The sequence below is a fragment of the Methylobacterium thuringiense genome (assembly GCF_022179645.1).
Classification (GTDB): Bacteria; Pseudomonadota; Alphaproteobacteria; order Rhizobiales; family Beijerinckiaceae; genus Methylobacterium; species Methylobacterium thuringiense.
On sequence record NZ_BPRA01000024.1, the window covers coordinates 57,672 to 168,811 of the forward strand.

General features: G+C 68.3%; 111 protein-coding genes and 1 other RNA gene (2 of these 112 cut by a window edge). 63 read left to right on the forward strand and 49 right to left on the reverse strand.

Annotated features, from left to right (window positions below):
* The 3 genes in view from flgG to flgH are tightly spaced (at most 35 nt apart) and all read left to right on the forward strand, a layout consistent with a single transcriptional unit that may run on beyond the window.
* A protein-coding gene (gene flgG, locus MFF07_RS20070) for a flagellar basal-body rod protein FlgG (RefSeq protein WP_147816466.1) crosses the window boundary here: on the forward strand, positions 1–749 show its 3' portion. Its footprint begins 43 nt before the window's first position; only the last 749 of its 792 coding nucleotides appear in the window; its start codon lies beyond the left edge, outside the window; it ends in the stop codon at positions 747–749.
* 14 nt (positions 750–763) lie between these two features.
* Positions 764–1,816 carry a flagellar basal body P-ring formation chaperone FlgA gene (gene flgA / locus MFF07_RS20075; protein WP_147816464.1) on the forward strand — a complete coding sequence of 351 codons (1,053 nt, stop codon included), beginning with the start codon at positions 764–766 and terminating at the stop codon, positions 1,814–1,816.
* Between the two features lie 35 nt (positions 1,817–1,851).
* Positions 1,852–2,598 carry a flagellar basal body L-ring protein FlgH gene (gene flgH, locus MFF07_RS20080; RefSeq protein ID WP_147816462.1) on the forward strand — a complete coding sequence of 249 codons (747 nt, stop codon included), beginning with the start codon at positions 1,852–1,854 and terminating at the stop codon, positions 2,596–2,598.
* 142 nt (positions 2,599–2,740) lie between these two features.
* Here flgH and MFF07_RS20085 read toward each other — a convergent pair whose 3' ends face one another.
* Together MFF07_RS20085 and MFF07_RS20090 are read right to left on the reverse strand one after the other, a co-directional pair.
* Positions 2,741–3,445 (reverse strand): hypothetical protein, encoded by a 705-nt coding sequence (locus tag MFF07_RS20085; protein ID WP_147816460.1) that lies wholly within the window; start codon positions 3,443–3,445, stop codon positions 2,741–2,743.
* 31 nt (positions 3,446–3,476) lie between these two features.
* On the reverse strand, positions 3,477–4,109 hold the full coding sequence (locus tag MFF07_RS20090) for a 2OG-Fe(II) oxygenase (RefSeq protein WP_147816458.1): 633 nt from the start codon (positions 4,107–4,109) through the stop codon (positions 3,477–3,479).
* Between the two features lie 211 nt (positions 4,110–4,320).
* On the opposite strand from MFF07_RS20090, the gene MFF07_RS20095 reads away from it, so the two are divergent.
* Positions 4,321–4,626 carry a hypothetical protein gene (locus MFF07_RS20095; RefSeq protein WP_147816456.1) on the forward strand — a complete coding sequence of 102 codons (306 nt, stop codon included), beginning with the start codon at positions 4,321–4,323 and terminating at the stop codon, positions 4,624–4,626.
* Positions 4,627–4,868: 242 nt separating this feature from the next.
* Positions 4,869–6,983 (forward strand): ABC transporter ATP-binding protein/permease, encoded by a 2,115-nt coding sequence (locus tag MFF07_RS20100; protein WP_147816454.1) that lies wholly within the window; start codon positions 4,869–4,871, stop codon positions 6,981–6,983.
* A gap of 6 nt (positions 6,984–6,989) precedes the next feature.
* Here the strand turns inward: MFF07_RS20100 and MFF07_RS20105 are convergent, their stop codons facing one another.
* The 7 genes from MFF07_RS20105 to MFF07_RS20135 all read right to left on the reverse strand — a co-directional run bounded on the left by MFF07_RS20105 (position 6,990) and on the right by MFF07_RS20135 (position 13,556).
* A complete protein-coding gene (locus MFF07_RS20105; RefSeq protein WP_147816452.1) occupies positions 6,990–7,706 on the reverse strand; it encodes an LrgB family protein in 717 nt (238 codons plus the stop codon).
* On the reverse strand, positions 7,703–8,107 hold the full coding sequence (locus MFF07_RS20110) for a CidA/LrgA family protein (RefSeq protein ID WP_147816450.1): 405 nt from the start codon (positions 8,105–8,107) through the stop codon (positions 7,703–7,705). The genes MFF07_RS20105 and MFF07_RS20110 overlap by 4 nt, the downstream gene beginning before the upstream one ends.
* An 18-nt stretch (positions 8,108–8,125) precedes the next feature.
* Complete coding sequence (locus MFF07_RS20115; RefSeq protein ID WP_238232770.1) at positions 8,126–8,626, reverse strand: tellurite resistance TerB family protein; 501 nt, start codon at positions 8,624–8,626, stop codon at positions 8,126–8,128.
* 130 nt (positions 8,627–8,756) lie between these two features.
* Positions 8,757–10,190, reverse strand: a complete 1,434-nt coding sequence (locus tag MFF07_RS20120; RefSeq protein ID WP_147816446.1) for a mannose-1-phosphate guanylyltransferase/mannose-6-phosphate isomerase — start codon at positions 10,188–10,190, stop codon at positions 8,757–8,759.
* Positions 10,191–10,378: 188 nt separating this feature from the next.
* Positions 10,379–12,544, reverse strand: a complete 2,166-nt coding sequence (scpA, locus tag MFF07_RS20125) for a methylmalonyl-CoA mutase (RefSeq protein ID WP_147816444.1) — start codon at positions 12,542–12,544, stop codon at positions 10,379–10,381.
* A 67-nt stretch (positions 12,545–12,611) separates the two neighbouring features.
* Entirely contained in the window at positions 12,612–13,022 is a 411-nt protein-coding gene (locus MFF07_RS20130) for a hypothetical protein (protein ID WP_147816442.1), read from the reverse strand.
* 318 nt (positions 13,023–13,340) lie between these two features.
* Positions 13,341–13,556 carry a hypothetical protein gene (locus tag MFF07_RS20135; protein ID WP_147078644.1) on the reverse strand — a complete coding sequence of 72 codons (216 nt, stop codon included), beginning with the start codon at positions 13,554–13,556 and terminating at the stop codon, positions 13,341–13,343.
* A gap of 458 nt (positions 13,557–14,014) precedes the next feature.
* Between MFF07_RS20135 and MFF07_RS20140 the strand changes: the two genes are divergently transcribed.
* Positions 14,015–15,160, forward strand: a complete 1,146-nt coding sequence (locus MFF07_RS20140; RefSeq protein ID WP_147816440.1) for a S1C family serine protease — start codon at positions 14,015–14,017, stop codon at positions 15,158–15,160.
* Positions 15,161–15,206: 46 nt separating this feature from the next.
* Complete coding sequence (locus MFF07_RS20145; RefSeq protein WP_147816438.1) at positions 15,207–15,896, forward strand: J domain-containing protein; 690 nt, start codon at positions 15,207–15,209, stop codon at positions 15,894–15,896.
* Between the two features lie 131 nt (positions 15,897–16,027).
* Here the strand turns inward: MFF07_RS20145 and MFF07_RS20150 are convergent, their stop codons facing one another.
* Complete coding sequence (locus MFF07_RS20150) at positions 16,028–17,509, reverse strand: D-alanyl-D-alanine carboxypeptidase (protein WP_147816437.1); 1,482 nt, start codon at positions 17,507–17,509, stop codon at positions 16,028–16,030.
* A 418-nt stretch (positions 17,510–17,927) separates the two neighbouring features.
* Here MFF07_RS20150 and clpS point away from each other — a divergent pair, with 418 nt between their 5' ends.
* The 10 genes from clpS to MFF07_RS20200 all read left to right on the forward strand — a co-directional run bounded on the left by clpS (position 17,928) and on the right by MFF07_RS20200 (position 28,904).
* Positions 17,928–18,302 (forward strand): ATP-dependent Clp protease adapter ClpS, encoded by a 375-nt coding sequence (gene clpS, locus MFF07_RS20155; RefSeq protein WP_373322406.1) that lies wholly within the window; start codon positions 17,928–17,930, stop codon positions 18,300–18,302.
* Positions 18,303–18,326: 24 nt separating this feature from the next.
* Entirely contained in the window at positions 18,327–20,831 is a 2,505-nt protein-coding gene (clpA, locus tag MFF07_RS20160) for an ATP-dependent Clp protease ATP-binding subunit ClpA (protein WP_238232771.1), read from the forward strand.
* A 120-nt stretch (positions 20,832–20,951) separates the two neighbouring features.
* Positions 20,952–21,221, forward strand: a complete 270-nt coding sequence (locus MFF07_RS20165) for a hypothetical protein (RefSeq protein WP_147816435.1) — start codon at positions 20,952–20,954, stop codon at positions 21,219–21,221.
* A gap of 281 nt (positions 21,222–21,502) precedes the next feature.
* Positions 21,503–22,552, forward strand: a complete 1,050-nt coding sequence (nadA, locus tag MFF07_RS20170; protein ID WP_238232772.1) for a quinolinate synthase NadA — start codon at positions 21,503–21,505, stop codon at positions 22,550–22,552.
* A complete protein-coding gene (locus MFF07_RS20175; RefSeq protein WP_147816433.1) occupies positions 22,549–24,105 on the forward strand; it encodes an L-aspartate oxidase in 1,557 nt (518 codons plus the stop codon). Before nadA ends, MFF07_RS20175 begins: the two co-directional genes overlap by 4 nt.
* A 156-nt stretch (positions 24,106–24,261) precedes the next feature.
* Positions 24,262–25,122, forward strand: coding sequence for a carboxylating nicotinate-nucleotide diphosphorylase (nadC, locus tag MFF07_RS20180; protein WP_147816431.1), 861 nt, complete (start codon positions 24,262–24,264; stop codon positions 25,120–25,122).
* 279 nt (positions 25,123–25,401) lie between these two features.
* Positions 25,402–26,034, forward strand: a complete 633-nt coding sequence (locus tag MFF07_RS20185; RefSeq protein WP_147816429.1) for a L,D-transpeptidase — start codon at positions 25,402–25,404, stop codon at positions 26,032–26,034.
* 297 nt (positions 26,035–26,331) lie between these two features.
* On the forward strand, positions 26,332–27,432 hold the full coding sequence (locus MFF07_RS20190; protein ID WP_147816427.1) for an adenylate/guanylate cyclase domain-containing protein: 1,101 nt from the start codon (positions 26,332–26,334) through the stop codon (positions 27,430–27,432).
* Positions 27,433–27,538: 106 nt separating this feature from the next.
* Entirely contained in the window at positions 27,539–28,435 is an 897-nt protein-coding gene (locus tag MFF07_RS20195; protein WP_147816369.1) for a ParA family protein, read from the forward strand.
* Entirely contained in the window at positions 28,425–28,904 is a 480-nt protein-coding gene (locus tag MFF07_RS20200) for a hypothetical protein (protein WP_147816368.1), read from the forward strand. Before MFF07_RS20195 ends, MFF07_RS20200 begins: the two co-directional genes overlap by 11 nt.
* Positions 28,905–29,080: 176 nt before the next feature.
* Here the strand turns inward: MFF07_RS20200 and groL are convergent, their stop codons facing one another.
* Together groL and groES are read right to left on the reverse strand one after the other, a co-directional pair.
* Entirely contained in the window at positions 29,081–30,739 is a 1,659-nt protein-coding gene (gene groL / locus MFF07_RS20205; RefSeq protein ID WP_147816367.1) for a chaperonin GroEL, read from the reverse strand.
* 92 nt (positions 30,740–30,831) lie between these two features.
* Positions 30,832–31,122: a co-chaperone GroES gene (groES, locus tag MFF07_RS20210; protein ID WP_147816366.1), complete on the reverse strand. Its 291-nt coding sequence runs from the start codon at positions 31,120–31,122 to the stop codon at positions 30,832–30,834.
* Between the two features lie 209 nt (positions 31,123–31,331).
* Here groES and MFF07_RS20215 point away from each other — a divergent pair, with 209 nt between their 5' ends.
* The 4 genes from MFF07_RS20215 to MFF07_RS20230 all read left to right on the forward strand — a co-directional run bounded on the left by MFF07_RS20215 (position 31,332) and on the right by MFF07_RS20230 (position 36,631).
* A complete protein-coding gene (locus tag MFF07_RS20215) occupies positions 31,332–32,345 on the forward strand; it encodes a magnesium transporter CorA family protein (protein WP_147816365.1) in 1,014 nt (337 codons plus the stop codon).
* Positions 32,346–32,447: 102 nt separating this feature from the next.
* Positions 32,448–33,896 (forward strand): lipopolysaccharide biosynthesis protein, encoded by a 1,449-nt coding sequence (locus MFF07_RS20220; RefSeq protein ID WP_147816364.1) that lies wholly within the window; start codon positions 32,448–32,450, stop codon positions 33,894–33,896.
* Positions 33,897–34,021: 125 nt separating this feature from the next.
* Entirely contained in the window at positions 34,022–35,209 is a 1,188-nt protein-coding gene (locus MFF07_RS20225) for an FAD-binding protein (protein WP_147816363.1), read from the forward strand.
* An 18-nt stretch (positions 35,210–35,227) separates the two neighbouring features.
* Positions 35,228–36,631 (forward strand): heterodisulfide reductase-related iron-sulfur binding cluster, encoded by a 1,404-nt coding sequence (locus MFF07_RS20230; RefSeq protein ID WP_147816362.1) that lies wholly within the window; start codon positions 35,228–35,230, stop codon positions 36,629–36,631.
* 63 nt (positions 36,632–36,694) lie between these two features.
* Here the strand turns inward: MFF07_RS20230 and MFF07_RS20235 are convergent, their stop codons facing one another.
* The 4 genes from MFF07_RS20235 to fumC all read right to left on the reverse strand — a co-directional run bounded on the left by MFF07_RS20235 (position 36,695) and on the right by fumC (position 40,492).
* Positions 36,695–38,386, reverse strand: coding sequence for a methyl-accepting chemotaxis protein (locus MFF07_RS20235; protein ID WP_147816361.1), 1,692 nt, complete (start codon positions 38,384–38,386; stop codon positions 36,695–36,697).
* A gap of 217 nt (positions 38,387–38,603) precedes the next feature.
* The gene (locus MFF07_RS20240; protein WP_147816360.1) at positions 38,604–38,834 is read right to left on the reverse strand and encodes a ribbon-helix-helix domain-containing protein; all 231 of its coding nucleotides are present in this window, start codon (positions 38,832–38,834) and stop codon (positions 38,604–38,606) included.
* Complete coding sequence (locus MFF07_RS20245) at positions 38,831–39,019, reverse strand: DUF4169 family protein (protein WP_147816359.1); 189 nt, start codon at positions 39,017–39,019, stop codon at positions 38,831–38,833. The genes MFF07_RS20240 and MFF07_RS20245 overlap by 4 nt, the downstream gene beginning before the upstream one ends.
* A 60-nt stretch (positions 39,020–39,079) precedes the next feature.
* Entirely contained in the window at positions 39,080–40,492 is a 1,413-nt protein-coding gene (gene fumC / locus MFF07_RS20250; RefSeq protein ID WP_147816358.1) for a class II fumarate hydratase, read from the reverse strand.
* 93 nt (positions 40,493–40,585) lie between these two features.
* Between fumC and MFF07_RS20255 the strand changes: the two genes are divergently transcribed.
* Positions 40,586–41,989, forward strand: coding sequence for a cytochrome P450 (locus tag MFF07_RS20255; protein WP_238232773.1), 1,404 nt, complete (start codon positions 40,586–40,588; stop codon positions 41,987–41,989).
* Between the two features lie 25 nt (positions 41,990–42,014).
* Here the strand turns inward: MFF07_RS20255 and MFF07_RS20260 are convergent, their stop codons facing one another.
* The 4 genes from MFF07_RS20260 to MFF07_RS20275 form a co-directional block, all read right to left on the reverse strand.
* Positions 42,015–42,680, reverse strand: coding sequence for an HAD family hydrolase (locus MFF07_RS20260; protein ID WP_147816356.1), 666 nt, complete (start codon positions 42,678–42,680; stop codon positions 42,015–42,017).
* Positions 42,681–42,720: 40 nt separating this feature from the next.
* Positions 42,721–43,035 (reverse strand): hypothetical protein, encoded by a 315-nt coding sequence (locus tag MFF07_RS20265; RefSeq protein ID WP_147816355.1) that lies wholly within the window; start codon positions 43,033–43,035, stop codon positions 42,721–42,723.
* Between the two features lie 141 nt (positions 43,036–43,176).
* Positions 43,177–43,551 carry a DUF4440 domain-containing protein gene (locus tag MFF07_RS20270; RefSeq protein WP_147816354.1) on the reverse strand — a complete coding sequence of 125 codons (375 nt, stop codon included), beginning with the start codon at positions 43,549–43,551 and terminating at the stop codon, positions 43,177–43,179.
* Positions 43,552–43,648: 97 nt separating this feature from the next.
* Positions 43,649–44,380 (reverse strand): DUF3750 domain-containing protein, encoded by a 732-nt coding sequence (locus MFF07_RS20275; RefSeq protein WP_238232774.1) that lies wholly within the window; start codon positions 44,378–44,380, stop codon positions 43,649–43,651.
* A gap of 182 nt (positions 44,381–44,562) precedes the next feature.
* On the opposite strand from MFF07_RS20275, the gene MFF07_RS20280 reads away from it, so the two are divergent.
* A complete protein-coding gene (locus MFF07_RS20280; RefSeq protein WP_147816352.1) occupies positions 44,563–44,907 on the forward strand; it encodes a hypothetical protein in 345 nt (114 codons plus the stop codon).
* 215 nt (positions 44,908–45,122) lie between these two features.
* Here the strand turns inward: MFF07_RS20280 and MFF07_RS20285 are convergent, their stop codons facing one another.
* Positions 45,123–45,764 (reverse strand): SspB family protein, encoded by a 642-nt coding sequence (locus MFF07_RS20285; RefSeq protein ID WP_147816351.1) that lies wholly within the window; start codon positions 45,762–45,764, stop codon positions 45,123–45,125.
* A 63-nt stretch (positions 45,765–45,827) separates the two neighbouring features.
* Positions 45,828–46,213: a transfer-messenger RNA gene (ssrA, locus tag MFF07_RS20290) on the reverse strand.
* A gap of 42 nt (positions 46,214–46,255) precedes the next feature.
* Here ssrA and MFF07_RS20295 point away from each other — a divergent pair.
* The 6 genes from MFF07_RS20295 to MFF07_RS20320 all read left to right on the forward strand — a co-directional run bounded on the left by MFF07_RS20295 (position 46,256) and on the right by MFF07_RS20320 (position 52,565).
* Positions 46,256–47,083, forward strand: a complete 828-nt coding sequence (locus MFF07_RS20295; protein WP_238232775.1) for a CPBP family intramembrane glutamic endopeptidase — start codon at positions 46,256–46,258, stop codon at positions 47,081–47,083.
* Between the two features lie 76 nt (positions 47,084–47,159).
* A complete protein-coding gene (locus tag MFF07_RS20300) occupies positions 47,160–47,951 on the forward strand; it encodes a thymidylate synthase (protein ID WP_147818803.1) in 792 nt (263 codons plus the stop codon).
* Positions 47,951–48,445 (forward strand): dihydrofolate reductase, encoded by a 495-nt coding sequence (locus tag MFF07_RS20305; RefSeq protein WP_147818805.1) that lies wholly within the window; start codon positions 47,951–47,953, stop codon positions 48,443–48,445. Before MFF07_RS20300 ends, MFF07_RS20305 begins: the two co-directional genes overlap by 1 nt.
* 277 nt (positions 48,446–48,722) lie before the next feature.
* Positions 48,723–49,901, forward strand: coding sequence for an FtsH protease activity modulator HflK (hflK, locus tag MFF07_RS20310; protein WP_147818807.1), 1,179 nt, complete (start codon positions 48,723–48,725; stop codon positions 49,899–49,901).
* Complete coding sequence (hflC, locus tag MFF07_RS20315; RefSeq protein ID WP_147818809.1) at positions 49,898–50,809, forward strand: protease modulator HflC; 912 nt, start codon at positions 49,898–49,900, stop codon at positions 50,807–50,809. The genes hflK and hflC overlap by 4 nt, the downstream gene beginning before the upstream one ends.
* Before the next feature lie 190 nt (positions 50,810–50,999).
* The gene (locus tag MFF07_RS20320; RefSeq protein ID WP_147818811.1) at positions 51,000–52,565 is read left to right on the forward strand and encodes a DegQ family serine endoprotease; all 1,566 of its coding nucleotides are present in this window, start codon (positions 51,000–51,002) and stop codon (positions 52,563–52,565) included.
* 79 nt (positions 52,566–52,644) lie between these two features.
* Here the strand turns inward: MFF07_RS20320 and serB are convergent, their stop codons facing one another.
* The gene (gene serB, locus MFF07_RS20325) at positions 52,645–53,541 is read right to left on the reverse strand and encodes a phosphoserine phosphatase SerB (protein ID WP_147818813.1); all 897 of its coding nucleotides are present in this window, start codon (positions 53,539–53,541) and stop codon (positions 52,645–52,647) included.
* A gap of 23 nt (positions 53,542–53,564) precedes the next feature.
* Between serB and miaA the strand changes: the two genes are divergently transcribed.
* Positions 53,565–54,521, forward strand: a complete 957-nt coding sequence (gene miaA / locus MFF07_RS20330) for a tRNA (adenosine(37)-N6)-dimethylallyltransferase MiaA (protein WP_238232776.1) — start codon at positions 53,565–53,567, stop codon at positions 54,519–54,521.
* Here the strand turns inward: miaA and MFF07_RS20335 are convergent.
* Positions 54,499–55,365, reverse strand: coding sequence for an NAD(P)-dependent oxidoreductase (locus tag MFF07_RS20335; RefSeq protein WP_147818817.1), 867 nt, complete (start codon positions 55,363–55,365; stop codon positions 54,499–54,501). The genes miaA and MFF07_RS20335 overlap by 23 nt on opposite strands.
* A 132-nt stretch (positions 55,366–55,497) precedes the next feature.
* Here MFF07_RS20335 and MFF07_RS20340 point away from each other — a divergent pair, with 132 nt between their 5' ends.
* Positions 55,498–55,731: an antitoxin gene (locus MFF07_RS20340; RefSeq protein WP_147818819.1), complete on the forward strand. Its 234-nt coding sequence runs from the start codon at positions 55,498–55,500 to the stop codon at positions 55,729–55,731.
* An 86-nt stretch (positions 55,732–55,817) separates the two neighbouring features.
* On the opposite strand, the gene MFF07_RS20345 is transcribed toward MFF07_RS20340, so the two are convergent.
* Both MFF07_RS20345 and moaA read right to left on the reverse strand, forming a co-directional pair.
* Positions 55,818–56,321 carry a helix-turn-helix transcriptional regulator gene (locus tag MFF07_RS20345; protein ID WP_147818821.1) on the reverse strand — a complete coding sequence of 168 codons (504 nt, stop codon included), beginning with the start codon at positions 56,319–56,321 and terminating at the stop codon, positions 55,818–55,820.
* A 10-nt stretch (positions 56,322–56,331) separates the two neighbouring features.
* Positions 56,332–57,366, reverse strand: coding sequence for a GTP 3',8-cyclase MoaA (gene moaA / locus MFF07_RS20350; protein ID WP_238232777.1), 1,035 nt, complete (start codon positions 57,364–57,366; stop codon positions 56,332–56,334).
* A gap of 134 nt (positions 57,367–57,500) precedes the next feature.
* Between moaA and MFF07_RS20355 the strand changes: the two genes are divergently transcribed.
* Complete coding sequence (locus tag MFF07_RS20355) at positions 57,501–57,929, forward strand: gamma-butyrobetaine hydroxylase family protein (RefSeq protein WP_147818824.1); 429 nt, start codon at positions 57,501–57,503, stop codon at positions 57,927–57,929.
* Between the two features lie 152 nt (positions 57,930–58,081).
* On the forward strand, positions 58,082–58,342 hold the full coding sequence (locus MFF07_RS20360; protein ID WP_147818826.1) for a hypothetical protein: 261 nt from the start codon (positions 58,082–58,084) through the stop codon (positions 58,340–58,342).
* Between the two features lie 113 nt (positions 58,343–58,455).
* Here the strand turns inward: MFF07_RS20360 and MFF07_RS20365 are convergent, their stop codons facing one another.
* From MFF07_RS20365 to MFF07_RS20380, 4 genes are all read right to left on the reverse strand, one after another.
* A complete protein-coding gene (locus MFF07_RS20365) occupies positions 58,456–59,184 on the reverse strand; it encodes a TetR/AcrR family transcriptional regulator (RefSeq protein WP_147818828.1) in 729 nt (242 codons plus the stop codon).
* Between the two features lie 86 nt (positions 59,185–59,270).
* Positions 59,271–60,098, reverse strand: a complete 828-nt coding sequence (proC, locus tag MFF07_RS20370) for a pyrroline-5-carboxylate reductase (RefSeq protein ID WP_281407176.1) — start codon at positions 60,096–60,098, stop codon at positions 59,271–59,273.
* A 7-nt stretch (positions 60,099–60,105) separates the two neighbouring features.
* Complete coding sequence (locus MFF07_RS20375) at positions 60,106–60,612, reverse strand: type III secretion system chaperone family protein (RefSeq protein ID WP_147818836.1); 507 nt, start codon at positions 60,610–60,612, stop codon at positions 60,106–60,108.
* Positions 60,613–60,886: 274 nt separating this feature from the next.
* A complete protein-coding gene (locus MFF07_RS20380; protein ID WP_147818830.1) occupies positions 60,887–61,168 on the reverse strand; it encodes an accessory factor UbiK family protein in 282 nt (93 codons plus the stop codon).
* A gap of 246 nt (positions 61,169–61,414) precedes the next feature.
* Here MFF07_RS20380 and MFF07_RS20385 point away from each other — a divergent pair, with 246 nt between their 5' ends.
* The 5 genes from MFF07_RS20385 to MFF07_RS20405 all read left to right on the forward strand — a co-directional run bounded on the left by MFF07_RS20385 (position 61,415) and on the right by MFF07_RS20405 (position 65,737).
* On the forward strand, positions 61,415–62,146 hold the full coding sequence (locus tag MFF07_RS20385; protein ID WP_147818832.1) for a response regulator: 732 nt from the start codon (positions 61,415–61,417) through the stop codon (positions 62,144–62,146).
* Positions 62,143–63,630, forward strand: coding sequence for an ATP-binding protein (locus MFF07_RS20390; protein ID WP_238232778.1), 1,488 nt, complete (start codon positions 62,143–62,145; stop codon positions 63,628–63,630). Before MFF07_RS20385 ends, MFF07_RS20390 begins: the two co-directional genes overlap by 4 nt.
* 78 nt (positions 63,631–63,708) lie before the next feature.
* On the forward strand, positions 63,709–63,939 hold the full coding sequence (locus MFF07_RS20395) for a hypothetical protein (protein WP_147821690.1): 231 nt from the start codon (positions 63,709–63,711) through the stop codon (positions 63,937–63,939).
* Positions 63,936–64,229, forward strand: a complete 294-nt coding sequence (locus MFF07_RS20400) for a type II toxin-antitoxin system RelE/ParE family toxin (RefSeq protein WP_147821692.1) — start codon at positions 63,936–63,938, stop codon at positions 64,227–64,229. Before MFF07_RS20395 ends, MFF07_RS20400 begins: the two co-directional genes overlap by 4 nt.
* Before the next feature lie 203 nt (positions 64,230–64,432).
* Entirely contained in the window at positions 64,433–65,737 is a 1,305-nt protein-coding gene (locus MFF07_RS20405; protein ID WP_238232779.1) for an HlyC/CorC family transporter, read from the forward strand.
* Positions 65,738–65,739: 2 nt separating this feature from the next.
* Here MFF07_RS20405 and MFF07_RS20410 read toward each other — a convergent pair whose 3' ends face one another.
* Together MFF07_RS20410 and MFF07_RS20415 are read right to left on the reverse strand one after the other, a co-directional pair.
* A complete protein-coding gene (locus MFF07_RS20410; protein WP_238232780.1) occupies positions 65,740–67,695 on the reverse strand; it encodes a vWA domain-containing protein in 1,956 nt (651 codons plus the stop codon).
* Between the two features lie 160 nt (positions 67,696–67,855).
* A complete protein-coding gene (locus MFF07_RS20415; RefSeq protein WP_238232781.1) occupies positions 67,856–68,410 on the reverse strand; it encodes an RNA polymerase sigma factor in 555 nt (184 codons plus the stop codon).
* Positions 68,411–68,849: 439 nt separating this feature from the next.
* Here MFF07_RS20415 and MFF07_RS20420 point away from each other — a divergent pair, with 439 nt between their 5' ends.
* Complete coding sequence (locus MFF07_RS20420; RefSeq protein ID WP_238232782.1) at positions 68,850–69,332, forward strand: MarR family winged helix-turn-helix transcriptional regulator; 483 nt, start codon at positions 68,850–68,852, stop codon at positions 69,330–69,332.
* Positions 69,333–69,454: 122 nt separating this feature from the next.
* Here the strand turns inward: MFF07_RS20420 and MFF07_RS20425 are convergent, their stop codons facing one another.
* Positions 69,455–69,814 carry a c-type cytochrome gene (locus tag MFF07_RS20425; RefSeq protein WP_147820486.1) on the reverse strand — a complete coding sequence of 120 codons (360 nt, stop codon included), beginning with the start codon at positions 69,812–69,814 and terminating at the stop codon, positions 69,455–69,457.
* Between the two features lie 319 nt (positions 69,815–70,133).
* Between MFF07_RS20425 and MFF07_RS20430 the strand changes: the two genes are divergently transcribed.
* Positions 70,134–71,567 (forward strand): FAD-linked oxidase C-terminal domain-containing protein, encoded by a 1,434-nt coding sequence (locus MFF07_RS20430; protein WP_147820484.1) that lies wholly within the window; start codon positions 70,134–70,136, stop codon positions 71,565–71,567.
* Positions 71,568–71,578: 11 nt separating this feature from the next.
* On the forward strand, positions 71,579–71,809 hold the full coding sequence (locus MFF07_RS20435; protein WP_147820482.1) for a hypothetical protein: 231 nt from the start codon (positions 71,579–71,581) through the stop codon (positions 71,807–71,809).
* 119 nt (positions 71,810–71,928) lie between these two features.
* Here MFF07_RS20435 and MFF07_RS20440 read toward each other — a convergent pair whose 3' ends face one another.
* From MFF07_RS20440 to MFF07_RS20460, 5 genes are all read right to left on the reverse strand, one after another.
* Positions 71,929–72,735 (reverse strand): 23S rRNA (adenine(2030)-N(6))-methyltransferase RlmJ, encoded by an 807-nt coding sequence (locus MFF07_RS20440; protein ID WP_147820480.1) that lies wholly within the window; start codon positions 72,733–72,735, stop codon positions 71,929–71,931.
* A gap of 73 nt (positions 72,736–72,808) precedes the next feature.
* Positions 72,809–73,243 (reverse strand): cupin domain-containing protein, encoded by a 435-nt coding sequence (locus tag MFF07_RS20445; protein ID WP_147820478.1) that lies wholly within the window; start codon positions 73,241–73,243, stop codon positions 72,809–72,811.
* 98 nt (positions 73,244–73,341) lie between these two features.
* Complete coding sequence (locus MFF07_RS20450) at positions 73,342–74,016, reverse strand: ribonuclease T2 family protein (RefSeq protein ID WP_147820477.1); 675 nt, start codon at positions 74,014–74,016, stop codon at positions 73,342–73,344.
* On the reverse strand, positions 74,016–74,474 hold the full coding sequence (locus tag MFF07_RS20455) for a hypothetical protein (RefSeq protein ID WP_147820475.1): 459 nt from the start codon (positions 74,472–74,474) through the stop codon (positions 74,016–74,018). Before MFF07_RS20455 ends, MFF07_RS20450 begins: the two co-directional genes overlap by 1 nt.
* Before the next feature lie 148 nt (positions 74,475–74,622).
* Positions 74,623–75,570, reverse strand: a complete 948-nt coding sequence (locus tag MFF07_RS20460) for an extensin-like domain-containing protein (RefSeq protein ID WP_238232783.1) — start codon at positions 75,568–75,570, stop codon at positions 74,623–74,625.
* A 113-nt stretch (positions 75,571–75,683) separates the two neighbouring features.
* Here MFF07_RS20460 and MFF07_RS20465 point away from each other — a divergent pair, with 113 nt between their 5' ends.
* Complete coding sequence (locus MFF07_RS20465) at positions 75,684–76,922, forward strand: amidase (RefSeq protein ID WP_147816716.1); 1,239 nt, start codon at positions 75,684–75,686, stop codon at positions 76,920–76,922.
* Positions 76,923–76,976: 54 nt separating this feature from the next.
* Here MFF07_RS20465 and MFF07_RS20470 read toward each other — a convergent pair whose 3' ends face one another.
* Positions 76,977–78,275 (reverse strand): lipopolysaccharide biosynthesis protein, encoded by a 1,299-nt coding sequence (locus tag MFF07_RS20470; RefSeq protein WP_238232784.1) that lies wholly within the window; start codon positions 78,273–78,275, stop codon positions 76,977–76,979.
* 201 nt (positions 78,276–78,476) lie between these two features.
* Here MFF07_RS20470 and MFF07_RS20475 point away from each other — a divergent pair, with 201 nt between their 5' ends.
* Positions 78,477–79,616 (forward strand): NAD(P)/FAD-dependent oxidoreductase, encoded by a 1,140-nt coding sequence (locus tag MFF07_RS20475; protein WP_238232785.1) that lies wholly within the window; start codon positions 78,477–78,479, stop codon positions 79,614–79,616.
* Between the two features lie 3 nt (positions 79,617–79,619).
* Here MFF07_RS20475 and MFF07_RS20480 read toward each other — a convergent pair whose 3' ends face one another.
* Positions 79,620–80,879 carry an SfnB family sulfur acquisition oxidoreductase gene (locus MFF07_RS20480; protein ID WP_147816714.1) on the reverse strand — a complete coding sequence of 420 codons (1,260 nt, stop codon included), beginning with the start codon at positions 80,877–80,879 and terminating at the stop codon, positions 79,620–79,622.
* A 293-nt stretch (positions 80,880–81,172) separates the two neighbouring features.
* Entirely contained in the window at positions 81,173–82,282 is a 1,110-nt protein-coding gene (gene sfnG / locus MFF07_RS20485; protein ID WP_147816713.1) for a dimethylsulfone monooxygenase SfnG, read from the reverse strand.
* Between the two features lie 449 nt (positions 82,283–82,731).
* On the opposite strand from sfnG, the gene MFF07_RS20490 reads away from it, so the two are divergent.
* The 5 genes from MFF07_RS20490 (at position 82,732) to MFF07_RS20510 (ending at position 88,216) form a co-directional block, all read left to right on the forward strand.
* Positions 82,732–83,526 (forward strand): EAL domain-containing protein, encoded by a 795-nt coding sequence (locus tag MFF07_RS20490; protein WP_147816712.1) that lies wholly within the window; start codon positions 82,732–82,734, stop codon positions 83,524–83,526.
* Between the two features lie 24 nt (positions 83,527–83,550).
* Positions 83,551–84,048, forward strand: a complete 498-nt coding sequence (ybeY, locus tag MFF07_RS20495; RefSeq protein WP_147816711.1) for an rRNA maturation RNase YbeY — start codon at positions 83,551–83,553, stop codon at positions 84,046–84,048.
* A 45-nt stretch (positions 84,049–84,093) separates the two neighbouring features.
* A complete protein-coding gene (locus MFF07_RS20500; protein WP_238232786.1) occupies positions 84,094–85,230 on the forward strand; it encodes a hemolysin family protein in 1,137 nt (378 codons plus the stop codon).
* A gap of 98 nt (positions 85,231–85,328) precedes the next feature.
* Positions 85,329–87,002 (forward strand): apolipoprotein N-acyltransferase, encoded by a 1,674-nt coding sequence (gene lnt / locus MFF07_RS20505; RefSeq protein ID WP_238232787.1) that lies wholly within the window; start codon positions 85,329–85,331, stop codon positions 87,000–87,002.
* Positions 87,003–87,010: 8 nt separating this feature from the next.
* Positions 87,011–88,216 (forward strand): MFS transporter, encoded by a 1,206-nt coding sequence (locus MFF07_RS20510; protein ID WP_147816708.1) that lies wholly within the window; start codon positions 87,011–87,013, stop codon positions 88,214–88,216.
* On the opposite strand, the gene MFF07_RS20515 is transcribed toward MFF07_RS20510, so the two are convergent.
* On the reverse strand, positions 88,195–88,521 hold the full coding sequence (locus tag MFF07_RS20515) for a YnfA family protein (protein ID WP_147816707.1): 327 nt from the start codon (positions 88,519–88,521) through the stop codon (positions 88,195–88,197). The genes MFF07_RS20510 and MFF07_RS20515 overlap by 22 nt on opposite strands.
* A 143-nt stretch (positions 88,522–88,664) precedes the next feature.
* Between MFF07_RS20515 and MFF07_RS20520 the strand changes: the two genes are divergently transcribed.
* Positions 88,665–89,381: a BA14K family protein gene (locus MFF07_RS20520; RefSeq protein WP_147816706.1), complete on the forward strand. Its 717-nt coding sequence runs from the start codon at positions 88,665–88,667 to the stop codon at positions 89,379–89,381.
* A gap of 682 nt (positions 89,382–90,063) precedes the next feature.
* Here the strand turns inward: MFF07_RS20520 and MFF07_RS20525 are convergent.
* Positions 90,064–91,653 carry a catalase gene (locus tag MFF07_RS20525; RefSeq protein WP_147816705.1) on the reverse strand — a complete coding sequence of 530 codons (1,590 nt, stop codon included), beginning with the start codon at positions 91,651–91,653 and terminating at the stop codon, positions 90,064–90,066.
* 127 nt (positions 91,654–91,780) lie between these two features.
* Here MFF07_RS20525 and MFF07_RS20530 point away from each other — a divergent pair, with 127 nt between their 5' ends.
* The 5 genes from MFF07_RS20530 to ilvA all read left to right on the forward strand — a co-directional run bounded on the left by MFF07_RS20530 (position 91,781) and on the right by ilvA (position 96,892).
* On the forward strand, positions 91,781–92,746 hold the full coding sequence (locus MFF07_RS20530) for a LysR substrate-binding domain-containing protein (protein WP_147816704.1): 966 nt from the start codon (positions 91,781–91,783) through the stop codon (positions 92,744–92,746).
* 56 nt (positions 92,747–92,802) lie between these two features.
* Positions 92,803–93,855, forward strand: a complete 1,053-nt coding sequence (locus MFF07_RS20535) for an AbrB family transcriptional regulator (RefSeq protein WP_147816703.1) — start codon at positions 92,803–92,805, stop codon at positions 93,853–93,855.
* Entirely contained in the window at positions 93,852–94,196 is a 345-nt protein-coding gene (locus tag MFF07_RS20540; RefSeq protein ID WP_147816702.1) for a diacylglycerol kinase, read from the forward strand. The genes MFF07_RS20535 and MFF07_RS20540 overlap by 4 nt, the downstream gene beginning before the upstream one ends.
* A gap of 512 nt (positions 94,197–94,708) precedes the next feature.
* Positions 94,709–95,197, forward strand: a complete 489-nt coding sequence (locus tag MFF07_RS20545) for a PilZ domain-containing protein (RefSeq protein ID WP_238232788.1) — start codon at positions 94,709–94,711, stop codon at positions 95,195–95,197.
* A 171-nt stretch (positions 95,198–95,368) separates the two neighbouring features.
* On the forward strand, positions 95,369–96,892 hold the full coding sequence (ilvA, locus tag MFF07_RS20550; protein ID WP_147816700.1) for a threonine ammonia-lyase, biosynthetic: 1,524 nt from the start codon (positions 95,369–95,371) through the stop codon (positions 96,890–96,892).
* 7 nt (positions 96,893–96,899) lie between these two features.
* On the opposite strand, the gene MFF07_RS20555 is transcribed toward ilvA, so the two are convergent.
* Positions 96,900–97,577 carry an MgtC/SapB family protein gene (locus MFF07_RS20555; RefSeq protein ID WP_147816699.1) on the reverse strand — a complete coding sequence of 226 codons (678 nt, stop codon included), beginning with the start codon at positions 97,575–97,577 and terminating at the stop codon, positions 96,900–96,902.
* A gap of 160 nt (positions 97,578–97,737) precedes the next feature.
* Here MFF07_RS20555 and lgt point away from each other — a divergent pair, with 160 nt between their 5' ends.
* From lgt to MFF07_RS20580, 5 genes are all read left to right on the forward strand, one after another.
* The gene (lgt, locus tag MFF07_RS20560; RefSeq protein WP_147816698.1) at positions 97,738–98,628 is read left to right on the forward strand and encodes a prolipoprotein diacylglyceryl transferase; all 891 of its coding nucleotides are present in this window, start codon (positions 97,738–97,740) and stop codon (positions 98,626–98,628) included.
* A gap of 56 nt (positions 98,629–98,684) precedes the next feature.
* Entirely contained in the window at positions 98,685–99,722 is a 1,038-nt protein-coding gene (locus MFF07_RS20565; protein WP_373322402.1) for a class I SAM-dependent methyltransferase, read from the forward strand.
* A 37-nt stretch (positions 99,723–99,759) separates the two neighbouring features.
* Positions 99,760–100,530, forward strand: coding sequence for a peptidoglycan editing factor PgeF (gene pgeF, locus MFF07_RS20570; RefSeq protein WP_238232789.1), 771 nt, complete (start codon positions 99,760–99,762; stop codon positions 100,528–100,530).
* Between the two features lie 347 nt (positions 100,531–100,877).
* The gene (locus tag MFF07_RS20575) at positions 100,878–101,777 is read left to right on the forward strand and encodes an outer membrane protein (RefSeq protein WP_147816696.1); all 900 of its coding nucleotides are present in this window, start codon (positions 100,878–100,880) and stop codon (positions 101,775–101,777) included.
* Positions 101,778–102,034: 257 nt separating this feature from the next.
* Positions 102,035–102,781 carry a DUF2076 domain-containing protein gene (locus MFF07_RS20580; RefSeq protein ID WP_147816695.1) on the forward strand — a complete coding sequence of 249 codons (747 nt, stop codon included), beginning with the start codon at positions 102,035–102,037 and terminating at the stop codon, positions 102,779–102,781.
* Positions 102,782–102,856: 75 nt separating this feature from the next.
* Here the strand turns inward: MFF07_RS20580 and MFF07_RS20585 are convergent, their stop codons facing one another.
* Complete coding sequence (locus MFF07_RS20585) at positions 102,857–103,648, reverse strand: L,D-transpeptidase (RefSeq protein WP_147816694.1); 792 nt, start codon at positions 103,646–103,648, stop codon at positions 102,857–102,859.
* A gap of 362 nt (positions 103,649–104,010) precedes the next feature.
* Between MFF07_RS20585 and MFF07_RS20590 the strand changes: the two genes are divergently transcribed.
* The 4 genes from MFF07_RS20590 (at position 104,011) to MFF07_RS20605 (ending at position 107,778) form a co-directional block, all read left to right on the forward strand.
* Complete coding sequence (locus MFF07_RS20590; RefSeq protein ID WP_147816693.1) at positions 104,011–104,733, forward strand: protein phosphatase CheZ; 723 nt, start codon at positions 104,011–104,013, stop codon at positions 104,731–104,733.
* A 53-nt stretch (positions 104,734–104,786) separates the two neighbouring features.
* Positions 104,787–106,841, forward strand: a complete 2,055-nt coding sequence (gene uvrC / locus MFF07_RS20595; protein ID WP_147816692.1) for an excinuclease ABC subunit UvrC — start codon at positions 104,787–104,789, stop codon at positions 106,839–106,841.
* Between the two features lie 72 nt (positions 106,842–106,913).
* Positions 106,914–107,510, forward strand: a complete 597-nt coding sequence (gene pgsA, locus MFF07_RS20600) for a CDP-diacylglycerol--glycerol-3-phosphate 3-phosphatidyltransferase (RefSeq protein WP_147816691.1) — start codon at positions 106,914–106,916, stop codon at positions 107,508–107,510.
* A gap of 16 nt (positions 107,511–107,526) precedes the next feature.
* Entirely contained in the window at positions 107,527–107,778 is a 252-nt protein-coding gene (locus MFF07_RS20605; RefSeq protein ID WP_147816690.1) for a MoaD/ThiS family protein, read from the forward strand.
* A 222-nt stretch (positions 107,779–108,000) separates the two neighbouring features.
* Here the strand turns inward: MFF07_RS20605 and MFF07_RS20610 are convergent, their stop codons facing one another.
* The 4 genes from MFF07_RS20610 to mdcE form a co-directional block, all read right to left on the reverse strand.
* Positions 108,001–108,936, reverse strand: coding sequence for a malonate decarboxylase subunit epsilon (locus tag MFF07_RS20610; RefSeq protein WP_147816689.1), 936 nt, complete (start codon positions 108,934–108,936; stop codon positions 108,001–108,003).
* The gene (gene mdcB, locus MFF07_RS20615; protein ID WP_238232796.1) at positions 108,933–109,742 is read right to left on the reverse strand and encodes a triphosphoribosyl-dephospho-CoA synthase MdcB; all 810 of its coding nucleotides are present in this window, start codon (positions 109,740–109,742) and stop codon (positions 108,933–108,935) included. The genes MFF07_RS20610 and mdcB overlap by 4 nt, the downstream gene beginning before the upstream one ends.
* Before the next feature lie 62 nt (positions 109,743–109,804).
* On the reverse strand, positions 109,805–110,527 hold the full coding sequence (gene mdcG, locus MFF07_RS20620; protein WP_306424653.1) for a malonate decarboxylase holo-[acyl-carrier-protein] synthase: 723 nt from the start codon (positions 110,525–110,527) through the stop codon (positions 109,805–109,807).
* A protein-coding gene (gene mdcE, locus MFF07_RS20625; RefSeq protein ID WP_147816687.1) for a biotin-independent malonate decarboxylase subunit gamma crosses the window boundary here: on the reverse strand, positions 110,457–111,140 show its 3' portion. It continues 33 nt past the right edge of the window; only the last 684 of its 717 coding nucleotides appear in the window; its start codon lies beyond the right edge, outside the window; the stop codon is at positions 110,457–110,459. Before mdcE ends, mdcG begins: the two co-directional genes overlap by 71 nt.

The window sequence follows — 111,140 nt, forward strand, 5'->3', positions numbered from 1 at the left end:
AACTCAACGTCCAGGTCATCTCGAACAACATCGCGAACCTGCGCACCACCGGTTACAAGCGCCAGCAGGTGCATTTCCAGGATCTGCTCTACCAGAACCTGCGCCGCTCCGGCTCCTCGACCTCGGACCAGGGTACCATCCTGCCGGCCGGCCTCGCCCTCGGCTCGGGTGTGAAGACCACCTCGACCGCCCGGGCGATGGGACAGGGCACCCTGACCTCGACGGAAAAGGACTACGACGTCGCCATCCGCGGCGAGGGCCTGTTTCGCATCCGCATGCCGGACGGGCGGTTCGCCTATAGCCGCGACGGCTCGTTCGACCTCGACGCCCAGGGCAACCTCGTCAGCCGCGACGGCTACCTGCTCGACCCCTCGATTACGGTGCCGAACACGGCGACCTCGGTGACGATCTCGGCCACGGGTGCCGTCCAGGCGACGATTCCGGGCCAGACGGCGCCGCAGCAGCTCGGACAGTTCCAGCTCGCGCGCTTCATCAACAAGGTCGGCCTCGAGTCGATCGGCGACAACCTCTTTCTGGAGACCGCAGCCTCCGGGCCGGCCATCACCGGGCTGCCCGGCTCCGAGGGCTTCGGCAACCTGCAGCAGAGCTATCTCGAAGAGGCGAACGTCAACGCCGTCACCGAAATCTCGTCTTTGATCGCCGCCCAGCGTGCCTACGAGATGAACTCGAAGGTCGTGACGGCTGCCGACCAGATGCTCTCCACCACCTCCCAGATGTTCCGCGGCTGAGGCTCGTGAATCCGATGCAGGCCCTCAAGCAATTTCGTGCCGAAACTCACGCCCGCGTCGCCGTGCCGACCCTCGGCATGATCGGCCGCGCCGCACTGGCTGTCGCAGGCCTCGTCGCCGTTTCGTTGACGCTGCCGTCGCTGGCGCGTGCGGATACGCTGCGGCTGCGCGGCGACGTCACCGCCAAGGGCGACGTGCTGACCCTTGGGGACCTCGTCGAGAACGCACCTGCCGCCCTCAGCAGCCGCCCGCTGTTCCGCGCGCCTGCGCTCGGGGCTGCCGGAACGATCCAGGCCCGGCGCATCGCCGAAGCGATCGACAAGCTCGACCTCGGTACCGTCGAGACCGGCGGCCGCAGCCAGATCCAGGTCCAGCGCGCCGCCCGTCGGGTCGGGCCGCCGGAGATCGAGGCCGCGCTCAAGCGCGCACTCGCCACGAGCCAGGGTCTCGATGCGACCAATCTCAGCGTTCGCCTCGACGGCGAGGCTTTGCTGCTCGCACCGGTGGAGCTCGACGGACCGGCCAACGCGCTGGACGTCACCTACGATGCCCGCTCGCACCGCATCGCCGGCCTCGTCGTGCTCGGGGAGCGCCAGGCGTCGCTGCGCGTGACCGGACAGGTCGTCGAGATCCGCGAAGTCGCCGTGCTGACCCGAGCCCTCAGCCGCGGCGACGCGATCACGGCCGCCGATCTCACCCTCGAGCGCCGGCCGCGCGAGACACTCGGCGCCGACGCCCTCGGCAATGGCGGCAGCGTGGCCGGCCAGGTCGCGCAGCGCAGCCTCAGCGCCGGGGCCGTGCTGCGGACCGGCGACGTCGCGCCGCCGGATCTGGTGGCGCGGGGCGACTCCGTCGCCATCGTCTTCGAGACCTCCGGCGTTTCGCTCTCGATGACCGGCATCGCCAACGAGAACGGCCGCCTCGGCTCCAGCGTCTCCGTAACCAACCCGGCTTCGAAGAAGATGCTCCAGGCCACCGTGATCGGCCCCGGCCGCGTCTCGGTCGGTCCCGCCCGCTCGCAGCCGATGGTGCAGGCCAGCGCCGCGCCGACCGGCCGCATCAACTGAATCCGTCCCTGGTCACACGGAGCGGCCTCGAACTCATGACCGTACGCGCTTCCCACCTCGTCGCTCTCCTGTTGACCTGCGCCGGCCTCGGCGCCTGCAACACGGCCGACCGGCTTTCGCAAATCGGCGCCCGGCCGAACCTCTCGGCGATCGAGGACCCGACCGCGCAGGCCGGCTACAAGCCGGTGCGCCTGCCCATGCCCGACGTGCAGCCCGTGTCCTACGCGCCGAACTCGCTGTGGCGGACCGGCTCGCGGGCCTTCTTCAAGGACCAGCGCGCCGCCCGCATCGGCGACCTGCTCACCGTGAAGGTGAACTTCACCGATAAGGCCAACCTCAACAACGAGACCAAGCGCTCGCGCTCGAACGCCGAAGGGTTCGGTCTGCCCAACGCCTTCGGCTTGGAGAAGGCGGCTGGCGTCGCAGCAGCGGGCATCAGCGCCGACAAGCTCCTGAACGCCACCTCGACCTCGTCGAGCGACGGCGCCGGCTCGGTCCAGCGTGCCGAGACCGTGACGACCAACATCGCCGGCATCGTCACGCAGGTGCTGCCGAACGGCAACCTCGTGGTCGAGGGCAAGCAGGAGATCCGCATCAACTACGAGGTGCGCGAACTCGTCGTCGCCGGCGTGGTGCGGCCGGAGGACATTGAGTCCGACAACACCATCGATTCCTCGAAGATCGCTCAGGCCCGCATCGCCTATGGCGGTCGCGGCCAGATCAGCGACGTCCAGCAGCCGCGCTACGGCCAGCAACTGGTCGACGTGCTCTTGCCGTTCTGATCGTGACAGTGGACCTCGCGGTTGCCGCCTCGATGTCCGTCGGCCGCATGCAGACAAGTGTACGCAGCCTGCAATCCATTGACAGCTCCCGATGACGCTCGGTCGTGTCTGATGGACGAGCCGAAGCGTATGGGCGTCGATACTAGCCGTCCCGTCGGCCACAGCGCACGTAGGACGAAGAACCCTTGGCGCTCGTCCAGATCAGGCGGTCGCCGTCGACCAGAAGGCGCACCTGCGATGTCCAGTTGCGGCCGCGCTCGCTGCAATCGGCCGCGACCGTCCAGGCGATGCCGTCGCGCTTACCGTTGCGGAAACGGCAGAGCGTCCGCCCGGCCTTCGCCCCGTCCTCGGTGATCAACGCCGGCAGATACCCGCGCCTGCGGGATGTGGCGCCGCAGGCCTGCGCGGTCGGTCCCCAGGTCCCGACATAGCTCACCCGCTCTGCGGGCGGGTTCGCCGGACGCATGGGCGTCGCGTGGGGCAGCGGTTCGGGAGCGACGCTGGCGACCCTGATGACGCCGGCCGTCACGACGGCGGTCTCCTCGGACGGGACGATCTGGACCGCCTCATGCAGGCGCGGCTGCGCCGCCGGAACGCGCTCGGCATCGGACTGATCGGCGACGGCGATGCGGTCGGATGCAGCCAGCCGGACCGTCGTCACCTGACCCCGGCCGTCCTCCATGAGGAACATGAGGCTGAAGGTCAGCAGTGCGCCCCAGCCGGCGGCGAGCAAAAGGGGGATCGTCAGCCGAACCGGCTTGTGCTCATCGATATCCGGAACGGGCGGCACCGGCGCGTCGATACGGAGTACGGGCTCTTCGTCCCCGATCTCGCGCGCCACCATCATGCCCGATTCCTTGCTCGATATCTGGCCATATTCAGCGCCCGAAAATGCCCTTCAGGAACTGCGCCGTGCGGTTGCGCTTCTTCTTGCGCTCCAGCTCGGCCGCGTCCTTGACCCAGGCCACCTGCACGACACGGCGCTCGCCCTCGAAGGGCTCATGCCCATGCCAGGAGTTATCCGCGCGCAGGAAAGCGAACATCGTGCCCATCGTCGGCGGCACCTCGACGGCGAAGGGCTCGTAGTTCTTGCCGTCGTACAGCACCCGTAGCCGCCCCGCGGCCGGCGCATCCCAGGCATCGTTCATGTAGACGAGCAGCGTCATCACCTTCGACGGGCCGTCCGTATGGATCGAGCCGTATTTCGGCTGGCTCTTCTTCATGATCGTGGTGAGGCGCGGGCACGAGACGAGATCGATGCCGAACTTCTCGCCGAGAATGCGCGAAAACGCGTCGCTCTCGAGTTCTTCGATCAGCGCCTTGAAGCGGCCCTTCAGCGCCACCTCGTCGACGGTGAGGTAGCCGGGCTTGGCGATGGCCGGGAAATCCTGACGGATCTCGTCGATCGCGCCTCGGTTCAGCACGTCGTTGCCGAGGAAATAGGTGTAGGGCGCACGCGAGACGGGGGCTGCGCGCACGGCATCCAGATTGAGGATCGATAAGCCCGACATGGTGAGGTCTCGCCCGTTCGAGGCGGCGCGATTCGTATTTTCTACGGCCGCTTCATCGTTTGTTAAAGGCCTTTCCGGCCACACCGATTCGTAAACGGCTTGATTGCGGCTTCTGCGCGGCGATGCGTCTGGTCCTACCCCTTTTCCGGGCCTGCCGAACCTGCCATGGTCAAGCTTAGGCCGGAATCGTCACCGGCCGCCCGTCGGCATCATGAAACTCGCTCTCGTCCTCCTGACGAGCGCCTTGGCGATGGCCCAGGCGGCTCCGGCCGGCGCCCAGCAACGGCTGGCGGTGAATCGCATGTCCTGTACCGACGCCAAAGCGTTGGTGAAGCAGGATGGCGACGTCACGCTCGCCACCGGGCCGGGCATCACCGAGCGCATCGTGGCCGACCGCAGCTATTGCGAGATCACCGAGATCGCCGAGTTGCGCTTCGTGCCGACCCGCGACAACCTGCAATGTCCCGTCGGCTACCGCTGCAAGGCGCCGGATTTCGAGGACTGGAACTGGAAGTAGCGGCCGCGTCGAGCAGGCCATGGCGTCGCAGGCGATGTGCCGTAGCAGGGCGCGCCGACCCCCGCTTCGTTGCCTTTCGGAGCCTCACGGCTCGAACCTGACCAAAATTTCACGAGACAGAGCCTGCTCGGCAACACTATGTCGCCACGGCGCGCCGTCAGGGGTGGCGTCCGACGCGGGCGTTGCGGCGTCCATAAATCGAGCCGCCTTCAGGCGTCCGACGAATTCGAAGGGAGACCAGCGTGGCCGCACTCATGAGCGGGCTCGGCATCCAGGCCGCGCTCACCGCGATCGTCTCGCTGCTGCTGCTCGTCGCGCCGGGCATGCCGTCGCCGCCGCTCTATGTCTCCCTCGCGGGTTTCGCCATGGCGGGCATCCTGCTCGCCGCGAAGAACATCTCGGCCTACCTGAAGATCTTCATTTCGGTCTACGGCGTCGGCTTCCTGTTCCTCGCGGGTGCCAAGCAGGCTGCGGTGCTCGGTCTGCTCCCACCGGTGCTGGCGGCGCTGCTGCCGCCGGATTTCGCGGCCACGGGCGCCGTCGTCTTCGCCGCGATCGTACTCGGCATCTCCTACCTGCAGCCGATCCGCGACATCACGCTGATCGCCGACCCCTATTTTGCAGGACACGACGCGCCGACCCCGGAGATCGGTCCGTTCCGCTTTCTCGGTGGGACCGAGGGCAAGATCGGCCAGCGGCTCGTCGCGCTCTCGATCTTCATCACATTCGCTCAGGTCGCGCTGCAGTTGCGCCTGAACTTCTGGTACCGCGACCTCTTCAACGCGCTGCAGGAGTATAAGGCCGACGTCTTCTGGTATCAGCTGATCTGGATCTTCGGGCCGCTCGCTACGGTCTGGGTCATCATCGGCATGCTCGACGTCTTCATCGACGCGAGCCTGCACATCCGCTGGCGGACCTGGCTCACCCGCAGCCTCTACGAGCGCTGGCTCGATGGCGGCACGCATTACCGCATCCCGTTCACCGACGAGCACGCCGACAACCCCGACCAGCGCATCCAGAGCGACGTCAACCTGTTCATCCAGCAGACGACGACGCTCTCGATCCGGCTGCTGTCCCAGGCGGCGACCCTGGTCTCCTTCATGGTGATCCTGTGGGGCCTGTCGCGCGACTTCGTGCTGCCCTTCACGGATACGGTGATCCCCGGCTTCCTGGTCTGGCTGGTGATCGGCTACGCGGTGATCGGCACTTGGCTGACCCACGTCATCGGACGCCCGCTGATCGGCCTCGATTTCCGGCAGGAAAAGGTCGAGGCGGATTTCCGCTTCTCCCTCGCCCGCACCCGAATCTACAGCGAGCAGATCGCACTCTTGAGGGGTGAGCGGGCCGAGACCGTGCGCCTGCGCGGCCTGTTCGGCTCGATCATCGGCAATTACCTCGGCATCATCTACCGGCGAATCAAGCTCGGCAGCTTCACGCTGTCCTACAGCCAGATCAGCGTCGTCTTCCCCTACATCCTGGCCGCCCCGTCCTACTTTGCGAAGAAGATCACGCTCGGCCAGTTCCAGCAGACGGGCGATGCTTTCGGCAGCGTGCAGGGCGCCCTGTCGTTCTTCATCAACTCCTACACCACGCTCGCCTCCTACAAGGCGAACACCAACCGCCTCTCGTCCTTCAAGCGCGCCATGACCAAGGCCGAGGCGCTGAGCGGCGCCGGCTACGGCCTCGTCCAGGGCAACGAGAGCCGGGGCGACGTCACCGCGAAGGACCTCGTCCTGGCGCTGCCGGACGGCCGCGAGATCGTCCACACGCCGGGCTTCGCCCTCCAGAAGGGCGCGGCCACCCTCGTCACCGGCCCATCGGGCTCCGGCAAGTCGACGCTGTTCCGGGCGATCGCCGGAATCTGGCCGTTCGGCAAGGGACGGGTCGACGTGCCGCCGGGCCAGTCGGCGCTGCTGCTGCCGCAGCGCCCCTACATTCCCCTCGGCACGCTGCGTGGGGCGGTGAGCTACCCCAGCACGATCGACCAGTTCTCGGATGCGGCGATCAAGGATGCGCTGATCGCGGCGCAACTGCCGCAACTCGCCGACAGTCTCGACGAGACCGACGCCTGGGACCAGCGCCTCTCCGGCGGCGAGCAACAGCGCCTCGCCATCGCTCGCGCCATCCTGGCCAAACCAGACTGGCTCTTCCTCGACGAATCCACCGCCGCCCTCGACGAGCCGAGCGAGGCGAAGATCTATACGACGCTGCGTGAAAAGCTGCCGGGCACGACGATCGTCTCGATCGGCCACCGCTCGACCCTGCACGCCCTGCATGACGGCCGCATCGACATGCAGCCTGCGAACGACGGCCGCTTCGAGCCGAAGCGGCTGCCGGCTCCGGCTGCGGCGGAGTAGGGCGACCTACTTCACCAGCCCGAGCACCAACGGCACGAGGATCGCCGTCAAGAAAGCGTTCAGCCCCATGGCGATGCCGGCGAAGGTGCCGGCGACGTCGCTGACTTGGAAGGCGCGAGCCGTGCCGAGGCCGTGGGCGGCCAGACCGGCCGCGAAGCCGCGGGCGCGCAGGTCCTTTACACGCAGGAGGTTCAGCAGCGGCGATACGATCACCGCGCCGGCGACGCCCGTCAGCATGACGAGCACGGCGGTCAGCGTCGGGTCGCCGCCGAGCGCCTCGACGATGCCCATCGCGACGCCGGTGGTGACCGATTTCGGGGCCAGCGCGACGACGATGCCGTGCGACAGCCCGAAGGCGCGCGCGAGCAGCACGGCCGAGGCGAGCGCGGTGACCGCCCCGACCACCAGCGCTGCGAGCATCGGCACGAGAGCCCGCAGCACCACCGCGCGGCGCTCATAGAGCGGCACGGCCAGCGCCACCGTCGCCGGCCCGAGCAGGAAATGCACGAATTGCGCGCCCTGGAAGTAGGTCGGGTAGGGTGTGCCGGTGAGCTTCAGGACGAGGCTGGTCATCCAGATCGCGTGCAGCACGGGGTTCGCCAGTGGATGGCGTCCGGTCGCCTCCGAGAATCGCTCCGCGACGACGTAGGCCAACAGCGTCACGGTCAGCCACAGCAGCGGCGTACGGGTGAGATAGACCCAGAGGGCGAACTCGCCGGTCATGAGGCCACGTCCGGTCCGCGTGGACGCACGAGGCGCGAGACGGCGACGAATGTGAGCGCCGTGGCCGACAGGGTCAGCACCACGGAGACGAGCAGGACGACGGCGAGCGCGAGGCCGTTGGCAGCGAGCACGTCGAGACGGCCGACGATCCCGACGCCCGCCGGCACGAACATTAGGGAGAGATGGGTGAGCAGACCCTTCGCGGTGCCCTCCAGCTCGCCCTGGACGAGGGGCTTCGGCAACACCCGTTCGGCCGAGCAGCGGTAGCGGTCGCGGAGCAGTAGAAAGCCGAACATCAGCGCGGCGCCGAGCACCGGACCCGGCACGGGCAGGCCGCTGCCATGGGCCACCACTTCGCCCAGCAGCTGGGCCAGCAGGATCAGGGTGAGGCTGACGATCACGGCGCCGTCAGGCCTCCGTTATGGAGCGATGGCGTCGGCGGCAGGAGCATCGCCGGCCGTCCGGGCGTTGGCGCGCGCCAGGCCGATCGCGGCCTCGTCCAAACCTAGAAGCTTGCCGAGTCGCCAGACCAGCGCTTCCTCGAACTCGTGAACCTCGCCATCCGCGCCGGCGACCGACCACGCCATCGTCAGGATCCGCTCGCGCTCGGCGCTGCCGCCCTCGCGGCCGATCAACTCCACGAGGCTCGACATGTCGCGGGTTTCCGCATCGAACGCGGCGGCGCGGCTGATCAGCTCGTTGGCCTCGCTCTCGGTGGCCGCATAGCGCGAGCGCACCAGCCGGGTCAGGCGCTCGGACTCGGCCGGATCGAGCACGCCGTCGGCGCGGGCGACATGGACGAGCAGGGCGGTGGCCGCGAGATGCTCGTCACCCTCTGTGGCGGCGTCCGTCCCTTGCGCGGAGCGCCCGGAGCCGAAGGCGGCGGAGGCGTATGAGATCAGTCGTGCGAACAGCGCCATGGTGGCCCGGGAGGCGTGAGGTGCGCCACCCTTCGTCGCCCCCTGCGTGCCGTCAAGCGACCAGCCGGGCTCGACTCCCTCGCAAGGCGAGATGGTGCGCGGCCGTGGCCCGCCTGCATCTCAACGATCCTCAGCGCCCGTAGATGTCCTCGACGCGGATGATGTCGTCCTCGCCGGTGTAGGAGCCGACCTGGACTTCGATCAATTCGAGCGGGATCTTGCCGGGGTTGGTCAGCCGGTGCATCGAGCCGATCGGCAGGTAGACCGCCTCGTTCTCGTGCACGAGGATGATCTGCTCGTTGAGCGTCACCTCGGCCGTGCCCTTGACCACGACCCAGTGCTCGGCCCGGTGGAAGTGCTTCTGCAGGGAGAGCCGACCACCCGGCGTCACCATGATACGCTTCACCTGGAAGCGCTCGCCGATGTCGATGCGCTGGTACCACCCCCAGGGCCGGTACATCCGCCGATGGGCGTCCGCCTCGGGATAGGCCTTCTTGCGCAGCGTCGTGACGAGTTCCTTGACCTCGCCCGAGCGCGACTTCGAGGCGACGAGCACGGCGTCGGGCGTCGCCACGACCACGACGTCGTCGAGGCCGACCACCGTGGTCAGGCCCTCGCCCTCGCTGTGGATGAGGCTGTTGCTGGTGCCGACGAGTTCCACCCGGCCGCGCACGGCGTTGCCCTGGGCGTCGCGATCGAGAACCTGCCAGACCGCGTCCCAGGTGCCGACGTCTGACCAGGGAAAGGAGACCGGCAGCACGCCGGCATGCACCGTACGCTCCATCACGGCGTAGTCGATCGATGTTTTCGGCGCTTGCGCGAAGGCGGCGGCGTCGAGGCGCACGAAATCGAGATCGGTGGTGGCGGCATCGAGCGCCGCACGGGCGGCGGCGAGGATCTCGGGCACGTAGGCTTCGAGTTCGGCCAGCATGATGTCGGCGCGGAACAGGAAGTAGCCCGAGTTCCACAGGGCGCCCTCGGCGATCAGCCGCTCCGCGCCGGCCGCATCCGGCTTCTCGACGAAGCGCTCGACGGCATGCAGGCCGGGCAGGCCGTCGAGGGTCGGGCCGGGGCGAACGTAGCCGTAGTCGCTGGCCGCCCGCGTGGGCTCGATCCCGAGCGTCATGATATGCCCGTTCCGCGCACCGGATGCGGCGATCCTGGCGGCGGCGGCAAAGGCCGGCGCGTCGCCGATGACATGGTCGGCGGCGAGGATGAGCACGACCGCTTCCGGGTCGCGCCGCGCGGCGGTCAGCGCGGCGACGGCGACGGCAGCGGCCGAATCCTGCCGGCTCGGCTCCAGCACGATGTCGGCGGGCACCTCCGCTTCCAGCAGCTGTTCGGCAACGATGAAGCGGGCCTCGGATGAGGCGATCACGATGGGCCGAGAGAAGACGGCCGCGTCGGTCACACGTTTCGCGGTCGCCTGGAAGGTCGAACTCTCGGCATCGACCAGGCGCGTGAACTGCTTTGGCATGCTCTCGCGGGAAGCCGGCCACAGCCGCGTGCCGGAGCCACCGCACAGGATCACCGGGAGGATCAGGTCTCGGTTGGTCTCTGTCATTCGATGGCCACTTCCCTCAGCGTTGCCGAAACGGCGATGCTCATGCGCAGCATCGACCGCAGCGCACCATTACCGAACGGCGGCCGGAAATTCCAACCACCGTCGGCATCGCAGACAACAGGACTGCCGGCTGTTCGGCCATTCGCAAGGCCGAGGCAGGTTCTCGCACGGCGAGCCGACGACGCGCGCTACTCGGCAGCCTGCCGCTCGATGTAACCCAGCCTGTGGTTCAGCTCGCTCATCAGCTTGACCGCGGCTTCCGCGATCACGGTGCCCGGCGGGAAGATCGCCGAGGCGCCGGCCTCGTAGAGCGCGTCGTAGTCGGCCGGCGGGATCACGCCGCCGATGACGATCATCACGTCCTCGCGGCCCTGCTCGGTCAGCGCGGTCTTCAGCTCCGGCACGAGCGTGAGGTGGCCGGCGGCCAGCGAAGAGACGCCGATGATGTGGACGTCGTTCTCCACCGCCTGACGCGCCGCCTCTTCCGGCGTCGCGAAGAGCGGCCCGATATCGACGTCGAAGCCGAGATCGGCGAAGGCCGAGGCGATCACCTTCTGGCCGCGATCGTGCCCGTCCTGGCCCATCTTGGCGACGAGGATGCGCGGGCGGCGACCATCCGCCTCCTCGAACGCCTCGACGAGCAGCCTGACCTCTTCCACCGCCGGCGACATGCCGCCCACCTCCCGCTTGTAGACGCCCGAAATCGAGCGGATCTCGGCGCGGTGACGGCCCCAGGCCTTCTCCAGCGCCTCCGAGATCTCGCCGACCGTGGCCTTCGCCCGAGCCGCGTTCACCGCGAGTTCGAGCAGGTTCTCGTCCGTGTCGACGGCCTTGGTCAGAGCGGCGAGCGCCGCGTCGACGTCGGCCTGGCTGCGCTCGGCGCGCAGGCGCTTGAGCTTGTCGATCTGCAGCGTGCGCACGTTCTTGTTGTCGACGCGCAAGAGCTCGATCTTCATCTCGTCGTCGGGCTTGTATTTGTTGATGCCGACGATGGTCTGACGGCCGGAATCGATTCGGGCCTGGGCGCGCGCCGCCGCCTCTTCGATTCGGAGCTTGGGCACGCCGGCCTCGATGGCCTTGGCCATGCCGCCGAGTTCCTCGACTTCCCTGATGTGCTCCCAAGCGCGCTTGGCGATGTCGGCGGTCAGGCGCTCGACGTAATAGGAGCCGCCCCAGGGGTCGATGATGCGCGTGGTGCCGCTCTCCTGCTGCAGAAAGAGCTGGGTGTTGCGGGCGATCCGGGCGGAGAAGTCCGTCGGCAGGGCCAGCGCCTCGTCGAGCGCATTGGTGTGCAGCGACTGCGTGCCGCCCTGCGTCGCCGCCATCGCCTCGATCGCGGTGCGGGTGACGTTGTTGAACACGTCCTGCGCGGTGAGCGACCATCCGCTCGTCTGCGAATGCGTGCGCAGCGGCAGCGACTTCTCCTTCTGCGGGTCGAACTCCTTCACGAGCTTGGCCCAGATCAGGCGCGCCGCCCGCATCTTGGCGATCTCCATGAAGAAGTTCGTGCCGATCGCCCAGAAGAACGACAGCCGCGGTGCGAACTGGTCGATGGTCAGGCCTGCGGCGAGGCCGGCCTTGATGTATTCGACGCCGTCGGCGAGCGTGTATGCGAGTTCCAAATCGTTCGTCGCACCGGCTTCCTGCATGTGATAGCCGGAAATCGAGATCGAGTTGAACTTCGGCATGTTCTTGGACGTGTAGCCGAAGATGTCCGAGATGATCCGCATCGATCCCTTGGGGGGATAGATGTAGGTGTTGCGGACCATGAACTCCTTGAGGATGTCGTTCTGGATCGTTCCGGCGAGTTTTTCGGGCGGCACGCCCTGCTCTTCCGCCGCGACGATGTAGAGGGCGAGGATCGGCAGAACCGCGCCGTTCATCGTCATCGACACGGTCATCTCTTCGAGGGGAATCCCCGAGAACAACGTGCGCATGTCGTAGATCGAGTCGATCGCCACGCCGGCCATGCCGACGTCGCCCGAGACGCGCGGGTGGTCGGAATCGTAGCCGCGGTGGGTGGCGAGATCGAAGGCGACCGACAGGCCCTTCTGCCCGGCTGCGAGGTTGCGGCGGTAGAAGGCGTTCGAATCTTCGGCCGTCGAGAAGCCCGCATACTGGCGGATCGTCCAGGGCTGCGAGACGTACATCGCCGGATAGGGGCCGCGCAGATACGGCGCGATGCCCGGATAGGAGTCGACACCCTCCAGCCCTTCGCGGTCCTCGGGGCCGTAGAACCCCTTCACCGGTATGCCCTCGGGGGTCATCCAGGACTCGCCCGTGGGCGGCGGCGGGGCCGGAATGGCCTCGGCCGCGTAGGAGAGGGTGGTGAAATCGGGAACGCGGGACGTCATGGCGCTTGGGTTCTCGGGGCGTGCGGCCTTTTCGCCATTATAGGGATGGCCGGGTCGCCCGCTACTCCTAACGCGCGACCCCGGCGTTCGGTGGCTGCGGAGCGGCGTTCGCGACGAGCCAGGTTTTGCGCTGCTCAATCATGCGATCGAGGCGGGCGCGCCGCGATTCCTTGCGCTCGCAGTCGCCGGGGCAATCGCAGTTCGGATCGCTCCCAGAATTGCTGTCGAGGATCGACAGGATCGCGAAGCCGAGTATGACCGCCGCGAAGGCATAGAGCGGCCAGGCGAAGCCGAGGCCGACGATCACGGCGAGGCCGATCTTGAGGACCAGCGAGCCGGCGATCTTGAGCTTCAGCATGGTCGCCAGGGCACCGCCGGCTCCGACGAAGCCGCGCAGGGCCCGCAGGATCGCGATCCGATAGCGCTTCCGGGACGCCAGCGCTTCGAGCCGGAGGAGTTCGCGCTCGACGCGGATCACAGACGGATCGCGTGAATCACCTGTCTTCGCTGGCAGCATGGTCGGTTCGCTCCGCCTTCTCGCCCGGCATCCCACGCCGTCATGAGGACGATGTCGGTGCGCGAGAAAACATGGAGCTGCCGGACACGCCAAGCCCAGGCTCGAGGGCGCCGGTGCCCGACGAGCCGATCGCTGCATTCCGGGTTCGGCGTAGGGGAGGGCGCTCGAAGGGCCGTGTCGCGGTGCGCATGGCGCCGGGATCACGGGCAGGCCGCGAAGAAGGCGCCGGCCCCCGGGCAGGGGGCGCGCCACGAAAGGCGCGCCGGCACTGCGTCCGGATCAGTTGAGGTAGGTGCGGATCCAGTTCGGGGAGAGGATCTCGCCCTCTTCCGTGATGATCCAGGGCTGTTTGGCCGGATCGGTGAGCGCACCCGCGGCGGCTTCCAGGGCCTCGCGCAGCGTGTCGTAGCGCTCGGGCTGGGCCAGGGGCGACGCGGCAGGCAGCGTGCGCCAGATCGTCAGGTCGGCCGGACGTTCGAGAGCCTCGGTTTCCATGTCGTGGTCTTCCTCGTGAACCCTGTACGCGGTCGGTTCGTCGACGGGGCTGAGATCAGCGGCCAGCCGACGTGGTGCATATGCCAGTACGATTGGGAGCATCTGTTGGCGTCTTTGCGATCAATTCGGGCAATTGTTTCCCGATCGTCACCGTGTCGACGCAGTTCCCTGTCGCGATTGCCCGATACTGAAGAACTGGCGTCTTGCGTCACGCCTTGGATGCTCGTCACTTGCGATGCGATGACTGTGCGGTCGAAGTGTAAGCAATTCGTTAGTTTGGCGCTCACCCTACCGCAGTGCGGTGACGCACCTGCTCAGCTTGTGGACGGCTGTGGATTTTCCGCGACGCCGGCCGGGCGTTGACGGGAACGCGGCACGCGCCCACGTCATGCCGCACCCGCCCGGGCAGTTCTGCCGACGACGCCGTCGTCCCTGCTCGCGGCTTCGGGACGTGTCCGGTGCCTGATCGTTTCGTGCGGATCGCCCTGGGGATCACCCTCGGCCTGCTGATCGCCGTCGTGGCGCAGCCCTACATCATGGCCTTCCTCTATGCGGCCGATCAGCCGCGGGCGATCACGGCGCGCGGCGACCTCTCGGCGGCCGAGACCACCACCGTCGACCTTTTCGCCCGCGCCTCGCCATCGGTAGTCCACGTCTTCGCGCAGTCGGCGGCGCAGGGTCGCGCCCTGCTCGATCCCGAGATGGACGAAGACAGCGGTCAGCAGCAGGGCGGCAGCGGCACGCAGACCGGCACCGGCTTCGTCTGGGATTCCGGTGGCCACGTCGTCACCAACAACCATGTCGTCCAGGGTGCGACCCAGAAGGGCGGCTCGATCTCGGTGCGGCTGTCCTCGGGCGAGGTGGTCTCGGCGAGCGTCGTCGGGACCGCCCCGAACTACGATCTCGCGGTGCTGCGCCTCGGGCGCGTCGCTCGGCAACCGCCGCCCCTCGCCGTCGGCACCTCTGCGGACCTCAAGGTGGGCCAGGCGGCCTTCGCCATCGGCAACCCGTTCGGCCTCGATCACACGCTCACCACCGGGGTCATCAGCGCCCTGCAGCGCCGCCTGCCGACGCAGGAGGGCCGCGAGCTCTCGGGCGTCATCCAGACCGACGCGGCGATCAACCCCGGCAATTCCGGCGGTCCGCTGCTCGACTCCGCCGGGCGGCTGATCGGCGTCAACACCGCGATCTTCTCGCCCTCGGGGGCGAGCGCCGGCATCGGCTTCGCCGTCCCGGTGGATGTTGTGAACCGCGTCGTCCCGGAACTGATCCGTAACGGCCGGATGCGTAATCCGGGAATCGGCATCATCGCCGGCCAGGAGGCCACCGCCGCCCGCCTCGGCATCGATGGTGTCGTGGTTATGCGGGTGCTGCCCGGATCGCCGGCCGCGAATGCAGGGCTTCGCGGCGTCGACCCGCAATCCGGCGAGATCGGCGACATCGTCGTCGGCGTGAACGACAAACGCGTCCATCGCCTCGCCGACCTCACCGCCGCGGTCGAGGCGGCCGGCATGGACAAGGCCGTGATGCTCCAAGTCGAGCGCGACGGCCGCATCCGGCAGATCCGCGTGACGACGGCGGATGTCGCGCAGACGCGGTTGTAACGGGATCAGCCTTTACGCGGATGCCTAACCGGCCGATCACGGCAGCATGTTGCTCGCCCTCGGTGTTCTCGTACTCGTCGGATTGTGGTGGCTCGGCCGCAGCGGCGGTCGTCTGCCGGCCGGACTCAGTCCAAGGCGGATCGGCAGCTACGCCGCCTTCGCCGTGGCGGCGCTCCTGGCGCTGCGCGGCGTTCTGCTGCCGGCGGTTTTGCTCGCCGGCGTCGGTCTCTGGCTGCTGGAGGGAGGGGAGGGGGTCTCGAAGAGGCTCGCCGGCCTCGTCGCGAAACTAAGGCCGAACCGCGCACCGAAGCGCACCGCCACCGTCGAGTTCGAGCCCGCCTCCGGTGACGGCACGATACTGGCCGGTCCCCATACCGGCGAGCGCCTGTCGGCGGTTCCGCGCGGCGATCTCGTCGCGCTCCACACGCTCTGCCGTAGTGCCGACCCCGACGGGGCGCGGCTACTGGAGGCGTATCTGGACCGCCGGCACTCCGGCTGGCGTATAGACGCTGAGCGCGATCTTCACGCGCGGACGGGCCGTCCGCTTGACCCAGGGGCGATGACGCAGAAGGAGGCCTATGAGATCCTGGGGCTTGAGAGCGGGGCGTCCCTGGAGCAGGTCCGCACGGCCCACAGGGCGCTGATGAAACGGCTGCATCCCGATCAGGGGGGCACCGCCGAGTTTGCCGCGCGTATCAACGCGGCTCGGGACAGGCTGACGAACCGACATCGCTGAAACTCCACGCGCGTTGTCAGAGAGGACTGATGGCGAACCGCCGGCCCAATACGCGGGCCGATGGGCAGGTCAGAAGTGTCGCATGATGTTTTCGGAAAACCGGCTTCCACTTTTCCGCATCAGGCGTGGCGTCAGCTGCGGGTCGCGAAGCAGTTGAAGCCGTTCTTTTTCAGGGCCGAGCAGGCATCCTGCGCGGAGCTCTGCTCTGAGAAGCCCGAGAACCGGGCGCGGTAGAGCGTCGTGCCGCCGTGGCTGACGCGAACCGTGTAGGGGGCTGCCTTGCCCAGCGCGCCGCCGGCGCGACCGCGAGCCTCGGCCAGCATCGATTTCGCCTTGTCTTCGTCGTCCATGGCGCCGAGCTGGATCACCCAGGCCGTCGGCGTCACGCCGCGCGAGGTGATCTCGGCCTTCTCCGACTTGGCCGGCGCCTCGGAGCGCGTGGCGACCGCGTCGTAGGACGGAAGCCTGGCGCTCGACTTGGCCGAGCCCGGGAACCCGGCTTGGCCCGCCGAGCCGGCATAGGCCTGTGCCGCGCCGGGGATCGAGGCCGGCGGACGGCGGCCCATGCCGGGCGTCGTGGTCGGGGCGGCATCCGTCGCGTTCGTCGTCTCGATCTCGTCGTCGTCGGCCGAGGCGTAGCGGGTGCGGGTCTTCGAGGCGGCGTCGGCGATCACGGCCGGACGGCCGCGCTCGGCCGTCTCGATCAGCGCCGGGGACTGGCGGGCGCCGGCATAGGCGCGGGGCAGGCTGGCGCGGACGAGGTCGGCCATGATCCGGTCGCGGCTGGCGCCCGACTTGCCGCCGAGGACGATCGCGACGATCTGGCGGTCGTCGGACTTTGCCGCGGTCATCAGGTTGAAGCCCGAATCGCGCGTGTAGCCGGTCTTGATGCCGTCGACGCCCTGGACGTTGCCGAGCAGGCGGTTGTGGTTGCCGATCACCCGGCCGCGGAAGGCGAAGGAGCGGGTCTGGAAATACTTGTAGTAGCGCGGGAAGCGGTCCTGGATCGCGCGGGCGAGCACCGTGAGGTCGCGCGCCGTGGTGATCTGGTCGGCATCCGGCAGGCCCGAGGCGTTGGCGTAGTGCGTACGGCTCATGCCGAGCGCCTGGGCCTTGCGGGTCATCATCTCCGCGAATTTCGGCTCCGAGCCGGCGATGTTCTCGCCGATGGCGCAGGCGACGTCGTTGGCCGACTTCGTCACGATTGCCTTGATCGCGTCCTCGACCTCGATGGTGGAGCCCGGGCGCAGGCCGAGCTTCGACGGCGCCTGGGCGGCGGCGTTGGCCGAGATCGTCAGCGGCGAGTCGAGCTGGAAGCGCCCGCGCTCGAGCTGCTCGAACAGCATGTAGAGGGTCATCACCTTGGTGATCGAGGCCGGATGGCGCAGCGCGTCCTCGTTGACCGCATGCAGCGTCTTGCCGGACTTCACGTCGACGACCATGGCCGCGTAGGGCGGGTTGTAGCCGCTGACGGCGCGCTGGTGGGCCGCGCGGTGGTGGTGGGCGTGCCGACGCGCCTCGGCCGGCGAGGCGATCGCGGCGAGGATCGCCGCGGCTGCCAGGGCGGCAGGGGTCGCACGGTAACGAAGAAAACGGCCTGACACGCTACGCATTACCGCTGATCCGTCCCGCACCTTCGAGCCGCTGCCCGGCCCGCACTGCGCCATTGCCGCGAAGAGCACCGGGCCCGCCCGACGTCCCGCTCCATCTCGATATGTGACGGTATGTGGACGCGGTTACGCGGCCGTTAATGCGGCGCAACCTGGGGCCGAAACGTTGTTTCCAGGCAGGGTGCTAGCCGGGCCATTGCCGGGCGCCGGCCCTCGCGACACGGACAAGTGCGCGCAGGCGACTGGCGCAGTCGTTTCCCGGCCTATAGATTGCCTTTCGCTGGTCGCGTTCTCAGCGAACGGCCTGGGCGGAGAAGCCGTCCCAGGTCCGTCGTACTTCCCATGAACAACGCCTCACGAATGAAGCATGCCGCCGGACGGACTCGATACGATTCCGAGGTCTCAGACGCTGACGCAGGTCATGGCGGTCGCCGATGACGGGCTCGGGCGCACGCAGCCGATGACGGCCGCGAGCCAGCGCGGGCCAGGCGATGGTGACCGGTCGAACACTGCGATCATCACGCGCACCAAGCCGAAGACCAAGCGTCCGAGCCTGTATCGCGTGCTGCTCCTCAACGACGACTACACGCCGATGGAATTCGTCGTGCATGTCGTCGAGCGCTTCTTCAACAAGAACCATGACGACGCCTACCAGATCATGATGCACGTGCATCAGAACGGCGTCGGCGAATGCGGAATTTTTACCTACGAAGTCGCCGAGACGAAGGTGACGCAGGTGATGGATTTCGCACGCAAGCACCAACACCCTCTCCAGTGCGTTATGGAGAAGAAATAGGCCCTCGCGAAAAAGGCTCGAGCATTGCCAAGCTTCTCCCGCAGCCTGGAACAAGCCCTCCACCGCGCCCTGGCGCTGGCGGGTGAACGACGCCACGAATACGCGACGCTCGAGCATCTCCTGCTCGCGCTGGTCGACGATCAGGATGCGGCCGCCGTGATGCGGGCCTGCAGCGTCGAGGTCGACGTTCTCAAGCGCAACCTCGTCGAATACGTCGACACCGAGCTCTCCAATCTCACCGGCGACGGACGCCAGGACGCCAAGCCGACGGCGGGCTTCCAGCGCGTGATCCAGCGCGCGGTTATCCACGTCCAGTCTTCCGGCCGGGAGGAGGTGACGGGGGCGAACGTGCTGGTGGCGATCTTCGCCGAGCGCGAGAGCCATGCCGCCTACTTCCTGCAGGAGCAGGACATGACCCGCTACGATGCGGTCAACTACATCAGTCACGGTATCGCCAAGCGGCCCGGCGCATCGGAATCGAAGCCCGTGCGCGGCTCGGACGACGAGGGTTCCTCCGAGCGGCCCGGCGGTGGCGGCGATGAGGAAGGCGGACGCGGCACCAAGAAGAAGGGCGATGCCCTGGAAGCCTACTGCGTCAACCTCAACAAGAAGGCGCGTGACGGCAAGATCGACCCGCTGATCGGCCGCCATTCGGAGGTGGAGCGCACGATTCAGGTGCTCTGCCGCCGCCAGAAGAACAACCCGCTGCTGGTGGGCGACCCCGGCGTCGGCAAGACCGCCATCGCCGAAGGGCTCGCGCGCAAGATCATCCAGAAGGAGGTGCCCGAGGTTCTGGCCGACGCCACCGTATTCTCGCTGGACATGGGCACGCTGCTCGCCGGTACGCGCTATCGCGGCGACTTCGAGGAACGCCTCAAGCAGGTGATGAAGGAGATCGAGCAGCATCCGAACGCGGTGCTGTTCATCGACGAGATCCATACGGTGATCGGGGCCGGCGCCACCTCGGGCGGCGCCATGGACGCCTCGAACCTGCTCAAGCCGGCGCTCGCCTCCGGAGCGCTGCGCTGCATCGGCTCGACGACCTACAAGGAGTACCGCCAGTACTTCGAGAAGGACCGCGCCCTGGTCCGCCGTTTCCAGAAGATCGACGTCAACGAGCCGTCGATCCCGGACACCATAGAGATCCTGAAGGGGCTGAAGCCCTATTTCGAGGAATTCCACAAGCTGAAGTACACCACCGACGCGGTCAAAGCGGCCGTCGAGCTGTCTGCGCGATACATCAACGACCGCAAGCTGCCGGACAAGGCGATCGACGTGATCGACGAGACCGGCGCCTCGCAGATGCTGGTTCCGGAGGCGCGCCGCAAGCGTACCATCGGCGTCAAGGAGATCGAGGCGACGGTGGCCACGATGGCCCGCATCCCCCCGAAGACGGTGTCGAAGGACGACACGGTCGTGCTCCAGAACCTGACCGAGAACCTGAAGCGCGTCGTCTACGGCCAGCCGAAGGCGATCGAGGCGCTGACCTCGGCGATCAAGCTCGCCCGTGCCGGCCTGCGCGATCCCGACAAGCCGATCGGCTCCTACCTGTTCGCCGGCCCGACCGGCGTCGGCAAGACGGAAGCCGCCAAGCAGCTCGCCGCCTCGCTCGGCGTCGAGATGCTGCGCTTCGACATGTCGGAATACATGGAGCGCCACACGGTGAGCCGCCTGATCGGCGCGCCTCCCGGCTATGTCGGCTTCGATCAGGGCGGCCTGCTGACCGACGGCATCGACCAGCACCCGCATTGCGTGCTGCTGCTCGACGAGATCGAGAAGGCCCATCCGGACCTTTTCAACATCCTGTTGCAGGTGATGGACCACGGCAAGCTCACCGATCACAACGGCAAGCAGGTCGATTTCCGCAACGTGATCATCATCATGACCACGAATGCGGGCGCGTCCGACATGGCCCGGTCCGCTTACGGCTTCACCCAGACCAAGCGCACGGGCGACGACGTCGAGGCGATCAACAAGCTATTCGCGCCGGAATTCCGCAATCGACTCGACTCGATCATCTCCTTCGGCCACCTGCCGAAGGACGTGGTCGCCAAGGTCGTCGACAAGTTCGTGCTGCAGCTCGAGGCACAGCTCGCCGATCGCAACGTCACCATCGAGCTCTCCGACGAAGCGCGCGAGTGGCTCGTCGAGAATGGCTACGACGACGCGATGGGCGCCCGTCCCATGGCGCGGCTGATCCAATCGACCATCAAGACGCCGCTCGCGGACGAGGTGCTGTTCGGCAAGCTCAAAAACGGCGGCGCCGTGCGTGTCGTGCTGTTGAAGGCCGATGCCGACGACAACGATGCGGGTTCGGCCAAGGCGACGCTCGCCTTCGAGTTTCCGGCAGGCCCGGTGACGCCGAAGCCGGAGAAGGATGTCGCCAACGCCGCCAAGCGCCACAAGCGTTCGAAGCCGCGGCCGGCACCGAAGCGCAAGGCTGGCGACAAGGATGGCGGCCCGGAGGGGCCGAGCGGCTCCGGCAGCGCCCGCAGCACGGTGCCGAAGGTCCCGCTGGTCAAGGCGTAGCCGGGTTCGTCTTAGGGAAGGCGGGTTGCCTTCCTCTAGCCGCTCGCGGATATGGGCGCACCGAGATGAGACGAGCGGGGCGCGTGCGCGCCGCGCGGATCGAACAGCGACGGGGGCAGCATGATGAGCGACACGCATGAGGAGACCCTCACGCCTGTCACCCGGCAGCCCCCGCCGCCCAAGCCGAAGCTGACGGCACGGGAGGCTCGCCGCAGGCGGCGCAAATCCAGGCGCCGTGGCGAGGAGATCCTGGGCTGGATCCTCGTTCCGATCATCGTGTTCGGCGTCTGGTGGGGCGTGAACGCGGGCTTCGAGTTCTTCGGGACCACGCCCGGTACGGTCTGGGATCAGCTTCTGCAGGTGAAGAAGCAGCTCGAAAAGAAGGCCTGACGCTGCGTCATCGCTGCCACTTCGGGTTTCGTGTTCTCACGCGTGCGCCTGGGCGTGATATGATGTCGGCGTTGTCGGCTGCTTTGCCCGATCGCGGATCCGGCACGAACTTGCGTTGAGCGACCTCGAACGGAGAGCGGCACGCCACTCGGGTCTTCGCGCCCGCACCCAAATCTCGCACCGCAAAAACGTTATGCTCAGTCTGGGCATATCTGGACAAGGCTCGGGGCCGCGCCTAACTTAGGCGGCACAATGCTCAAAGTGAGCATAAAGGAGTTGCGATGGCCGCGACCTCTCTACCGCAGCGAAATGCCCGCGTCGACGGTCTGCCGCTTCCGGATCTTTACGCTCGCGTCAGCCGGCATGTCCCGGCGATCGAGTGGCCGGCTCTCGCGCCCGATGTCGAGGCGATCCTGCGGCTGAAGCGCGAGCGCAACGCCGTGATCCTGGCCCATAATTATCAGGCGCCGGAGATCTTCCACACGGTGGCGGACATCGTCGGCGACAGCCTCGCGCTCGCCCGCGAGGCTATCACGGTCGATGCCGACGTGATCGTGCTCGCCGGCGTCCACTTCATGGCCGAGACCGCGAAACTCCTGAATCCCGGCAAGACCGTCCTGATCCCGGACATGCGGGCTGGTTGCTCCCTCGCGGACTCGATCACAGCGGCGGATATCCGCGCGTTGCGGCTGAAATATCCGGGCGTTCCGGTGGTGACCTACGTCAACACGTCGGCCGCGGTGAAGGCCGAATCCGACATCTGCTGCACCTCCGGCAATGCCGCCGACGTGGTGCGCTCGCTCGGTGTCCCCCGCGTCCTGATGCTGCCGGACGAGTTCCTGGCGCAGAACGTCCAGGTGCAGGTGCCCGAAGTCGAGATGCTGACCTGGCCCGGCCACTGCGAGGTGCACGAGCGCTTCACGCCCGACGACATCGCAGCCGTCCGCGACAGCTATCCCGGCATCACCGTGATCGCGCATCCGGAATGTCCGCCCGACGTGGTCCAGGCCTCCGACTTCTCGGGCTCGACCGCGATGATGATGAACTACGTGACGAGCAAGCGGCCCAGCCAGGTCGTGCTCGTCACCGAGTGCTCGATGGCCGACAACATCGCCGTGGCGAACCCGGACATCGAGTTCATCAAGCCCTGCAACATGTGTCCGCACATGAAGCGGATGTCGTTGCCGAACATCCGTCATGCCCTGGAGACGATGACCCACGAGGTCACCGTGGAGCCGGCCCTGGCCGAGCGCGCGCGGCGTGCCGTCGAGCGGATGCTCGCGGTGAAGCCGACCGCCGCGCCGACCCCCATCCTGAAGTCCTGGAGATGAGCATCGTCTCGCGCAGCCCCGCCGACCGCGTGATCGTGGTCGGCGCGGGCGTCGCCGGGCTCGCCACGGCCCTGCGGCTCGCGCCTCGTCCAGTCACGATCGTTACGGCCGCGTCGCTGGGCAACGGCACCGCCACGGGCTGGGCCCAGGGCGGCATCGCCGCCGCGATCGGCCCCGGCGATGCGCCGCCGCTTCACGCCGCCGACACCGAGGCTGCCGGCGCCGGGCTGACTGAGCTCGACGTCGCCCTGCGCGTCGCCCAGGCGGCGCCCGGCCTGATCGATTGGCTCGTCGGCCTCGGCGTCGCCTTCGACCGCGATGCGGACGGTTCACTCGCCCTCGGCCTGGAGGCGGCCCACAGCCGTCGCCGGATCGTGCGCGGACGCGGCGACTCGACTGGTGCCACGGTCCTTGAAGGACTGGTGCGGGCGGTGCGCGCGACGCCCTCGATCGAGGTGCTCGTCGCCGACGCGACGACATTGATGCAGGACGCGAACGGTGCCGTCTGCGGCCTCGTCTGCGAGAGCGACGGCGCGGCCTTCCGTCTGCCGGCCCGTGCCGTGGTGCTCGCCACCGGCGGCGTCGGAGGGCTGTACGCGGCGACGACCAACCCGCGCGGTGCGATCGGCAGCGGCCTGCTCCTCGCGGCACGGGCTGGTGCGAGCTTGCGCGACCTCGAATTCGTGCAGTTCCACCCCACCGCCATCGCGGCCGGCGCCGACCCGATGCCGCTCGCCACGGAGGCGCTTCGCGGCGAGGGCGCAACTCTCGTCGATGTCGAGGGCGGGCGTGTGATGGCCGGCATCAGCGGCGGCGACCTCGCCCCGCGCGACGTCGTCGCCCGCGCGATCTTCCAGGCCCAGGCCGGCGGTCGCGCGGTGTTTCTCGACACGCGTGGCGATCTCGGCCGCTCGATGGCGCGGCGCTTTCCGACGGTGGCGGGCCTCTGCTCCGGCCTAGGCATCGATCCGGCCGTTCAGCCGATCCCGGTGCGGCCGGCCGCGCACTATCACATGGGTGGCGTTGTGGTGGACGCGCACGGCCGCACCGACGTGCCCGGCCTCTGGGCCTGCGGTGAGGTCGCCTCGACCGGCCTGCACGGTGCCAACCGCCTCGCCAGCAATTCCTTGCTGGAGGCGCTTGCCTTCTCCGGCCCGATCGCGGCTTCGATAGAGGCGGAGCCGGCCTCCGCGATGATCGGCGATGCGGCGTCCCTGCCGCGTCGTCAGGGCGATGGCGGCCGCGCTCTGGCCGAGGTGCGTGCGCTGATGGATCGCCGGGTCGGCGTCGTGCGCGATGCGGCCGGTCTGCGCGAGGCCATCGCCAGTCTGCACCTCCTCGCCGAGGGTGGCTCGGATGCGGCGCTCACCGGCCTGATGATCGCCGTCTGCGCCCTTTCGCGGCAGGAGAGCCGCGGCGGCCACTGGCGCAGCGATTTTTCCGGGCAGGCGGCGCGCTACCACACGGTGACGACCTTTTTCGAAGTTCTGCGCGTGGCGGCCGAGATCGCGGGCGCGAGTGAGCGTCTGTCGCCCGAGGCGGTTTCGGGATAGGGCACGCGGTGTAGCCGTGCGCCTCTCCTCCCCCTTGTGGAGAGGCGTTGGAGGTGGGGTGGCTCCGCTGGGCTCCGACCGAGGCAAGCGGAACACCCCCACCCCTTTGCGCCTCCCCACAAGGGGGAGGGGAAGCGACGCGATCGAGACCCGAAGATGCCCGACGACACGCTCCTTCCGCTGCCGCGTCTCCTCGTCGAGCCGATCGTGCGTGCGGCATTGCTCGAAGACCTCGGCCGTGCAGGCGACATCACCACCGACGCCATCGTGCCGGCCGACGCCCGATTGAAAGGCGTCATCGCCGCCCGTCAGGACGGCGTCATCGCCGGTATCGAGACGGCGGTGATCGCATTCGGCCTGATCGATCCGGCCGTGATCGTGACGGTCGAGCGCGGCGATGGCGCCCGCGTCGCGCCCGGCGACACGGTGATCCGGCTCGATGGGCCGGCGCGGGCCATCCTCACCGCCGAGCGCGTGGCGCTGAACCTGCTCTGCCGGCTTTCCGGTGTCGCCACCGCCACGGCGGCACTCGTCGAGGCGGCTCGCCCGTACGGCAAGGCGCGCATCGTCTGCACCCGCAAGACGACACCGGGATTGCGGGCGCTGGAGAAGCATGCGGTGCGGGCCGGCGGTGGGTCCAACCACCGCTTCGGCCTCGACGATGCGGTGCTGATCAAGGACAACCACGTCGCGGTCGCCGGCGGTATCGTGCCGGCCATCGAGCGCGCCCGCGCCCGCACCGGTCATCTCGTCAAGATCGAGATCGAGGTCGACACCCTGGCGCAGCTCGAACAGGCGCTGTCGGTGGGCGCCGACGCCGTTCTCCTCGACAACATGAGCCCACAGACGCTCGCCGAGGCGGTGCGCATGGTCGGAGGGCGGGCCATCACCGAGGCGTCCGGGCGGATCGACCGCGACACCGTCGGCGCTGTGGCCGCTTCCGGCGTCGACCTGATCTCGGTGGGCTGGATCACGCACAGCGCGGCGATCATCGACCTCGGCCTCGACGCCGCCTGACCCGCCAAAGCGCCGCCACAATTCCTTAACGACCCGTTCGGTTCAGAATCTGGGCAAGTCTTTGGAATCACGACGGCTCCGAAGACCGTTTTCGCTATCGTATGGCCAAGCTGCCACCGTGTTGCCACATGGTCACGACGGCCGTGGAACCGCGTGCGGTGCGCGAATAGAGCTTGGCTTTAACGCGCTGCGGTTTACGTCTGGGCATCGATCCGTGCGGCGACGCGCGGCAGTTTTCCACCGAGTTTCCACAAGTCCGCCTGCCCTCGAGAGGCTTCGATGCGCCGTATCGTCACCGCCCTCGCGGGCCTCGCCTGCGCGTCCATCGCGCTGGCGGCGCCCGCCTCCGCCTATGAGATCGACCCGCTGACCCGCCAGCCGCTCAGCGACGTGCTGACGGTGCGCGTGCGCCCGCAGAACGCTTCGCTCCCGGCCGCCGACCCGCTGCAGAGCACGCTGCCGCAGGCCACCGCGATCCAGCGCGAGATGGTGGAATTCTCCGGCCCCTACAGCCCCGGCACCATCGTGGTGTCGACGGCTGAGCGCCGGCTCTACCTCGTGATGGGCGGCGGACAGGCCATGCGCTACGGCGTCGGCGTCGGCCGTCCCGGCTTTACCTGGGGCGGCACGCAGAACATTACGATGAAGCGCGAATGGCCGGATTGGCGTCCTCCGTCGGAGATGCTGCGCCGCCGTCCCGATCTGCCCCGCTACATGAAGGGCGGCATCGAGAATCCGCTCGGCGCCCGCGCCATGTATCTCGGCGGCTCGATCTACCGCATCCACGGCTCGAACGAGCCGGAGACCATCGGCACCGCCGTCTCCTCGGGCTGCATCCGCATGACCAACGAGGACGTCTCGGACCTCTACACCCGGGTCAAGGTCGGCACGCGCGTCATCGTCCAGCGCTGAACGCGCCGACCAGCGATCGATCGAAGGGCCGGCGGAAACGCCGGCCCTTTTGTTTTGCGCGGCTGCTGGCAAGGCAGAGAACTGGCCGGAGGGCGTCGCCGCCACACTGGCGCCATCATGGCGGCATGAGCCTTGTCGCGCTTGTGATCGGCGCGTCGCGCGTCGTCATCCGCCCTGCGAATCCGAACGACCATAAGGAGCGCCCGTGCGAACCGCCCCGCCTCAGAGCCGCGCCGAACGGCCGCTGGCCGGCGCGGGCAGGCCGCCCTACCGTTCGCGCCGATCGAGGGCCGTCTGATGCTGCCGCAGCACCGCTGGTTCTGGGTCCTGATCCTCGTCGCGGCCGGTGGCGCGGGCCTGCTCTACAACGTCATCTTCGCACAGGGCGCCTCGCCCGCGGCCGGGTTCGTCTACGGCTTCTGCATCGGCACGGCCGCGCTCGCCTTCGATCGCGGGCTGATCCTGGCCGGTCTGCAATCGCGCATCCGGCGCCTGCCCGCCTCGCTCTACGTGCCGGCGGCCGAACTGTCCTACGTGCTGATGATCGTTGCCGGCAACGCGCTCGGCGGCGTCGTCGTCTGGGCCTTCGGACTGACTGGCGACCATCTCGGCGAGGCGGTTCGGACGACGCCGCGCGTGCTCGCCTATGCGCTCGCGGTCTCGGCTTTCGTCGTCTTCGTGATCCGCATGCGCGATCTCATCGGCGGCGAGGTCTTCGTCAACTTCCTGATCGGCCGCTATCACCGGCCGGTCGAGGAAGAGCGCATCTTTCTCTTCCTCGACGTGGTCGGCTCCACCGCCTTCGCCGAGACCCATGGCGACTTGCGCGCGCAAGAGTATCTCGGCGCGATCTTCGCCACGCTGGCCGAGCCTGTGCGCCGGTTCCAGGGCTCCACCGACGACTATATCGGCGACATGGCGATGATCACCTGGCCGATGGCGCGCGGCCTCAAGGATGCGCGCTGCGTCTCCTGCCTGTTCGCCGTCCGCGACCGGATCGAGGCGGAGGCCGAAGCATGGAAGACCCGCTTCGGCATTGTTCCGCGCCTGCGCGCCGCGTTGCATGGCGGCTCGGTGGTCACGGCGGAAGTCGGGGTGGACCGGCACAAGATCGCGTATTTCGGCGATGCGGTGAACGTGACATCGCGGATCGAGGCCCTGTGCCGGCCGCTCGGAGTCGATATGCTGATCTCGCAGGATCTGCTCGAACGGCTGCCGCCGCTGCCGGCCGGCATTAGCGTGCGCCCGCTCGGCTCGCACACGCTCCGTGGGCGCGACCAGCAACTCGCCGTGGCCACGCTGGAGCGCAGCGGCGATGCGGCCGCCGCCATGGTCGAGAAGGCGGTCGCTGCCGATCCGCCCTCCGCCGCCCGGCCGAGGGCCGCGGCTGGGCGGTGAACGCTCCGCCTGGTGCACAGTCTGGGCAGGTGGTCGATAGCCGACAGCCCTGGCTGTTGCAGAAGATCTGGTTCGTCTGGCAGACGGCCGTGAGGGAGGCACGTTGATGACGGGCAAGCTCATCGCGGTCGCCAACATGAAGGGCGGCGTCGGCAAGACCACGACGGTGGTGATGCTGGCCGAAGCGCTGGCGGCCGACGGGGCCCGGGTGCTGGTGGTCGATCTCGATCCGCAGGCCAGCGTCTCGGTCTGCCTTGCCGGTCCGGACCTGCTCTGCGGGATGATCGCGCAGGGGCGGACGCTCGAAGCCTATCTCGCCCTGAAACTCATCGCCCGCGAAAAGCCGTCCCTGGCGGCGCGCATCCACGGGCGGGTCAGCCTCACCACCCACAAGAACGAGCCGCTGGCGCTTTCGCTGCTGCCGTCCGGTCCGTATCTGCGCATGGTCGAGCGTGAGATCATCTACGAGCTGACCGGCCAAGGCTTCGCGATGCACGCTATCGAGGGGCGGCTTTGGAAGCTGTTCCAGAACGACATCGCGCCGCTCGCCGCGGATTACGACTACGTCCTGTTCGATTGCGCGCCCGGCATATCGCCGATGACCGAGGTCGTCGTGCGCGGCGCGGACCTCGTGCTCGTCACCTCGATCCCGGACTTCCTCTCGACCTACGGGCTCAACGCCTTCGTCGAGACGATCTGGCGGAAGAGCGGGCGGCAGAGCGGCCAGAGCGTGCCGAAGAGTCCGCCCTACGTGCTCGTCACGCGCTACCAGCAAGGCGTGCGGCAGCATCAGCAGACGCTGGCGCAACTGCGCGCGGAGGCCGAGTCCGAGGATGCCGGCTTCAAGCTGCTCACCACCTGCGTTCCGCAGGCGGCGGCGCTCGCGGATGCACTGGTGCCGCGCGATCTTCCGCCGACCTTCTCCGGAAAATACAACGTCCACGTCTCGACCGTGCTGATTCCGCTCGTCGAGGAACTGAAGGGGGTCCTCCATGGCGCTTGATGTCGACGGCTATGCGGTCCTCGGTGCCATCGCGGTGGTGCCCGAGGTGTTTCCCGATATCCGGGCCGACATCGCAAAGACCGCCCGGACGCTGGTGACGAAGCAGCTCAAGGCCAAGAGCCTGCCGCTTGCGCGCCTCCGCCTGATCCGCAGGGCACTCGGGGCAGAGACCTTCGCGCTCATCGTCGACGGCATGACCGATGCCGAGGCCAAGAGCCTGGTCGGGCGTTTCGACAAGCATCACCCCGAACTCAAGACGGCCGCCGCCGATTGGTACCGTCGCCGTCTCGGCGGTTTGGCCGACACCGAGGAGCCTGCGGAGAAGCCGAAGGCCGTGAAAGCCGACAAGCCGGCCGCTTCGCCCAAGCCGAAGGCAGAGCGCGCTCTCGGCAAGCGCCCGTTCGCGGCGACCTGGGACGGCAAGGACCACGACGCGCCGGCTGTGAAGGCGAAGAAGAAGAAGGGCTGAGAGGCTCCGTCATTCCGGGGCCGCGAAGCGGAACCCGGACCCAGAGGGGGCGCGCAGGGCGTGGTTCTCGCCTTTGGCGAGCCGCGGAATGACCGTGACGGGCTGCACGCCCCGACAACGAAAAAGGGGCCGCCTCTCGGCGACCCCTCTCGTCTCGTTGTGATTGTGGCGTGGACTTAGAAGTCCATGCCGCCCATGCCGCCGCCGCCCATGCCGCCGCCGCCGCCCATGCCGCCACCGCCGCTCTCCTTCTTGGGAGCGTCGGCGATCATGGCCTCGGTGGTGACGAGGAGACCGGCGACCGAAGCCGCATCCTGCAGCGCCGTGCGCACGACCTTGGCCGGATCGATGATGCCGGCCTGGATCATGTCGACGTACTCTTCCGTCTGGGCGTTGAAGCCGTAGGTCTCGGTCTCCGTGTGGTCGGTGATCTTGCCGACGACGATGGAGCCCTCGACGCCCGAGTTCTGGGCGATCTGACGGATCGGGGCTTCGAGCGCCTTGAGCACGATCTTGATGCCGGCCTGGACGTCCGGGTTGTCGCTCGTGATCTTGGCGACCGCCTTCTTGGCGAGCAGCAGCGCGACGCCGCCGCCGGGAACGATACCCTCTTCGACCGCAGCGCGGGTGGCGTTCAGGGCGTCGTCGACGCGGTCCTTCTTCTCCTTGACCTCGACCTCGGTCGCGCCGCCGACGCGGATCACCGCGACGCCGCCTGCGAGCTTGGCGAGACGCTCCTGGAGCTTCTCCTTGTCGTAGTCCGAGGTGGTCTCCTCGATCTGCGCCTTGATCTGGCCGACGCGGGCTTCGATGTCGGACTTCTCGCCGGCGCCGTCGATGATCGTGGTGGTCTCCTTCTCGATGCGGACGCGCTTGGCGCGGCCGAGCATCGGGAGCTGGACGTTCTCGAGCTTGATTCCGAGGTCCTCGGCGATCATCTGGCCCTTGGTCAGGATTGCGATGTCCTCAAGCATGGCCTTGCGGCGATCGCCGAAGCCCGGAGCCTTGACGGCCGCGACCTTGAGGCCGCCGCGCAGCTTGTTCACGACAAGCGTGGCCAAAGCCTCACCCTCGATGTCCTCGGCGATGATGACGAGCGGCTTGCCGGTCTGCACCACGGCCTCGAGAACCGGCAGCATCGCCTGGAGCGACGAGAGCTTCTTCTCGTGGATGAGGATGTAGGGATCCTCGAGCTCGGCGACCATCTTCTCCGCGTTGGTGATGAAGTACGGGGAGAGATAGCCGCGGTCGAACTGCATGCCCTCGACGACGTCGAGCTCGGTCTCGGCGGTCTTGGCCTCTTCGACGGTGATGACACCCTCGTTGCCGACCTTCTGCATGGCATGGGCGATCATCTCGCCGATTTCCTTGTCGCCGTTCGACGAGATCGTCCCGACCTGGGCGACTTCGCTCGACTCGGCGACCTTCTTGGCGCGGCCGATGATGTCCTTCACCGCGGCGGCCGTGGCGAGGTCGATGCCGCGCTTCAGGTCCATCGGGTTCATGCCGGCGGCCACGTACTTGGTGCCCTCGCGGACGATCGCCTGGGCGAGCACGGTCGCAGTGGTGGTGCCGTCGCCGGCGATGTCGTTGGTCTTCGAGGCCACTTCGCGCACCATCTGGGCGCCCATGTTCTCGAACTTGTCGGAGAGCTCGATCTCCTTGGCGACGGTGACGCCGTCCTTGGTGATGCGGGGCGCGCCGAAGCTCTTGTCGATGACGACGTTGCGGCCCTTGGGGCCGAGCGTGACCTTCACCGCATCCGCGAGAATGTCGACGCCGCGCAGCATCTTATCGCGGGCGTCGGACGAGAAACGAACGTCTTTCGCTGCCATGTGCTAAGTCCTTTCAAGGTATGGGAAAAGCCCCAAGGCGCGCTCCTGGGAGCGGCCTCAAAGGGCTGTCGTTCGAAGGAAGGCTGCGTCGCTTAGAGTGCGACGACGCCCATGATGTCGGATTCCTTCATGATCAGGAGGTCCTGACCGTCGATCTTGACTTCGGTGCCGGACCACTTGCCGAACAGCACGCGGTCGCCGGCCTTGACGTCGAGCGGGTTGATGCGGCCGGACTCATCACGGGCGCCTGCGCCGACGGCGAGAACTTCGCCCTCTTGCGGCTTTTCCTTGACGGTATCCGGGATGATGATGCCGCCCTTCGTCTTCTCTTCACCCTCAATGCGGCGAACGACGACTCGGTCGTGCAGCGGACGGAACTTCATGAGCTGCCCTCTTGCTTCGAATTCTGGGATGGTCTTGATGCGGCGAAGACCGCGTCACGACCCGCTCGTTAGCACTCTCCATCGGTGAGTGCCAGCGGCAGCGGCGAGATAGGCACGACCGATTTTCGAGTCAAGGAGCGCTGCCGTTCGACAGAACGGGAAAAACGGCGTCTCCCGAAGCGCGCGCCGCCGGAAGGTTCGTTCTCCGCATGATCAGTCTCCACGGGCCGCACGGCCCGGTCGATCACGCCGGCCTGATGGCCGGCGGGGGCCTGCCTGAGCATGCAGTCTGGATCGATCTGCTCGATCCGACCGAGGAGGAGGCCCGGCAGGTCGAGGCGGCCACCGGCCTCAGGGTGCCGTCGCGCGCCGCCCTGAGCGAGGTCGAATCGTCGAGCCGCCTGCGCCGGCTCAAGAGCGGCGGCCTCTCGCTGTCCTCGCCGATGATCACCTTCGACCGCACCGATCTCGCCTTGAAGCCGCTCGGCTTCGTGCTCACCAAGGAGCACCTCGTCACCATCCGCTTCGCCGATCTGCGCTCCTACGACACCGTGAAGACGCGGGTGGCCGAGCATGACGGCGATTGCACCACGAGCATCGACATCTTCCTTCTGGTGATCGAGGAGCTCGTCGACGGCCTCGCCGACACGCTGGAGGAGATGTCGAGCGATCTCGGCTCGCTCTCGACGCGGATCTTCGACTTCGACCCCGCCGCCCGCGCCGGCTCCGACAACGGCAGCCGCGGCTCGCCGAAGCGGCGCGATCTGGCGTTGCGCCGGCTGCTCCGCTCCATCGGCCGGCAGGGCAAGTCGCTCGCGAAGGTCCGCGCCAGCCTGCTCGGGCTGGAGCGGATCGTGCCCTTCGTGAAGGATTCCTGTCCGCAGATGCTGGGCGCGGACGCGGAGGAGAGCCCGCGCTTCGACACGCTCTCGCGCGACATCGACTCCCTCGACGAGTTCGAGACGCGCCAGTCGGAAACCCTGCAGTTCCTGCTCGATGCGGCGCTCGGCCTGATCAACATCGAGCAGAACAACGCCTTCCGGGTGCTCACCGTGGTCTCGGTGGTCGGCATCCCGCCGACGCTGATCGCCTCGATGTACGGCATGAACTTCAAGCACATGCCCGAACTCGAATGGGCCTACGGCTACCCCTATGGCCTCGCGCTGATCGCGCTCTCGGCGCTGATCCCGATCCTGATCTTTCGGGTGAAGGGCTGGGTGTAGAGGGCAGGGGGCCCGCGTTCAGCCTTTCTTGGCGGCTCGCCCCGAGAATGCCGCGGGCGGCGGTCTAGACGACCGGCGCGTCCGAGCGGGATTCCTGCACCGATGGCCGTGATCGTCGCCTTCGTCATCAACTCGGCCCTGAACCTGCTGCTCGGCCTGCTCATCGCCAAGATGCTCGGGCCGGCGGATTTCGGCCGTTTCGCGCTGGCCACCGCCGGGGCCGTGGTGCTGAACACGCTGCTGTTCGAGTGGCTGCGGCTCTCGGCGACGCGGTTCTATTCGGCCCGCGTGCGCGACGGCGAGCCCTGGATCCGAGCCGGGCTAGACCGGGCCTACTGCGTGCTCGCCATCGCGCTCCTCGCCTTCGCCGCACTCTGTGCCGGGCTCGGCCTCGCGATCGATCCGAGCCCCGAGAGCCGGCTCGCCATCACCGCCGCGACCGCGCTGACCGCCGTCGGCATCGGCGTGTTCGATTACCATGCGGCCCTCGCCCGCGCCCGCTTCGTCGGCGGGACCTATCTCAAGCTCGTGGTCTGGAAGAACGTCTTCGGCCTCGTTCTGATGGCGGGCACGGCCTGGTACTTCCCGCAGCCGGTCTGGGTGCTGCTCGCGGGCGCGGCGTCCCAGGCGCTCGCCGTCGTGGTGATGCGCGCCGCGCTGCACGACAGGCCCGGCACTTTCGCGCCGGAGCGGAGCCGGCAGACCCTGCGGCTGTTCGCGGCCTACGGGCTGCCGCTGATCGCCGCCAACGCGATCTACCAGCTGATGCCCTTCATCAACCGCGGCGTCATCGCGGCGGCGGCGGATTTCTCCGAGGCCGGCTATTTCGCCCTCGCCGCCGATCTCGGCTCGCGCGGCTTCTCGACGCTCGGCACCGCCCTCGACCTGCTGCTGTTCCAGCTCGCGGTGCGGGCGGAGGAGCATCACGGCCGCGAGGCCGCCGAGGCGCAGATCGCCCGTAACATCGGCGTGGTCGTCGCCCTGCTGCTGCCCTGCGCCGCCGGCTACTGGGCGGTGACGCCGGCTCTCCAGCAACTCGTGGTGCCGGAGGCGTTTCGCGGGCCGTTTGCGCTCTACACCGCGCTGTTGATCCCCGGGCTGTTCTGCCTGTCGATCATGAACTTCGCCCTGAACCCGATCTTCCAGATCCGGCGCAGAACGAGCCCGGTGATCGCGGCCGCTTTGCTGGGCTGCGCGATCAACGGGATCGGTCTCCTGGTCCTGCCCGGCCTCTATGGACCGGCCGGCGTCGCGGTGGCGCAATCGCTCGGGCTCGCCGCCGCCGTCGCGCTGCTCTCGGCCCGCGCCCTGTTCGGCCCCGAGAAACTCACCTTGCCTTGGCGCGACATCGGGCTGTCCTCCGCCGCGAGCCTCGCGATGCTGCTGGTCCTGACGCCCCTGCGGCACCTCGATCCGGCGCTCGCCCTGGCGCTTTGCCTGGGGGGCGGCATCACGCTCTATGCCGCCGCCGTCTGGATCTTCGACATTGCGGGCCTTCGCACACTCGTGATGGACCGCTTCGGGCGCCGGCGGCCCGTGCCGGCGGCGTGAGGCAGGCTCCGGCATTCACGCCGAGAATCGCGGCTGCGCCGCGCGGTCGCGCTTGAATCCGATGGACATTCCGTTTTGAGTGCTTCCAAAGAGCGCCGATCACGGGCGCTCACGGGCAGGAAACCATGGGTTCATACGCTCCCGCGAGCGAGCAGGAGGCCGCCGCGATCGTCTCGGATGCGGTGGCGCGCACGGAGCGGCTGCGCCTCGTCGGCGGCGGCACCAAGGCCGGGATCGGCCGGCCCGCGCAGGACGAGGCGACGCTCTCGGCGCAAAACATCAGCGGCGTGACGCTCTACGAGCCGGCCGAGATGGTGGTCTCGGCCCGGGCCGGCACGCCGCTGGCCGAGGTGCAGGCGCTCCTGGCCGAGCGCGGCCAGATGCTGCCCTTCGAGCCGATGGACCATCGCCGCCTGATGGGTTCGACCGGCGAGCCGAGCTTCGGCGCGGTGGCCGCCTGCAACAATTCCGGTCCGCGCCGGATCAACGCGGGGGCGGCGCGCGACAGCCTGATCGGCGTGCGCTTCGTCAACGGGCGCGGCCAGCCGATCAAGTCCGGCGGCCGGGTGATGAAGAACGTCACCGGCCTCGACCTCGTGAAGCTGATGGCCGGTTCGTGGGGCACCCTCGGGCTGCTCACCGAAGTCACCTTCAAGGTGCTGCCCGTGCAGGAGCGCGTCGCGACCCTGGTGTTTCGCGGGCTCGACGATTCCCGCGCCATCGAGGCGCTGAGCGCCGCCCTCGGCTCGCCCTTCGAGCTGACCGGCGCTGCGCATTTGCCGGCGGGGCTCGGGGAGAACGAGGCCCGTACGCTGATGCGCGTCGAGGGCTTTTCGAAGTCGATCGACTACCGGCTCGGCGAACTTTCACGCCTGCTCAAGCGCTACGGTGCGCCGGAGATCGTCGACGGCGAGGCCTGTGCCGCGCTCTGGCAGGGCGTGCGCGACGTCGCCCCGCTCACCGAGCCGCGCGATGCGGCGATCTGGCGGATCTCGACGGCGCCGGTGCGTGGCGTGGCGCTCGCGCAGGCCGTCGCCCTGAACCGCGACGCACGCTGGTACTACGACTGGGGTGGCGGCCTGATCTGGCTTGCCACCGACGCCGCGAACGATGCCGGCGCCGAGGCGGTCCGCGCCGCCACTCGGACACATGGCGGCCACGCGACCTTGGTGCGGGCTCCCGATGCCGTGCGTGCCGCCGTGCCGGTCTTCGAGCCGCTGACCGAGCCGTTGATGCGGCTCACCGCCGGGATCAAGGCGGCGCACGACCCGGTGGGCGTGTTCAACCCGGGGCGGATGTACGCCGGCGTTTGAGGCTTCAGGAACACCCCCGTGCAAACCAATTTCACCCTCGCCCAGCTCGCAGACCCGGCGACCAAATCCTCCGAAAAGATCCTGCGGACCTGCGTGCATTGCGGGTTCTGCACCGCGACCTGCCCGACCTACGTTCTGCTCGGCGACGAACTCGATAGCCCGCGCGGACGAATCTACCTGATCAAGGACATGCTCGAGGGCGCCAAGGCGGCGAGCGCCGAGGTGGTCAAGCATGTCGACCGCTGCCTGTCGTGCCTGTCCTGCATGACGACCTGCCCCTCGGGCGTGCATTACATGCACCTCGTCGACCATGCCCGCACGCATATCGAAAACACCTACAGGCGCCCGCTGAGCGACCGGCTGCTGCGCTCGGTGCTCGCCTTCGTGCTGCCCTACCCGAACCGGTTTCGCCTGGCGCTGCTCGGGGCGAAGCTGGGAAGCCCGTTCCGGCCGCTGGTCGCGCGGCTGCCGCGGGTCGGCAACCGGCTCGCAGCGATGCTCGATCTCGCGCCCGCACAGCTACCGAACCGCAACCCGACCGACCGCCCCGGCACCTTCCCGGCCGATCTCGCTGCCCAGGAGATCAGCGCCCTGATCCAGGGTGGCGAGAACGCCGCGCCGGTGACGCGGCGCGGCCGGGTCGCATTGCTGCGCGGCTGTGCGCAAAGCGTGCTGCGTCCGGACTTCAACGAGGCCGCGATCCGCCTGCTGACGCGCCACGGCGTCGAGGTGGTGCAGGCGAAGAACGAGGGCTGCTGCGGGGCGTTGACCCACCACATGGGCAAGGAGCACTCGGCCCACGGCTTCGCCAAGCGCGCCATCGATGCCTGGATGGCCGAGATCGAGGGCGAGGGCCTCGACGCCATCGTGGTGACGGCCTCGGGCTGCGGCACGACGATCAAGGATTACGGCTTCATGTTTCGCGACGACCCAGCCTATGCCGAGAAGGCCGCGCGGGTGTCGGCCCTGGCCAAGGACGTCACCGAATACGTGGCGTCGATCGGCCTGCTGCCGCCGGTGGAGGACACCGATCTCGTCGTGGCCTACCACTCCGCCTGCTCGATGCAGCACGGCCAGGGCATCCGCACCGAGCCCAAGACCCTGCTGAAAAAGGCCGGCTTCACCGTAAAGGACGTGCCCGAGGGCCATCTCTGTTGCGGCTCGGCCGGGACCTACAACATCCTCCAGCCCGAGATCGCGAACCGCCTGCGCGACCGCAAGGTCGCCAATATCGAGCGGATGCAGCCCGACCTCATCGCCACCGGCAACATCGGCTGCGTCACGCAGATCGGGAAGGGGACGGGCATTCCGATCCTGCACACGGTGGAATTGCTGGATTGGGCGACGGGTGGGCCGCGGCCCGAGGCGTTGGAGCGCCTTCCGAGACGAGAGGCCGAAGCGCTGCCGATCGCGGCCGAGTAACGAAAAAGGACGTGCCGCTGCCGGCACGTCCTTTGGTTCGTGGGTCCCGATCGGGGCAGGAAATCAGGCCGCGCGCACCGTCGCGAGAAACCGCGCGACCTCCTGGTTCAGGTGCTCCGACTGGCGCGACAGCTCCGAGGACGAAGCGAGCACCTGTGAGGCGGCGGCGCCGGTGTCCTCGGCGGCGCGCGCGACGCCGCTGATGTTCGCGGTGACCTCCCCGGTGCCCATCGCGGCCTGGGAGACGTTGCGCACGATCTCCTGCGTCGCCGCGCCCTGCTCTTCCACCGCCGCGGCGATCGACGTCGCCACGTCGCTGATCTCCCGGATGCGTCCGGCGATTCCGCCGATTGCGCCGACTGCCTGATCGGTTGAGCTCTGAATGCGCGCGATCTGGCTGCCGATCTCCTCGGTCGCCTTGGCCGTCTGCGAAGCCAGTTCCTTGACCTCGGCCGCCACGACCGCGAAGCCGCGTCCGGCCTCTCCGGCGCGTGCTGCCTCGATGGTCGCGTTGAGCGCCAGCAGGTTGGTCTGGCCGGCAATCGTCGAGATCATCGCGACGACGTCGCCGATCTTGGCAGCCGCGACGCTCAGGTCCTGCACCAGCGTCGCTGTCTGGTCCGCCTCGCTGACGGCCGCTCCGGCAAGCGCGGCGGACCCATCGACCTGGCGACCGATCTCCTGGACCGACGAGCCGAGTTCCTCGGCCGCGGCGGCCACCGTGTTGACGTTCGAGGCGGCCTCTTCCGCCGCGGCGGCTACCGTGGTCGACTGGCTCGCCGTCTCGGTGGCCGTTGCCGTCATGGTCTGGGCGGTCGCCTGCAGCTCGGTGGCGGCCGAGGTCACCATGCCGATGATGCCGCTCACCGCCTGCTCGAAGCCGTCGGCCATGTCGCGCATCGCCTTCTTGCGCTGCTCTTCGGCACTCCTGCGGGCCAGGGCCGTTTCCTCTTCGAGCGCCCTGGTGCGGATCAGGTTGTCCTTGAACACCTGGACGGCCGACGCCATGGCGCCGATCTCGTCGTGGCGCGTCCGATAAGGCACGTCGATCGAGGCGTCGCCCTTCGCCAGGAGATCCATCGTCGCGGTCATCCGGCCGATCGGACGCGAGATGCCGATCATGCCGAACGCCGCTGCGCCGATGGCGGCCGCAATGGCGAGCGCGACAGAAACGTAGGCTGCGAGAGCTGCCGCGTCCGCCGCCTCGACCGATCCTCGCGAATCCCGCGTAGCGCCTTGCGCGTTGAGCGCGGCATCTCGCGACAGAGTATCGCGCATCATATTATAATTATTGACGTTTTCCGGCTTTCCAAGCAACGTTGCGGCCGCTGCGGTCTGTCCGGCCCGTGCCAGATCGCGCATCTCCGCCGTTATACTGTCGAAGTGGTTCCAGAGCGCTGTGAACTCTTCGTACAGGGCTCGCTCCTCAGGTGACGTGATCAGCGGCTCGTACGTTTTCCTGGCCTGCGCGACTTTCGTCAGCGTATCGCCCAACTGCGCGTCGTTCTCGGCGTACTGCGCCGGAGAACCGGAGAGTGCGATGACCCGGAGCTGCTTGATCCGAACCTCGGATATCGCCCCCTTGAGTTCGCTGACCGCCAGGACGGACGGGAGCCAGGTGATGGCCACATCGTTCGTGTATTGGCGGATGTTGGAGAGCTTGGAGAGCGAGAGCCCGCCCTGCCCCGCGGCAATGAGGGCGAGCAGGCCGAATGCGCCGGAAAGGGCGCTCTTGATCGAGAGACGGAGGTGCATGTCAACCATTGAGGCGCGCGGGGGCAATCCCGGACGACCGGCGCTTGGTACAATCCGGGCGCCGAAAGAATAATTCCGGAGCTGTTCTCAGAAGACTTCGAATTGGTTAACCAAGTATAAAAATCAATCGAATTTTAGTCTTTGAGAGTATGCTGCTACTTATGGTGAGGATTTAGGTCGAAGGCTGCTTCAGGTTGTGCAAATCGGCGCCCGTCGGCTACGGCATCCGCTGCACCGCTGCCAGCACGAATACCCGGATCGCGGACGACAGGTTCTGCCCGCCGCGTCCCGCATCGATCGCCCCGATCAGCGCCTGGACCGATTGCCCGCGCGTGACCGCGATCTCGCGCAGCGCGTCCCAGAACGGCGCCTCCAGCGAGACGCTGGTGCTGTGGCCGGCGATCATGACCGAGCGCTTTTTCAGACCGCCCGGCGCGGCTACGCTCATTCCTCGTCGGGGCTTTTCAGGCGGTGGCCCTCGAGCCGGTCGGACTCGATGGCGGCCTTCTTCTCGGCCAAGGTCTTCACCTTCTTGGGGCGACCGAAGACGACGCGGTTCTCGGCGGCGCGGGCCTGCTTGTCGGCCTTGTCGCGCGCCTTGCGGAACTGGTTGAGGTTGATGATCTCGGCCACGGCGAAACGTCCTCCGACCGGACCCGGCGGGACAATCCCGCCGGAACGTCGATCATGCGTCTAATCGATGCTGGGTGCCAGCATGGTGTCCGGTCGCACCACGCGCTCGAACTCCGCCTCCGTGACATAGCCGAGCCGCAGGGCCTCCTCCTTGAGGGTGGTGCCGTTCTTGTGCGCGGTCTTGGCGATCTCGGCGGCCTTGTCGTAGCCGATCGAGGGGGCCAGCGCCGTGACCAGCATCAGCGAGCGGCTCATCAGGTCGGCGATCTTGTCCTCGTTCGCCTTGATGCCGACGACGCAATTGTCGGTGAAGCTGATCGCGGAATCAGCGAGCAGCCGGATCGACTGCAGCACCGCGTTGGCGATCACCGGCTTGAATACGTTGAGCTCGAAATGGCCCTGTGAGCCGGCGAAGCTCACCGTGGTGCCGTTGCCGACAACTTGCGCGCAGACCATGGTCAGCGCCTCGCACTGGGTCGGGTTGACCTTGCCCGGCATGATCGACGAGCCCGGCTCGTTCTCCGGCAGCGAGAGCTCGCCGAGGCCCGAGCGCGGCCCCGAGCCGAGCAGGCGGATGTCGTTGGCGATCTTGAACAGGCCCGAGGCCAGTGCCGTCAGCGCGCCTTGCGTGAACACCAGCGCGTCGTGCGTCGCCAGCGCCTCGAACTTGTTCTCGGCCGTGGTGAAGGGCAGGCCGGTCAGCTCGGCGACCTTGGCCGCGAAGCGCTCGGCGAATTCCGGATGGGTGTTGAGGCCGGTGCCGACGGCGGTGCCGCCCTGCGCCAGCGCCAGCACGCCCGGCAGCGTCGCGGCGATGCGCGCCCCGCCGAGCGCCACCTGCGCCGCGTAGCCGGAGAATTCCTGGCCGAGGGAGACCGGCGTCGCGTCCTGCAGGTGGGTCCGGCCGATCTTCACGATCGACGCAAACGCCTTCGCCTTGGCGTCGAGGGCGCCGTGCAGATGAGTCAGCGCCGGGATCAGGCGCTCCTGGATCTCGCGGGCGACCGCGATGTGCATGGCGGTGGGGAAGGTGTCGTTCGAGGACTGGCCGCGATTGCAATGATCGTTCGGGTGTACCGGCGACTTGCCGCCGCGCTTGCCCCCGAGCCGCTCGTTGGCGAGCGAGGCGATGACCTCGTTGGCGTTCATGTTGGATTGCGTGCCCGAGCCGGTCTGCCAGACCACCAGCGGAAACTCGCCGTCGTGTTTCCCCGCGACGACTTCGGCGGCGGATGCCGCGATGGCGTCGGCGACCTTGGCATCGAGGCCGCCGAGATCCTTGTTCACCAGGGCCGCGGCCTGCTTCACGAGGCCCAGCGCATGGACGATCGGCGCGGGCTGGTGCTCGGTGCCGATGCGGAAATTCTGGATCGAGCGCTGGGTCTGCGCGCCCCAGTAGCGGTGCGCCGGCACCGCGATCGGGCCGAAGGTGTCGGATTCGGTACGGGTCTCGGTGGGCTGGTCCGGCGACATCGTGGCCTCTTCGTTGGCGTCTGCGCGCCCCTACTTAACGAAGGGAGCCGGCGAGGGCGATTCCGCTTTTCGTCGGGTTTCAGAGGAGAGACGATGCCACCGGACACCGTCGTCTTGGGCGAAACCGTGCCGTTCCGCTTCCGCCCGGTCGTGCCGAAGCCGCGTACGCAGGATCTCGGTATGTTCGCCTTCCTCAAGGCGGCGCGAAAGAACCCGATCACCACCTGGATGCGTGCGCATTTCGAGCAGCCGGTCGTCGCGGCCGACGGGGTGATGGGCCGGATCACCGTGGTGAGCGACCCGGCGCTGATCCGCTACCTCTACGTCGAGAACGCGAAAAACTACCGCAAGGACGATCTCCAGCGGCGCATCCTGGCGCCAGGGCTCGGCAACGGCCTGCTTTCGGCCGAGGGCGAAGAGTGGCGCAACCAGCGCCGCACCATCGCGCCGATCTTCTCCCCTCGCCACGTCGTGAGCTTTGCCGAGCCGATGAACTTCGCCGGCGCCCGTCTTGCGCGCCGGCTCGCCCGGCGCGACGGCGCCCATGTCGAGGCGGCGAACGAGACGACCCGCGTCTCCCTCGACGTCCTCGAACGCACGATCTTTACCCACGGCCTCAAGCGCGATCCGGACGCGGTGGGCCGCGCGATCTCCCGCTTCCTGGAGGCGATCGGTCCGATCGATCCGCTCGACGTCTTCAACATGCCGAATTTCGTGCCTCGGATCGGCCGGCTGCGCGCGCGGCCGGCCGGGCGCTTCTTCGAGGAGGTGGTGGACGAGTTGGTCGCGCGTCGCCGCGCGCTGACCGCTGCGGGTGCCGACGCGCCGCACGACCTGCTGACGCTGCTCCTCACCGCGAGCGATCCCGAGACCGGCAACGGCCTCACCGATCTTGAGGTGAAGGCCAACATCGTCACCTTCATCGCCGCCGGCCATGAGACGACGGCCAACGCCCTGACCTGGGCGCTGTATTGCCTGTCGCAGGACGATGCTTCGCGCGAGCGCCTGGAAGCGGAGGCCGATGCGGCCGTCGGCCCCGACGGACATTTCGCCCTCGAAAACCTCCCCTTCGCCAAGGCGGTGATGGAGGAGACGATGCGGCTGTTTCCGCCGGTGCCGTTCATGAGCCGGCAGGCTATCCGCGAGGACCGCATCGGCCGGGTCAAGATCCCGAAGAATTCCACGGTGATGGTCGCGCCCTGGGTGCTGCATCGGCACAAGACGCTGTGGGACGACCCCGACGCCTTCATCCCCGAGCGCTTCCTCCCCGAGAACCGCGAAAAGATTCTGCGCTTCGCCTACCTGCCCTTCGGCGCGGGGCCGCGCGTCTGCATCGGCCAGAGCTTTTCACTGCAGGAGGCGACGATCGTGCTGGCCCACATCGCCCATGCGGTCCGCCTCGACCTCGCGGCCGGCCACCCGCCGGTGGTACCGCTGCACCGGGTGACGCTGCGGCCGGAGGGTGGGCTGCGGATGCTGGTGAAGCGGCGGCATTGAGGCCCCGCCCATTCCGGCCAGACGGCTATCCCGTCTTGAGCAGCGAGCGATCGAAGCCGTCGAGCAGAGCCTGCGGATCCCGGTAGATCGCGACGCAGCCGGCCGCCGACAGATCCGCCTCGGGAAAGCCGCCGCAGAGCAGGCCGATCGTCGACAGGCCGGCCTTGCCAGCGGCTTCGGCATCGTAGGGCGTATCGCCGACCACGATCATCGACCCGGCATCGAGGGGCGCGAGCTTCTTCAGAGCCGCCTGGAAGATGTCCGGATGGGGCTTCGACCGCTCGGCGTCGTCCGATGAGGTCGCCATGTCCACGAGGTCCGCGATCCCCAAGATTTCCTGATAGTGCTCGACCTCGTCCCGCTTGCCGGAGGACGCCAGCGCGATCTGCAGATCCGCCGCGCGGATGCGCTCGAACAGGGCGCGTACGCCGGGGAACGGCTTCACCCGATCGAGATAGTCGCGCTTGAACAGGTCGGAACGCCAGGCCTCGATCGCCTCGCCCTCGCGCTCCACGCGTTCTGCCGACAGAAACACCGGCATCAGCTCGTCGCCGCCCTTGCCGATCTGGCGCCGGACCAGCGCCGGGTCAGTCTCCACGCCGAAATGCGCGAAGGCTTCGACCCAGGCCTGCGCATGCAGGTCGACGCTGTCGAGCAGCGTGCCGTCGATGTCGAAGATCACGGCGCGCATGGGAGGCCTATCGCTTTTCCGGGAGGTGGGACGGCGACCGTCAGTTGCCGAGCGAGGGTCCGCCGGCCGCGCCACCGGTGCCGGGCGGGCCGCTCGTCGGGGTGCCGCCGATGTTCACGTCCGGCGTGGTGCCGGGCACCGAGGAATTGCTGCGGCTCGCCGCGTTGCCGGCGGGCGCATCGGGGCTGCGCGTGTCGAGCGTTCCGCTGCGAACTGTCCCGGCCGGAACGCCGCCGACGACCGGAGGCGGGGCGATTCCGGTATTGGCTGCGCCGCCGGTGGTGATCTGCGCCAGGGCCGGGCCGACCAGGGCGAATCCCAGGCCGGCAGCGAGGGCCATCGTCATGCGCGTCATCGAGCGTATCCGTTTGATCCGACAAGTCGGCTGGCAACGGCCGGTTGCGCCCGAAGTTCACGCCGCAAGAACCGCGATCGGTAGATCGCGCCGCGCGGCGGACAGGGAGACGACGGTTCGCGCGTCGCCCCCTGCCGCTGATCAGCGCTTCTCGACCACGCCGGCGATGGCGGCCGGCAGCGTCTGCTGGTGCTGCACCACGCGCCATTCTTCGTGCGAGAGCCGCCGATAGGTCGACGTACAATACGCTTCGTATCGCTCGTCCTCGCGGGAGGCCTTGGCCTGATAGGCGATGACGATGAGGCCTTCCTGCGGCCGGGCGATCTGCCCCTTCGACAGCTCTGCCTCCGCCCATCGCGGCGTGCCGGCGACCGCCGCGACGGCCTGGGCCCCGCTCATCACGAAGGGCGGATGCGGCAGCACCATCAGGCATTCGTCGTCGATCAGCTTACGGTAATTCTCTTCGTCGCCGGTCCAGAGGCTCTTCTCGAAAGACCAAACCCGTTCGTCGTCCATGGCGTTCTCCTCAGATCCGCGAAGCGAGCAGAGAAGAGCGCGCCGTGGGGTTCGTTCCCGGCATGCGGCGTTGCGGCCGGCGCTGCATGCGTTGGTCTCAAACCCCGATCCGGCCGAGACCCGGCAGCTTGAGGCCCGGCCGTCGGATATCGAGGCCGGCGACGGCGCCGAGAATGTTCACCTCCAGCCCTTCGACCCAACCGAGCGTTAATCCGAGATAGCCGCCGAGATTGATCCGGAAGCCGGTTCCCGACGGGGTCGGGCCGACCCAGCGTCCATCATAGGGAAAATCCTTCCCGATCGCCGTGGCCGGCAGGCTCGCCTGCATCTCGGGCACGGCACTCATCACCGTCGCGATGAAGGTGTTGGAGTTCGGCCCCGGCCACAGGCGGTAATCGCCGATCCCGGCATAGCGGTAGCCGGAGATGGCAGCCCGGATGCGCGGCAGCATGCGTTCGGCCTCGGCACCGTCCGCGGCGAAGACGAGGTCTGGCGCGCTTCCAAACCAGCGGCCATCCGGCACGAAGCGGTCGACCCAGATCGGCATGCCCCAGGCCGTGTAGTCGAAGCGCTGGTAGGCGCGGCCGCCGGCCTCCTTCACGACGATCCAGCTATGGCTGGCGACAATGCCGCGCCAACTCACCGTCCGGGCCGAAAACACCCGCACCACCGCATCGGGATGCCCGCCCGCCGGCGGCAGCAGCCCCGCGCTCGAGCGGTCGGCGGTCCGCCAGTCGACGATGTCGTTCCGGAGATAGTAGAGAGTGGCCGACAGGGCGATCGGCGCCAGGAATACGATAACGAAGGTGAGGAGCGCGATGCGGATCAAGTCGGGTTCCGAAATGGGCGGAGGAGATAGGCCCTCATAGGGCATCGGCCCGAAAAGTGGCTGCCGGCGTTCGGAACAGCCGATGCTCCGGCGCGATTGGCCGGCGGAAGCACGGTGTCTCGTCGTCGCAGGCGCGCTATCGTCTTCGCGCATATCGAGCAAGACGATCGATCGGTCGGGTCATGTCCATCCTCGAAACCCCGGACGGCCGCTACATCGTCGTGCACGGCCGGCTCTGGCGGCGGCAGCGGCCGGACCTGGAGCCGGTGCAGCGCGACCGGCTCGTCCGCGAACTGATGGACGCGCGGCGGGCCGTACGGGCGGCGAAGCGATCGGGTGACGACGAAGCGCTTGCGCGCGCCCGCCGTGCCGTCGACACGGCCAAGCACGGGCTCGGCGAACGCGGGCCGGTCTGGTGGACCGACGGCGCCCCGGACCAGAACCGGCGCATGGCGAAGAACACGAGCTATTCGGACTGGTACGCCGGCCTGCCGGACTCCGAGAAGGGCGAACCCAGCAAGCGGTGATGCGGCCGTTTCGGTCCGGGGCCACCGCCGCCTCACGGGCGGTGCGGTCTCCCATCGACCGAGCGGCCAACGTGCGTCTTTGCTTCGCTGTGCTCGTAAAGACGGGGACGGGCGTCCTCGCCGACACGCGGCGTATGATCCGATCGACCGGAAGCCGTAATAAGACTCGCGACCGAACGGGACGCGCAGCCTGCAACGTCCCGTCGTCCGGCCGCTCAGCTCTTCTTGCGGAACGAATCCAGGCTCACGACCTCGGCGCCGATATCCTTGCCCGCGACCTTCTCGGCCGGAGCATCCTTGCCCGGCTTGTCCGTGTCGTTGGACTTCTCGTCGGCCTTGTTGCCGGCGGCGGGGAGGGCCGGGACGATCTTGGGCGGCCCGGAGATGGCGGCGAGGCCGGCGTTCTTCGGCTTGATCTCCGTCGGCTCGGAGGCCGCGCCGCGCGGGCCGGTCTTCACGAGGGTCGGCGTGGAATCGCTCTCCTCGGAGGTCTCACCCTCTTCCTGAAGATCGAACTTGAGGCCGAACTGCACGGAGGGGTCGAAGAAGCCCGAGAGCGCATCGAACGGCACCAGCAGCCGCTCGGGCACACCCGAGAATGACAGGCCGACCTCGAAGGTATGCTCGGTGACGCCGAGGTCCCAGAACTGGTGCTGCAGGACGATCGTCATCTCCTGCGGGTATTTTTCGCGCAGCCGCTGCGACATGCGGACGCCCGGTGCTTCCGTACGGAACGACACGTAGAAGTGGTGCTCGCCGGAAAGTCCCTCGCGGGCCGCGTCGGTCAGCACCCGCTTCACGACGCCGCGCAACGCGTCCTGCACCATGAGATCGTAGCGGATCAGGTCTTCTGCCATCGGCGCTCGCTCTGCCCGGGATGCGTTCCGGACGTCGGAGGCCGCCGGGGTCGTCAAAATGAAAGTGGAGGTTTCTGTTGCCAGGTACCTCCGAACCCCGCCTATGCAGTGCTACCCGCTAGGACTTGATTTCGGTAACCGGCACCGCTTACGCGGCGACAGCGACCGGAGCAAAGTTGTCATTGGCAACTATTGCAGAGGCCCGATAACGGCGGAACCATGCCGAGCAAAAGTTCACCCTTTACGCCCTCGTCGATCCTATTTCGCCCCCGCCGAAACCCAGGTCTGAGGCCGATCCGGGCCTTGCGGCCATCGGTCCTGGGTCTTGGTGGAGGCGCCGGGTACCGCCCCCGGGTCCGATAGGTTTATTTCGAAGAACGTTTATCGCCATAGCCGGCCTTGCGACCGGCAAAGCGAATATAGAGGGACCGGGGGCGGTTTTGAAGAGCGATCCTCGCCACGGACTGCTCGATGATGCCGCTGTTGCTCCCGTGCACGCCCGTCATGCGGCGCAAGCGGGGCCGGAACGTCCGGCGGAGCCCGCTACGAGCCCGCCCATCGGCCTCGGGCGCTGGCTGCTGCAGGCCGTCCTGTTCGTGGCGATTCCTGTCGTGGTGCTGGCCCTGGCGGGCATCCTGTCGCTCGTCCTGGTGCGCATCGTGGCGGATTACAGGATCGGCCTCGACATCTTCACGCCGACGGCCCTGCGGCCGCGCCTGCCGATCTACGAGGAGGCCCGCCGCGGCGTCGCCGCCGACGTCCTGCGGCAGGTGCTGATCGCCGGCTTCGCCGTCGGCCTCGCCCTCTGGCAGGACGGCGCCGCCTGGCGGCGCAGGCTCGCGCTGACCCGTCCGGCCGAGCCGCGGACCGGCAGTCCGCTCAGGCTGTGGCTGATCATGGCGATCTGGCCCGTCATCCACATCCTCTGGGTGACCGAGACCGCCCGCGCGCTGAACGGCGGCCTCGCCCAGGGCATTCGCATTTCGCCCTTCCTGTCGCCGCTCGCGGTGGTGGGATGGTTCGCCTACGTCGTGGTGCTCGCGCCCATCGCCGAGGAACTGCTGATGCGCGGCGAGGCCTTCGCCCGCGCCGGCCGCATCATGAGGCCCGCCGGCGTCATCGCGTCCACCGCCCTCCTGTTCTCCCTCGCCCACCTCTCGGAATCCGGCGGCATCGCGCGGCCGATCTCGCTGCTGCCGCTGGCCTTTACCCTGGGTTGGCTGCGCTGGCGCACCGGCCGCCTCTGGCCCTGCATGCTGCTGCACGGATGGAGCAACCTGGCCCTCCTCGCCTACCTGCTCTGGCCACGGAGCTACTGACGGCGCACGGCCAAGCCTGTGCGCCATATCCCGCGCCGGGTATCGGTCGGGCTGCCGCCGCCGTATCCTTCCGCGCATGCAGGCCTATCACCAGCTTCTCGACCGCATCCTGACGGAGGGTGTCCGCAAGGACGACCGCACCGGCACCGGCACCCTTTCGGTGTTCGGCCACCAGATGCGCTTCGATCTCGCCAAGGGCTTCCCTCTCGTCACCACGAAGCAGCTGCATCTGCGCTCGATCATCCACGAACTGCTCTGGTTCCTCGCCGGCGACACCAACGTGCGGGCGCTCCAGGCCAGGGGCGTGACGATCTGGGACGAATGGGCGGATGCCAACGGCGATCTCGGCCCGGTCTACGGCAAGCAGTGGCGGAGCTGGGACAAGGAAGGCGGCAGCGTCGACCAGATCGCGCAAGTCGTCGCGGAGATCCGCCGCAACCCGGACTCGCGCCGCCTCATCGTCTCGGCCTGGAACCCGGCCGATCTCGACCGGATGGCGCTGGCGCCCTGTCACTGCCTTTTCCAGTTCTACGTGGCCGAGGGCCGGCTCTCCTGCCAGCTCTACCAGCGCTCCGCCGACGTGTTTCTGGGCGTTCCCTTCAACATCGCGAGCTATGCTCTGCTCACCGCCATGATCGCGCAGGTGACGGGCCTGCAGCCGGGCGATTTCGTCCACACTTTCGGCGACGCGCATCTCTACGTGAACCACCTGGAGCAGGCGCGGACGCAGCGTGCCCGCGAGCCCCGGCCGTTGCCGACCCTGCGCCTCAACCCGGAGATCCGCTCCCTGTTCGACTTCACCTACGAGGACATCGCCATCGAGGGCTATGCGCCGCATCCGGCCATCAAGGCGCCGGTGGCGGTCTGATGGCGTCCCCGACCATCTCCCTCGTCGTGGCGGTCGCCCGCAACGGCGTCATCGGCCGCGACAACGGCCTGATCTGGCACCTGTCGAGCGATCTCAAGCGCTTCAAAGCGCTCACCATGGGAAAGCCGATGCTGATGGGCCGCAAGACCTTCGCGGCGATCGGCCGGCCGCTGCCCGGCCGCCGGAGCATCGTGCTCACCCGCGACCAGGGCTTCGCGGCGGAAGGCGCCGAGGTCGTTCACGATTGGGACGCGGCGCTGGCGGCAACCGGGGCCGACGAACTGATGGTCGTCGGCGGCGGCGAGATCTACGCCCTGGCGCTGCCCCATGCCGACCGCATCCATCTCACCGAAGTCGACACGGCTCCCGAGGGCGACGCGTACCTGCCGGCCTTCGACCGCTCCGCATACCGCGAGACCCTGCGCGAGGCGCACCCGGCCGGCGGGCGGGACGATCACGCCTTCGTCTTCATCGACCTGGAGCGGATCGGCTGAGCCCGGATTCCGAATTCATCCCATCGGCCCGGCGTTTAGGCCGCAGCCGGTGCGCGGCTGCACGCCGCGCCGAAACCGTTGCGGTGGAAGGGGGCGATGCCTACCTCCCGGCCTTGACAGGACCGGGTGCGGCCAATCAGGTGCGCTCGACCGTTCGGTTCGAAAAAGTACGTTTCCGGCAAGGGGATTCCGGCGACCGATCCAGGCGAGGCCGCCGTCCGAAGTGGGACGGTGAGTGTTTTGCGGGTCGAGGCCGGAGCAGGAGTCTACGTCGAGAATGCCTTGGAGCAATCAGAGCGGCGGCGGTAGCGGTGGGGGAGGCGGCCCCTGGGGCGGCCGTCCCGGCGGTGGCAATGGCGGCGGTGGACCCTGGGGCAGCGGAGGCGGCGGCGGTGGCGGCAAGACCCCGCCGGACCTCGAAGACCTGATCCGGCGCGGCCAGGATCGCCTGCGCGGCATCATCCCCGGCGGTGCCGGCAGCGGCTTCGGCGGCGGCAAGGGTATCCTGATCCTGCTCGGCCTGCTGGTCGGAGTTTGGCTGCTCACCGGCTTCTATACGGTGAAGCCCAACGAGGTCGGCATCAACACGATCTTCGGGCGCTATACCGGTCAGAGTGGTGAGGGTCTGCGCTACAACTTCCCCTATCCGGTCGGCGGGGTGGTCAAGCCGAACGTCGGCTTCACGAACTCGATTCAGGTCGGTTTTCGATCTGGGTCAGGTGCCGCGCGCCAGCGCGACCTGCCGGAGGAGAGCCTGATGCTCACCGCGGACGAGAACATCGTCGATCTCGATTTCGAGGTGCAGTGGCGCGTCAACCCGCTCAAGGCCGAGGATTACGTCTTCAACCTCGAGAATCCCGAGAGCACGATCAAAGCGCTATCGGAGAGTGCGATGCGCGAGGTCGTCGGCCGCCGCAACATTCAGGCGATCCTGACCAACGAGCAGTCGAGCATCGCCGCCGAGGTCAAAGACATCGTGCAGAAGGGCCTCGACGAGTACGGCGCGGGTGTGAGCATCGCGGTCGTTCAGTTGACCGGCGTCAACCCGCCGCCGGAAGTCCGGCCGGCCTTCATCGACGTGAACGCCGCGCAGCAGGACGCCCAGCGCGTCCGCAACGAGGCCGAGACCTATGCCAGCCGCGAAGTGCCCCAGGCACGCGGCCGGGCTTCGCAGATCGTGCAGGCGGCGGAAGCCTATCGCGATCAGGCCACCGCCGAGGCGAGCGGTCAGGCCGCACGCTTCACGCAGGTTTACGACGCCTACAAGCTCGCTCCGGAGATCAGCCGCGAGCGTCTGTTCCTGGAGACGATGGAGAAGGTCCTGGGCTCGGTGAACAAGGTCATCCTCGATCAGAACGGCACGGGCGTCGCAGGCGCCAACGCTGCGGGCGTCGTGCCCGTGCTGCCGCTCAACGAGTTCGGTGGACGATCCAGCCAGGGCGGGGCCGCACGATGAACAGCTCAACCCTCCGCACCGGCCTCGTCCTCGCCGCCGGTGTCGTCATCGTCGGGCTCTATGCCTCGGTCTTCACCGTCGGCCAGATGCAGCAGGCGCTGGTGCTTCAGCTCGGCCGTGTCCGCGCCGTGCTGAACCCGCCCGGCGAGACCAAGCCCGGCCTCTACTTCAAGGTGCCGTTCACCGACACGGTGGTGGTGTTCGACAAACGCGTGCTCGATCTCGACCTGCCGGTCCAGACCCTGCTCACCGCCGACCGCCAGAACCTCGAGGTCGACGCCTTCGTGCGCTATCGGATCGTCGATCCGCTGAAGTTCTATCAATCGGTCGGCAACATTCCGCTCGCCAACCAGAGGCTGTCGAGCTTCACCAACTCCTCGCTTCGCAACGTCCTCGCCCGTTCCAGCCGCGACGCCATCGTGCGCACCGACCGCGTCGACCTGATGAACGAGATCCAGGAGGACGTGAACAAGCAGGCCAAGCAACTCGGCGTCGAGATCGTCGACCTGCGCATGACCCGCGTCGATCTGCCGGCCAAGAACTCTCAGGCCGTCTACGACCGGATGACCTCGGAGCGGAAACGCGAAGCTGCCGATATCCGCGCCAACGGCGACCAGGCCGCGGCCACCATCAAGGCCAAGGCCGACAAGGAGGTCACCGTCCTCCTCGCCGACGCCACCAGCAGCTCGGAGAAGCTTCGCGGACAGGGCGAGGCCGAACGGAACCGGATCCTCGCCGAGGCCTTCGGGAAGGACGCCGACTTCTTCGCCTTCTACCGCTCGATGCAGGCCTACGAGCAGAGCATGAAGGGCCAGGACACGCGCCTCGTCATCAACCCGAGTTCGTCCTCGTTCTTCCGCTACTTCGGCGATCCGCAGGGTCGCGCGGCCGGCGCTCCCAAGCCCTGAGGGCCATGACCCAGGAGCCGCTGCCCGGCGGCTCTTGATCGTGCGCGTCGGGCGCCGATCTATAGGCACGCTCCTCGAGCGCGATGCGGTTCAAGGTAACCGCATCGCGCTTTAGGTTATTGATGTCGCATCATGTTTTCGGGAAACCGGACCCAACTTTCCCGCATCAGGCTCTGGAAGGAACCGAACCATGCGTCTCGTCACGAGCGCCATTCCGGGTGTCGATCGTCCGGCCCTCCGTAGCCGGACCCGCTCGGCGCTCGCCGCCGTGATGATCGGCGCCATGGTACCCATGTCGGTCGCCGCCGCCTTCGTGCCGCAGGCCGCCTTCGCCAAGGGGCCGGAATCGCTCGCCGATCTCGCCGATCAGGTGACGGATGCGGTGGTGAACATCTCGGCCTCGACCACGGTCGATTCCTCGTCGCGTGGTGGCCGGGCCGGACCGCAGCTGCCGCCCGGTACGCCGTTCGAGGATCTGTTCGAGGAGTTTTTCAAGAAGCGCGGTCAGCGCGGCGACAACAACAAGGGTGACAACAAGGGCGAAGACGACAGCCCGCGTGGGCAGTCGCGCAAGTCGAACTCGCTCGGATCCGGTTTCATCATCGATGCGTCCGGCCTCGTCATCACCAACAACCACGTCATCGGCGACGCCAACGACATCCAGGTGATCCTGCACGACGGCACGAAGCTGAAGGCCGAGATCGTCGGCAAGGATTCGAAGATCGACCTCGCGATCCTGCGCGTAAAGCCGACCGCGGAACGTCCCCTCAAGGCGGTGCCGTTCGGCGATTCCGACAAGATGCGCCCGGGCGATTGGGTCATGGCCATCGGTAACCCGTTCGGACTCGGCGGCTCGGTCTCGGCCGGCATCGTCTCGGCACGGGGCCGCAACATCGAATCCGGCCCCTACGACAACTACATCCAGACCGACGCGGCCATCAACAAGGGCAACTCCGGCGGTCCGCTGTTCAACATGAACGGCGAGGTCATCGGCATCAACACGGCGATCCTGTCGCCGTCGGGCGGTTCCGTCGGCATCGGCTTCGCCGTGCCCTCGAACACCGCGAGCCCGGTGCTCGACCAGCTGCGCGAGTTCGGCGAAGTCCGCCGCGGCTGGCTCGGCGTGCGCATCCAGAACGTCGACGACGCCACGGCCGAGGCGCTCGGCCTCAAGGGCGGCCCCAAGGGGGCGCTAATCGCGGGCGTCGATGAGAAGGGCCCGGCCAAACCCGCCGGTCTCGAAGTCGGCGACGTGATCACCAAGTTCAACGGCACCGTCGTGAAGTCGTCGAGCGAGCTTCCGCGCATCGTCGCGCAGACGCCCGTCGGCAAGACCGTCGAGGTGATCATCGTCCGCAAGGGTCAGGAACAGACGAAGTCCGTGCTGCTCGGGCGTCTGGAGGACGGCGAAAAGCCGCAACTCGCCAATGCGAAGCAGCCGGAGCCCGAAAGCGCCGCCCGCCAGGCGCTCGGCCTCAACCTGTCCGGCCTGACCGACGAGTTGCGCCGGAAGTTCAGCATCAAGGATACCGTGAAGGGCGTCGTGGTCACCCGCGTCGATCCGAACTCGACCGCTGCCGACAAGCGCATCGTCCCCGGCGAAGTCATCGTCGAGGTCGGCCAGGAGGCCGTCAGCACGCCGGCCGAGGTGACCAAGCGCGTGGAGGCCCTGAAGAAGGAGTCGCGCAAGTCCGTGCTGCTCCTCGTCGCCGGCGCCAGCGGCGACGTCCGCTTCGTGGCGATCGGGCTCGACTGAGCTTTTTGCGCTTTCGTCATTCCGGGTTCTCGCCTTCGGCGAGCCCCGGAATGACAGCTGAGCCGGTTACATCAGAAATTTAGCCGACGAACTCCGCCGCCGAAAAACCCTGCAGGTAGAGCAGCGCCGTCAGGTCGCCGTACTCGATCCTGACATGGGCCGCCGCCGCCACGGCAGGCTTGGCGCGGAAGGCGACGCCGAGGCCGGCCTCGGCGAGCATCGCGAGATCGTTGGCGCCGTCACCCACCGCCATGGTGTCCTCGATCGCCAAGCCAAGCCGCGCGCGCAATTCCAGCAGTGTCGCCCGTTTCGCCTCGGCGCCCACGATCGGCTCGGCGACGGTCCCCGAAAGCTGTCCATCGACGAGATCGAGCCGGTTCGCTCGGGTCTCGTCGAAGCCGAGCGTTTTCGCGATTGGGCCGGTAAACACCGAAAAACCGCCGGAGACGAGGCAGGTGCGGGCGCCGTGCGCCTTCATCGTCGCCAGGAGCGTCCTGCCGCCGGGCATCAGGGTGATCCGCGTGGCGATGAGATCGTCGGCGACGGAGGCCGGCAGGCCTTTCAGCAGGGCGACCCGCTGGCGCAGAGCCGGCTCGAACGCGACCTCGCCGCGCATGGCGCGCTCGGTGATCGCGGCGACCTCTGATTTGATGCCGAGCACGCCTGCGAGCTCGTCGATGCATTCCTGCTCGATCATGGTGGAATCCATGTCGGCGAGGAAAAGCCGCTTGCGCCGATGCGGCCCGGCCGGCAGCACCGCAACGTCGATCGGTTCGCCGGCAAAGGCATCGCGCAGGCGTGCGGTGAGATCCGGTGCCTGTCCGATCGGCGCGTCGACGAGGCATTCGGCCGCCACGCCGTGGTGTAGCAGGCGCGGCGGATGCTCCGTCCCGAGGATAGCGCGCGCGTCGGTCAGCACCGCGCCGGTGATGGCGGGGCGGTCCGGGTTTGCTATCAGCGTGGCGACGAGGGTCATGCCAGGATCACGGAGATAAGCCGTTGTCGCCGGTCACGGACAGGGACGCCGGGCGGCCACAGGCCATCCTCATCGCAGGGCCGACCGCCTCGGGCAAGTCGGCTCTGGCACTCGCCCTGGCGCGCGCCTTCGCGGGCACGATCGTCAACATGGATTCGATGCAGGTCTATGCCGACTTGCGCCGGCTCTCGGCGCGCCCGACACCCGAAGACGAGGCGCAGGCGCCCCACCGTCTCTATGGGACGATCGACGGTGCCGTGAACTTCTCGGTAGGAAATGTTTCACGTGAAACATCGAAAATCCTAGAAGAGATCAGGGCTGAAGGCCGCCTTCCGATCTTTGTCGGCGGGACCGGCCTCTACTTCCGGGCACTGGATGAAGGGCTGTCCGAGATGCCGACGGTGCCGGACGCGGTCCGCGAGGCCGTCCGTGCCCGCGCCGAAGGCCGTGAGACCGAGGCGCTGCATGCCGAACTTGCCGCGCTCGATCCCGCTGGCGCCGAGACGCTACGCCCGTCGGACCGGATGCGCGTGATGCGAGCCATCGAAGTGTTCGAGGCGACCGGCCGGCCGATCGCCGAATTCCAGGGGCGGCGCATCCCCGGGCCGCTTTCGGGACGCCCGTTGCTGAAGTTCTTTATCGACGTCGACCGGGACGAACTGCGCCGGCGCATCGATGCCCGCTTCCTGACGATGATGGAGGAGGGGGCCCTCGACGAAGTCGCGGCGCTCCATGCGCGACGGCTCGACCCCATGCTGCCGGTGATGCGGGCGCACGGTGTGCCGGGTCTGATCGCCCATCTCGACGGTGCGTTGTCTCGCGACGAGGCGATCACACGCGGTCAAGCCGACACCCGGCGCTACGCCAAGCGGCAGTACACGTGGTTCCGCCACCAGATGGGCGACGACTGGATCTGGACCGATCCGGAATCCGCACACCTGATCGCGAAAAAGCGCCTCAGCGCTGCAGCCGGGCGATGAGGCTCGAGGTGTCCCAGCGGCCGCCTCCCATGGCCTCGACGTCCGAATAGAATTGGTCGACGAGCGCCGTCACCGGCAGTTGCGCGCCGTTGCGGCGGCCTTCGGCGAGCAGGATGCCGAGATCCTTGCGCATCCACTCGACCGCGAAGCCGAAATCGAACTTTTCGGCGTTCATGGTCCTGCCGCGGTTCTCCATCTGCCAGGAGCCGGCGGCGCCCTTGGAGATCACGTCGAGCACGGCCTCGATGTCGAGCCCGGCCCGCTTGCCGAAATGGATCGCCTCCGACAGTCCCTGGACGACCCCCGCGATGGCGATCTGGTTGACCATCTTTGTCAGTTGCCCCGAGCCGGACGGACCCATCAGCCGGGAGGCCTTGGCGTAGGACAGGATCGCGGGCTCGACCTCGGCATAGGTCGCCGCATCGCCGCCGCACATCACGGTGAGCGCGCCGCTCTCCGCACCGGCCTGTCCGCCGGAGACCGGGGCGTCGATGAAGCGCAAGCCCGCCGCCTCCGCGGCCGCGGAGAGTTCCCGCGCCACCTCGGCCGAGGAGGTGGTGTGGTCGACGAAGACGGCCCCCTTGGCCATGCCGGCGAATGCGCCATCGTCGCCCAGCACGACGCTGCGCAGATCGTCGTCGTTGCCGACGCAGGCGAACACGATCGTTTTGTCGGTCGCAGCCTCACGCGGCGTCGCGGCTGAGGCTCCGCCATTGGCGTCCACCCAGGCCTCGGCCTTGGCGCGGGTGCGGTTGAAGACGGTGACGTCGTGGCCCTTCCTGGCCAGATGCCCCGCCATCGGCGAGCCCATCACGCCGAGGCCGAGGAATGCGACGTTGGCCATGGGTCGGCTCCGAGTGAATGCAGAATGTGGGTGGGTCTAGGAGTGGGGCGCGAGGTCGTCAAACGGCGCGATGCCATTTGCCGAGACGTCGACAGGGCTTAGGTTGAGGCAGCGGAAAGCGAGGGTTCGGCCATGAAACAGCGCGTCCGCCTCTTCAGAGTCGGCAGGATGCAGGTGGTCCGCATCCCACACTGCATGGAATTGCCGGGCACCCACGCGACGATCACCAGGGACGGCGATCGGCTGATCATCGAGCCCGTCCCCAAGCGGTCGCTTTTCGACGTCCTCGCCAGTCTGCCGTCGTTTGACGAGGAGGATGGGCTCGATCCCGTCGCCGATCTCCCGCTCAAGCCAGTCGAATTCTGACCGGCGATGACGGCACTCGCTCGATTGATGTGCTCGCAAGAACGAGGTGGCTCCGAGGCGATCAGACGAAAACCACATGAGCCCCCTCAGAACCCCTGCTCCATCTCCCCGGCCTTCAACTGCGCCAGCAGGATCTGTCGGCGCTGCGGGTAGCGTTCGCCCGTGTCTTCGAGGGTGACGATGCGATCGAGCCGGAAATGGCGGAAATCGCGCCGGCTCTCGCACCAGGCTCCGATCATCTCGCCAGCCCCGGCGAAGCCGAGTTCGAGGGGCCAGATGATGCGACGGCTCTCCGCCCCCTTGCGATCGACATAACTGAGGGCGAGCTTCGTCTCGGTGTGGATCGCCTTTCGGATCGTGCCGTGATGCGGTCCGTCGCCCTTCCGAGCCCTTGGTGCCGGGCCTGCAGGTGCGGCGGGGAGCTCGGACGCGATCCGGTCGACCATTGTCGCGGCAAGAGTGCCGGCCGCGTCGTCGAACTCCTCGTCCCAGTCTGCCTCACGGGCAAGACGAGAGAGCGCGGCGATGACGACGTCGAGTTCGGCTTCGGTGAAGGTGAGCGTCAGGCCCCGCGGCTCGCGTTCAGCCATCGCCGCCCGCTCAGCCGCCGGTGACGCTCATGTGCCGCGGCGAGGCCGCCGGCCGCGCCCGCTCGATGACGAAGTCGTGGCCCTTGGGCTTGCGGGCGATGGCGTCGATCACCGCCTGCCGCACCGGGCCGTCGTCGCTGGAGGCGCGCAGCGGCGCGCGCAGATCCGCGGAATCCTCCTGGCCGAGGCAGAGGTAGAGCTGGCCGGTACAGGTCAGGCGCACCCGGTTGCAGCCCTCGCAGAAATTATGGGTCAGAGGCGTGATGAAGCCGAGCTGGCCGCCGGTCTCCTCCACCTTCACGTAGCGGGCCGGGCCGCCGGTGCGGTGGGCGAGCGGCGTCAGCGTGAAGTGCTCCGCCAGTCCCTCGCGGGCGACGGAGAGCGGCAGGAACTGGTCGGTTCGGTCGCCTTCGATCTCGCCGAGCGGCATCACCTCGATCAGCGTCATGTCCATATCGAGCCCGTGCGCCCAGCGGATCATGTCGGGGAGCTCGTGTTCGTTGACGCCCTTCAGCGCCACGGCGTTAATCTTGACCTTGATGCCGGCGTTGCGCGCCGCCTCGATCCCGGCGAGCACTACGGAGAGGTCGCCGCGTCGGGTGATCGCCTTGAACTTCTGTGGGTCGAGGGTGTCCAGCGAGACGTTCACGCGCCGGATGCCGAGATCGGCGAGTTCAGGCGCGAAACGGGCAAGTTGCGAACCGTTCGTCGTCAGCGTCAGCTCGTCGAGGGCGCCGCTACCGAGATGGCGCGAGAGCCGGCGAAACAGCTGCATGATGTCACGGCGCACCAACGGCTCGCCGCCGGTGATGCGCAGCTTGCGCACGCCGCGCTCCACGAACACGCCGCAGAGCCGGTCGAGCTCTTCGAGGCTCAGCAGGTCGCGCTTCGGCAGAAACTGCATCTCCTCCGACATGCAGTAGGCGCAGCGGAAATCGCAGCGATCCGTCACCGAGATGCGGAGGTAGGTGATCGCGCGACCGAACGGATCCACGAGCGGCGCCGGGCGCGCGGCCACCGGGCCATCGTCGCGAACACCCCACATGCGCGTCTCGGGACTCGACTCGGAATCGGTTCGGATGGCTTTATCGGCTGACAGATCCAGCATCCGTATCCATATGAGCGCTACGGCCTTTTCGGGCAAGCACGAGGGGCGCATCGCCGCGGCGTGAGGACCACATGAGCGAACGTTGGCCTACCGAGATCCGTCTGCTCGGCGACAAGCGCATCCTGCGGGTGGCGTTCGAAGATGGCGGCCGCTTCGACCTGCCGGCCGAATATCTGCGCGTCTCGAGCCCCTCGGCCGAGGTGCAGGGCCACTCGCCGATGGAGCGCAAGATCATCGGCGGCAAACGCGAAGTGGCGATCCTCGCGGTCGAGCCGATCGGCAATTACGCCGTGAAGCTCGCCTTCGACGACATGCACGACACCGGCATCTTCGGCTGGGGATATCTTTACGATCTCGGCCGCGAGTACCGGAACCGTTGGAAAACCTATCTCGGCGAGTTGGAAGAGCGCGGCCTGACACGAGACCGGGCGGCAAGCGCGTCCGTCGGCGCTCCCAAGACCTCGGGCGGGAGCTGCGGCAGCGGATGCGGTTGCCATTGAGAGGGCCTTGCCGCGAAGCGCGCGGCACTGTTGCAACAGCGAGCGGAAGTCCTAACGCGGCCTAAAGGACGAGCGGCGTCGTTAACCTTTTGTTAACCATTTGCGCCCGAGCTTGACCGTATAAAATACGTAGACGGGAAGGCTCGACGCTCATGACACGGACATCGCTCCTCGCTGCTTTTCTTCTGTGCGCAGGTAGTTCCGCGGCTCTGGCTCAGACCGCCGACGCGCGCACGGCCTGCGAGCCGGACGTCTGGCGGCTCTGTGCCTCCAACATCCCGAATGTCGGGGCGATCACGGCCTGCCTGAAAAGCCAGAAGGCCAATCTCAGCCCCGCCTGCCGGATGGTGATGGATCCGGCCGCCGCCGCGCCCGGCCGCCGTCGCGGCACCCGCTCGGCCCAGGCGCAATAGGGCGGTGCATCGGACCGTTTCCGGGTGATCGGTTCGGTCGTGCGCATTGTCCCTCTCCCCGCTTGCGGGGAGAGGGGATGCGCGCATCCTGAGCGGATCGAACGGAAACGGGATCAAACCGCCGGCGCCGCATCGCCGTCCAGCGGCTTCTCGTCGTCCGCATCGCGTCGGCGCTCGCGCCCGCTGCGGCGCTCCATCAGAGAGCGGCCGATGGCGCGCAACGGCGCGGTGAGGCGACGGGCGTCCTCGGCGCGCTCCATGAAGCGCTCGCCCTGGCGGATCTCCTTGTCGAGGCGCGCCATGGTCCGGGCATGGGCCGGATCGTCGTCGTCGAGCCAGACCTGCACGGTCCGGGCGAAGGCGATCACCGTGCCCTGCAGCTTGAGCCGGCCGAGCGGCCCCTCGGTGTCGATGCCGGCGGCGGCAAGCATGAAGCGGTGCGAGTTTAGAGCGACGCCGTTCAGGGCGAGCATCGAGAGCACGTCGCCACGCATCGCGTAAGAGATGCGCCGCAGCGCGGTCTTATAGGGCGCCATGGCGTCGAGGCGGCGCATCAGTACGTCGAACAGGCGCTCGCGGCTCGGCTCCTCGGCGAGGTCGGAGGAATCGCCCTCGAGCACCTTCGTGTCGATCAGGCGCGACAACCCGCCGAGCACGGCACCCTTCGAGGGAAACATGTCGCGGAATTCGGCGAGGCTGATCCCGGCTTCGCGGGCGATGTCGCCGATCTCGATGTCGTTCCAGGGCTGCTCGGCGGCGAGCCGCATCAGCGCCTCCACCACGGCCTCGCGGGGATTGGGCTTCGCCTTGGCCTTCGGCTTCGGATCGGGTGAGGTTGCCATGATCGCGCTCCGTTCGGGACGTTGCCACCCCATGTAGGGAGCGATCGGCTGCAGTGCAGCCAAGCCGGCGCGCGTCGTCGTCGCGGTCAGCCGGCGAGTTCGCCCGCACGTCGTCTTGCTGCCTCGACCGCCTCGGTCAGGAGATCGGGCAGGCCACCCTCCCGCATCAGCACGCCGAGCGCGGCCGCGGTGGTGCCGCCGGGGGATGTGACGTTGCGGCGGAGTTCGCCAGCCTCGATCGGGCTGGCGTCGAGCAGGGCTCCGGCTCCGGCCACGGTGGCACGGGCGAGGCGGGCAGCCATCTCTGGAGGCAGGCCGGCCTTGGTGCCGGCCTCGGCCAAGGCTTCGGCCAGCAGGAAGGCATAGGCCGGCCCCGAGCCCGAAACGGCTGTGACGGCGTCGATCAGCGCCTCGTCGTCGAGCCATTCGACGAGACCGGAGCAGGCGAGAAGGGCATCGGCCTGCGCCCGCTGCTCGGCCTTGATACCGGTGCTCGCGACGGCTCCGGTGGCGCCGCGCCCGATGCTCGCGGGCAGGTTCGGCATGGTGCGCACGAACGCGCCCGCCCGCGGAAGTCGCGCCGCGAGGTTCGCCAGCGTCTTGCCCGCGAGGATCGAGACGACGAGGGTGCCGGGGCCGACCAGGGGTGCCAACGTCGTCGCGGCGTCGTCCAGCCCCTGCGGCTTCATCGCCAGGACCAGTGTCTGCGCGGCCGAGGTCCGTTCGGGATTGAGCGTCACGCCCCGCTCCGAGCAGAGCGCGGAGATCTCCGGCCCGACCTGCGGATCGATGACCGTGGTGGTGGCCGGGTCGAGCCCGCCGTCGAGCCAACCCCGCAGGAGCGCGCCGCCCATCTTGCCGGCGCCCACCAGGGTCAGCGAGGCCGGCAGGGATCCCTTCGGTGTGTCCGTCACGGCCGGCTCAGGCCTCGCCTTCGGTCTCGAACAGCACGGCGTCGAGGGCCTCGCGGGCCGGCTTGCCGGCCCAGAGCACGAACTGGAAGGCCTGATAGTAGCGCTCGCAGGCCTCGGCCGCCGTCTTCATCAGCATGGCGCATTGCGGCTGGGTCGGGGCGACGCCGCCGGTGAGCAGCAGCGAGTGGCGGAACATCACCACGTGGTCGCTCGACCACAGGTCGAAATGGCCGATCCAGAGCTGCTCGTTGAGCATCCCGATCAGCTTGGTCATCTCGAGGCGGCGGCGCTCCGGCACCTTGAGATCGAAGGCGCAGGCGACGTGCAGCGCCTCGACGTCCTCGATCCAGGTGAAGGCGACGTGATACTCGGTCCACTTTCCCTCGACGGTGACGGACATCTCGTCCGTCTCGGCCCGGTCGAAGATCCAGTCTCGCAGGGACGCAAGCCTCTCCACCACGTCGAGCGGATGCTCCGGGCGGTCGAAATCCTCGATGATGTGCAGCTGGGTCATGGCCATCCAAATTGTCGAGCCGTTCATGACCGATGAACGGTTCGGCGGTAAAGCAAAGGCGGCGTCGAAGCCGAGCGACCGGCAAGACGAGATCTGCGCCGGGGCGCGGATTCATCCGGAGATCATCAGTTCCAGCGTTCGAGGTGTTGTTGTGTCGGGCGCGAATCAGTGCCTGACCGTTTATAGCCTGCGTTCCCCGCGTCGTTCAAAGCGTCGAGACGGGATGAATGGTGGGCAACCCCGCTGTCCACCGTTCCTTGCTGTGCAAAATCGCTCAGACGGATTCGGTGTTGCCGGCGCGACTCACATCGGGGCCGAGCTGCGACTCCAGCGCCGTGACGCGGGCCTCCAGCGCGTCGTTCCGGCTGCGCAAGGCGGTGACGAGGTCGCGCAGCACGTCGACCTCTTCGCGGGTGGCGATGTCCATGTCGCGGATCAGGCGCTCGACCTGCGCCTTGAACAGCGTCTCGGCCTCGCGCCGGACACCCTGCGCGGCGCCGGCCGCGTCGGTGAAGATCCGGGCGACGTCGTCGAAAAGGCGGTTCGAGCTCTGCATCGTCGTCTCTCGGATCTGGCGGCCGCAGTGATCTGCAGCACGCTGCGAATCAGCGATGTACCGACATAGGAATCCGCGGGAGTCCCGGCAATCGCCCTTCGCCGGTTCGTTGCGGGTTTCAGGGGATTGCGAAGATCTTTGCCCGGCGGCTCCGCGAAACATCGCGTTACAAAGTTTGTGTTGCCCTCATCTACGAACCGGCGGGATGAGCGCGCATAATACCGTCCGGAGACACCGACGCCCGACATGACGACGCCCGCCATCACGGCCACCCCGCATATCCTCGTCGTCGAGGACGATCGCGAGATCAGCGCCCTCGTCGCGCGCTATCTCAGGGGTAACGAGTGCCGGGTGAGCCTCGCGGCGGACGGGCGCGAGATGGACCGGCTTCTGGCCGAGTCCCGCATCGACCTCGTCGTGCTCGACCTGATGCTGCCGGGGGAGGACGGGCTCAGCCTGTGCCGCCGCCTGCGGTCGGCCTCCGCCATCCCGATCCTGATGCTCACGGCGAAATCCGAGGAGATCGACCGGATCATCGGCTTGGAGACCGGGGCCGACGACTACCTCGCCAAGCCCTTCAACCCGCGCGAGCTGCTCGCCCGCATCCGCGCCATCCTGCGGCGCGGTGCCGGCGCCGAAAAGCCCGAGGCGGAGGAGGCGCGTCGCCTGCACTTCCACGGCTGGACCCTCGACACGGGCCTGCGGCAGGTCCTGAGCCCGGAAGGCGCGCGCATCGCCATCACCGGCGCCGAGTTCGACCTGCTGCACGCGCTCTGCCTTCGGCCGGGGCGGGTGCTGTCCCGCGACCAGCTCCTCGACCTGACGCAGGGGCGCAGCGCCGGGCCGTTCGAGCGCAGCATCGACGTGCTGGTGAGCCGCATCCGGCAGAAGATCGAGCGCGACGCCCGCAGCCCCGAAATCATCCGGACGATCCGCTCGGGCGGCTACCTGTTCGCGCCGGAGGTGACCCGCTCATGAGCACCAGCACCACGGGTTCGCCGCCGGTCGCCACGACGACGGCCGCCCCGGCGCGCGGCCTGCGCCGCTACTGGCCGCGGCCGAAAAGCGTCGCCGGACAGATCGCGCTCCTCGTCGTCGCGGCGATCGTTGCGACGCATGCCGTCGCCGCCCTCGCGCTCTTCGCCCTGCGCGAGCCCTGGCGCGCGGAGGGACGGCCGGGCGTCGCCGCCAACCGTCTCGCCGTCATCGCGCGCATGCTCGACGACACCGCGCCGGAGGGGCGCGACGCGATCTTGACGGCCGCGAAGCGCAGCCTGCCGACGCTGCATCTCGGCGCCTGGGACGGCACGCCGCCGCCGGTCGAGAGCGAGCGCCTGCGCGAGCACCCGATCATCGAGCGCCTGCGCGACGCCTTCGGCCGCGATCTGGCGCTGGCGGATCTCGGTCCGGATTCGAGCAGCGAAGATCCGCCCGTGCTGCATCTCGGCCTGCGCACGCCCGCCGGCGCGGGGCTACGTGCCACCCTGCCGGACGACACGCTGGGGCCGCCGAAGCGCGGCGTCATCGTCTTCACGCTCCTGTTCATGGCGACGACCCTGACCCTGCTGACGGTCTGGGCGACCCGCGCCCTGACCGCGCCGCTCGGGCAGCTTGCCGGCGCAGCGGAAGCGTTCGGGACGCGTCGCGCCCCGCCGCCCCTGCCGCGGCGCGGGCCGCAGGAGGTGCTGGCGCTGGCCGGCGCCCTCGACCGGATGCGCGCTCGCGTGAACCGCCTCATCGACGACCGCACGCAGATGCTCGCCGCGATCAGCCACGACCTGCGCACACCGATCACCCGTCTGCGCCTGCGCGCCGAATTCATCGAGGACGAGCACACCCGCGAGCGCACCCTGCGCGATCTCGACCAGATGAACGCGCTGGTCGAGGCGGCGCTCGCCTATGCCCGCGACGAGCGCGGCGCCGACGGTGGCTCGGACACGGAGAAGCCGCTGATCGACATCGCCTCCCTGGTCCAGACCGTCTGCGACGACTTTTCGGACATCGGCGCCGACGTGCGCATGGCGCAGGCACGCCACGTCCTGGTTCGGGCGCATCCCGAGGACCTGCAGCGCGCCGTCGCCAACCTCGTCGACAACGCCGTGAAATACGCCGGCTCTGCCCGGCTCTCGGTGGAGAAATCCGCCACCGGCGTCGCCATCGCCGTGGCCGACGACGGGCCGGGCATTCCGGAGGCGGAGCGCCACGCGATGCTTCAGCCCTTCGTGCGCGGCGACCGCGCCCGGAACCTCAACGAGGAGACCGGCTTCGGCCTCGGCCTGTCGATCGTGCTGGCCATCGTCGAGGCGCATGACGGACGGCTGACGCTGGAGAACCGGGTTGGCGGGGGCTTGAGCGTTCGGATCGCGTTGCCGGGGACGCTGGCGGGGGGGGTGCCTGAAGGCACCAACGGTCTGCAGCCAGCCGCCGGGCCGGGCGGCGCGGGCAATTTAGGGCCTGGATAGCGTGTCGGTTGGATTCCTTCCGGTTCGTTTGAGCAGGCACATGTTTGTGTCGGCGGACATCAGGAGCATAATGTCGGCATGACGCAGCTTCTCGAACAGGCCTTCGAGCGCGTTCGCGCTCTTCCGGTCGAAACGCAGGACGAGTTCGCGCGCGTCCTGTTGCGTCTCGCAGGGGACGACGGAGAGGGTGTGTACCAGCTCACTCCCGAGGAGGAGGCCGACCTGATCGAAGCGCAGGCCGAAATGGCGCGCGGCGAGTTTGCGACGGCCGCCGAGGTCGAGGCTGTCCTGTCCAAGTATCGCGCGTGAAGCTTCGTATTCAGAAGCACGCTCTGCGACAGATCGACAGGATTTTAAGCGATATTTCTACCGTATCTCCGCAAGGCGCATCACGTGTCGAGGCACGGATTTCGGAGATTTTTATCTTGATCCGGCAGCACTCGCAGGCTGGAAAGCGGACAACGATTGCGCGGGTGCGTCGCGTGTTTCTCACGCCCTATCCGTACCTGATCGACTATTTCGTTGGAGACGACGAGATTGTCGTTCAACGGTTTCGGCATGCTGCCCGCAATCCCGTGACGATACCGGGTGTGTCATGATGATCTGCAGCGATGCACGGGTGTCCGCGGACGGAGGGGGCGTGGGTGCGCCGGGCCGCCGAGGCGGGCGGCGGCACCGACGATCAGGCCAGAGCGTGACATGAGGTGGGGCCACACTGCGCTCTCGGTTCCGGGCCGGCCATGCCGCTGCTAGAGCACATTCCACGGTGCCACGCATGCAGCCCGCGGGAACGATCTAGTTCATGAACGACCACAGCGACGTCTGGCTGGCAGCGAGCATCGTCGTGATCTCGCTGCTGCTCTCGGCCTTCTTCGCCGGGGCCGAGACGGCCTTCACCGCGGCGTCACGGGCGCGGATGCATTCGCTGGAGAGTTCCGGCAACCGGCAGGCGGCCATCGTCAACCGCATCCTGGCGATCCGCGAGCGCTTCATCGGCGCGATGCTGATCGGTTACAACGTGGTGGCGATCGGCGCCTCCGCCTTCACCACCAGCGTGCTCACGACGCTGTTCGGCAGTAGCGGCGTGATCTACGCCACCGTGGCGATGTCCGTGCTCGTCATCGTCTTCGCCGAAGTGCTGCCGAAGACGCTCGCCATCACCAATCCCGACCGGATCGCGCTGCTGATGGCGCGGCCCGTCGCCTTCGCCGTCGTACTGCTCGGACCGCTGGCGGTGGCGACCGAGGCGATCGTCCGGGCGATCCTGAAGCCCTTCGGCGTCGCGATCGGCGTCCACGGTTCGATCCTCTCGGCGACGGAGGAGATCCGCGGGCAGGTGGCGCTGCTTCACCGCGAGGGCGGCGTGGAAAAGTCCGAGCGCGACATGCTCGGCGGGCTGCTCGACCTCAACGAACTCAGCGTCTCGGAGGTGATGGTCCACCGCACCAAGATGCGCACCATCAATGCCGACCTTCCGTCCGAGGACATCGTGCGCGAGGTGCTGGCCTCGCCCTATACCCGCATGCCGCTGTGGCGGGACAAGCACGAGAACATCGTCGGCGTGCTGCACGCCAAGGACCTGTTGCGGGCGCTCGACGCCGCCGGCGGCGACCCGGCCCGGCTCAAGGTCGAGGAACTGGCGCTGGAGACTTGGTTCGTGCCGGATACGACCTCGCTGCGCGACCAGCTCAAGGCCTTCCTCGCCCGCAAGACGCATTTCGCCCTCGCCGTCGACGAGTATGGCGAGGTGATGGGCCTCGTCACCCTCGAAGACATCCTGGAGGAGATCGTCGGCGACATCGCCGACGAGCACGATGTGGCGGTGTCTGGCGTGCGGCCCCAGCCCGACGGCTCGGTGACGGTCGACGGCGGCGTGCCGATCCGCGACCTCAACCGTGCCATGGATTGGAGCCTGCCGGACGAGGAGGCCACCACCATCGCCGGCCTCGTCATCCACGAGGCTCGGGCGATCCCCGACACGGGCACCGCCTTCAACTTTCACGGGTTTCGCTTCCACGTGGTGCGCAAGGCGAAGAACCGGATCACGTCTCTGCGCATCTCGCCGCTCGCCCCCGCCCTGCCGAAGCCGGCGGGGGAGGGCGAGTAATCTCACGGTCGCGACGAGCGCAGCGCCTGCGCGGTCTTGGCGGCGCGCACGAGCTGTACGAACTCGGAGCGGTAGCCGTAGGGGTCCTCGCCCCGCGCGGACGTCGCGATCTTGATCACGTCGTCGAGGCCGAAGCGGCCGGTCCAGCGGCCATTCCGAAGAATCTCGCCGAAGCCGGCGACGGCGGTGGCGAAGCGCGCGTCGTCGTCCGCCTTGTCGAAACTCGGCTGCTCGACGGCCGGGCCGACCGGCGTCTCGATGAGCTGGCTGACGTCCTGGTCCGGGCGCTTGTAGCGGATCTTCACGAAGGCGTAGTCGCCGGCCGACGCGGCGGACTCGGGCTTGGCCGCGCCGTAGCGCAGGGGCGGGACCGTGCGCGGTCCGCCGACGGGGACGATCTCGTAGAGGGCGGTGGCGGTCTGGCCCGAGCCGACCTCGCCTGCATCGACCCGGTCGTTCTCAAAATCCTCGCGGTTCAGGGCGCGGGTCTCGTAGCCAATCAGGCGGTACTCGGCGACGGCGGCCGGATTGAACTCGACCTGGATCTTCACGTCCTTGGCGATGGGGAACAGCGTCGCCGTCGCCTCCTCGACCAAGACCTTGCGGGCCTCGTTGAGGGTGTCGATGGTGGCGGCCGTGCCGTTGCCGTTCTGGGCGAGCGCCTGCATCAGCGAATCGTTGGTGTTGCCCATGCCGAAGCCGAGCACCGAGAGGAAGATGCCGGTCTCGCGCTTGCGCTCGACGAAGCCCTTCAGCTCGTCCCGGTCGGTGATGCCGACGTTGAAGTCGCCGTCTGTGGCGAGCATCACCCGGTTGACCGCGGACGGGTCGAAATTGCGCTCGGCCAGGGCATAGGCCTGCCGCAGGCCTTCGCCCCCGGCCGTCGAGCCTCCCGCTCCCAGCCCTTCGATGGCGGACAGGATCGTCTGCTTATCGCTCGCCGCCGTCGGCTCCAGCACCGTGCCGGCCTGTCCGGCGTACGTGACGATGGCGACGCGGTCCCGCGCGTCGAGCTGCGTCAGCAGCAGGGCCAGGGAGCGCTTCACCAGCGGTAGACGGTTCGGGCCGTTCATCGAACCCGAGGTGTCGACGAGGAAGACGAGGTTAGCCTTCGGGCGCGCCTCGGCCTGGAGCGCGTAGCCCTTGATCCCGACGCGGACGATCTTGCGGCCCTCGGCCCAGGGGCTCGGAAACACGCTGGCCGTGACCCGGAACGGCGTCTCGCGGTTCTCGGGGGCAGGATAGCCGTAGGGGAAGTAGTTGATCAGCTCCTCGGTCCGCACGGCGGCCGGCGGGGGGAGGGTGTCGCGGGCGAGGCTGGCGCGGACGAAGCCGTAGGAGGCGGTGTCCACGTCGATCGAGAAGGTCGAGACCGGTGCGGTCTGCACCGTCTGGAACCCGCTCTGCGGCTTGCCGTCGAATTTTTCGTGGCCGGTGGGCTCGGCCGGTGCCTGTTGCAGGTCGGGCGCCGTCGACAGCGCGCGAGCCCGCATCTGCGGGGGGGAGGCCTCCTGGCCTCTTCTCTCCCAATCCGCAAAGCCCGAAGAGCGGAAAGCCTGAACCTGATCGCGGCCTATTCTCGTGGCGGGCAAAGGCGAGGCGGGCAAAGGGGAGGTGGGCGGGGGCGGGGCAATCACCGGCGCCTCGGCCGGCTTCCGTGTTGCGTCCGCCGGCGCGTCCCGTGCCGCCATAGACTGCGGCTCGGCCTCGCGGACCATGGAGTTGGCGCCGGTGGCTTCGGGCTTGGCCGTTTCAGGACCCGGCGAAGGCTCGGCCGGGGGGGCACTCGCCGTCGGCGTCCCGATGTCCAATGTCGGCCTCGGTGCTGCGGGCTCGGACGACGGCGTCTCGGCCGGCGGCGCGACGGGGCCCTGATGCTCCCGCGACAATTGCCAGGCGATCGGAGCGGCGACGATGACGACGACGGAGGCGGCGAGCGCCGTGCGGATGGGAGTCATGGGAAACGTCCTCTTTCGAGTGTGACGATCCCTTGGACGCGCGTCGGCGGCGGATCCTTTGCGGGTATCGAACCGCGCCAGCGCGGCGTCGATCGCCCGCTCGCGCGCTTCGGACGAAGCGGCGGGGGCTTCGGGAAGCCGGCCGGCGTCGTCATTGCGATCAGACATCGGGCCTCTCCCCGTCGAAAACCGCCTTCAGGCGCCGCCTCGCCTCGAACAGGCGCCACGACACCGTGGTCTCGGCGATGCCGAGCGCCGCACCCGCCTCGGCATGGGTCAGCCCCTCGCCGGCGACGAGCACCACCGCCTCGCGCAGGCCCGGATCGAGACGCCCGAGCGCGCTTGCGAGCCAGACGCGGCGGTGCGGATCGCCGCCATCGCCGGTTCCCCCGGCCCGGACGAGCACGGCCAGACCCTGCCGCAGCCGGGCGAGCGTCGCGCCGCGGCGGCGATGATCGCGGCAGGCATTGGCCGTGATTCCGTAGAGCCACGTGCTGAAGCGCGCCTCGCCACGGAAACCCGCGATCCGGTCGGCGAGCGCGCAGCAGATCTCTTGTACGATATCCTCCGCATCCTCCCGCGAGCCGGTCATCCGCCAAGCGATGCGGTGCATGCCGTCGTAGTGCCGGCGCAGCAGCGCTTCGAAGGCCATGCGGTCGCCATGGACTGCCCGGCCGACGAGATCGCGATCCGGGTCGCCGGCGCCCGCATTCACCGCGACTGCATCCGGAGCGGTGGCACCGGCCGGTCGGCCATGTCGGGTCCTTCCCGCATCGCGGCAGGCAATGCTGTGCCGCACGTATCCTGCCCCCTCGATAGAGCCTCGACTCCTGAGACGCGCAAGGCGAGCGGATCCTTGGAAAAATCTCCGGATTTTTTTCGAAGTTCGGCGCGATCATGCCCGTGCGGCTGATCCGGGCGCGCTCGGACGAATGCTACGGTCTCCCCAAGCGCACGCCCCATTTGATTGTGTGCATTGCAAATTTCCTTTAAGAACCGTCTCTTAGCCGACGATCGTGTGTCGAGCCGTGCTGTCCCGACATCGTCGGGAGCAAGACGGCAGGACGATTGCATCGCGCTGACGACACCAGGGCTGAGGCTCACGGCACCGACGGGACGGCCGCTTCGGCAGGTGCGGGACAAGGATCACGACAATGAGCAAGCCGGGCCGGGCCGACGACCCGCAGCGTCTCGACAACCAGCTCTGCTTCGCGGTCTACGCTGCGGCGCACGCATTCGGTCGCGCCTATCGCACGATGCTGAGCCACCACGACCTGACCTACCCGCAATACCTCGTGCTGCTCGTCCTCTGGGAGGAGGAGGGGCTGACGGTGAAGGACATCGGTACCAAGCTGTTCCTCGATTCCGGCACGCTGACGCCGCTGCTGAAGCGTCTCGAGGCTGCCGGGCAGGTCCGCCGGGTGCGCGACCGGGCCGACGAGCGCCAGGTCAGCATCTTCCTGACCGACAAGGGCCGCAGCCTGCGCGGCAAGATGGAATGCCTCCCCCAGGATGTCGGCGGCATGACCGGCCTCGACATGGACTCCCGCCGGTCGCTGCTCGAACTTCTGGCCGGAGTGCGCGACGAACTCCACGAGCGCGCCGGTGCCGAGATCGCAGCCCGCGCCGCAGAGTGAACGACCCGCTCGGGCAACAAAAAAGCCGCTCTTGAGAGAGCGGCTTTTTTGTTGGACCGAAGATTTTGTCATCGCTGCGAGCCGTCCGGGTTTCGACCCGGACGGCTGCGCGATCGGCCTGATTACTTCTGGGTGCCGAGGTAGGCGACGATGTCGCCGAGCTTCTTCTCGTCCTTGACGCCGGCATACATCATCTTGTTGCCGGGGACCTTCTTCTTCGGGTCGGCGATCCACTCCTTCAGGCTCGCCTCGTCCCAGGTCAGGCCCGAGTTCTTGAGCGCGTCGGAGTAGTTGAAGCCCTCATGCGAGCCGGCCTTGCGACCGACAACGCCCTTGAGATCCGGGCCGGCGCCGTTCTTGCCGAATGCATGGCAGGCCTTGCACGGCGCGAACGCCTTCTCGCCTGCCGCCGCATCGCCTTCGGCGTGGGCAGCGAGGGGAAGGAGCGCGGCGAACGCGGCGCCGAGGATGAAATGACGCATCTATGTTCCTCCTGGGAGGCGGCAACGGCCGCCCTTGGGCTGGTGGTAAAGCCACCTTGCTTTAGAACAGATAAAGACTGGAAATGCCACCCGGGTTCCCGCGCTTCGGTGCCGAAAACGCCAATGCCGCATGGACTTCGTGCACTAGAAGACAGAGCGTGACGCATCCGTCGGCACGCCTTTTCCGCTACTCCAGCGCCTGTCCACGAGACCGACACTGCGCCATCTCGCCTGAAGCCAAGCTGAAGCGCCGCGGAGCCGGCACGCAGGGTGCGCGTTCATCCCGTACGGCACTGTTCAACCCCGGAGGAAACGCCCGATGTCGATCGCATTCCCCGTTCCCGACGCGGCGATCATCGCGCGCCGCGCCGAGATCATCGAAGGGTTGCGCCCGCTGGTGGCGCCCGAGGCCCTGGTGACGACGGAGGACGAGCGCCGCGTCTTCGAGACGGACGGGCTGACCGCCTACCGCAAGCTGCCCCTCGCGGTGGTGCTGCCCTCGACGACGCAGGAGGTCTCGGCGGTGATGGCCTATTGCCACGCCAACGGCGTGCCGGTGGTGGCGCGCGGCGCCGGCACCTCGCTCGCCGGCGGCGCGATCGCGCAGGAGGACGCCGTCATCATCGGCGTCGGCAAGATGACGCGCATGGTCGACGTCGATTTCGCCAACCGCACCGCCCGGGTCGAGGCCGGCATCACCAACCTCGCGATCTCGGGCGCGGTGAGCCACGAAGGCTTCTTCTACGCCCCCGATCCGTCGAGCCAGCTCGCCTGCACCATCGCCGGCAACATCGCCATGAACTCGGGCGGCGCGCATTGCCTGAAATACGGCGTGACCACCAACAACCTGCTCGGCGTCACCCTGGTGACGAACGACGGCACGGTCGTCGAGATCGGCGGAGACCATCTCGACAGCGGCGGCTACGACCTGCTCGGCCTGATCTGCGGCTCGGAGGGCCAGCTCGGCATCGTCACCGAGGCCACCGTCCGCATCCTTCGCGCGGCGGAGGGGGCCAGGCCCGCGCTCGTCGGCTTCTCCTCGGTAGAGGATGCCGGCGCCTGCACCGCGGCCATCATCGCCGCCGGCATCATCCCGGTGGCGATCGAGTACATGGACAAGGAGGCGATCCTCATCACCGACGACTTCGCAAATGCCGGCTATCCGCGCGATGCCGCAGCCATGCTGATCATCGAGGTCGAGGGGTCGGACGAGGAGTGCGAGGACATGCTCGCGCGCATCGAGGCCATCGCCCGGGACTTCAACCCGACGAGTATCCGCGTCTCGAAGTCCGAGGCCGAGAGCGCCGCGATCTGGAAGGGCCGGAAATCCGCCTTCGGCGCGACGGGCCGCATCTCCGACTACATCTGCATGGACGGCACCATCCCCACCGGCCAACTCGCCACGGTGCTGGAGCGGATCGGCGCGATCTGCGCGGGCCATTCCCTGCGCGTCGCCAACGTCTTTCACGCCGGCGACGGCAACCTGCACCCGCTGATCCTGTTCGACATCAACACCCCCGGCGAGCTGCAGAAGGCGGAGGCCGCGGGCGACGAAATCCTCAAGCTCTGCGTCGAGGTCGGCGGCTGCCTCACGGGCGAGCACGGCGTCGGCATCGAGAAGCGCGAGCTGATGACGTTCCAGTACACGCGCGAGGATCTGGAACAGCAGATGCGGGTGAGGAACGTGTTCGACCCGGCCTGGCTGATGAACCCGGCGAAGGTGTTTCCGCTGGAGGGGCGGGTGACGGCGTAGGAAACTGTGGCATGAGCCTCGTCCACAACGAGCGGCAGAAGCTGCTTGCTGGCAATTTGGATCGGCTGAGTAGTGCCTTCTCGATCATCGGTGTCGTGACGCCGGTGATCGCTTGGAGTTATGGATTCCCGACAGCGCCGCCGTTTACGATTTATAGTGTCGTCTTCTCGGGAATTTGGTTTCTCACGGCCTTGAGCCTACATCTTCTGGCGAGGCGTACGTTGCGGAGGCTGCGCGAATGACCTGGATGGACATCTACGTGATCTTCGGCATTCCAGCGATCGTCCTAACGATCGCCTACGCTGCTGTGCGTCTGAACGAATGGGACATCGACCGGCGCCGCCCGCCCGCCGAGTAAAGCTCAAGCCTCCGGTCCGAGCCGATCGCACCGGAACGCCCCATAGGCCCGCCGCGCCAGCCGCTCGGCCAGGGGCGGCAGCACGAGATCCATCTCCTCCGCCAGCCGCCAGGGCGGGTTGATCACGACGAGGCCGGTGCCGGTGAGGCGGGTGGCGTCGTCGGGCCGGTCGATCATCAGGTCGATGCGGAGCGCCGGGCGGTCCAGGCCGGCATCGAGCGCCGCGATCGTCCGGTCGACCGCGTCGAGATCCTTGATCGGATACCACCCCAGGAAAACCCCCGTCGGCCATTTGCGCGAGGCCTTGAGCAGGCTGTCGCCGAGGCGGTCGATCTCGCCGCGCTCCTCGTAGGGCGGGTCGATCAGCACGAGGCCGCGGCGTTCGGGCGGCGGGATCATCGCGCCGAGCGCGGTCCAGGCGTCGAGGTGCAGCACCTTGGTGCGGCTGTCGCTGCGGTAGAGGTCGGCCAGGCTCGCCGCATCGTCCGGATGCAGCTCGACGAACACGCCCTTGTCGCCGCTGCGCAGAAATTCCCGGATCAGCGCGGGCGAGCCGGGATAGATGGTGTCTCCGTGGCGTTCGCGGACGGCGGCGACGGCCGCGCGGTAGGGGGCGAGCAGGGCCTCGACGTCGTCGGTGAAGGGCACCTCGAGCCGGCCCCACCCCTCGTGCCATTCGCCCGTGCGGTCGGATTCGTCGGCGGTGAGGTCGTAGAGACCGAGCCCGGCATGGGTATCGATGGCGCGGAAGGGTTTGTCCTTCGCGGTCAGGTGAACGAGCACGCGCGTGAGCACGAGGTGCTTGAGCACGTCCGCGAAATTGCCGGCGTGGAAGGCGTGGCGATAGTTCAGGGTGTCGGTCTCCGGGCCTGACGCGCGCGCGTCAGCCCTTGTCGAAGGGGTCGGGACGCACGGCGTCGAGGTCGGGCAGCAGCACGACGCTTTCCTGCTCGTTCGGATCGGTCCGGGCGATGAGGGCCGTGCAGGGTTCGTCGGCGCTCGGGTTGTAGGGTAGGTGCGGCACGCCCGCGGGGATGTAGAAGAAATCGCCGGGGCGGACCGTGGCGTGGTCTTCGAGGGCGTCGCCGAACCAGCAGCCCGAGACGCCGGTCAAAGCATAGATCGCGGTCTCGTGCGCCGCGTGCTTGTGGGCCTTCGCCTTGGTCAGCGGCGGGATCGTGACGAGCTGGAGATGGATGCCCGCGGCGCCGACGCGCTCCGCCGAGATGCCGACGGCATAGTCGAGCCCCTGCTTGCCGGTGAAGGCGGCGCCAGCCTGGACGAGGCGGCAGCGTGGCTGGTGAGGGGCGCTCGTCATGGTACGGTCCTCGGACCTTCGCGGCGTGTCACAAGGCTGGGAACGGCCCCTCATCGAAGGATATCCGGCTTTGCGCGGAAAGCCGACACCCGGCCCCGTCAGCGGGCCACGTCGATCTCGACATCGCCGCCGCGGCAGCCCTGGCGTGCGACCGTCGGGCAGCTCGCAAAACCCTTCAGTTCCTTGTCGAAGCAGATCCGCACTTCCTCGAGTTGGCCGCGCTTGCAGGTCACCGTCATCATGTCGGTGCGCAGGCCCCGGTTCGCCTCGGCGAACTGGCGCGCGATCTCCAGGGGGGCGGCGCGCTGGCTGGAACTCGGCTTGCGATAGGGCTCCGGAATCGTCACCGCCTGCCGCGTGGTCTTCACCGCCTTGAAATAGGCGACCGGGTCGAGACCGGAGCAGGTGCCGTGGGTCTTCCATTCGTGGCGGGCGAGCCCGGCGCTCGGCATGATCTCGCCGGCCGCGGACATGGCGTCGCCGGTAAGCGCGCGCGGGAAGGCGCCGCAATTCGAGGGGAAGCCGCGGCTGTATTGCGGCCAGAGCCCGTGCACCACGAAGCCGAGGCCGCGTCCCGGCGAGCATTGCCCGTCCGCATCGCGCTCGGCGCCTTTGCCGCTGCAATAGCTCGGCGACCAGGACAGGGCGAGAACGTAGAAGTCGAAGGAGCCCGGCGTCCCGCCGCCGCCGCGTCCGCGAAACCCACCGAAATCCTGCGCCTGCGCGACGGTCGCGGCGAGCAGCAGGATCGCGACGGCGGCGTTGCGGAGCATCAGGGGCGGGCCATCCGGCAGGCGGTCGAATAGGAATAGGCGAGATTGCGGTCGAGGCCGTGGACGCAATAATCGACGCCCCAGGTCGCGCCGATAATGCCGAGTCCCTCACGCACCGAGTAGTCGATCCGGCGGCGCACGCCGTCCGAGGTCGTCGCCACCGCCGAGCAGTAGCGGCGGGGAATGTAGTCGAGGCCGTAGGGCCGCCAGGCGGTGCGGCTGATGGTGTCGTAGGACTCGATCGTCATCGAGGTGTTCCAGAACTTCGCCTCCTTCTCGGCGAACCGGCTGGAGATCTTCTCGAGGACGCTCGTATCCTGGCAGGCGGGAATCTGCGCGTCGTAGGGAAACACCTGCTCCTCGGCCGGCGAAATCTCTTCGCGAGCCGAGCGGGCTGAGGCGGGCTGGATCGCCAGGAGGCCGAGGGCCAGGGCTGAGAAGAGTACGGTGAGACGCATCACGGCTCGGATCGCTTTCGCGGTGTCGGATCGTTGCGGCCGACGATGGCCTCCCGACGAGGCAAGTCAAGCTTGGGCCGTCCGCGGGCGCCGCTTTTGCGGCCGGCTGGGGAGTCGGGGGCACACCTCCGACTGTCCTGCGAGCCGATCAGTAGATCGGTTCGGCCGCCGAGCCGCCGACATCGAACGCGGACGGCTCTTCGTCGACGCCGCCACTGTGGCTCTCCGCGGGCGCCGCGGCGTAGGCCGAGCGCGGGGAGGGCGCGTGGGCGAAGCGGGCGCCGCCGCGCGCGGCGGAGGGCGACGCCGCGTACGGATCGTCCGTCTCCTGCTCGATCGGCGCCTGCGACGGCGCGGGCTGGCGGACCGGCGGGCGCGGGTTGGCGAACTGGCGCGGCTGGCCGTCGGCGCCGATCTGCGGCTCGAACTTCAGTAGCGGCTTGCAGATTCGGCGCAGGCCGCGCGGGTCGTGCCGGGCGAGGTCGACGTGGATGTGGTCGTAGTGGAAGATGTTGGAGCCGGGCGCGAGCACCGTGGTGAAGCGGGCGCAGGCCCCCGTGAAGATCTCCCGCAGGAAGCCCTGTTCGGCCTCGGTGCCGCGCCAGCCGCCCTTGATGGTGATGACATGGCCGTCGGCCAGCGTCAGCGACATGATGTCGAGAGCGTTGCCGTAGGAATGCTCGGAGAGCTTGGCGCCGGCCTGGTTGTTCTGGCCGCGGCAGGCATAGGTGCCGGCGTTGATCTCGGCCACCGCCACGCCGAAATACAGGTTGGCGGCGGGCTGGATGGTGTCGGCGAGCCAGGCTTCGGCTTCGGCCAGAGCCGGACAGCCCAGCGTCATGCGCTGCTTCAGCGCCACCGTGCCGCCCCCCATCCGCGTGACCTTGAAGGGCTGCTGCATGCCGCAGGGGCCCGGCCCGTCGATCTCCTTGGCGAGCGAGACATAGCTGGTGGGACGCACGAGGCCGCGCGCGATACACATGTTCTCGGCCTGGTCGCGCCACGGGGCGCGGGCCTCGAACCGGTTGACGGCGCAACCGGCCAGGCCGGCGAGAAACATCGCCGGGATCGAGAATGCGAGAACGCTACGCCACATGACCGCGACAATGCGAACGGTCGCGTAAACGAGCTGCTAACGACGCGGCGTTCCGCCGCCGACGGCAGTGGACAAGTGTTGACAGTGGCCCCTCGGCAGCCAGATCGACCCGCATGCTCTCCCTGATCGAACTCCGCACCCGCATCGAGGCCGGCCGCCTCACGCCCCGGCAGGCCGTGGCCGAGGCGCAGGCGGCGATCGCCGAGCGCGATCCCGGCCTCGGCGCGATCGTCTGCAGCGATCCCGACCCGGTCGTGCCGGGGGAGGGGCCGCTCGCCGGCATCGCGGTGGGCATCAAGGACATCATCGACACCGCCCACCTGCCGACTCAGATGGGCTCGTCCATCTACGCAGGCTGGCGGCCGCGGGCCGATGCCGCGATCGTCTCGCGGCTGAAGGCGCTCGGCGCGGTGCCGCTCGCCAAGACCGCGACCACGGCCTTTGCCGGGCTCGACCCGGCCCGGACGGTGAACCCGCACGATCCGGCCCACACGCCGGGCGGCTCGTCCTCGGGCACGGCGGCTGCGGTCGCGGCCGGAATGCTGCCGCTGGCGCTCGGCACCCAGACCGGCGGCTCGGTGATCCGCCCGGCCGCCTTCTGCGGCGTCGCCGCGATCAAGCCCTCGTTTCGGCTGCTGCCGATGGTGGGGGTAAAAACCTTCTCCTGGGCGCTCGACACGCTCGGCCTGTTCGGCGCCTCGATCCCCGACATCGCCCGCGCCCTCGCCCTGATCGCCGACCGGCCGGAGATCGATGCTTCGGGAGAGGGATCGCGCAGCCCGCGCATCGGCCTCTGCCTGCAGGGCTTCGCCGGCGAGGCCGATGCGGATGCCGCCGAGGCGCTCTCGCGTGCCGCCCGCGCGGCGGAAGCCGCGGGCGCCGTCGTCACCGACCTCACCCTGCCCGAGCCGTTCGCGCGGGCCTGGGAGGTCCACCCGCTGATCCAGGATTTCGAGGCCCGTCAGGCGCTCGCCTGGGAATACGCGACGCATCGCGACACGCTACCGCCGGTGCTCGGCGCACAGCTCGACCGGGCGCAGGCGCTGACCGCCGCGCAATACGACGACGCCCGCCGCAGCGCGCACCGCGCCCGCCGGCAGCTCAAGGACGTGTTTTCGGAGTTCGACGCGATCCTGACCTACTCCACCACCGGCCGCGCCCCCCGCGGCCTCGGCTCCACCGGCGATCCGCGCTTCAATCGGCTCTGGACCTTGATGGGCGTACCCTGCGTGAACCTGCCGGTGCCGGGCGACGGCCTGCCGCTCGGCGTGCAGGTGATCGCGCGCTTCGGCGGCGACGGGCAGGCGCTGGCGGTGGCGGGGCTGATCGCGACGGCGCTCGCAAGGAGCTGATTGCGGCTCGGCTATCCAACGCATGAGTGTCCCGGGCCTGCCCCGATCGGTGAACTATGCTGCCGTCGCCATCGCCCGCGCCGCGCTGCGGCGAACCAGCCTGAGCAGGATCAGCCATGCGGCGGCGATGGTGCAGGCCTCGATCACGTAGAGGGCCGCGAGGGTCCCGTTCGGCGGGAACCACCACGACCACCAGACGATGAGCAGCGCGCCGCCGAGATTGGTCGCGTTGACGATGGCCGCGCGCTCGCCCTGGTGACTGGAGGCGCCGAGCACGTCCATCGCGACTGAGGAGGCTGCGATCAGGATCGGGATCCAGGCCAGGATGCGGACGAACCGCGACAGCGAGGTGTAGTCCTGCCCGAAGATCAGCGGCAGGTAGCCCGACACCAGAAACAGCCCGAGCGAGGTCGCCGTGCCGAGCGCGAGCGCGATCGGCAGCAGCCGCAGTGCGCCCGGCATCGTGGCGTGGATGCCGTCGAGGCTCGTCTTCGCGAAGCGCGGAAACACCAGCCGGTTCAGGGCGTCGATGCTGAGGTAGCTGCTGTCGAGGATTCGGCGCGCCACGCCGTAGCTGCCGACCACCTCGATGGACGAGACGAGGCCAAGCATGAACAGGTCGGCGTTCTGGCGGATCGCCCGCGCCACGAACTGCGAGCAGAAATACAGGCCGAGCCGGATCTCGTTGCGCACGATGACGAAGCGCGGCCGGCCGAGGCCGCGCAGCCACCAGCCGTAGGCGGCCACCACGACGAGGTTGCCGGCGAACTGCCACACCGCCCATTGCGCGAGGCTCGCCGTCGAGAAGACGAGGCAGGCGGTGACAGCGGTGAGGGTCCGCGCCAGGGCATAGCCGACCACGGCCCGGTTCGCCGAGGCGAAGCGCGAGTGGCCGAGGAAGATCAGCTCCGCCAGCAGGATCATGCGCACCAGCACGACGTTCGTGACGAGCAGCAGCGCCGTCGCGCCGAGATTGGTCGCGGGATCGGGACTGACCTTGAGCCAGAACGGCAGCGTCGCCAGCCCGAGCCCGACGAGGAGCGACCCGGTCACGGCGATCAGGATGGCGTTGTGGCCGAGCATGGCCGGATACATCGCCCGATTCTGCGAGACCCGGCGCAGCAGGCAGTCCGAGGCGCCGAGGCCGCAGATATGGACCGCGACGTTGGTCAGGGCGGTGAACTCGATGAGGCGGCCGAACTCGGCCGGGCCGAGGGCGCGCGCCAGGATCGCGAAGGTGAGAAGCTGGGCCGCACTCGCGGCGACGAGGCTGCCGCTGGAGGCGATGTAGGACAGCCCCAACGGCAGGTGCCGTCGAAGGGCCGCCAGCCGTTCCGTGAGCCGACGGTTCAATGCGTTTTAATCCCGAGAAAACACTGCTTACGCAGATTTACACGTTGCGGTAGCGTGAACCTTGCGGTTTGACGGACGGCTAGCCTGCTCCGGCGTATCGTCGGAGGCCGACCGATGCGAGGCGTCATGGGCGCTCAAGTCACCCTCATCCCCGATCCGGGTCAATCCGCGCAACCCACGGATGGCCCAGGGACGATCGACGTGGACGTCGCCGTCCTCGGCGCCGGCATCGCCGGAATCGCCGCCGCCTCTGCGCTCGCCCGCCAGGGCCGGCGCGTCGCCCTGATCGCACAGCACGATCGCCATCCCCCCGAGTTCCGCGCCGAGAAGCTCGGCGAGCCGCAGATGCGGCTCCTCGACCGCATGGGCCTCGGCGACGTGGCGCGCAAGGCGACGACGCCGTTCGACGGGGTCTGGCTGCATCGCTTCGGGCGGATCGTCGACCGTAACGCCAAGCGCGAATACGGCTGCGACTACGCCCGGCTCATCGATGCTCTGCGCGGCGCGCTGCCGGACTCGGTCGAGCGCGTCGTGGGTCGCACCGACACCATCGCGACCGGGCCGGACATCCAGTCCGTGACCCTGCTCGACGGCCGCGTCGTGCGGGCACGGCTGCTGGTCGTCGCGACGGGGCTCGGCGAGGGCGTGCGCCGGCAACTCGGCCTGCGCCGGGAGATGATCAGCCCGTCGCACACCCTGGCCGCCGGCTTCACCTTGACGCGGCCGCCGGCCGCGTTCCCGTTCCCCTCGCTGGTCTGGACGGGAGAACATTTCGGCGACCGGGTGTCCTACCTCACCCTGTTCCCCGTCGGCGACACGGTGCGGGCGAACCTCTACGTCTACCGGGCGCAATCCGATGCCTGGACGCAGGATTTCCGGCTCTCGCCCGAAGCGATGCTGCGCAGGATGATGCCGCGGCTCGAAGAGACGTTCGGCGAGATCCGGGTCGACGGGAAGGTCGTGACCCGGCCGATCGACCTGTACCGGGTGCAGGATCATGCCGGGCGGGACGGCTTCGTGGTGGTGGGCGACGCATTCGCCACGACCTGCCCGATCACCGGCACCGGCATCGACAAGGCGCTCACCGACGTCGACCGGCTCTGCCACGTCCACGTCCCGGCCTGGCTCGAGACGCCTGGGATGGCGGCGGACAAGCTCGCGGGCTTCTACGCAGATCCGGTGAAGCAGGCGCGCGACCGCTCGGCCCTGCGCATCAGCCTCGACGCCCGCTCGATCAAGATCGAGACGTCGCTGCTGTGGAAGCTGAAGCGGGCGAAGAGCGAGACCGTCGTGCGGATGCTCTACCGCCTGCCGGCCAACCGCTTCATGGAGCGGCGCTGAGCTTCAGCTCCAGGCGTGGAACGGTGGGTTCACGCCGTTGAGGGCGTGGTTGCCGACGATCGCGTATTTCCAGCGCACCGGGTCGTGCAGGGTGTGGGTGCGGGCGTTGCGCCAATGCCGGTCGAGGTTGTCCTCGGCCAGCGTCGAGCGGGTGCCGGCGAGTTCGAACAGCTTGTTCGTCGCGGCGATCGCGACTTCCGTCGTCAGCACCTTCGATTCCGCCACCGCGAGCTGTGCCGCCGCAACGCTCTCGCCGCTCGGCTCGGCGATGGCCGCGTCGATGGCGAGGCCGGCCCGGTCGAGCAGGGCCTCGGCCGCATGCTGGCGGATGGTGAGGTCGCCGATCGCCTGGATGGTGTAGGGGTCGTCCGAGGCGCGTTCCTGGCCGCTGTCGATCCAGGGACGCGACTTGGTGCGCACGAAGGCGATGGTGTCGTCGAGCGCGGCCCGGCCAATGCCGGCATCCACCGCCGCCTGGATGATCTGAAAGATCGCCCCGTCCGAGCGCGGCGCCTCGTAGCCCTTCCAGGCCGGCACGAGGTGGCTCTTTTCCACCCGCACGTTGTCGATGATCACGGTGCCGCTCGCCGTGCCGCGCTGCCCGAAGGCCGACCAATCGTCGATCACGGTCAGGCCCGGCGCGTTGCGGTCGGCGATGGCGTACCAGGCACGGCCCTGATCATCGACGGCGACGATCGGCACGAGATGCGCGAGCAGTGCCCCCGTCGCATAGAACTTTTGACCTGTGACGATCACGTGGTCGCCGTGGTCCGAAAACTTCGTCTCGAAATCGGCCGCGCGCTTGGTGCCCCTCTCCGAGAAGGCGTTGCCGAAGCGGGTGCCCTTCAGGACCTCCCCGAACAGCAGCGCCTGCTGCTCCTGATCGGACACGGTGCGGATCGCCGCGACGATGCCGAGATGGTTCTGGGCGATCTGCCCGATCGACGGATCGGCCGCCGAGATGATCGCGATCACCTGCGCCAGCGTCCGATAGGACACCTCCGGCCCGCCGAAACTTCTTGGGACGTTGATCGACCAGAGCCCGCTCTGGGAGAAGGCGTCGAGCTCCTTCAGCGGGCGGATATGGGCGCGGTCGCGCTCGGAGGCGCCCTCGCGGAATTCGGCGGCGAGCGCGTGGGCGACTCGGATCGCTTCGGCGTCGTCGCGGATGACGTGAGCGGGTTGGCTCGGGCGGGCCGGGCCGGCGACGCCCTGCGGGGTGCCGGTCTGCTGGAGCGTGCTGGCGCTGACGGCGATGTTCATGGGAGGCTCCGAAGCGTTAGGCGAAATGTTCAGGGGCTGAAGGCTTGAGCTGCATCCCCTCTCTCCCCGCATGCGGGGAGAGGGCCACGGACCCCTTGTCGGGTCCGTGGCAAGCGAAGGCGAAGCCGAAGCAAAGGTAAGGGGGCTTCGCCGAACGAGGCACATCCGGCACCGCCCCCTCACCTTCGGCTGCCGCCTTGCCGCGCCGACGACAAGGTCGTCGCGGCCCTCTCCCCGCGTGCGGGGAGAGCGGGATGCGCGGCTGCGTCGGCCGGCGTTCGAACGCTTGAGTGCTACGCCGCCTCGGCCCGCCGCTCGCGCTGGGCCTCGATCGCCCGCACCCGTGGGATCACGTGCTCGCCGAAATAGGCGACCTCCTCCTGGAAGTGCAGGAAGGCCAGCAGCGCAAGGTCGACCCCGACCTCCTTGAGGTTCACGATGCGCTCGGCGACCTGATCGGGCGTGCCGATCAGGTTGGTCTTGAAGCCGTCGTTGTACTGGACGAGGTCGGTAAGGGTGGACTTCGCCCAGTTGCCCTCGCCCTCGGGAGAGGCCTTGCCGGCGTTCTTCACCTCGTGGCCGAAGGCTTTCACGGCGTCCGGGTCGGCGTTGTCGATGATCTCCTGGAGGACCGCCTGGGCCTCCTCCTCGGTGTCGCGGACGATCACGAAGGCGTTCACGCCGATCTTCACGGAATGGTTGTTGGCCGCGGCCTTGGCCTGGAGGTCGTCGACCTGAGCCTTGATGCCCTCGGGCGTGTTGCCATTGGTGAAGTACCAATCCGACACGCGCGCGGCCATGTCGCGCGCGGCGCGGGACGAGCCGCCCTGGAAGATCTCGGGCTGCGGGTCGGCCGGCTTCGGCTTCAGGGTGTAGTTCGTGTAGCGGTAGAAATCACCGCGATAGGTGAAGTTGTCCTGCGTCCAGATTCCGCGCAGCGCCGTGATGAACTCTTCCGAGCGGCGATAGCGCTCGTCGTGGTCGAGCCAGGGCTCGCCAATGGCGCGGAACTCGCCGGAGAACCAGCCCGAGACCAGGTTGATGGCGATGCGGCCTTCGGTGAGCTGCGAGATCGTGGCGATTTGCTTGGCTGCGAGCGTCGGGTGCCATGGCCCGGGCAGCAGCGCGGCGATGACCTTGATGCGCGAGGTCGCGGCCAGCAGGGCGTGGCTGAAGGCCACAGACTCGTGCTGGTACTCGGCGCCGTAGCCGGCGGTGAAGCGGATCTGCGTCAGTGCGTAGTCGAAGCCGGCCTTCTCGGCGATTTGCGCGAGCTTGCGGTTGTAGTCGGCATCCCAGCTGGTGCGCTGGGGGATCTTGCTGATGACGAGGCCGCCCGAGACGTTCGGCACCCAATAGGCGAAACGGATCGGCTCCGGTGCGGCGGTGCTGGGCGAGGTCATGGCGGCCTTTCGGGGTATGGTCGTGTCGCGGTCGATAGCGACAGTATTGATGAGATTTTTCTGTGTAAAAATGCCATCGAACCATTGGCCGGACGGCAGAAAATCGAGCCCGCCAAGATTGTCGTAGAGACGGGTCGCGATCAAACGAATTAAATCATCTTTTTTCTACGTAGACGATACGGTCATTCTCTGGCGACAAGCCTGCTGAAGCAGTTTGTTCTTTTGCGTTTTGCATTCCGGCCTTGCGGCCGGTTCGCGGCCGCGTCGAGACGCCGGCGTTCGATCGACGCGTCCGCAACTTCCCGGACGTATCCAAGATCTTGAGGAACAGGCTCGAATGTGAAGAATCATACAGTCGTCTATGTTCACCCAAGCATCGGATGTCCAAAAACGGGCATTCGTTAATTCGCGCGCCCTATACGGATCGCGTCGAGATGGAGAGGCGGCGCATGAGCAAGGTGGGGTGCCAGGGCTGCAAGGGTGGGACGCCGCTGCCGTTCGCCTTCACGATGGCCTTCCATCCGATCATCGACATTCGCCAAGGTGCGGTCTGGGGATACGAAGCTCTCGTCCGCGGCACCCAGGGCGAGGGCGCGGCTCAGATCCTCGGGATGGTCGATGCGACGAACCGCTACAAGTTCGACCAGGCCTGCCGCGTGAAGGCGATCGAGCTGGCCGGCGCATTGTTTCCCGATGCCGAGACCCGGCTCTCGATCAACTTCATGCCGAACGCCGTCTACGAGCCGGCAGCCTGCATCCGTGCGACGCTCGAAGCGGCGCAGCGCGTCGGCTTCCAGCATCGGCAGATCATGTTCGAGTTCACCGAGAACGAGAAAATGGTCGACGTGGACCATGTCCGGCGCATCATCGTCGAGTATCGCCGGCACGGCTTCTCGACGGCAATCGACGATTTCGGGGCCGGCTATGCCGGGCTCGGTCTGCTGGCGAGCTTCCAGCCGGACTTCGTCAAGCTCGATATGGACCTGCTGCGCGGCATCGACGCCTCGCCGGCCCGCCGGGTCATCGTCGCGGGCGTGACGCAGATGGCCCAGGCCCTCGGTATCTCGGTCATCGCGGAAGGCGTCGAGACGGAGGCCGAGTTCGAGACCCTGCGCGGCATCGGCATCGCCCTGTTCCAGGGCTATCTCTTCGCCAAGCCGGCCGTGGCGAGCCTGCCCACGGTACGGATGTTCGGATCGGAGCGGGAACCCGTGCTAGAGGCCTGCGTACCCCAGGCAGCCTGACCGGCCCGAGATTCCAGCGTCCCGATGATCCAGAACAGCATCGACATCGCCGTCGAGGATGCGCGTTGGGCGGAGGCCGTGCCCGACCTCGACGCCTTCGTCGAGCGGGCGGTCGCTGCCGCCCTCGCGGTCATGCCCGATTCGCAGGCAGGCCCGATGGAGATCAGCATCCTGCTCGCCGACGACGCTACCGTGCAAGCGCTGAACAAGACCTGGCGGGGCAAGGACAAGCCCACCAACGTGCTGTCGTTTCCGGCCGCAGAGCAGCCTCTGCCGCCCGGCGCGCCGGAGCCGCTCGGCGACGTGGTTCTTGCTTATGACACGTTGCTGCGCGAGAGTGCCGAGCAGTCGAAGCCGCTCAGTCATCACCTCGCGCATCTCCTCGTCCATGGCACTCTTCACCTGCTCGGCCAGGACCACGAGACCGGCGAATCGCAAGCCGACGCGATGGAAGCGCTCGAGGTCGCAGCGCTCGCGACCCTCGGCATTCCCGACCCTTACGCCGACCTCTGCGGCGACTGATCCGCTCCGATCCCGGCACTTCCGCCTCAGACATTCAAGAGAGACATGACGAACGACCGAAGTCGCGGCGCGGCCCTGGCCGCGCCCAATGCAGACGCCGATTCCCAGCCCCGCGAGGCCTGGTACGACCGCCTGCTCAACGTCTTCAATCTGCGCTCGCGGGACAGCCTGCGCACCGGCATCGAAGACGCCCTCGCCGAGCCCGATACGGGCGAGGACGCATTCTCCCCGCTGGAGCGGGCGATGCTCAAGAATGTGCTCGGCCTGCACAAGGTGCGTGTGGACGACGTGATGGTGCCCCGCGCCGATATCGTCGCCGTGCCCGTCGAGACCAGCCTCGGCGACCTGCTCAAGCTCTTCCGGACCGCCGGCCATTCGCGCCTGCCGGTCTACGGCGAGACGCTCGACGACCCGCGCGGCATGGTCCACATCCGCGATTTCGTGGAGTATTTCGCCTCGAAGGCCGAGGCAGCACCCCGGCGCGCTCCGGCAAACGGTGCAGCTGCAACCGTCGCGAACGAGGACAAGCCCGCCCCGACACGCGTGCGCCGGCTGCCGGCTCGGGCGATCCGGGAACTCGACCTCGGCAAGGTCGACCTGTCGGTGACGCTCGCCTCCACCCGCATCCAGCGCCCGGTGCTGTTCGTGCCGCCCTCGATGCCCGCCATCGACCTGCTGGTGCGGATGCAGGCGACGCGCACGCACATGGCGCTCGTCATCGACGAGTACGGCGGCACCGACGGTCTGATCTCCATTGAGGACCTGATCGAGGTCGTGCTCGGCGACATCGAGGACGAGCACGACGTGGCCGAGGGCCAGCTCATCAACCGCGTCGAGGGCGAGACCGACACCTACGTCGCCGACGCCCGCGCCGGCCTCGCCGAGGTCTCGGAAGCCACCGGCGTCGACCTCGTCGCCTCGGCCGGCGAGATGGCAGAGGAGATCGACACGATCGGCGGCCTCATCGTGACGCTGGCCGGCCGCGTGCCCTCCCGCGGCGAGATCATCGTCGGCCCGAGCGAACTCGAATTCGAAGTCCTCGACGCGGATCCGCGCCGGGTGAAGCGGCTGCGGCTGCAGCGTGGTCCCTCTCGAATCGGGCAGGTGGTGCCCCTGGCGCTGCCCGCCCCGCCGACGGCCTTGCCGCCGCCGGCTCAGGCGGCCGGGTCGGGCGGGGGCTGAGGCTGTCTCGCGAAAACTGATCGGAAGCCAAAGCCCGGGAATCGTGTAAAGCCCGCACGATTCCGAAAAGAGCCCGGCTGCCCGATGATTCCCACCGCATGATCTTCGCGCGCAAGAGCGACACGCGTTCCGTGCCGGCGGCCGGCTGGCTCGATGGGACCGCGCATCGGATCATCCTGAGCCATGGCTGGCCCCGCCTCGGGTTGGCCGTGCTGGCCGGGGCTGTCGGCGCGCTGGCGATGCCGCCCTATGGCGTCTTTCCGGCTTTGGTCGTGTCGCTCACCGTGGCGGTCTGGCTGGTGGACGGCGCCAGCGCCGGCCCGCGCGGCTGGCGGACGCTGCGGGATTGCGCGGCGATCGGCTGGGCCTGGGGTTTCGGGTATTTCGTCGCCGGTTTGTGGTGGCTTGGGGCGGCGTTCCTGGTGGAGGCGGACCAGTTCGCCTGGGCGATGCCGCTCGGCGTGGTCGGGCTGCCGGCCGTGCTCGCGATCTTCTACGCCCTCGGCTTCGCGGCGGCGCGGCTGGTCTGGTCGCGCGGGCCGGGGCGGCTGTTCGCGCTCGCCTTCGGCCTTGCGGCGAGCGAGTGGCTGCGCGGGCACTGGTTCACGGGGTTTCCGTGGAACGGCCTCGGCATGGCGCTCGGCGGCAACCTCTGGCTGATGCAGGGGGCCTCGGTGATCGGGCTCTACGGCCTGAGCCTGATCGTGGTGCCGATCGCGGCCGCCCCCGCGACGCTCGCAACCGGGGCCGGCACCCGCGCCCGGATCGGGCCGCTCCTCGCGGCCGCGCTGGCGCTCGCGGCGCTCGCCCTGTTCGGCGCCTGGCGCGTCCCGGGAAAACCCGACGCCACCATCGCGGGCGTGCGCCTGCGGCTGATCCAGCCGAACATCGCGCAGGACGCCAAGTTCCAGCCGGACGACCGCTATGCCGTCGTCGACAAGTACCTCGCGCTCAGCGACCGGGCGGCCTCGCCCGATCGTAGCGGGATCGCCGACGTCACCCACATCGTCTGGCCGGAATCCGCCTTTCCCTTCCTGGTCCAGCGCGATCCCGAGACGCTGGGACGCATCGGCGCGGTGCTGCCGGAAGGCAAGCACCTGCTGACGGGGGCGGCGCGGGCGCAGGAGCCGTTCACGCGCCAGCATGCGGTGTTCTTCAACTCCATCCTGACGATCGCGCACGGCGGGACGCTGGGCGACAGCTACGACAAGGTCCACCTCGTGCCGTTCGGCGAATATCTGCCGGCTCCGCTCGATGCGATCCTGAAGGCGGTCGGCCTCCGGCAGTTCGTCTCGGTGCCGGGAGGCTTCACGGCGGGGAGCAGACAAGGCCAGCGCATCCTCACCGTGCCGGGTCTGCCGCCGGTGGCGGCGACGCTCTGCTACGAGTCGATCTTTCCCGGCGCCATCGTGCCGGCCGAAGCGCCGGTCGTGCCCGGCCTGATCCTGAACCTCACCAACGACGCCTGGTTCGGCGACACGCCGGGGCCACACCAGCACTTCGCCCAGGCGCGGCTGCGCGCCGTCGAGGAGGGCCTGCCGCTGGTGCGCGACGCCAACAGCGGCATCTCGGCCGTTGTCGATGCGCATGGCCGCATCGTCGCCGCCCTGCCGCTCGGCACAGAGGGCGTGCTCGATGCTGATCTCCCCGCCCGCATCCCCGGCCGCACGCTCTACGCCCGCCTCGGTGACGCGCCCTTCGCGGTCCTGCTGCTCGGCGGCCTGCTGCTGGCTGCGGCCGGCCGGCGGCGCGAGGCGAACGGCATCGCATGAACGGGTCTATGACCGACACGAAGCCGGACACCAAGCCGCACAGCCCGGTCCTGATCGGCCTCGCGGTGATGCTGGTGGCGTTCAACCTGCGGCCCGCCATCACCAGCGTCGGTCCGCTGCTGACGGGGATCGTCGCGGAGACGGGCCTGAGCGCCACGGGCGCGGCGGCGCTGACGACGCTGCCGGTGCTCTGCCTCGGCCTCGGCGGCGCGCTCGGACCGGCGGCGATCCGGCGGCTCGGCGTCGATGCCGGCATCCTTGCCGGTATCGCGGCGGTCCTCGTTGGATTGCTGCTGCGCGGGTTCGGCGGCCTGCCGGCCCTGTTTGCCGGCGCGGCCGTCGCGGGCCTCGGCATCGGGCTGGCCGGCGTCCTGCTGCCGGCTCTGGTGAAGCGCGACTTCTCCCGGCAGGCCGGGCGGGCGACGGGGCTCTACACCATGGCGCTCTGCGTCGGCGCGGGCGCCGGCACCGGGCTGACGGTGCCGTTCGAGCACGCCCTCGGCCAGGGCTGGGCCGCCGCCCTGGCGCTGTGGTCGCTCCCGGCGCTCGTCGCGGTCTTCGCCTGGGCGCCGTTCGCCAAGGCCCGGCCGGCGGCCGCCGCGAGCGTCGCCCGCCGGCCCGCGCCGAGCCTGTGGCGCGAGCCGCTGGCCTGGCAGGTCGCCGGCTTCATGGGGCTGCAATCCTCGCTCGCCTACATCCAGTTCGGCTGGCTGCCGGCGGTGCTGCAGGGGCGGGGGCTCGACGCCCTCGATGCCGGATACCTCGCCGCCGTTGCGGCGATCGCGCAGGCTCCGGGTGCGCTGCTGCTGCCGACCGCCGCCGCCCGCGCCCGCGACCAGCGCGGCTGGATCGTCGGCGGCCTCGCCGCCATGGTGGCGGCCTTCCTGACCCTCGCCTTCGGACCTGAAATCCTGACGGTGCCGGCGGCGATCGTGCTCGGCTTCGCCAGCGGCGGCTGTTTCGGGCTCGGCCTCACCGTGATCGTGCTGCGGGCGCGGGATGCGGCGGGGGCCGGCGCGCTCTCGGCCATGGCGCAGGGGTTCGGCTATGCCCTCGCCTCCCTCGGCCCGTTCGGCTTCGGGCTCGCACACCAGGCCACCGGCGGCTGGGGCCTGCCGGCCCTGCTGTTCTCCGCCATCGCCGTGGCCGGTGCGATCTGCGGCCTCGGCGCCGGCCGTGCCCAACAGGTCGGTCAGGCCGCGCGCGGCCCGTAGAGGATCAGCGCCATCCCGGCGAGGCAGAGCGCCGCGCCGGACAGGTCCCAGCGGTCCGGGTCGACTCCCTCGACGAGCTTCAGCCAGACCAGCGAGGCCACGACGTAGATCCCGCCATAGGCCGCGTAGGCCCGCCCCGCCGCGGGCGCGTCGGCGAGGGTCAGCAGAGCTGCGAAGGCGACGAGCGAGGCGAGGCCGGGCAGCAGCCAGAGCGGCGAAGCCCCGAGTCGTGCCCAGGCCCAGAAGGCGAAGCAGCCGGCGATCTCGGCGAGCGCGGCGCCGATGAAGGCGGCGAGATTGGTCATGCGGCCTTATCGCCATGAAACCGGACCCGGCTGCGCCGGGCACCGAGACCCCAGGTTGAAATATATCGATATGCCGCAGACCCGATCAGGGCGCGGGCGCGTTCGATCACCAAGGGATACTCTCCCGCAAAATGGTGAACACGATGAATCGTATCTTGACCGTATCGGCAGCCCTGGCCGGCGCCCTCCTTCTGGTTCCCGTCGCAGCGGATGCCCGCGGCTTCGGCGGCGGTGGATTTCGTGGCGGCGGAGGCGGCTTCGGTGGCGGTGGCATGCGCGGCGGCTTCGGCGGAGGCGGGTTCCGGGGCGGCGGCTTCGGTGGCGGTGGCTTCAGGGCCGGCGGCGTCGGCACCAACGCCTTGAGTGGCGGCGTCTCGCGAGTCGGCGGCTTCGGCGGTCAGCGGGCCGGCTTCGGCGGGGCCGGATTCGGTAACGGGGTCCGCGGCGCCGGATTCGGCGGCGGGTTCAACCGCGGCGGTGTCGTCGGAGCCGGCAACGGCTATCGCGGCGGCTTCGCGGGCAACCGCGGCGGCTATTACGGCGGTCGCGGCTACGGCCGACGCGGTCTCGGCTACGGCGGCTTGGGCCTCGGTCTCGGGCTCGGCCTCGCGGCCGGCGGATTGGGCTACGGATACGGCGGTTATGGCTACGGTGGCGGCTACGGCTACGACGACGGTTATTACGGCAACGGCTACGCCCCGGCCGCCTACGGTTACGACCAGGAGGGTTATGCCCCGGTCGAGACCGAGGCCGTCCAGCCCACCCGTTCCGTGTCCTACTGCGTCGCCCGCTTCCGTTCCTACGACCGGCGCTCGGGCACGTATCTCGGCAACGACGGCGCACGGCACGCCTGCCCGTAGTTGACGCGGCACGGCCCCCGCCCGAGGGCGGGGGCCGGATCGATGGTGAGCCGTTAAGAATACGAAAGATTTTTTGCTTCGTTTCGTGACAAAAATTGCGTTATGCGGTGAACATAAGACAAGTCGTCTTAGATCTTTGGCCTAGTGCCGGCATATTTTAGAAGATTCCATCCAGTTAATTCTCGAAAATTCGAATACCAAATCCGTCGTTGCGAGCGCAGCGAAGCAATCCAGGGCCAACTCACTGACGTCGACCAGTTTGTCCTGGATTGCTTCGCTACGCTTGCAATGGCGGTGGTGGATACATCCGATCATCCGGAAATAGATATTCTGGGTTTTTCCATGCACTCGTCTTTGGACCTACAGGGTGATCGCGGAACTCGAAACGACGGCCCATACCGAATGAGTCGATCCGAAACACCGACATTCCAGCGCTTGCGCCTCCACCGACGGAACGGTCCTGCCAAACCCATCGTTGCTCAGTCGGCTCAAGGAGATCGACATGCTGACCGGCGGATTGTTGTGGCTCATCGGGATTCCGATCCCCGTCATTCTCCTGGTGTGGTTCTTCTTTTTGCGCGGCCGATAGGCTGACAGCACCCCAACGAAGGACGACCCCAAGAAAAAGCCCCGCGGAGCATAGGCTCCACGGGACTTTTCTCTGTCGCGTTACCCCGAAAAATTATTCGGCGGCGACGCGGTGGGCGTGCGAGCCGTCGGTGTAGGTCTCGGCCTGGAGACGCTTGCCCGGCGCAGCGCGGCCCGGCAGTGGCGGCAGGGCCAGCGCCTTTGCCAGATCGATGCCGGCGCCTTCGGCGACGCGGCGGCCGTAATCGGCGTCGGCATGGGAGAAGTGCCAGACCATCCGCAGCTGGATCGCCTCGGGGCACTGCTTCATGTCGCCGACGAGGTTGGCGATCAGGTCGTCCCGCTCCCAGGTCTCGAACGAGCGATAGCGCACGCCGGCCTGGGCGTAGTCGTCCTCGGTGCGCGAGGTCTGGTAGCGGCCGAGCTGGCCCTGCACCGGCTGGTGATAGTCATGCGCCGGCTTGGGAGCCTCGGCGAGGCCTTCGCCGACGGTCGAGGGCTCGTAGTTGATGTGCCGGTTCTGGCCGTGACCGTCGACGCCGTAGGTCATCTGGCCGTCGCGCTGGTTGGAGAAAACCTTCACGCCGGGCTGCGGAGCGTTGATCGGCAGCTGCAGGTAGTTGGCGCCGACGCGGTAGCGCTGCGTATCCGAGTAGGACAGCGTCCGACCCTGGAGCATCTTGTCGTCCGAGAAGTCGATACCGTCGACCAGAACGCCGGTGCCGAAGGCCGACTGCTCGACTTCCGCGAAAAAGTTGTCCGGCACGCGGTCGAGCACCATGCGGCCCACCGGCAGGAGCGGGAAGTCTTCGACGGGCCAGAGCTTGGTGTCGTCGAGCGGATCGAACGACAGGTGGTCGTTCGGGCCGTCGGGCATGATCTGCACGCAGAATTCCCACTCGGGGAAATTGCCCTTGGAGATGTTGTCGTAGAGGTCGCGCGTGGCGTGCCCGACATCCTTGCCCTGGATCTCGGCGGCCTGGGCCGAGGTCAGGTTGCGGATGCCCTGCTTCGGCTCCCAATGGAACTTGCAGAGCACGGCCTCGCCCTGGTCGTTGACGAGCTTGTAGGTGTTGACGCCCGAGCCCTCCATCTCGCGGTAGTTCGCGGGGATGCCCCAGGGCGACTTGAGGTGCGTGACCATGTGGATCGCTTCGGGGTGCTGGGCCACGAAGTCGAAGAAGCGCCAGGCCTCCTGCCGGTTGGTCACCGGGTCCGGCTTGAACGCGTGGATCATGTCGGGGAACTTGATCGCGTCGCGGATGAAGAAGACCTTGAGGTTGTTGCCGACGAGATCCCAGTTGCCGTCGACGGTCTTGAACTTCACCGCGAAGCCGCGCGGGTCGCGCTCGGTCTCAGGGCTCTCCTTGGCGCCGGCCACGGTTGAGAAGCGCACGAACATCGGCGTCTTCACGCCGACCTCGTTGAGGACGCGGGCGCGGGTGTACTTGGAAGCCGGCTCGTTGCCGATCTTGCCGTAGGCCTCGAAATAGCCGTGGGCGCCGGCGCCGCGGGCGTGGACGACGCGCTCCGGGATCCGCTCGCGATCGAAATGCGTGATCTTCTCGATGAACTGGTAGTTTTCGAGCGTCGCCGGGCCGCGCTCGCCGACCGTGCGGGTGCTCTGGTTGTCGCGGACCGGATGGCCCTGGCGGGTGGTCAGGATCGGGCGGTTGTCGCTCATGCGCGAAATCTCTCCGTGATGGGGGACGATTCTCAGCCGAAGCTGGAACCGTTCTCGACACGGGATATGGCGCAGGCATCCCCCAGTGGCAAATGCATCGTCGCAAAGGTTGTGATAGGCGCAACCTATGAATGTCGCCGGATTGTCGCTGCGGGACCTCGAATACGTCGTCGCCATCGCCGACGAGACGCATTTCGGGCGGGCAGCCGAACGCTGCAACGTGAGCCAGCCGACGCTGTCCGTGCAGGTACGCAAGCTCGAGACCACCCTCGGCCTCGTGCTGTTCGAGCGCTCGAACCGGCGCGTGCTCCTCACCGAGGCCGGGCAGGCGATCGTGCGCCAGTCCCGCATCGTCCTGGCCGAGGCGCAGCGGCTGCTGGCGATGGCCTCCGAGGGGCGCGGCTCGCCGCTGACCGGGCGGCTGGTGCTCGCCGCAATCCAGACGCTCGGCCCCTACTACTTCCCGCTGGTGCTGCGGCGGCTGCGGGCCGAGTTTCCGATGCTGTCGCTGGCGCTGAGCGAGGCGCGCACCGCCGAGATCCTGGAGGGGCTGCGCGACGGGCGCATCGACGCGGCCCTGGTCTCGCTGCCGATTCCCGCCTCGGGGCTGACGGTGTCGCCGCTGTTCGACGAACCGTTCCTGCTCGCCTGCCCGGCCGACCACGGCCTCGCGCGCGGCGCCCTCGACGCCGGCCGGATCGCGGGGCCGGACCTGCTCCTCCTCGACGAGGGCAACTGCCTGCGCGACCAGACCATCGCCGCCTGCGGCGCCGGCAACGCCTCCGGCCGGCACGCGACCAGCCTGGAGACCCTGCGCTCCATGGTGGCGGCCGGCGCAGGCTTCACCCTGCTGCCGCTGCTCGCGGCCCCCTCGGGTCCCGACCCGAGCGGGCTCACGGTGACGCGGCGCTTCGCAGCGGACGGTCCGGGCCGCACCATCGCGCTGGTCTGGCGCTCGAGCGACCCGCGGGCCGGCGGCCTCGCGCATCTCGCTGCGTTCTTTCGGAGCCATGTCCCCGACGGCACCATTGCCTGCCGGGACGCCGGCCACGCAGCCATGTCGAGCGGTGACAGCTCGGCCTCGGCGGTGTAGCGCCACCCGGTCGCCCGCGCCCGGCCGGCGAAACGCTCCGCAACCTGCAGTAGCCCTTGCCCGATCTCCGCACGGTTTTCCGCTGGATCGCGCTCCTGGCGGCCTCCGCTTTCCTCGCCGCCGCGCTGAATCTCGCACGGTTTCCGGCGGCGCTGCTGCTCGGGCCGATGCTCGTCGCCATTGTCTTCGGAATTCGCGGCGCCGGCCTCGCCCTGCCGCGCCCGCTATTCCTCGCGGCGCAGGCGGTGATCGGTTGCCTCGTGGCCCATTCGATCACGCCCGAGATAACCCGGACCATCGTCGACGATGCTGCTCTGATCTGCGCCGCGGTGTGCGTTACGGTGCTCGCCGGGGCTATCCTGGGCATCATCCTGACGCGGCTCCAGATCCTGCCCGGCTCCACCGCCGCCTGGGGCTCGGCCCCCGGGGGCGCCGCTGCCATGGTCGCGATGTCGGAGGCCTACGGGTCCGACCCCCGCCTCGTTGCCTTCATGCAGTACGTGCGGGTCGCCGCGGTGGTGCTAACCGCTTCTGTCGTCGCGCGTTTCTTCGTGGACGGCTCGGCGCTGCCGGCGGTCGCGGCCGCCGAACCGGCGCCCGCGCTCTCCGTGCTGGCCACCCTCGGCATCGCCGCCCTCGGGGCCGGCCTCGCCATGCTGCTGCACATTCCCGCCGCCGCCCTGGTCGGGCCGATGCTGCTCGGCGCCGTCCTGCATACCACTGGAATCGCAAGCGTTTCCGTCCCCGGCGCGCTGCTCGACGCCGCCTATGCCGGCATCGGCTGGTATGTCGGCCTGCGCTTCAACCGGGAGACGCTGCGGGCGGTCTGGCACGCGCTCCCCGGCATCCTCGTCGCCACCGTCGCGATCATCGTCCTCTGCGGAAGCTGGGCCTGGGGGCTGACCTTCCTGCTACCGATCGATTTCCTCACCGCCTTCCTCGCAACCAGCCCCGGCGGTCTCGACTCGGTGGCGATCATCGCGGTCGGGTCGAAGGCCGACGTGTCGTTTGTGCTGGGCGTTCAGACACTTCGCCTGTTTACGGTGCTGTTGACAGGCCCGATCCTGGCGCGCTGGATCGCCCGCGCGGCACCGGGGCCGGGCGCATGAAGGCCCTGTACATCGCCTTGCTGAACTCTTGGCGCGGCCTCGTCCACGGGGCCCGCACCGAGCGCGCGATCCGTCTCGAACTCATGCTGCTGGCGCTCGGCCTGCCGGCGACCGTCCTGCTCGGTGCGACGCTCTGGATCCGCGTCGCCCTGCTCGCGAGCCTCCTCCTGGTGCTCTGCGCCGAGTTCCTGAACACCGCGATCGAGAAGCTCTGCGACCACCTCCACCCCGGCCACCACGCCCGGATCGGCATCGTCAAGGACCTCGCCTCTGCCGGTGCCTTCGCCGCCCAGATGCTGGCGGCTCTCGTATGGATCGCCGCGGTCATTGATCGGCTCTGAGTCCGTCCTGCTCTCGACGGCATTCGGCTGCTGAAACGGGTAGCCTCTACGCTTCAGGTGCATGACGCCGTTGGTGCGGCTTGCCCGAGGACCGTCGCATGGCAGCTAGTCATCGCTGGTGAATAGCGGAGTAATTTTTGCCATTGGCGCTGCCGATCGGATTTTCCTGATCGATGAAGTCCCGCTATTGGCAATTGTCATCGAAATAAAGTATCGCAAAAACATCGATTTACCAGAAATATATTTTATATCATCGCGATAATAACGCCGACTATCCAAGAATAACCACTCCACATTTATCCGACTGCTCCGTTCGGAAAATCGATCCACCGGGTCGGTGGCAGCTTCCGACAATTTTATGCATTCCCACGCCACCCGGGAAAGGGACGCGTCTTAACAAATGAGGTCTTCTTGGCGGCGTCGAAAGCGTGTGGGAATTGGCTCTCGAACATCAGCACAAGGTGATCCTTCCGGCTTTGTGCTGGAACAAGCACCGACCGGATTTCTACGCGGTGACCGACGACGTGTCTCTCGACGGGATCCAGTTCCGCTCCGCCACCACGCCGTTCGTCTCCGAGGTCCTGACCTGCAGCATCCGCGGCGTGGGGCTCGTCGAGGCCCGGGTGGTGCGAGTCGGAGACAATCTCTTCACGGTCAGGCTCTTGGCGGGGCGGGGACAGAGTTCCGCCATCGCCGCCAGCCTCATCGAATTCGGGCGCCAGCAGCGTCCCCATGCGCCGATCCGGACCCATCCTCGGGTCGTGCCCCGCTGCAAAGGGGTCTCGGTGACGCTGGAGAGCGGCGACGTCATGCCGGGGCGGCTCATCGACGTATCGGCGACAGGCGTTGCCCTGCATATCGACGATCCGGCCGCAATCGGCACGACAATCCGGATCGGGCAGATCGCCGCCACGGTGGTGCGGCACATCGTGGGCGGCATGGGAGCGTCGTTCCACGTCCCACTCGATCCTGCGGCCGTGACGGAATCCATCACGTTCTGATACCGACGGCGCCTGCGGCCGTCCGCCATGTCGCGCTGGAAGTCGCGCCGTTGTCCTCGCATCCGGGCGGCCGAGGGCTTAAGTGGGTGCGCGCCGGCTCGGAACGCCGCCGATGCTGCCTACCGTTTCGGAGCCGCCGCAGGGCAGCCCGCCAAGCCCGATGACGTGCCCGTGACCGACTACATCAAGAAAATCCTCTCCTCCCGCGTCTACGACGTCGCCAAGGAGAGCCCGCTCGACCCCATGCCGCGGCTCTCGAAGCGGCTCGGACGACCGGTGCTACTGAAGCGCGAGGACCTGCAGCCGGTCTTCTCGTTCAAGCTGCGCGGCGCCTACAACAAGATGTCGGGGCTGAGCCCCGAGGCGCTGGCGCTCGGCGTCGTCTGCGCCTCGGCCGGCAACCATGCGCAGGGCGTGGCGCTCGGCGCGCAGAGGCTCGGCGTGCGCGCGGTGATCGTGATGCCGCGCACGACGCCGGCCATCAAGGTCGACGCCTGCCGCGCGCGGGGCGCCGAGGTGATCCTGCACGGCGACGCTTTCGATGAAGCCCTGACCGAGGCCCGCCGGCTCGAGGCCGAGCAGAACCTCACCTTCCTGCACCCCTTCGACGACCCCGACGTGATTGCTGGCCAGGGCACCATCGGCATGGAGATCCTGCAGCAGCATTCCGGGCCGATCGAGGCGATCTTCGTGCCCGTCGGCGGCGGCGGCTTGGCTGCCGGCATCGCCACCTTCGTGAAATACCTGCGGCCCGAGACCAAGGTCATCGGTGTCGAGCCGGACGACGCCGCCTGCATGAAGGCGGCCCTCGACGCGGGCGAGCTGGTCATGCTGCCAAGCGTCGGCCTCTTCGCCGACGGCGTCGCCGTCCGGCAGGCCGGTGCCGAAACGTTCCGGCTCTGCCGCGAGCATCTCGACGAAATCATCACCGTCGACACCGACGCGATGTGCGCGGCGGTGAAGGACGTCTTCGACGATACCCGCGCGGTCTCCGAACCCTCCGGCGCGCTGAGCCTCGCCGGAGCCAAGGTCTATGCGGCGCGCGAGGGCGGGGGAGGGGGCACGCTGGTGGCGATCTCGTCCGGCGCCAACCTCAACTTCGATCGCCTCCGCCACATCGCCGAGCGGGCGGAGATCGGCGAGGAGCGCGAGGTGCTGCTCGGCGTCACCATCCCCGAGCGGCCGGGCGCCTACCGCGCCTTCATCGCCGCGTTGGGACCGCGTGCGATCACCGAATTCAACTACCGCTATGCGCGCGAGTCCGAGGCGCAGATCTTCGTCGGCATCAACCTGCCCGGCGGACGCCCGGAGAAACGAGACCTGATCGCCACCCTCACGGGCGCGGGCTACCGCGTTCACGACCTCAGCGACAACGAGATGGCCAAGGTCCATGTGCGCTACATGGTCGGCGGTCGCGCGCAGGGCCTGCCCGACGAGCGGCTCTACCGCTTCCAGTTCCCGGAACGTCCCGGTGCGCTGATGAAGTTCCTCGACGCACTCGGCGACGGCTTCAACATCACGCTGTTCCACTACCGGAATCACGGCGCCGACTACGGTCGCGTGCTCGCCGGGATCGACGTGCCGACGGCCGAGCGGGTCCGATTCGATGCGGCGCTCAAGGCGTTGGGTTACCCGTGCTGCGACGAAACCGTGAATCCGGCCTATCGGTTGTTTCTCGACGACGCATCGCGCTGACGAGCCGTCAGCCCTCCGACGCCTCGACGCTGACGACGTCGGCGTTCTGCCGCAGCTTCGCGGCGATGGCGTCCACGCTGGTGTGCGAGAGGCGGACGAAGGAGATGGTGACCTCCTCGACCTCCGGGTCTGAGCCGGGCTTCACCACGAACTGGCGCACCCGGGAGGCCCGCGCACCGGCGACCGCCTGCAACGTGTCGATCGTCAGCGCGCCGCGCTTCACCGTGAGGCGCAGCACCCGCGTCTGCATCCTCCCGCGCCAGCTCTCCTCGATCGGCTTCACGCCGGCGAGGATGCCGATGACGATCACGGTGGTCGCGATGGCCGGGACGTAGAGCCCGCCGCCGATCGCGAGGCCGATCGCGGCGACGGCCCAGAGGCTCGCGGCAGTGGTCAGCCCCTTCACCACCTCGCCGCGCAGCAGGATCGTGCCCGCGCCGAGGAAGCCGATGCCCGAGACGACCTGCGCGGCGACGCGGGAGGGGTCGAGCACGATGTCCTTGTGGCCGAGGACGTCGGCGAAGCCGAAGGCCGAGACCAGCATGATCAGGCAGGCGCCGACGCAGACCAGCATGTGCGTGCGCAGGCCCGCCGCCCAGAGCAGCCGCTCGCGCTCGAACCCGATCACGCTGCCGAGCGCGCCGGCGAGCACCAGCCGCGCCACCATCTCGGTATTGTTCAGCACGCCGCCGCGTCTCCGGTGCGTTTCGTCCCGTGTGAAACTTCGCCCGCCACGTGCGGTCGGGCAAGCGCCGCGGCCTGAGGCTTGACGCTTCCGCCGGCCCCGGTGCATGGCCACCGCGATTCATCGGGAAAGCCCGTCGCGCTCTGAAAAAGGCCTGCCGATGCCGCCGCTCTTCGCCATTCCCTTCCCGGCCATCGACCCCGTGGCGGTCGCGCTCGGGCCGATCACCATCAAGTGGTATGCGCTGGCCTACATCGCGGGGCTCGTCGGCGGCTGGTTCTACGCGCGCCGCCTCGTTGCCGCCGACTCGCTCTGGGGCGTGGTGAAGCGGCCGAAGCTCGCCGACGTCGACGACTTGATCGTCTGGGTGGCGCTCGGCGTCGTGCTCGGCGGCCGCATCGGCTACGTGCTGTTCTACAATCTGCCGATGTACCTCGACGACCCGACCGAGATCCTGGCCATCCGCAACGGCGGCATGTCCTTCCACGGCGGCTTTCTGGGCGCGATCTTCGCGCTGCTGCTGTTCGCGCGGATGCGCGGGCTCAACGGCTACACCATGCTCGACCTCGCCGCCGTGGTGACGCCGATCGGCCTGTTCTTCGGCCGGATCGCGAACTTCGTAAACGGCGAGCTCTGGGGCCGCCCGGCGCGGGACTTTCCCTATGCGGTCGTCTTCCCCACCGGCGGGGAGGTGCCGCGCTATCCGAGCCAGCTGTTCGAGGCGGGCGCGGAAGGCCTGCTGCTCTTCGTCGTGATGGCGCTCGCCGTGCGCCGCTTCGGCTTCCGCAGGCCGGGGCTCATCGGCGGCATCTTCGTGTTGGGCTATGCGGTCACGCGGACCTTCTGCGAGTTCTTCCGCGAGCCCGATGCGCAACTCGGCTTCCTGTTCGGCGGCGATGTCGGCGCGCTCGGCGGGGGCATCACCATGGGCATGCTGCTCTGCCTGCCGATGGCCGTCGTCGGCCTCACCTACATCGTGCTCGCCGCCCGCGGCGTGACCCGGCCGCGCAACCCCGAGATCGAGGTCCAGGCCGAGGCGGGGCAGATCTGAGCGGGCTCCCACCAGAGCCGGCGCCACTCTTCCGCGAGATCGCGGCGGAGATTCGCGTGAACGGGCCGATCGGCCTCGACCGCTACATGGGCCTTTGCCTCGGGCACCCGGTTCACGGATATTACCAGACCCGCGACCCGCTCGGACGCGAGGGCGATTTCGTCACGGCGCCCGAGATCAGCCAGATGTTCGGCGAACTCGTCGGCGTCTGGATCGCCGCCACCCACGCAGCGATGGGTGCACCCGCGACCCTCAACCTCGTCGAGCTCGGGCCGGGCCGCGGCACGCTGATGGAGGACGCGCTGCGGGCGCTGTGCTCCGCCGCTCCCCGTGCCGGCTTCGACCTGCATCTCGTCGAGACGAGCCCGGTCCTGCGGGCGCTACAATCCGAGCGGCTCCCGGGCGCCGCGCCGCGTTGGCACGACACGGTCGAGACGCTGCCCGACGGACCCGCGATCATCGTCGCCAACGAGTTCTTCGATGCGCTGCCCGTGCGCCAGTTCGAGCGTCGGGAGGCCGGGTGGTGCGAGCACCGCGTCGGCCTTTCGCTCGATGGGACGCAGCTGGTGCGCGGCCTCTCGCCCGATCCCGATCGCACGATCACCCGGGACGCCCCACCCGGTGTCGTTCTCACTCTGCCGAGCGCCGCCCTCGCGACAATGCGCATTCTTGCCGCGCGGCTCGTCCGCCGGGGCGGCGCACTTCTCGCGATCGATTACGGCCATGTCCGGCCCGGTTTCGGCGACACGCTGCAGGCGCTCGCGCGTCACCGTTTCGTCGATCCCCTCGAGCGGCCCGGCGAGGCCGATCTCACCACCCATGTCGACTTCTCGGCGCTGGCCGCCGCCGCTGCGGGGGAGGGCGCCCGCCTCCACGGCCCCATCGACCAGCGCGACTTCCTGGAGGGGCTCGGGCTTCGCCTGCGCGCCGAACGCCTGACGGCCCGGGCCACGCCCGCCCAGGCCGAGGCGATCGCAGCGGCTCATGCACGGCTGACTGATCCGGCGCGGCGCGGCATGGGCACCCTGTTCAAGGTGCTCGGCATCAGCCATCCCTCGCTGGGCGCGCTGCCCGCCTTTCCCGCGACGGCGTGAGGACGGCCCTTTCGCAAACAGATCGCCCGGACCCGCCATGTTCATCGAAGCGCCCGAACTCAGCTCGCACTCCTATGTCCGGCACGCCTTCTTCACGCGGCAGGGTGGGGTCTCCGAAGGGCTCTACGCCTCGTTGAACGGCGGCATCGGCTCGCGGGACGAACCCGCAAGCGTCGTCGAGAACCGGGAGCGGATGTGCGCACAGCTCGCGCTCCCCGCGAGTGCTTTGGTCAGTCTCTACCAGGTCCATTCGAACCGCGTCGTCACCGTCGAGGCGCCGTTCCCCCTCGATGCGCGCCCGCAGGCCGACGCGATGGTGACGCGGGTGCCGGGTCTGGCGCTCGGCATCGCCACGGCGGATTGCGGTCCGATCCTTTTTGCCGATCCCGAGAACCGCGTCGTCGGCGCGGCCCATGCCGGTTGGAAGGGCGCGCTCACCGGCGTAATTACCAACACCGTCGCCGCCATGGAAGATCTCGGGGCCGAGCGCGGCCGGATCGTCGCCGTGCTGGGGCCGACGATCGCGCAGGCCGCCTACGAGGTCGGCGAGGAGTTTCTCGCACGGTTCCGCAGCGAGGCCCCGGGATCGGAGCGCTTCTTCGCCGAGGGCGAGCGGGCAGGGCACGCACAGTTCGACCTGCCGGGCTTCATCCTGTCCCGGCTGCATGAGGCAGGGATCGGCGAAGCCGCGGTTCTCGGCCTCTGCACCTATGCCGACGAGCTGCGCTTCTACAGCTATCGGCGGGCCACTCACCGCGGCGAGGCCGATTACGGCCGCTTGATCTCCGCGATCGCCCTGACGCCGTGAGTTGCAGCGGGCCGGCAAGCTGAACCGTGTGTGCGGACGCACATCACACCAACCGGTCGTATCGCTACCTCCACTGCGGAACTTGGCCGTAAGGGTTCCACCCTGCGACAACTTGTCCAAGAAAACAGGGGAAAAAAGCTCGGCAGTAAGTGAACCTTGACCGTTTGGTGGCGTTCTAGCCTCAAGTAGCCAAGGGAAAGGCAACCACTGCCACAAAGGGGCCGCCTTCGGGACGGTCGGCGTGGTTGCTCTGCAACAGCATCTCTTCGGTTGCTGGAATAGATACGGGGAACCGCGCCGGACCGGCCCTGAGGGGTGCGCCGACGCAGAGTAAAGGGACCAGTACGATGAAATCGATCCTCCGGGCGTCCACCGCCTTCGCTGCCATTGCCTTCGTCGGCTCGGCCTTCGCCGCCGACCTTCCGCGCCGCGCTGCGCCGCCGCCGGTCTTCGTTCCGGTGCCCGTGTTCACCTGGACGGGCTTCTACGCCGGTTTCAACGCCGGTTACGGCTTCGGCACCAGCGACAGCAACGCTCCGACCGTCGTCGGCGCCGCTGCCAGCACCGGCATCTTCGCAAGCCCGGCCGGCCTGCAGCCCGGCGTTCTCGCCTTCAGCAACCGCAACAACAACGAAGGTTTCGTTGGCGGTGGCCAGATCGGCTACAACTACCAGTTCACGCCGGGTTCGGGCTTCGTCGTCGGTATCGAGGCCGACGCCCAGTACGCCGATTTCGGCCGTGATCGTAACCGCTTCGCCTTCGCCACCGCTGCCGGCGGCGGCATCGTGCCCGGCACCACCGTGTTCAACCCGTCGGGCCTGTCGGGCCTCGACTACTTCGGCACGGTCCGCGGCCGTCTCGGCTACGCCTTCGACCGCACCCTCGTCTACGCAACGGGCGGCTTCGCCTACGGCGCCGGCGGTGGCAGCGATTTCGGTCTCCCGAACGGCTCCAGCGACGACTTCAAGACCGGTTACGCTGTCGGCGGCGGCGTCGAGTACGCTCTCCCCACCGACTCGTTCCTGAACTTCTTCAAGTCCTCGGCCGTGACGTTCAAGATCGAAGGTCTCTACGTGAACCTCGACCAGGGCAACGGCCTCAACGGCGCCTTCGCTCAGAACGCTGCCGGCCGCACCATCTCGATCAGCTCGCCTGACGTCGCGCTGGTCTCCGGTGCCGCCCGCACCCGCGACACCGACTTCGCCGTCGTCCGCGCCGGCGTGAACTACAAGTTCGGCTCGTACTAAGACCCGACTGGACGGCGATCCTCGCGGTCGAGCCCGATCAGTCCTACCGCTTCGGTATCGTTCTGGAAGCCCGGCCTCACGGCCGGGCTTTTCGCGTTTCGAGGTGGGTAGGCCCGATCGGCTCCGGCGCGAGTTCCTTCCCCCGGCTCCGTACGCATCGCAAATTTTACACGGCCCCCTGACAAAGCCATCGCAGCCCCCCATGTCGTAGGCGACAAGCGGTGGCGCTGCTGCCGCCCGCCCTCAGGAGGACGGCCATGAACAGCGAAGAACGCGACATCATCAACGGAATCTTCCAGCGCTTGGAACAGGCCGGAAACCAGCAGCGCGACGCCGATGCCGAGCGCTTCATCGCCGAGAAGTTGCGCACCCAGCCATATGCACCCTACGCGATGGCCCAGCTGATCTACGTGCAGGAGGAGGCGATCAAGAGCCTCAACCAGCAGCTCGAGCAGGCGCGGCAGCAGGCACAGGCGCAGCCTCAGGGCGGCGGTGGCTTCCTGTCGAGCATCTTCGGCGGGGGCGGTTCACGCCAGGACCCGCAGCCGCAGCAGCGGCCGGGCGGTCAGCCCTGGGGTAACCAGGGCGGCTACGGCGGTCCGCAGCAGGGTGGCGGCTACGGCGGCCAGCCGGGATACGGCGGTCCGCAACAGGGCGGCCCATGGGCCGGACAGGCGCAGCAGCCTCCTGCGCGCGGCGGCGGTTTCCTCGCATCCGCGCTGCCGATGGCAGCGGGCGCGGCCGGCGGCATGCTGCTCGGGAGCGCGCTCTCGAACGCATTCGCTGGCGGTCACTCGCATCTCGGCAGCTCGGCGGCTGCCGGGCTCGGCGGCGGAGACACCGTCACGGAGAACAACTTCTTCGGAAGTGACGGCGGTGGCGGCAACCAGGATCTCGGCTCGGCGCTCGGCGGCGGCAGCGATACCGGCGGCTTCGACGACGCATCCTTCGACAGCGATCCCGGCGGCGATTTCGGCGGCGGCGGGGAAGACGACTGGGTCTGATCGCCGGAGCGGGGACTTCAAGAAGAACCCCCGGCGCCGCTCACACGGTGTCGGGGGTTCTTTTGTGCGGCGATGTCAGAGCACCTCGACGCGTGTGCCCACCGACGTGCGCTGATAGAGGTCGATGACGTCCTCGTTCATCATCCGGATGCAGCCGGACGACACCGCTTGGCCGATCGTGTGCGGCTCGTTGGTGCCGTGGATGCGGTAGAGCGAAGAGCCGAGATACATCGCCCGCGCACCAAGCGGATTGCCGGGGCCGCCCTCCATGTGGCGGGGCAGATCGGGGCGGCGCGCCAACATCTCCGAGGGTGGCGTCCAATCCGGCCATTCGCGCTTCTGGCTGATGGTCTTGGTGCCGGTCCAGAGGAAGCCGGGCCGGCCGACGCCGATGCCGTAGCGGATCGCCCGGCCGCCGTCCTGTACGAGATAGAGGTGCTTGGCGTTCGTATCGATCACGATCGTGCCCGCGCGCCGCGCGCCGGGAAATTCGACGACCTGCCGCTCGTAGCGCGGGTCGATCGCACGGCCGATCGCCACCTCCTGCGGCTCCGGGCGGGAGGGGAGGGCGGCGAGGCGGGTGTGCGGCGTCGCTGCCTCCGGGCTATGCCCCGAATAGGGGTCGCCGTCGGGGTAACGCATCGCATCCGGGCCTCCGTAGCCGTAGGCCGCCGGATGCTGCGGCAGAGTCCCGTCGTCGCGCAGACCCCGGCCGCCGCGGGGGACGATGGGTGCGGGTCCGTCGCCCGTCATCAGGTACTCGATGAAGCCGCCGCCATACTGGCCGGATCGGGACTGGGCCTCGGCCACATGGCCCGAGATGAGGGTGGCGAGCGCCGCCGCCGACACGGTTACCGCCAAACGCATCGCGCGTGGTCCTTTCAGCATCCGAAATGAATCAGAAGCGCCCGTGCCGCCGACAACTGCGCCGCGCTCCTGTCTCGATGATCGGGCGGCAAGGCGAGAAAGCCGTGAAAAAACGTAGTGAATCGTTCACGACGGCGGAGCTTCGGTGAAAGCTCGTGAATTCCAAATATCGCTTTGTATCAATGCGTTATCTGTTGAACGCGATTTGCGTCGTCGAAGGTGTCGAGGGCGCGCGGCGCGGAATGATCCGATTCGTCGTCAACACTGCGTAAACTCCGGCCGCGGAAGTCGGACATTCAGGAAATGGAAACCGTTTTCGGTAATCCTGCCTCGACACCCTCGACATGGGCCGCAGCCGACCGATGACCGCAAAGCGATACCGCATCGAGGACACCCTCGGCCTGACCTCGGACATGACGTCGGAGATGGAAGCCGCCTCGCCCGCGCGAGCGGCCCAGCTCGATGAAATCCTGGCTGCGATCCAGGATCTGCGGCGCATCACGCAGGCCAGCACCGGCGAGACCATCGACGCCTGCCGGCGCGAACTGACCGAAGCCTTCTCCATGCGCTCCGAACTCGACCTGATGAAGGATGCGATCACCCGCACCAAGCAGGAGATCGCCAACCTCCATCGCTCGGACAGCGCCGGGAAGGGAATGAAACGGGTCGCAGGTGAACTCGACGCCGTGGTCGAATCGACCGAGGCTGCGACGTCCACGATCCTCGGCGCGATCGAGGAAATCGAGACCAATGCCAACATGCTGCGCGGCCAGCGTCTTCCGCGGGCGACGCAGGCCCATGTCGACGTCATCCTCGAGCGGGTGATCGTCGCCTACGAGGCCTGCAACTTTCAGGACCTGACCGGCCAGCGCATCAGCAAAATCGTGAGCGTGCTGAAGTTCGTCGAGGAGCATCTCGACCGGATGATCGAGGCCTGGAGCGGTCTCGACAGCTTCCGCGAGCTCATCTCGGTCGATACGCCGCCGCCCTCCGAGGACGACGAGAGCTCGCTCCTCAACGGCCCGAAGCTTGCCGAGGATGCCGGCCACGTCGATCAGACGGATATCGACGCCCTGTTCGGCTGACCTGCGCGCCGCCGGCCCTTCCAAGCGGAATCGCCGGACCTTACATCGGGGCCATGAGCCGCCACGCGCCCCGATCTGCCCAAGGTGACGTTCCGCCGGACGCGTTCGACGCCGCCGAGGACGACGAGACCGAGGCTCCGGCTCTCGACGATGCGGCCGAGATCGACTTCGATTTCGAGCCCGGGGCGGTCGCCGCCGGCACCGAGGTCATCAAGCGGTTCTGGTCGACCCTTCCGACATCGCCCGGCGTGTACCGGATGTTCGATGCCAAGGGCGACGTCCTCTACGTCGGCAAGGCCAAGAGCTTGAAGGCCCGCGTCGGCTCCTATGCCCGGGGCCAAGCCCATTCGAACCGCATCGCCCGCATGATCGGGCAGACGGCGGCGATGGAGTTCGTCACCACCGCAACCGAGACCGAGGCGCTGCTGCTCGAGGCGAACCTCATCAAGCAGCTGAAGCCCCGCTTCAACGTGCTGATGCGGGACGACAAGTCGTTTCCCTATATCCTGCTGACCTCCGAAGGGCCGGCTCCGCAGATCGTCAAGCACCGCGGCGCGCGCCGCCGGAAGGGCAGCTATTACGGCCCCTTTGCCAATGTCTGGGCGGTCAACCGCACGGTGAACGCCCTGCAGCGCGCCTTCCTGCTGCGCACCTGCTCCGACAGCTACTACGAGAACCGCTCGCGGCCCTGCCTGCTCTTCCAGATCAAGCGCTGCGCCGGCCCCTGCACCGGCGAGATCTCGGAGGCGGATTACGCCGGCCTCGCCGAGAACGCGCAGGCCTTCCTGTCCGGCAAGTCCAACGCCGTGAAGGACCGCATGCGGGAATCGATGCAGGAGGCCTCCGAGGCGATGGAGTTCGAGCGCGCCGCGCGATTCCGCGACCGGATCGCGGCACTCTCGACGGTGCAGGGTGTGCAGGGTGTCAACACGCAGGGCGTCGAGGAGGCCGACGTGTTCGCGCTCGACGAACAGGCCGGGCAGTTCTGCATTGAGGTGTTCTTCTTCCGGAACTTCCAGAACTGGGGCAACCGCGCCTACTTCCCCAAAGCCGACCGCTCCATGAGCGCCGACGAGGTGCTCGCCTCGTTCATCGGCCAGTTCTACGACGACAAGCCGGCGCCGCGCGTCGTGCTGACGAGCCATGCCGTCGAGGAGGCCGAACTCGTCGCCGCCGCCCTGTCGAGCCGCGTCGAGTACCGCGTCGACATCCACCAGCCCCAGCGTGGCGAGCGCAAGGCGCTGGTCGACTACGCGCAGCGCAACGCCAAGGAGGCGCTCGGCCGCCGCCTCGCCGACACCGCCTCGCAGGGCAAGCTGCTGGTGGCGCTGGGCCAGGCCTTCGGCCTGGACAAGCCGCCGCGCCGCATCGAGGTCTACGACAACTCGCACATCTCTGGTACGAACGCCGTCGGGGCGATGATCGTCGCCGGCCCGACCGGCTTCATGAAGACGCATTATCGCACCTTCACGATCAAGTCGGAGGAGCTGAGCCCGGGTGACGATTTCGGGATGATGCGCGAGGTGCTGCACCGCCGCTTCAAGCGCCTCGTCAAGGAGTCGCCGCGTACGCCGAAGGAAGCCGCGCTCGCCGCGAGCGAGGGCGGCGCGCCGGAGCCGGTCCCCGAGCCGGAGGCCGACAGCGAAACATTTCCCGCCTGGCCCGACCTCGTCCTGATCGACGGCGGCAAGGGTCAGCTCGAGGCCGCCCGCTCGATGCTGGAAGAAGTCGGCGTCACCGATCTGGCGCTTGCCGGAATCGCCAAGGGCCGTGACCGCGATGCCGGCCGCGAGACCTTCTTCATTCCCGGCAAGCCGCCGTTCAAGCTGCCGCCGCGCGATCCGACCCTCTACTTCGTGCAGCGCCTGCGCGACGAGGCCCACCGCTTCGCCATCGGCACCCACCGGGCCAAGCGCAAGCGCGAGATGGTTCGCAATCCCCTCGACGAGATCGCCGGCATCGGGCCGACGCGCAAACGCGCGCTTCTCCACCATTTCGGGACCGTGAAGGCGATCCAGAGGGCGGCGCTCGAAGATCTCGCCCAGGCTCCGGGGGTGAATGCCGCGACGGCGAGGGCCGTCTACGATTTCTTCCATACGAACGCCTGAACCCAAATGCTCAGGCCTCCTTGCCAAACGCCGCGGTTGACGCCCCCGCGAGCGCATGATTTCACCGCGCCGATGAACGCGGTCTTTCCCCGAAGGCGCTCGCAGGCCTGGACGCTGGCGAACTGCCTGACCTATGGCCGCCTCGTCGCGGTGCCGGTGCTGGTCGCCCTGTTGTTCTGGCCGGACGAGATCGGGGCGCGGTTCGCCGCGCTCGCGATCTTCATCGTGGCCGGCATCACCGATTATCTCGACGGCTATGTCGCCCGCGCCTACGCGCAGAGTTCGGCCCTCGGCCGGATGCTCGACCCGATCGCCGACAAGCTCCTGGTCGCGGCCTGCCTGCTGATGCTCGCCGCAGACCACACCATCTCCGGCTTCTCGCTGTGGGCGGCGATCGTGATCCTGTGCCGTGAGGTGCTGGTCTCGGGGCTGCGTGAGTATCTCGCCGAGCTGAAGGTCGGCGTGCCGGTGAGCAAGGTCGCGAAGTACAAGACGACCCTGCAACTCGTGGCCCTGGGTTTCCTCGTCGCGGGGCCGGCCGGCGAGACCATCCTGCCGCACACGGTCGATATCGGCCTCGTCCTGCTCTGGATCGCCGCAGCCCTCACGCTCTACACCGGCTGGGACTACATGCGGGCCGGAATCCGGCACGTCATCCACGAGCCTTGAGACGATCGGTCGAACAATGAAGCTCGTGTATTTCGCCTGGGTCCGCGAACGGATCGGCAAGGCCGACGAGACCGTCACCCCGCCACCCGGCATCGACACCATCGCCGGCCTCGTGTCCTGGCTGAAGACCCACGGCGAGGAATACGCCTACGCCTTCGAGAACGAGGGTGTGGTCCGCGCCGCGATCGACCGGGTGCACGCCCGGCCCGACAGTCCGATCACGGGCGCCGCCGAGATCGCCTTCTTTCCACCGATGACGGGCGGCTGAGCTTAGGAAGGGATGCCGTTGAGCGTGGTGCCGTCGATATCGGCGGTCCGCCCAGGGAGGCTCGGCTTCGCCACCGGCTTTGCAGACGGCGTTCTCGCCGACCGAAACGGCCGATAGCCGTCCATCGTTGTCGTACGCTAAGACATCGGAATAGAGGGTTGAATGCCGGCTTCTGTGGCAATCAGCATCCACGAATGAAATTCTATCGTGAGCAATAGCGTCTCACCGCGATTGCGCATCTCGCACCCACGCGACGATGCCGTCCGGAGACCGAAAATCCTCGAGTGCGTGGACGCGGGCTGCGGGTAGAGCGTCGCGCGCCATCGTTGCGAGCGCATGGCCGGGGCCGAGTTCCAAGACCTGATCGACGCCGTATTCGCGGCATGCCACGAGACATGCCGCCCAATCGAGGGTCTGCGAGATCTGAAGCGCCAGCTTTTCCAGCCCGGCCTTGGCAGCAAACACCGTCGTCCCATCGAGACCGCTGATGAGGCGCGGCGCACCAGGCCCGGGGCGGCACGGCTCCTCCTGCGCGAGAACATCACGAAACCGATCTGTCGCAGCCTTGAGTCGCGGCGTGTGCGAGGGCGTGTGGACGGGGAGGACGACGGCGCGCTGCGAACCGGCGCCGACGGCTTCCCGGCAGAGAGCGTCGAGCGCATCCCGCTTTCCTCCGACGACGCTGCTGTCCGGGGCATTGCGGATAGCGAGGTGGCAGTCGTGGCGGCGGGCCATGCTTTCCACCAGATCGAGGGGAAGTCCACGAAGGCCCGCGAGGCCGAAGCCATCGCCCGAAGCTGCGTCCATCGCCTCTGCGCGCGTGGCGGCAAGACGCAGCAAGGTGTCTGAAGGAAATCGCCCCGCGACGCCCCAAGCGGCGAGATCGCCGATACTGTAGCCGGCCACGATCACCCGCTTCGGACCAGCCGCCTCCACGACCGCCCAGCCGGCGAGGGCGGCGACGCAGCACAGGATCTGCCCGGTGCGGTTCTCGTGCAGCGCCTTGCCGCCGGCCCTTGCGAGGTCGCGCGGATCGGTGCCGCCGAGAAGCGGCGTTGCGGCCTGGAAAACAGGCTGAGCTTCGATGCAATCGGCCGTCAGGTCGAACATGCCCGGATGTTGGCCGCCTTGACCGGACAGGAGTACGGCAAGGCTCACGGGCCGACCTCTTCGACGGCGTCGACGAACAGCGTCATCGCCAGCAGATCCGCCGCACCACCGGGACTCAGGTTGCGCGCGACGAAGGCGTGATGCAGCCGCACAGCCTCCTTCAGCCAATCGTCGCAGGAGATGCCCCCGCGCGCGGCGAATCCGGCCGCCGCCTCGCGCGCGAAGCGGTAGCCCGCCTCTCCCCCACGGTGGAGCAGGTTGGTGTCCTGCAATTGCGCGATCAGAGCGAGACAGGCTTCGACCCTGGCCGCCTCCGGATTGTCGGGCTGAGCGACCCGGCCGCGGCGCAAGGCGGGCAGCCCGACGCGATAGAGCGTTGGAAAGCCCGCCGCAGCCTCTGCCGGCGCACCGCCGATGCGGTAGCGTTGCCGGACCCTTGCGCCGGGCATGTGCAGCAGGGCCGGCCCACCGAGAATGTCTGTTGCGTAACGGGCACGCACATGAGCGCCGAGCACACCCGGACCCAAGGGGGAGCCTCCGTCGTCGAGGGCGCCTGCCGCCGCGACGAGCAGCCCGAGGCCGAAGATCGCGCCGCGATGCGTATTGATGCCTGCCGTCGCCGTCCGCATGGCGGATTCCGCGTCGAGACCGATTCGGCGCAGAGCGTCCATGCCGCGATCCTCGGCGCCTGCACGCGCCAGTTCTTCGAAGTAAGGCTCGAGCGCTGCCGCACTCGCCTCGAAGGTCGATGCGTCCATGTCGGCGTGGCTGCCGCTGTCGACGCGGCTGACGAGGCCGGGTTTGGGGTAGGTGTCGAGTTCGAGCCGCAAGGCGTCGACTGCCAGGCGCGCGATGCGCTTCTGGCCGCAAGGCGTGGGCGTGGGCGTGGGCGGGGCAGGCCAGGCGACGGCTGCGCTCACGCCGCGATGCTCGCGCGCAAGGCCGCGGCCGGACGCATGTCCAGGCGGTCCCGATACTTGACCAGCACCTCGCCGTCCTCCGGCGCCTCGAACAATTCCCGCCAATGGATGCCGGCGCCGTCGGGCAGGATCAGTTCACCGTCCAGGCGCATCGGGGTCTTGGCCGCGACGTCGGCGATCTCGCCGAGCAGGCATGGCGGGAGCTTGTCGGCGAGCGGCCAGAGGAGATCGAGGTCCGAGGCCGGCGTCAGGTAGGCGAGGCCGGTCATGGCCTGCCAGAGCAGCGCGCCGAACGGGCGCGGCACGACGCCATGACGTCCGCCAACGGCGATCAGCGCTTCGATCGACGAACGCCAAGCGGGCGGAGCCACATCGGCAACATCCGCGAGACTCGGCGCCGGGCACGGTTCGAGCGCGTCGGGCCGCAGAACGATGCCGATCCGCCGCTTGCCGTCGCCGGGCGGCAGAGGCAGCCCGAGCGGCACCGTGAGGCGGTCTTCGCCAGCGTTGCGACGGCGCACGATCAAAGGTCGGCGCTTGTGCGCCCAGGTTTCAACGTGGGGCACGCCCTCCAGGTCTGGACGCCCGCGAAGGTGCGTCGCCCACGACGCGGGATCGATCCTGAAGAGGTCGTGGCGACGGAGGCTGTCAGGCACCGCGCGCCTGCTCTGCGACGCGCGCGGCAACGTCCTGGGCGGCCGGACGGCCGCCGCGCTCACGGCCGAGCCGGTCGCGGTGGTCGCCCTGCGGCAGATTGCCGATCAGATTGCGGATCTGGCCGTCGAGTGGCTTGCCCGGATCGAGCACGACATGGACGGCGCCGGTCGCGACCATGTTGTCGAGCCCCGGCGCGAAGACCGGGGTCGATTTCGCCATGTCCTCGAGCTTGTCCAGCGGGAGTTTGGTCACGCGTGCGACGGAGGGCAGGTCCATGACGCTTGGATGGGCCCCCGGCAGTGCGGCGAGCACGCGGGTGGCGAGCGCGGTCGCGATGAAGGCGCCAGCCGCCGAGTGGCCGTAGATCAGACCGATCGTCGGATGCCCGGAGTGGTTTGCGAGGAGCAGCGACTTGGCCAGATGGGCGAGACACTCGTTGAGGCCGAGCAGTTCGTCGCGCCGGCTCATGCGCTGGCTGTCCGAATCGATCGCCACGAGGATCGGTGCGCGATCGCCCGCGCGGATCGCTTCCAGCACGGCCGCCGACAGCGTCAACGCCTCGTCCACGCCGAGCGGTGTGGTGCCGTCGATACCGACGACATGAAGCGGATGCCCGTCGAGGCTGCCGCCGCCGGTGACGAGGCCGTTCTCGACGACGACCGAATGGCCGTCCGG

What these genes read in the sequence shown, in the direction of transcription:
- flgA (WP_147816464.1), top strand. Translation starts at nt 764, where the DNA reads ATGCAGGCCCTCAAGCAATTTCGTGCCGAAACTCACGCCCGCGTCGCC.
- flgH (WP_147816462.1), top strand. Translation starts at nt 1,852, where the DNA reads ATGACCGTACGCGCTTCCCACCTCGTCGCTCTCCTGTTGACCTGCGCC.
- MFF07_RS20085 (WP_147816460.1), bottom strand. Translation starts at nt 3,445, where the DNA reads ATGATGGTGGCGCGCGAGATCGGGGACGAAGAGCCCGTACTCCGTATC.
- MFF07_RS20090 (WP_147816458.1), bottom strand. Translation starts at nt 4,109, where the DNA reads ATGTCGGGCTTATCGATCCTCAATCTGGATGCCGTGCGCGCAGCCCCC.
- MFF07_RS20095 (WP_147816456.1), top strand. Translation starts at nt 4,321, where the DNA reads ATGAAACTCGCTCTCGTCCTCCTGACGAGCGCCTTGGCGATGGCCCAG.
- MFF07_RS20105 (WP_147816452.1), bottom strand. Translation starts at nt 7,706, where the DNA reads ATGACCGGCGAGTTCGCCCTCTGGGTCTATCTCACCCGTACGCCGCTG.
- MFF07_RS20115 (WP_238232770.1), bottom strand. Translation starts at nt 8,626, where the DNA reads ATGGCGCTGTTCGCACGACTGATCTCATACGCCTCCGCCGCCTTCGGC.
- MFF07_RS20120 (WP_147816446.1), bottom strand. Translation starts at nt 10,190, where the DNA reads ATGACAGAGACCAACCGAGACCTGATCCTCCCGGTGATCCTGTGCGGT.
- scpA (WP_147816444.1), bottom strand. Translation starts at nt 12,544, where the DNA reads ATGACGTCCCGCGTTCCCGATTTCACCACCCTCTCCTACGCGGCCGAG.
- MFF07_RS20135 (WP_147078644.1), bottom strand. Translation starts at nt 13,556, where the DNA reads ATGGAAACCGAGGCTCTCGAACGTCCGGCCGACCTGACGATCTGGCGC.
- MFF07_RS20145 (WP_147816438.1), top strand. Translation starts at nt 15,207, where the DNA reads ATGTTGCTCGCCCTCGGTGTTCTCGTACTCGTCGGATTGTGGTGGCTC.
- MFF07_RS20150 (WP_147816437.1), bottom strand. Translation starts at nt 17,509, where the DNA reads ATGCGTAGCGTGTCAGGCCGTTTTCTTCGTTACCGTGCGACCCCTGCC.
- clpS (WP_373322406.1), top strand. Translation starts at nt 17,928, where the DNA reads ATGGCGGTCGCCGATGACGGGCTCGGGCGCACGCAGCCGATGACGGCC.
- MFF07_RS20165 (WP_147816435.1), top strand. Translation starts at nt 20,952, where the DNA reads ATGATGAGCGACACGCATGAGGAGACCCTCACGCCTGTCACCCGGCAG.
- nadA (WP_238232772.1), top strand. Translation starts at nt 21,503, where the DNA reads ATGGCCGCGACCTCTCTACCGCAGCGAAATGCCCGCGTCGACGGTCTG.
- MFF07_RS20175 (WP_147816433.1), top strand. Translation starts at nt 22,549, where the DNA reads ATGAGCATCGTCTCGCGCAGCCCCGCCGACCGCGTGATCGTGGTCGGC.
- nadC (WP_147816431.1), top strand. Translation starts at nt 24,262, where the DNA reads ATGCCCGACGACACGCTCCTTCCGCTGCCGCGTCTCCTCGTCGAGCCG.
- MFF07_RS20185 (WP_147816429.1), top strand. Translation starts at nt 25,402, where the DNA reads ATGCGCCGTATCGTCACCGCCCTCGCGGGCCTCGCCTGCGCGTCCATC.
- MFF07_RS20190 (WP_147816427.1), top strand. Translation starts at nt 26,332, where the DNA reads ATGCTGCCGCAGCACCGCTGGTTCTGGGTCCTGATCCTCGTCGCGGCC.
- MFF07_RS20195 (WP_147816369.1), top strand. Translation starts at nt 27,539, where the DNA reads ATGACGGGCAAGCTCATCGCGGTCGCCAACATGAAGGGCGGCGTCGGC.
- MFF07_RS20200 (WP_147816368.1), top strand. Translation starts at nt 28,425, where the DNA reads ATGGCGCTTGATGTCGACGGCTATGCGGTCCTCGGTGCCATCGCGGTG.
- groL (WP_147816367.1), bottom strand. Translation starts at nt 30,739, where the DNA reads ATGGCAGCGAAAGACGTTCGTTTCTCGTCCGACGCCCGCGATAAGATG.
- groES (WP_147816366.1), bottom strand. Translation starts at nt 31,122, where the DNA reads ATGAAGTTCCGTCCGCTGCACGACCGAGTCGTCGTTCGCCGCATTGAG.
- MFF07_RS20215 (WP_147816365.1), top strand. Translation starts at nt 31,332, where the DNA reads ATGATCAGTCTCCACGGGCCGCACGGCCCGGTCGATCACGCCGGCCTG.
- MFF07_RS20220 (WP_147816364.1), top strand. Translation starts at nt 32,448, where the DNA reads ATGGCCGTGATCGTCGCCTTCGTCATCAACTCGGCCCTGAACCTGCTG.
- MFF07_RS20225 (WP_147816363.1), top strand. Translation starts at nt 34,022, where the DNA reads ATGGGTTCATACGCTCCCGCGAGCGAGCAGGAGGCCGCCGCGATCGTC.
- MFF07_RS20235 (WP_147816361.1), bottom strand. Translation starts at nt 38,386, where the DNA reads ATGCACCTCCGTCTCTCGATCAAGAGCGCCCTTTCCGGCGCATTCGGC.
- MFF07_RS20240 (WP_147816360.1), bottom strand. Translation starts at nt 38,834, where the DNA reads ATGAGCGTAGCCGCGCCGGGCGGTCTGAAAAAGCGCTCGGTCATGATC.
- fumC (WP_147816358.1), bottom strand. Translation starts at nt 40,492, where the DNA reads ATGTCGCCGGACCAGCCCACCGAGACCCGTACCGAATCCGACACCTTC.
- MFF07_RS20255 (WP_238232773.1), top strand. Translation starts at nt 40,586, where the DNA reads ATGCCACCGGACACCGTCGTCTTGGGCGAAACCGTGCCGTTCCGCTTC.
- MFF07_RS20260 (WP_147816356.1), bottom strand. Translation starts at nt 42,680, where the DNA reads ATGCGCGCCGTGATCTTCGACATCGACGGCACGCTGCTCGACAGCGTC.
- MFF07_RS20265 (WP_147816355.1), bottom strand. Translation starts at nt 43,035, where the DNA reads ATGACGCGCATGACGATGGCCCTCGCTGCCGGCCTGGGATTCGCCCTG.
- MFF07_RS20270 (WP_147816354.1), bottom strand. Translation starts at nt 43,551, where the DNA reads ATGGACGACGAACGGGTTTGGTCTTTCGAGAAGAGCCTCTGGACCGGC.
- MFF07_RS20280 (WP_147816352.1), top strand. Translation starts at nt 44,563, where the DNA reads ATGTCCATCCTCGAAACCCCGGACGGCCGCTACATCGTCGTGCACGGC.
- MFF07_RS20285 (WP_147816351.1), bottom strand. Translation starts at nt 45,764, where the DNA reads ATGGCAGAAGACCTGATCCGCTACGATCTCATGGTGCAGGACGCGTTG.
- MFF07_RS20300 (WP_147818803.1), top strand. Translation starts at nt 47,160, where the DNA reads ATGCAGGCCTATCACCAGCTTCTCGACCGCATCCTGACGGAGGGTGTC.
- MFF07_RS20305 (WP_147818805.1), top strand. Translation starts at nt 47,951, where the DNA reads ATGGCGTCCCCGACCATCTCCCTCGTCGTGGCGGTCGCCCGCAACGGC.
- hflK (WP_147818807.1), top strand. Translation starts at nt 48,723, where the DNA reads ATGCCTTGGAGCAATCAGAGCGGCGGCGGTAGCGGTGGGGGAGGCGGC.
- hflC (WP_147818809.1), top strand. Translation starts at nt 49,898, where the DNA reads ATGAACAGCTCAACCCTCCGCACCGGCCTCGTCCTCGCCGCCGGTGTC.
- MFF07_RS20320 (WP_147818811.1), top strand. Translation starts at nt 51,000, where the DNA reads ATGCGTCTCGTCACGAGCGCCATTCCGGGTGTCGATCGTCCGGCCCTC.
- serB (WP_147818813.1), bottom strand. Translation starts at nt 53,541, where the DNA reads ATGACCCTCGTCGCCACGCTGATAGCAAACCCGGACCGCCCCGCCATC.
- MFF07_RS20335 (WP_147818817.1), bottom strand. Translation starts at nt 55,365, where the DNA reads ATGGCCAACGTCGCATTCCTCGGCCTCGGCGTGATGGGCTCGCCGATG.
- MFF07_RS20340 (WP_147818819.1), top strand. Translation starts at nt 55,498, where the DNA reads ATGAAACAGCGCGTCCGCCTCTTCAGAGTCGGCAGGATGCAGGTGGTC.
- MFF07_RS20345 (WP_147818821.1), bottom strand. Translation starts at nt 56,321, where the DNA reads ATGGCTGAACGCGAGCCGCGGGGCCTGACGCTCACCTTCACCGAAGCC.
- moaA (WP_238232777.1), bottom strand. Translation starts at nt 57,366, where the DNA reads ATGTGGGGTGTTCGCGACGATGGCCCGGTGGCCGCGCGCCCGGCGCCG.
- MFF07_RS20355 (WP_147818824.1), top strand. Translation starts at nt 57,501, where the DNA reads ATGAGCGAACGTTGGCCTACCGAGATCCGTCTGCTCGGCGACAAGCGC.
- MFF07_RS20360 (WP_147818826.1), top strand. Translation starts at nt 58,082, where the DNA reads ATGACACGGACATCGCTCCTCGCTGCTTTTCTTCTGTGCGCAGGTAGT.
- MFF07_RS20365 (WP_147818828.1), bottom strand. Translation starts at nt 59,184, where the DNA reads ATGGCAACCTCACCCGATCCGAAGCCGAAGGCCAAGGCGAAGCCCAAT.
- MFF07_RS20375 (WP_147818836.1), bottom strand. Translation starts at nt 60,612, where the DNA reads ATGACCCAGCTGCACATCATCGAGGATTTCGACCGCCCGGAGCATCCG.
- MFF07_RS20380 (WP_147818830.1), bottom strand. Translation starts at nt 61,168, where the DNA reads ATGCAGAGCTCGAACCGCCTTTTCGACGACGTCGCCCGGATCTTCACC.
- MFF07_RS20385 (WP_147818832.1), top strand. Translation starts at nt 61,415, where the DNA reads ATGACGACGCCCGCCATCACGGCCACCCCGCATATCCTCGTCGTCGAG.
- MFF07_RS20390 (WP_238232778.1), top strand. Translation starts at nt 62,143, where the DNA reads ATGAGCACCAGCACCACGGGTTCGCCGCCGGTCGCCACGACGACGGCC.
- MFF07_RS20395 (WP_147821690.1), top strand. Translation starts at nt 63,709, where the DNA reads ATGACGCAGCTTCTCGAACAGGCCTTCGAGCGCGTTCGCGCTCTTCCG.
- MFF07_RS20405 (WP_238232779.1), top strand. Translation starts at nt 64,433, where the DNA reads ATGAACGACCACAGCGACGTCTGGCTGGCAGCGAGCATCGTCGTGATC.
- MFF07_RS20410 (WP_238232780.1), bottom strand. Translation starts at nt 67,695, where the DNA reads ATGACTCCCATCCGCACGGCGCTCGCCGCCTCCGTCGTCGTCATCGTC.
- MFF07_RS20420 (WP_238232782.1), top strand. Translation starts at nt 68,850, where the DNA reads ATGAGCAAGCCGGGCCGGGCCGACGACCCGCAGCGTCTCGACAACCAG.
- MFF07_RS20425 (WP_147820486.1), bottom strand. Translation starts at nt 69,814, where the DNA reads ATGCGTCATTTCATCCTCGGCGCCGCGTTCGCCGCGCTCCTTCCCCTC.
- MFF07_RS20430 (WP_147820484.1), top strand. Translation starts at nt 70,134, where the DNA reads ATGTCGATCGCATTCCCCGTTCCCGACGCGGCGATCATCGCGCGCCGC.
- MFF07_RS20435 (WP_147820482.1), top strand. Translation starts at nt 71,579, where the DNA reads ATGAGCCTCGTCCACAACGAGCGGCAGAAGCTGCTTGCTGGCAATTTG.
- MFF07_RS20445 (WP_147820478.1), bottom strand. Translation starts at nt 73,243, where the DNA reads ATGACGAGCGCCCCTCACCAGCCACGCTGCCGCCTCGTCCAGGCTGGC.
- MFF07_RS20450 (WP_147820477.1), bottom strand. Translation starts at nt 74,016, where the DNA reads ATGCTCCGCAACGCCGCCGTCGCGATCCTGCTGCTCGCCGCGACCGTC.
- MFF07_RS20455 (WP_147820475.1), bottom strand. Translation starts at nt 74,474, where the DNA reads ATGCGTCTCACCGTACTCTTCTCAGCCCTGGCCCTCGGCCTCCTGGCG.
- MFF07_RS20460 (WP_238232783.1), bottom strand. Translation starts at nt 75,570, where the DNA reads ATGTGGCGTAGCGTTCTCGCATTCTCGATCCCGGCGATGTTTCTCGCC.
- MFF07_RS20465 (WP_147816716.1), top strand. Translation starts at nt 75,684, where the DNA reads ATGCTCTCCCTGATCGAACTCCGCACCCGCATCGAGGCCGGCCGCCTC.
- MFF07_RS20480 (WP_147816714.1), bottom strand. Translation starts at nt 80,879, where the DNA reads ATGAACATCGCCGTCAGCGCCAGCACGCTCCAGCAGACCGGCACCCCG.
- sfnG (WP_147816713.1), bottom strand. Translation starts at nt 82,282, where the DNA reads ATGACCTCGCCCAGCACCGCCGCACCGGAGCCGATCCGTTTCGCCTAT.
- MFF07_RS20490 (WP_147816712.1), top strand. Translation starts at nt 82,732, where the DNA reads ATGAGCAAGGTGGGGTGCCAGGGCTGCAAGGGTGGGACGCCGCTGCCG.
- ybeY (WP_147816711.1), top strand. Translation starts at nt 83,551, where the DNA reads ATGATCCAGAACAGCATCGACATCGCCGTCGAGGATGCGCGTTGGGCG.
- MFF07_RS20500 (WP_238232786.1), top strand. Translation starts at nt 84,094, where the DNA reads ATGACGAACGACCGAAGTCGCGGCGCGGCCCTGGCCGCGCCCAATGCA.
- lnt (WP_238232787.1), top strand. Translation starts at nt 85,329, where the DNA reads ATGATCTTCGCGCGCAAGAGCGACACGCGTTCCGTGCCGGCGGCCGGC.
- MFF07_RS20510 (WP_147816708.1), top strand. Translation starts at nt 87,011, where the DNA reads ATGACCGACACGAAGCCGGACACCAAGCCGCACAGCCCGGTCCTGATC.
- MFF07_RS20515 (WP_147816707.1), bottom strand. Translation starts at nt 88,521, where the DNA reads ATGACCAATCTCGCCGCCTTCATCGGCGCCGCGCTCGCCGAGATCGCC.
- MFF07_RS20520 (WP_147816706.1), top strand. Translation starts at nt 88,665, where the DNA reads ATGAATCGTATCTTGACCGTATCGGCAGCCCTGGCCGGCGCCCTCCTT.
- MFF07_RS20525 (WP_147816705.1), bottom strand. Translation starts at nt 91,653, where the DNA reads ATGAGCGACAACCGCCCGATCCTGACCACCCGCCAGGGCCATCCGGTC.
- MFF07_RS20530 (WP_147816704.1), top strand. Translation starts at nt 91,781, where the DNA reads ATGAATGTCGCCGGATTGTCGCTGCGGGACCTCGAATACGTCGTCGCC.
- MFF07_RS20540 (WP_147816702.1), top strand. Translation starts at nt 93,852, where the DNA reads ATGAAGGCCCTGTACATCGCCTTGCTGAACTCTTGGCGCGGCCTCGTC.
- lgt (WP_147816698.1), top strand. Translation starts at nt 97,738, where the DNA reads ATGCCGCCGCTCTTCGCCATTCCCTTCCCGGCCATCGACCCCGTGGCG.
- pgeF (WP_238232789.1), top strand. Translation starts at nt 99,760, where the DNA reads ATGTTCATCGAAGCGCCCGAACTCAGCTCGCACTCCTATGTCCGGCAC.
- MFF07_RS20575 (WP_147816696.1), top strand. Translation starts at nt 100,878, where the DNA reads ATGAAATCGATCCTCCGGGCGTCCACCGCCTTCGCTGCCATTGCCTTC.
- MFF07_RS20580 (WP_147816695.1), top strand. Translation starts at nt 102,035, where the DNA reads ATGAACAGCGAAGAACGCGACATCATCAACGGAATCTTCCAGCGCTTG.
- MFF07_RS20585 (WP_147816694.1), bottom strand. Translation starts at nt 103,648, where the DNA reads ATGCGTTTGGCGGTAACCGTGTCGGCGGCGGCGCTCGCCACCCTCATC.
- MFF07_RS20590 (WP_147816693.1), top strand. Translation starts at nt 104,011, where the DNA reads ATGACCGCAAAGCGATACCGCATCGAGGACACCCTCGGCCTGACCTCG.
- uvrC (WP_147816692.1), top strand. Translation starts at nt 104,787, where the DNA reads ATGAGCCGCCACGCGCCCCGATCTGCCCAAGGTGACGTTCCGCCGGAC.
- pgsA (WP_147816691.1), top strand. Translation starts at nt 106,914, where the DNA reads ATGAACGCGGTCTTTCCCCGAAGGCGCTCGCAGGCCTGGACGCTGGCG.
- MFF07_RS20605 (WP_147816690.1), top strand. Translation starts at nt 107,527, where the DNA reads ATGAAGCTCGTGTATTTCGCCTGGGTCCGCGAACGGATCGGCAAGGCC.